At 66.1% G+C, this 114560-nt stretch carries 109 protein-coding genes and 3 pseudogenes (2 of these 112 only partly in view); 81 read left to right on the top strand and 31 right to left on the bottom strand.

What is annotated here, in order from left to right; all coding sequences use genetic code 11:
- Positions 1 to 274, top strand: partial view of a TetR/AcrR family transcriptional regulator gene (locus tag N7422_RS04035; protein ID WP_279805363.1) — the end only. Its footprint begins 347 nt before the window's first position; only the last 274 of its 621 coding nucleotides appear in the window; its start codon lies beyond the left edge, outside the window; the stop codon is at positions 272 to 274.
- Between the two features lie 21 nt (positions 275 to 295).
- Positions 296 to 700 carry a DUF4440 domain-containing protein gene (locus N7422_RS04040; protein ID WP_279805365.1) on the top strand — a complete coding sequence of 135 codons (405 nt, stop codon included), beginning with the start codon at positions 296 to 298 and terminating at the stop codon, positions 698 to 700.
- A gap of 72 nt (positions 701 to 772) precedes the next feature.
- Here N7422_RS04040 and preA read toward each other — a convergent pair whose 3' ends face one another.
- The 3 genes from preA to hydA form a co-directional block, all read right to left on the bottom strand.
- Entirely contained in the window at positions 773 to 2047 is a 1275-nt protein-coding gene (gene preA / locus N7422_RS04045; RefSeq protein WP_279805367.1) for an NAD-dependent dihydropyrimidine dehydrogenase subunit PreA, read from the bottom strand.
- Positions 2048 to 3415: an NAD(P)-dependent oxidoreductase gene (locus tag N7422_RS04050; protein WP_279805369.1), complete on the bottom strand. Its 1368-nt coding sequence runs from the start codon at positions 3413 to 3415 to the stop codon at positions 2048 to 2050.
- Positions 3416 to 3620: 205 nt separating this feature from the next.
- Positions 3621 to 5060, bottom strand: coding sequence for a dihydropyrimidinase (gene hydA, locus N7422_RS04055; RefSeq protein ID WP_279805370.1), 1440 nt, complete (start codon positions 5058 to 5060; stop codon positions 3621 to 3623).
- 615 nt (positions 5061 to 5675) lie between these two features.
- Here hydA and N7422_RS04060 point away from each other — a divergent pair.
- The 3 genes from N7422_RS04060 to N7422_RS04070 all read left to right on the top strand — a co-directional run bounded on the left by N7422_RS04060 (position 5676) and on the right by N7422_RS04070 (position 9256).
- The gene (locus N7422_RS04060; RefSeq protein ID WP_279805372.1) at positions 5676 to 7166 is read left to right on the top strand and encodes an NCS1 family nucleobase:cation symporter-1; all 1491 of its coding nucleotides are present in this window, start codon (positions 5676 to 5678) and stop codon (positions 7164 to 7166) included.
- Positions 7167 to 7222: 56 nt separating this feature from the next.
- Positions 7223 to 8509: a Zn-dependent hydrolase gene (locus tag N7422_RS04065; RefSeq protein ID WP_279805373.1), complete on the top strand. Its 1287-nt coding sequence runs from the start codon at positions 7223 to 7225 to the stop codon at positions 8507 to 8509.
- A 246-nt stretch (positions 8510 to 8755) separates the two neighbouring features.
- Positions 8756 to 9256, top strand: coding sequence for an isochorismatase family protein (locus N7422_RS04070; protein WP_279805375.1), 501 nt, complete (start codon positions 8756 to 8758; stop codon positions 9254 to 9256).
- A 46-nt stretch (positions 9257 to 9302) separates the two neighbouring features.
- Here N7422_RS04070 and N7422_RS04075 read toward each other — a convergent pair whose 3' ends face one another.
- Both N7422_RS04075 and N7422_RS04080 read right to left on the bottom strand, forming a co-directional pair.
- Positions 9303 to 11501, bottom strand: coding sequence for an OsmC domain/YcaO domain-containing protein (locus N7422_RS04075; protein WP_279805377.1), 2199 nt, complete (start codon positions 11499 to 11501; stop codon positions 9303 to 9305).
- Positions 11502 to 11618: 117 nt separating this feature from the next.
- Positions 11619 to 11831: a DUF1289 domain-containing protein gene (locus tag N7422_RS04080; RefSeq protein ID WP_279805379.1), complete on the bottom strand. Its 213-nt coding sequence runs from the start codon at positions 11829 to 11831 to the stop codon at positions 11619 to 11621.
- A gap of 201 nt (positions 11832 to 12032) precedes the next feature.
- Between N7422_RS04080 and N7422_RS04085 the strand changes: the two genes are divergently transcribed.
- Positions 12033 to 12521, top strand: coding sequence for a sigma-70 family RNA polymerase sigma factor (locus N7422_RS04085; protein ID WP_279805380.1), 489 nt, complete (start codon positions 12033 to 12035; stop codon positions 12519 to 12521).
- Positions 12518 to 13456 (top strand): FecR domain-containing protein, encoded by a 939-nt coding sequence (locus N7422_RS04090; RefSeq protein WP_279805382.1) that lies wholly within the window; start codon positions 12518 to 12520, stop codon positions 13454 to 13456. The genes N7422_RS04085 and N7422_RS04090 overlap by 4 nt, the downstream gene beginning before the upstream one ends.
- 36 nt (positions 13457 to 13492) lie before the next feature.
- On the opposite strand, the gene N7422_RS04095 is transcribed toward N7422_RS04090, so the two are convergent.
- The 3 genes and pseudogenes from N7422_RS04095 to N7422_RS04110 form a co-directional block, all read right to left on the bottom strand.
- The gene (locus N7422_RS04095; RefSeq protein WP_279805384.1) at positions 13493 to 16306 is read right to left on the bottom strand and encodes a M16 family metallopeptidase; all 2814 of its coding nucleotides are present in this window, start codon (positions 16304 to 16306) and stop codon (positions 13493 to 13495) included.
- A pseudogene (locus N7422_RS04105) lies at positions 16296 to 17990 on the bottom strand (ABC transporter ATP-binding protein/permease). The gene N7422_RS04095 and the pseudogene N7422_RS04105 overlap by 11 nt, the downstream one beginning before the upstream one ends.
- Before the next feature lie 16 nt (positions 17991 to 18006).
- The gene (locus N7422_RS04110; RefSeq protein ID WP_279805386.1) at positions 18007 to 20787 is read right to left on the bottom strand and encodes a TonB-dependent receptor plug domain-containing protein; all 2781 of its coding nucleotides are present in this window, start codon (positions 20785 to 20787) and stop codon (positions 18007 to 18009) included.
- A 294-nt stretch (positions 20788 to 21081) separates the two neighbouring features.
- Here N7422_RS04110 and N7422_RS04115 point away from each other — a divergent pair, with 294 nt between their 5' ends.
- From N7422_RS04115 to N7422_RS04135, 5 genes are all read left to right on the top strand, one after another.
- Entirely contained in the window at positions 21082 to 22308 is a 1227-nt protein-coding gene (locus tag N7422_RS04115; RefSeq protein WP_279805387.1) for an MFS transporter, read from the top strand.
- A gap of 176 nt (positions 22309 to 22484) precedes the next feature.
- Positions 22485 to 23408: a LysR substrate-binding domain-containing protein gene (locus N7422_RS04120; RefSeq protein WP_279805389.1), complete on the top strand. Its 924-nt coding sequence runs from the start codon at positions 22485 to 22487 to the stop codon at positions 23406 to 23408.
- 155 nt (positions 23409 to 23563) lie between these two features.
- Positions 23564 to 24427, top strand: a complete 864-nt coding sequence (locus N7422_RS04125; RefSeq protein WP_279805390.1) for a sensor domain-containing diguanylate cyclase — start codon at positions 23564 to 23566, stop codon at positions 24425 to 24427.
- A 186-nt stretch (positions 24428 to 24613) separates the two neighbouring features.
- Positions 24614 to 24988 carry a hypothetical protein gene (locus N7422_RS04130; protein ID WP_279805391.1) on the top strand — a complete coding sequence of 125 codons (375 nt, stop codon included), beginning with the start codon at positions 24614 to 24616 and terminating at the stop codon, positions 24986 to 24988.
- A 121-nt stretch (positions 24989 to 25109) separates the two neighbouring features.
- Positions 25110 to 25448, top strand: coding sequence for a hypothetical protein (locus tag N7422_RS04135; RefSeq protein ID WP_279805392.1), 339 nt, complete (start codon positions 25110 to 25112; stop codon positions 25446 to 25448).
- 59 nt (positions 25449 to 25507) lie between these two features.
- Here the strand turns inward: N7422_RS04135 and N7422_RS04140 are convergent, their stop codons facing one another.
- Positions 25508 to 26422, bottom strand: coding sequence for a LysR substrate-binding domain-containing protein (locus N7422_RS04140; RefSeq protein WP_279805393.1), 915 nt, complete (start codon positions 26420 to 26422; stop codon positions 25508 to 25510).
- Between the two features lie 112 nt (positions 26423 to 26534).
- Between N7422_RS04140 and phnD the strand changes: the two genes are divergently transcribed.
- The 6 genes and pseudogenes from phnD (at position 26535) to N7422_RS04170 (ending at position 31481) form a co-directional block, all read left to right on the top strand.
- Positions 26535 to 27404: a phosphonate ABC transporter substrate-binding protein gene (gene phnD, locus N7422_RS04145; RefSeq protein ID WP_279805394.1), complete on the top strand. Its 870-nt coding sequence runs from the start codon at positions 26535 to 26537 to the stop codon at positions 27402 to 27404.
- On the top strand, positions 27401 to 28195 hold the full coding sequence (gene phnC, locus N7422_RS04150; RefSeq protein ID WP_279805395.1) for a phosphonate ABC transporter ATP-binding protein: 795 nt from the start codon (positions 27401 to 27403) through the stop codon (positions 28193 to 28195). Before phnD ends, phnC begins: the two co-directional genes overlap by 4 nt.
- A gap of 2 nt (positions 28196 to 28197) precedes the next feature.
- Positions 28198 to 29016, top strand: a complete 819-nt coding sequence (gene phnE, locus N7422_RS04155) for a phosphonate ABC transporter, permease protein PhnE (RefSeq protein WP_279805396.1) — start codon at positions 28198 to 28200, stop codon at positions 29014 to 29016.
- Positions 29017 to 29204: 188 nt separating this feature from the next.
- The gene (psrA, locus tag N7422_RS04160; protein WP_279805450.1) at positions 29205 to 30311 is read left to right on the top strand and encodes an iron-containing alcohol dehydrogenase PsrA; all 1107 of its coding nucleotides are present in this window, start codon (positions 29205 to 29207) and stop codon (positions 30309 to 30311) included.
- 102 nt (positions 30312 to 30413) lie between these two features.
- Positions 30414 to 30974 (top strand): annotated as a pseudogene (locus tag N7422_RS04165) (HD domain-containing protein); the annotation flags it as partial.
- 6 nt (positions 30975 to 30980) lie between these two features.
- Entirely contained in the window at positions 30981 to 31481 is a 501-nt protein-coding gene (locus N7422_RS04170) for an N-acetyltransferase (protein WP_279805451.1), read from the top strand.
- 112 nt (positions 31482 to 31593) lie between these two features.
- Here N7422_RS04170 and N7422_RS04175 read toward each other — a convergent pair whose 3' ends face one another.
- Positions 31594 to 32826 carry a DUF1835 domain-containing protein gene (locus N7422_RS04175; protein ID WP_279805397.1) on the bottom strand — a complete coding sequence of 411 codons (1233 nt, stop codon included), beginning with the start codon at positions 32824 to 32826 and terminating at the stop codon, positions 31594 to 31596.
- A 223-nt stretch (positions 32827 to 33049) separates the two neighbouring features.
- On the opposite strand from N7422_RS04175, the gene glsB reads away from it, so the two are divergent.
- On the top strand, positions 33050 to 33967 hold the full coding sequence (glsB, locus tag N7422_RS04180) for a glutaminase B (protein WP_279805398.1): 918 nt from the start codon (positions 33050 to 33052) through the stop codon (positions 33965 to 33967).
- On the opposite strand, the gene N7422_RS04185 is transcribed toward glsB, so the two are convergent.
- From N7422_RS04185 to N7422_RS04195, 3 genes are all read right to left on the bottom strand, one after another.
- Positions 33850 to 35238 carry an MFS transporter gene (locus N7422_RS04185; protein WP_279805399.1) on the bottom strand — a complete coding sequence of 463 codons (1389 nt, stop codon included), beginning with the start codon at positions 35236 to 35238 and terminating at the stop codon, positions 33850 to 33852. The genes glsB and N7422_RS04185 overlap by 118 nt on opposite strands.
- 28 nt (positions 35239 to 35266) lie before the next feature.
- Positions 35267 to 36337 carry a C45 family autoproteolytic acyltransferase/hydolase gene (locus N7422_RS04190; RefSeq protein WP_279805400.1) on the bottom strand — a complete coding sequence of 357 codons (1071 nt, stop codon included), beginning with the start codon at positions 36335 to 36337 and terminating at the stop codon, positions 35267 to 35269.
- Between the two features lie 100 nt (positions 36338 to 36437).
- Positions 36438 to 37355, bottom strand: coding sequence for a LysR family transcriptional regulator (locus N7422_RS04195; protein WP_279805401.1), 918 nt, complete (start codon positions 37353 to 37355; stop codon positions 36438 to 36440).
- Between the two features lie 225 nt (positions 37356 to 37580).
- On the opposite strand from N7422_RS04195, the gene N7422_RS04200 reads away from it, so the two are divergent.
- The 12 genes from N7422_RS04200 to N7422_RS04255 all read left to right on the top strand — a co-directional run bounded on the left by N7422_RS04200 (position 37581) and on the right by N7422_RS04255 (position 50308).
- Complete coding sequence (locus N7422_RS04200; protein ID WP_279805402.1) at positions 37581 to 39302, top strand: amidohydrolase; 1722 nt, start codon at positions 37581 to 37583, stop codon at positions 39300 to 39302.
- A 138-nt stretch (positions 39303 to 39440) separates the two neighbouring features.
- Positions 39441 to 39899: a GNAT family N-acetyltransferase gene (locus tag N7422_RS04205; RefSeq protein ID WP_279805403.1), complete on the top strand. Its 459-nt coding sequence runs from the start codon at positions 39441 to 39443 to the stop codon at positions 39897 to 39899.
- Between the two features lie 152 nt (positions 39900 to 40051).
- Positions 40052 to 41554 carry a glycine betaine/L-proline transporter ProP gene (gene proP / locus N7422_RS04210; RefSeq protein WP_279805404.1) on the top strand — a complete coding sequence of 501 codons (1503 nt, stop codon included), beginning with the start codon at positions 40052 to 40054 and terminating at the stop codon, positions 41552 to 41554.
- Between the two features lie 164 nt (positions 41555 to 41718).
- Complete coding sequence (locus tag N7422_RS04215; RefSeq protein WP_279805405.1) at positions 41719 to 42174, top strand: 2Fe-2S iron-sulfur cluster-binding protein; 456 nt, start codon at positions 41719 to 41721, stop codon at positions 42172 to 42174.
- A complete protein-coding gene (locus N7422_RS04220; protein WP_279805406.1) occupies positions 42174 to 44420 on the top strand; it encodes a molybdopterin cofactor-binding domain-containing protein in 2247 nt (748 codons plus the stop codon). The genes N7422_RS04215 and N7422_RS04220 overlap by 1 nt, the downstream gene beginning before the upstream one ends.
- 17 nt (positions 44421 to 44437) lie before the next feature.
- Complete coding sequence (locus N7422_RS04225) at positions 44438 to 45772, top strand: cytochrome c (RefSeq protein ID WP_279805407.1); 1335 nt, start codon at positions 44438 to 44440, stop codon at positions 45770 to 45772.
- Positions 45773 to 45818: 46 nt separating this feature from the next.
- Entirely contained in the window at positions 45819 to 46835 is a 1017-nt protein-coding gene (locus tag N7422_RS04230) for an XdhC family protein (RefSeq protein ID WP_279805408.1), read from the top strand.
- Between the two features lie 102 nt (positions 46836 to 46937).
- Complete coding sequence (locus tag N7422_RS04235; protein ID WP_279805409.1) at positions 46938 to 47513, top strand: hypothetical protein; 576 nt, start codon at positions 46938 to 46940, stop codon at positions 47511 to 47513.
- A gap of 61 nt (positions 47514 to 47574) precedes the next feature.
- Entirely contained in the window at positions 47575 to 48126 is a 552-nt protein-coding gene (locus N7422_RS04240; RefSeq protein WP_279805410.1) for a lipocalin family protein, read from the top strand.
- Positions 48127 to 48193: 67 nt separating this feature from the next.
- Positions 48194 to 48499: an NIPSNAP family protein gene (locus N7422_RS04245; RefSeq protein ID WP_279805411.1), complete on the top strand. Its 306-nt coding sequence runs from the start codon at positions 48194 to 48196 to the stop codon at positions 48497 to 48499.
- A gap of 103 nt (positions 48500 to 48602) precedes the next feature.
- Positions 48603 to 49025: a DUF2231 domain-containing protein gene (locus tag N7422_RS04250; RefSeq protein WP_279805412.1), complete on the top strand. Its 423-nt coding sequence runs from the start codon at positions 48603 to 48605 to the stop codon at positions 49023 to 49025.
- Positions 49022 to 50308 carry a sorbosone dehydrogenase family protein gene (locus N7422_RS04255; protein ID WP_279805413.1) on the top strand — a complete coding sequence of 429 codons (1287 nt, stop codon included), beginning with the start codon at positions 49022 to 49024 and terminating at the stop codon, positions 50306 to 50308. The genes N7422_RS04250 and N7422_RS04255 overlap by 4 nt, the downstream gene beginning before the upstream one ends.
- A 17-nt stretch (positions 50309 to 50325) precedes the next feature.
- On the opposite strand, the gene N7422_RS04260 is transcribed toward N7422_RS04255, so the two are convergent.
- The 10 genes from N7422_RS04260 to N7422_RS04305 all read right to left on the bottom strand — a co-directional run bounded on the left by N7422_RS04260 (position 50326) and on the right by N7422_RS04305 (position 55858).
- Positions 50326 to 50592 carry a hypothetical protein gene (locus N7422_RS04260; protein WP_279805414.1) on the bottom strand — a complete coding sequence of 89 codons (267 nt, stop codon included), beginning with the start codon at positions 50590 to 50592 and terminating at the stop codon, positions 50326 to 50328.
- Positions 50593 to 50664: 72 nt separating this feature from the next.
- A complete protein-coding gene (locus tag N7422_RS04265; RefSeq protein ID WP_279805415.1) occupies positions 50665 to 51225 on the bottom strand; it encodes an EndoU domain-containing protein in 561 nt (186 codons plus the stop codon).
- An 80-nt stretch (positions 51226 to 51305) separates the two neighbouring features.
- Entirely contained in the window at positions 51306 to 52088 is a 783-nt protein-coding gene (locus tag N7422_RS04270) for a glycoside hydrolase family 19 protein (RefSeq protein ID WP_279805416.1), read from the bottom strand.
- A 92-nt stretch (positions 52089 to 52180) separates the two neighbouring features.
- Complete coding sequence (locus N7422_RS04275; RefSeq protein ID WP_279805417.1) at positions 52181 to 52573, bottom strand: hypothetical protein; 393 nt, start codon at positions 52571 to 52573, stop codon at positions 52181 to 52183.
- 31 nt (positions 52574 to 52604) lie between these two features.
- Positions 52605 to 52778: a hypothetical protein gene (locus N7422_RS04280; RefSeq protein WP_279805418.1), complete on the bottom strand. Its 174-nt coding sequence runs from the start codon at positions 52776 to 52778 to the stop codon at positions 52605 to 52607.
- Between the two features lie 43 nt (positions 52779 to 52821).
- Positions 52822 to 53127, bottom strand: coding sequence for a hypothetical protein (locus N7422_RS04285; protein WP_279805419.1), 306 nt, complete (start codon positions 53125 to 53127; stop codon positions 52822 to 52824).
- Positions 53127 to 53399, bottom strand: a complete 273-nt coding sequence (locus tag N7422_RS04290) for a hypothetical protein (protein ID WP_279805420.1) — start codon at positions 53397 to 53399, stop codon at positions 53127 to 53129. The genes N7422_RS04285 and N7422_RS04290 overlap by 1 nt, the downstream gene beginning before the upstream one ends.
- A gap of 86 nt (positions 53400 to 53485) precedes the next feature.
- Complete coding sequence (locus tag N7422_RS04295) at positions 53486 to 54103, bottom strand: DUF2589 domain-containing protein (RefSeq protein WP_279805421.1); 618 nt, start codon at positions 54101 to 54103, stop codon at positions 53486 to 53488.
- 11 nt (positions 54104 to 54114) lie between these two features.
- On the bottom strand, positions 54115 to 54603 hold the full coding sequence (locus N7422_RS04300) for a DUF2589 domain-containing protein (RefSeq protein WP_279805422.1): 489 nt from the start codon (positions 54601 to 54603) through the stop codon (positions 54115 to 54117).
- Positions 54604 to 54808: 205 nt separating this feature from the next.
- Positions 54809 to 55858, bottom strand: coding sequence for a helix-turn-helix domain-containing protein (locus N7422_RS04305; protein WP_279805423.1), 1050 nt, complete (start codon positions 55856 to 55858; stop codon positions 54809 to 54811).
- A 224-nt stretch (positions 55859 to 56082) separates the two neighbouring features.
- Between N7422_RS04305 and glpT the strand changes: the two genes are divergently transcribed.
- Positions 56083 to 57435, top strand: coding sequence for a glycerol-3-phosphate transporter (glpT, locus tag N7422_RS04310; RefSeq protein ID WP_279805424.1), 1353 nt, complete (start codon positions 56083 to 56085; stop codon positions 57433 to 57435).
- A gap of 42 nt (positions 57436 to 57477) precedes the next feature.
- Here glpT and N7422_RS04315 read toward each other — a convergent pair whose 3' ends face one another.
- The 5 genes and pseudogenes from N7422_RS04315 to gnd all read right to left on the bottom strand — a co-directional run bounded on the left by N7422_RS04315 (position 57478) and on the right by gnd (position 62869).
- The gene (locus tag N7422_RS04315; protein ID WP_279805425.1) at positions 57478 to 57765 is read right to left on the bottom strand and encodes a HigA family addiction module antitoxin; all 288 of its coding nucleotides are present in this window, start codon (positions 57763 to 57765) and stop codon (positions 57478 to 57480) included.
- Positions 57766 to 57780: 15 nt separating this feature from the next.
- Positions 57781 to 58059, bottom strand: a pseudogene (locus N7422_RS04320) (type II toxin-antitoxin system RelE/ParE family toxin).
- A gap of 189 nt (positions 58060 to 58248) precedes the next feature.
- A complete protein-coding gene (locus tag N7422_RS04325) occupies positions 58249 to 60048 on the bottom strand; it encodes a glycoside hydrolase family 15 protein (RefSeq protein ID WP_279805426.1) in 1800 nt (599 codons plus the stop codon).
- Between the two features lie 292 nt (positions 60049 to 60340).
- Positions 60341 to 61849: a glucose-6-phosphate dehydrogenase gene (gene zwf, locus N7422_RS04330; protein WP_279805427.1), complete on the bottom strand. Its 1509-nt coding sequence runs from the start codon at positions 61847 to 61849 to the stop codon at positions 60341 to 60343.
- Positions 61850 to 62869: a phosphogluconate dehydrogenase (NAD(+)-dependent, decarboxylating) gene (gene gnd / locus N7422_RS04335; RefSeq protein ID WP_279805452.1), complete on the bottom strand. Its 1020-nt coding sequence runs from the start codon at positions 62867 to 62869 to the stop codon at positions 61850 to 61852.
- A 160-nt stretch (positions 62870 to 63029) separates the two neighbouring features.
- Here gnd and N7422_RS04340 point away from each other — a divergent pair, with 160 nt between their 5' ends.
- The 13 genes from N7422_RS04340 to N7422_RS04400 all read left to right on the top strand — a co-directional run bounded on the left by N7422_RS04340 (position 63030) and on the right by N7422_RS04400 (position 81386).
- Positions 63030 to 63197 (top strand): DUF6026 family protein, encoded by a 168-nt coding sequence (locus N7422_RS04340; RefSeq protein ID WP_279805428.1) that lies wholly within the window; start codon positions 63030 to 63032, stop codon positions 63195 to 63197.
- 494 nt (positions 63198 to 63691) lie between these two features.
- The gene (gene glgA, locus N7422_RS04345; protein ID WP_279805429.1) at positions 63692 to 65251 is read left to right on the top strand and encodes a glycogen synthase GlgA; all 1560 of its coding nucleotides are present in this window, start codon (positions 63692 to 63694) and stop codon (positions 65249 to 65251) included.
- Positions 65252 to 65265: 14 nt separating this feature from the next.
- On the top strand, positions 65266 to 67008 hold the full coding sequence (gene treZ / locus N7422_RS04350) for a malto-oligosyltrehalose trehalohydrolase (protein WP_279805430.1): 1743 nt from the start codon (positions 65266 to 65268) through the stop codon (positions 67006 to 67008).
- Positions 67005 to 69074: a 4-alpha-glucanotransferase gene (gene malQ, locus N7422_RS04355; RefSeq protein WP_279805431.1), complete on the top strand. Its 2070-nt coding sequence runs from the start codon at positions 67005 to 67007 to the stop codon at positions 69072 to 69074. Before treZ ends, malQ begins: the two co-directional genes overlap by 4 nt.
- Positions 69071 to 71845, top strand: coding sequence for a malto-oligosyltrehalose synthase (locus tag N7422_RS04360; RefSeq protein ID WP_279805432.1), 2775 nt, complete (start codon positions 69071 to 69073; stop codon positions 71843 to 71845). The genes malQ and N7422_RS04360 overlap by 4 nt, the downstream gene beginning before the upstream one ends.
- Before the next feature lie 17 nt (positions 71846 to 71862).
- Positions 71863 to 72108 (top strand): DUF2934 domain-containing protein, encoded by a 246-nt coding sequence (locus tag N7422_RS04365; protein WP_279805433.1) that lies wholly within the window; start codon positions 71863 to 71865, stop codon positions 72106 to 72108.
- A 157-nt stretch (positions 72109 to 72265) separates the two neighbouring features.
- The gene (gene glgX, locus N7422_RS04370) at positions 72266 to 74419 is read left to right on the top strand and encodes a glycogen debranching protein GlgX (protein WP_279805434.1); all 2154 of its coding nucleotides are present in this window, start codon (positions 72266 to 72268) and stop codon (positions 74417 to 74419) included.
- 134 nt (positions 74420 to 74553) lie between these two features.
- Positions 74554 to 75348: an endonuclease/exonuclease/phosphatase family protein gene (locus N7422_RS04375; protein ID WP_279805435.1), complete on the top strand. Its 795-nt coding sequence runs from the start codon at positions 74554 to 74556 to the stop codon at positions 75346 to 75348.
- 318 nt (positions 75349 to 75666) lie between these two features.
- Positions 75667 to 76743: an autotransporter outer membrane beta-barrel domain-containing protein gene (locus N7422_RS04380; protein ID WP_279805436.1), complete on the top strand. Its 1077-nt coding sequence runs from the start codon at positions 75667 to 75669 to the stop codon at positions 76741 to 76743.
- A 271-nt stretch (positions 76744 to 77014) separates the two neighbouring features.
- Entirely contained in the window at positions 77015 to 77776 is a 762-nt protein-coding gene (locus N7422_RS04385; protein WP_279805437.1) for an ABC transporter permease, read from the top strand.
- Positions 77776 to 78531, top strand: a complete 756-nt coding sequence (locus N7422_RS04390) for an ABC transporter permease (protein ID WP_279805438.1) — start codon at positions 77776 to 77778, stop codon at positions 78529 to 78531. The genes N7422_RS04385 and N7422_RS04390 overlap by 1 nt, the downstream gene beginning before the upstream one ends.
- Before the next feature lie 11 nt (positions 78532 to 78542).
- Positions 78543 to 79328: an ABC transporter ATP-binding protein gene (locus tag N7422_RS04395; RefSeq protein WP_279805439.1), complete on the top strand. Its 786-nt coding sequence runs from the start codon at positions 78543 to 78545 to the stop codon at positions 79326 to 79328.
- Between the two features lie 135 nt (positions 79329 to 79463).
- On the top strand, positions 79464 to 81386 hold the full coding sequence (locus N7422_RS04400; protein ID WP_279805440.1) for a tyrosine-protein phosphatase: 1923 nt from the start codon (positions 79464 to 79466) through the stop codon (positions 81384 to 81386).
- Here N7422_RS04400 and N7422_RS04405 read toward each other — a convergent pair.
- Both N7422_RS04405 and N7422_RS04410 read right to left on the bottom strand, forming a co-directional pair.
- Positions 81374 to 82372 (bottom strand): AraC family transcriptional regulator, encoded by a 999-nt coding sequence (locus tag N7422_RS04405; protein ID WP_279805441.1) that lies wholly within the window; start codon positions 82370 to 82372, stop codon positions 81374 to 81376. The two genes, N7422_RS04400 and N7422_RS04405, sit on opposite strands and share 13 nt — an antisense overlap.
- A gap of 99 nt (positions 82373 to 82471) precedes the next feature.
- Positions 82472 to 84244 carry a S8/S53 family peptidase gene (locus tag N7422_RS04410; protein WP_279805442.1) on the bottom strand — a complete coding sequence of 591 codons (1773 nt, stop codon included), beginning with the start codon at positions 84242 to 84244 and terminating at the stop codon, positions 82472 to 82474.
- 564 nt (positions 84245 to 84808) lie between these two features.
- Between N7422_RS04410 and nhaA the strand changes: the two genes are divergently transcribed.
- Positions 84809 to 86008 (top strand): Na+/H+ antiporter NhaA, encoded by a 1200-nt coding sequence (nhaA, locus tag N7422_RS04415; protein WP_279805443.1) that lies wholly within the window; start codon positions 84809 to 84811, stop codon positions 86006 to 86008.
- An 813-nt stretch (positions 86009 to 86821) separates the two neighbouring features.
- Here the strand turns inward: nhaA and N7422_RS04420 are convergent.
- The gene (locus N7422_RS04420) at positions 86822 to 86968 is read right to left on the bottom strand and encodes a hypothetical protein (RefSeq protein ID WP_023912607.1); all 147 of its coding nucleotides are present in this window, start codon (positions 86966 to 86968) and stop codon (positions 86822 to 86824) included.
- 29 nt (positions 86969 to 86997) lie between these two features.
- On the opposite strand from N7422_RS04420, the gene N7422_RS04425 reads away from it, so the two are divergent.
- From N7422_RS04425 to traD, 35 genes are all read left to right on the top strand, one after another.
- Complete coding sequence (locus N7422_RS04425) at positions 86998 to 87753, top strand: hypothetical protein (RefSeq protein ID WP_023912609.1); 756 nt, start codon at positions 86998 to 87000, stop codon at positions 87751 to 87753.
- 118 nt (positions 87754 to 87871) lie between these two features.
- A complete protein-coding gene (locus tag N7422_RS04430; protein ID WP_031276155.1) occupies positions 87872 to 88084 on the top strand; it encodes an AlpA family transcriptional regulator in 213 nt (70 codons plus the stop codon).
- A 42-nt stretch (positions 88085 to 88126) separates the two neighbouring features.
- Positions 88127 to 89002 (top strand): ParA family protein, encoded by an 876-nt coding sequence (locus N7422_RS04435; protein WP_023912612.1) that lies wholly within the window; start codon positions 88127 to 88129, stop codon positions 89000 to 89002.
- Positions 88986 to 89234 (top strand): hypothetical protein, encoded by a 249-nt coding sequence (locus N7422_RS04440; RefSeq protein WP_023912614.1) that lies wholly within the window; start codon positions 88986 to 88988, stop codon positions 89232 to 89234. The genes N7422_RS04435 and N7422_RS04440 overlap by 17 nt, the downstream gene beginning before the upstream one ends.
- Positions 89227 to 90885 (top strand): ParB family protein, encoded by a 1659-nt coding sequence (locus tag N7422_RS04445; RefSeq protein ID WP_023912616.1) that lies wholly within the window; start codon positions 89227 to 89229, stop codon positions 90883 to 90885. Before N7422_RS04440 ends, N7422_RS04445 begins: the two co-directional genes overlap by 8 nt.
- A gap of 15 nt (positions 90886 to 90900) precedes the next feature.
- A complete protein-coding gene (locus tag N7422_RS04450) occupies positions 90901 to 91461 on the top strand; it encodes a DUF2857 domain-containing protein (RefSeq protein WP_023912618.1) in 561 nt (186 codons plus the stop codon).
- 3 nt (positions 91462 to 91464) lie between these two features.
- The gene (locus tag N7422_RS04455; protein WP_031276157.1) at positions 91465 to 92703 is read left to right on the top strand and encodes an STY4528 family pathogenicity island replication protein; all 1239 of its coding nucleotides are present in this window, start codon (positions 91465 to 91467) and stop codon (positions 92701 to 92703) included.
- A gap of 317 nt (positions 92704 to 93020) precedes the next feature.
- Positions 93021 to 93800 carry a PFL_4669 family integrating conjugative element protein gene (locus N7422_RS04460; protein WP_023912621.1) on the top strand — a complete coding sequence of 260 codons (780 nt, stop codon included), beginning with the start codon at positions 93021 to 93023 and terminating at the stop codon, positions 93798 to 93800.
- Positions 93797 to 94324 carry a DUF3158 family protein gene (locus N7422_RS04465; protein ID WP_023912623.1) on the top strand — a complete coding sequence of 176 codons (528 nt, stop codon included), beginning with the start codon at positions 93797 to 93799 and terminating at the stop codon, positions 94322 to 94324. Before N7422_RS04460 ends, N7422_RS04465 begins: the two co-directional genes overlap by 4 nt.
- 73 nt (positions 94325 to 94397) lie before the next feature.
- Positions 94398 to 94838 (top strand): single-stranded DNA-binding protein, encoded by a 441-nt coding sequence (locus tag N7422_RS04470; protein WP_023912625.1) that lies wholly within the window; start codon positions 94398 to 94400, stop codon positions 94836 to 94838.
- Positions 94839 to 95115: 277 nt separating this feature from the next.
- Complete coding sequence (locus N7422_RS04475; protein WP_023912627.1) at positions 95116 to 97128, top strand: DNA topoisomerase III; 2013 nt, start codon at positions 95116 to 95118, stop codon at positions 97126 to 97128.
- A 521-nt stretch (positions 97129 to 97649) separates the two neighbouring features.
- Positions 97650 to 97895, top strand: a complete 246-nt coding sequence (locus N7422_RS04480; protein WP_023912629.1) for a hypothetical protein — start codon at positions 97650 to 97652, stop codon at positions 97893 to 97895.
- Between the two features lie 330 nt (positions 97896 to 98225).
- On the top strand, positions 98226 to 98438 hold the full coding sequence (locus N7422_RS04485; protein WP_031276158.1) for a hypothetical protein: 213 nt from the start codon (positions 98226 to 98228) through the stop codon (positions 98436 to 98438).
- Positions 98439 to 98459: 21 nt separating this feature from the next.
- A complete protein-coding gene (locus N7422_RS04490) occupies positions 98460 to 98852 on the top strand; it encodes a hypothetical protein (RefSeq protein WP_023912631.1) in 393 nt (130 codons plus the stop codon).
- Positions 98853 to 99025: 173 nt separating this feature from the next.
- Positions 99026 to 99712 (top strand): hypothetical protein, encoded by a 687-nt coding sequence (locus N7422_RS04495; protein WP_023912633.1) that lies wholly within the window; start codon positions 99026 to 99028, stop codon positions 99710 to 99712.
- Positions 99713 to 99791: 79 nt separating this feature from the next.
- A complete protein-coding gene (locus tag N7422_RS04500; RefSeq protein WP_023912635.1) occupies positions 99792 to 100529 on the top strand; it encodes a hypothetical protein in 738 nt (245 codons plus the stop codon).
- Positions 100530 to 100624: 95 nt separating this feature from the next.
- The gene (locus N7422_RS04505) at positions 100625 to 100903 is read left to right on the top strand and encodes a hypothetical protein (protein ID WP_023912637.1); all 279 of its coding nucleotides are present in this window, start codon (positions 100625 to 100627) and stop codon (positions 100901 to 100903) included.
- Positions 100904 to 101241: 338 nt separating this feature from the next.
- Positions 101242 to 102147 carry a DUF3577 domain-containing protein gene (locus tag N7422_RS04510; protein WP_031276160.1) on the top strand — a complete coding sequence of 302 codons (906 nt, stop codon included), beginning with the start codon at positions 101242 to 101244 and terminating at the stop codon, positions 102145 to 102147.
- A 151-nt stretch (positions 102148 to 102298) separates the two neighbouring features.
- The gene (locus N7422_RS04515) at positions 102299 to 103126 is read left to right on the top strand and encodes a DUF932 domain-containing protein (RefSeq protein WP_023912638.1); all 828 of its coding nucleotides are present in this window, start codon (positions 102299 to 102301) and stop codon (positions 103124 to 103126) included.
- 94 nt (positions 103127 to 103220) lie between these two features.
- Entirely contained in the window at positions 103221 to 103910 is a 690-nt protein-coding gene (locus N7422_RS04520) for a DUF3275 family protein (RefSeq protein WP_023912639.1), read from the top strand.
- Between the two features lie 94 nt (positions 103911 to 104004).
- Complete coding sequence (locus N7422_RS04525; protein WP_023912641.1) at positions 104005 to 104331, top strand: hypothetical protein; 327 nt, start codon at positions 104005 to 104007, stop codon at positions 104329 to 104331.
- A 104-nt stretch (positions 104332 to 104435) separates the two neighbouring features.
- Positions 104436 to 104843: a hypothetical protein gene (locus tag N7422_RS04530; RefSeq protein WP_023912643.1), complete on the top strand. Its 408-nt coding sequence runs from the start codon at positions 104436 to 104438 to the stop codon at positions 104841 to 104843.
- Positions 104844 to 104859: 16 nt separating this feature from the next.
- Positions 104860 to 105120: a hypothetical protein gene (locus tag N7422_RS04535; RefSeq protein WP_023912644.1), complete on the top strand. Its 261-nt coding sequence runs from the start codon at positions 104860 to 104862 to the stop codon at positions 105118 to 105120.
- 76 nt (positions 105121 to 105196) lie between these two features.
- Positions 105197 to 105847, top strand: coding sequence for a hypothetical protein (locus tag N7422_RS04540; protein ID WP_023912646.1), 651 nt, complete (start codon positions 105197 to 105199; stop codon positions 105845 to 105847).
- A 40-nt stretch (positions 105848 to 105887) separates the two neighbouring features.
- Positions 105888 to 107021, top strand: a complete 1134-nt coding sequence (locus N7422_RS04545) for a DUF6094 domain-containing protein (RefSeq protein WP_260469374.1) — start codon at positions 105888 to 105890, stop codon at positions 107019 to 107021.
- 50 nt (positions 107022 to 107071) lie between these two features.
- Positions 107072 to 107392, top strand: a complete 321-nt coding sequence (locus N7422_RS04550; RefSeq protein WP_023912650.1) for a hypothetical protein — start codon at positions 107072 to 107074, stop codon at positions 107390 to 107392.
- A gap of 91 nt (positions 107393 to 107483) precedes the next feature.
- Positions 107484 to 107789 (top strand): hypothetical protein, encoded by a 306-nt coding sequence (locus tag N7422_RS04555; RefSeq protein ID WP_023912652.1) that lies wholly within the window; start codon positions 107484 to 107486, stop codon positions 107787 to 107789.
- 134 nt (positions 107790 to 107923) lie between these two features.
- Positions 107924 to 110203, top strand: a complete 2280-nt coding sequence (locus N7422_RS04560; RefSeq protein ID WP_031276163.1) for a helicase-related protein — start codon at positions 107924 to 107926, stop codon at positions 110201 to 110203.
- Positions 110204 to 110317: 114 nt separating this feature from the next.
- Positions 110318 to 111202 (top strand): hypothetical protein, encoded by an 885-nt coding sequence (locus N7422_RS04565; RefSeq protein WP_023912656.1) that lies wholly within the window; start codon positions 110318 to 110320, stop codon positions 111200 to 111202.
- Positions 111203 to 111367: 165 nt separating this feature from the next.
- Positions 111368 to 111967 carry a PilL N-terminal domain-containing protein gene (locus tag N7422_RS04570; protein ID WP_023912658.1) on the top strand — a complete coding sequence of 200 codons (600 nt, stop codon included), beginning with the start codon at positions 111368 to 111370 and terminating at the stop codon, positions 111965 to 111967.
- A complete protein-coding gene (locus N7422_RS04575; RefSeq protein WP_023912660.1) occupies positions 111964 to 112605 on the top strand; it encodes a hypothetical protein in 642 nt (213 codons plus the stop codon). Before N7422_RS04570 ends, N7422_RS04575 begins: the two co-directional genes overlap by 4 nt.
- Positions 112606 to 112619: 14 nt before the next feature.
- Positions 112620 to 113345, top strand: coding sequence for a TIGR03759 family integrating conjugative element protein (locus N7422_RS04580; RefSeq protein ID WP_023912661.1), 726 nt, complete (start codon positions 112620 to 112622; stop codon positions 113343 to 113345).
- Positions 113327 to 113932, top strand: a complete 606-nt coding sequence (locus N7422_RS04585; protein ID WP_023912663.1) for a transglycosylase SLT domain-containing protein — start codon at positions 113327 to 113329, stop codon at positions 113930 to 113932. The genes N7422_RS04580 and N7422_RS04585 overlap by 19 nt, the downstream gene beginning before the upstream one ends.
- Positions 113929 to 114465, top strand: coding sequence for an integrating conjugative element protein (locus tag N7422_RS04590; protein WP_023912665.1), 537 nt, complete (start codon positions 113929 to 113931; stop codon positions 114463 to 114465). Before N7422_RS04585 ends, N7422_RS04590 begins: the two co-directional genes overlap by 4 nt.
- Before the next feature lie 4 nt (positions 114466 to 114469).
- Positions 114470 to 114560 carry the start of a type IV conjugative transfer system coupling protein TraD gene (gene traD / locus N7422_RS04595; protein WP_023912667.1) on the top strand. 2093 nt of this gene lie beyond the right edge of the window, so the window shows 91 of its 2184 coding nt (coding positions 1-91); it begins with the start codon at positions 114470 to 114472; its stop codon lies beyond the right edge, outside the window.

Here is a 114560-nt window from a genome sequence, read left to right on the forward strand (position 1 = left end):
GCCGCTGCTCGGTGCCAGCCTGGACGACACCCTGGTGCCCTGGGCACAGCTCAAGCAAGCGAAGATCCGCAGTTGGGTCGAGGACCAGCGCATCCTGCCGGTGGAGCCTTCGGCGCTGCTGTACATGATCTGGGCGGCGACCCAGCACTACGCCGACTTCGGCTACCAGGTGACGCTGCTCAACGACGGCCAACCGCTATCGGATCTGGCCTTCGAAAGTGCCGTACAGACGGTGACCAGTGTCATCCTGCGCGGGATCGGCCTCGAACCCTGACTTCCTCTGCAAGGACTTGCCATGCAACACACCCCTGCCGAACGCGCCGAGCGCAGCGTTCATCATGTCCATGAACTGATTCACGCCGTTTTCACCGGGCCTGCGACCGACACGACCCAACAGCTGGATGAACTACTCGCCGCGTTCGCCGAAGACTTCAGCATGGTCGGCACGGCGGGCAAGGTCGTCGATCGCGCACAAGTGGAGCAGTTGTTCAGGGGGATCGCGGGAACGCGTTGCGGACTTGAAATTGTCGTCGACGAGGTGCGGGTGGTGTGGCAGGCCGGGGCCAACGTGGCGCTGCGCTACCGGGAAACCCATCGCCTGGCGGGCCAGCAGACGCGGCGCTGGTCGCTGGCGATCATCGAATGCACGGGCACGGGGGTGATGTGGCACTGCCTGCAAGAAACACCGATCGGCGACTGAGCATCGCGGGGCAAGTCCGCTCCCACGTGCATTCCTGCTGGCGTGGAAGCGGGCTTGCCCGCGATGATCGCCTCAACCAGCCTCGCGATAGGGATTGCGCGGATCCTGAGTCCAGTTCAGGTAGGGCTTGCCAGTGTCCTGGGCGAGCATGTCGATGCAGCCCTCCACCGGGCAGGTGATCTGGCACAGGTTGCAACCCACGCACTCGTCCTCGATCACGCTGTAGCGGTGCGTGCCATCGGCCTTCAGCGTGCTGGCGATGGCCTGGTGCGAGGTGTCCTCGCAGGCGATATGACAGCGCCCGCAACCGATGCAGGCGTCCTGGTCGATCTGCGCCACCGACTTGTAGTTGATGTCCAGGTACTTCCAGTCGGTGGTATGCCCCACGGCCTGGCCGCGGAACGCCTCGAGGCTGGGGTGACCCTGCTGGTCCATCCAGCGCGCCAGGCCATCCTTCATGTCCTCGACGATGCGAAAGCCATGCAGCATCGCCGCGGTACACACCTGTACCGCGCCGCTGCCCAGGGCGATGAACTCGGCGGCGTCGCGCCAGGTGCCGATGCCGCCGATGCCGCAGATCGGCAGGCCGCGAGTCTCGGGATCGCGAGCGATCTCCGCGACCATGTTCAAGGCGATGGGCTTGACCGCCGAACCGCAGTAACCACCATGGGTGCTCTGGTCGCCGACGATCGGGTGGGCGACCATGCGGTCCAGATCGACGCTGGTGATCGAGTTGATGGTGTTGATCAGCGATACCGCGTCCGCGCCGCCGCGATGCGCCGCCCGCGCCGACTGGCGGATGTCGGTGATGTTGGGGGTGAGCTTGACGATCACCGGCAGCGAGCAATGCATCTTGCACCAGCGGGTGACCATTTCCACATACTCCGGCACCTGGCCGACGGCGGCACCCATGCCGCGCTCGGGCATGCCGTGAGGGCAGCCGAAGTTGAGTTCGATGCCGTCGGCACCGGTGGCCTCCACCAGCGGCAGAATGAACTTCCAGGATTCCTCCACGCACGGCACCATCAACGACACCACCAGCGCCCGGTCGGGCCAGTCCCTCTTCACCTGGGTGATTTCGCGCAGATTGATCTCCAGTGAGCGGTCGGTGATCAGCTCGATGTTGTTGATGCCCTGTACCTGGCGGTTGGCGCCGTAGTGCGCCGAGTAGCGCGACGACACGTTGACTGCCGCCGGGTCCTCGCCCAGGGTCTTCCACACCACCCCGCCCCAGCCGGCCTCGAAGGCGCGGACTACGTTGTAGGCCTTGTCGGTGGGCGGCGCGGAGGCCAGCCAGAACGGATTGGGTGCCTTGATGCCGGCGAATTCGATGGACAGGTCGGCCATTTACGCAGCCTCCACGTTGAGCATGAGTTGGGCATGGATGGCTTCGGCGGCCAGCTTGCCGTGTTGCACGGCCTGGACCGTGAGGTCCTGGCCCAGGGCGGTGCAGTCGCCGCCGGCGTAGATGCCCGGCACGCTGGTCTGCAGGCGCGCGTCGACACGGATGCGTTCGCCATCGCGGGCCAGTTGCGCCGCCAGCGGGTCGCCGAGGCTTGCATCGTCGAAGCGCTGGCCGATGGCCTTGAAGATCGCGTCGGCAGCCAGCTCGAAGGCCTCGCCGGTATCGTGCAGGCGCCCATCGACCAGGTGCGTGCGCACGAAACGCATGCCACGCACCCGACCGGCGTCATCGAGCAGCACCGCATCGGGCCGCGCCCAGGTGTGCAGGCGCACCTGGTTCTGCTTGGCGATCTCCTGTTCATGACCGGTGGCGCCCATGTCGGCGTGCCCACGGCGGTACACCAGGTTGACGTCGCGGGCACCGAGTCGACTCATCTGCACGGCCATGTCGATGGCGGTGTTGCCGGCACCGATCACCAGGCAGCGATCAGCCAGCGGCAACCGGAGCAGATCGTCGGCCTGGCGCAGTTCACGGATGTACTCGGTGGCGGCCAGCAGGCCCGGCGCGTCTTCATCTGCCAGGCCCAGCTGGCGCACGGCGTCAAGGCCCAGGCCGAGGAACACCGCGTCGAACTGGGCGTGCAGTTCGCCCAGCGAGAGGTTGCCGCCCAGGCGCTGGCCATGGCGGATCTCGATACCGCCGATGCCCAGCAGGAATGCCACTTCGCGCTGGGCGTAGTCGTCCACCAATTTGTAGCGGGCGATGCCGTATTCGTTGAGGCCACCGGCCTTGTCCCGCGCCTCGAAGATCACCACGTCATGGCCGTGCATGGCCAGGCGGTGCGCGCAGGACAGGCCGGCGGGCCCGGCGCCGACCACGGCGATGCGCTTGCCGCTGGCCGGCGAGCGCTGGAACGGATGTTCGGTGAATCCGGCATGGTCCAGGGCGTAGCGTTGCAGCTGGCCGATCAGCACGGGCGCGCACTCCTGGGCGTTGTTGCGCACGCAGGCCTGCTGACAGAGGATTTCGGTCGGGCAGACCCGCGCGCAACTGCCGCCGAGGATGTTGGCCGAGAGAATGCGCTCGGCGGCGCCTTGCAGATTCTCGTCGCTGATGCGGTGAATGAACGAGGGAATGTCGATCTCGCTGGGACACGCATTGACGCAAGGTGCGTCGTAGCAATACAGGCAGCGGGCACTTTCGACGGCGGCCTGGCGGGCGGTGAGCGGGGGCGCGAGGTCGCCGAAGGCCTCGGCCAGCTGGTCGGCGCCGGCCCGGGGGCGCGGCAAGTGGTTCAGGGCGTCGATCACGGTTGTAGCCTCTCTTTTTTTATTGAACACGATGCTGGTCAGGCATCGGTCCGTTCTGGGGATGGCAGTCAACAGGTGCATGTGTGTTGTTATCAGGGGGCGCGTTGCGCCCCTTTCGCGACACAAGGCCGCTCCCACAGCCACAGCGCCGATCCCTGTGGGAGCGGCCTTGCGTCGCGATGGGCTGCAAAGCAGCCCCAAGGCCTCAGCGCGGAACCGGTGTCGGCCTCGATTGCTCGGCCCGACGCTCCAGCACCTCGTACACCGACGGATACGCCGGCCGCTCCACATAACGGCCCGCGCCCGGCTCGGCGCGCAGGTCGCCGTCGGCCCAGAGCACCTTGCCCTGGCTGATGGTGTGGCTGGGAATACCGCGCACGGTACGGCCCTCGAAGATGTTGAAATCGACCCGCTGGTGATGGGTCTGGGCGCTGATGGTGCGCGTACCCTGCGAGTCCCACAGCACCAGGTCGGCGTCGGCGCCGACGCGGATGGCGCCCTTGCGCGGGAACAGGTTGAAGATCTTCGCGGTGTTGGTCGACGTCAGCGCGACGAACTCGTGCATCGACAGGCGGCCGCTGTTCACCCCGGCATCCCACAACACCGCCATGCGGTCCTCGATACCGGCGGTGCCGTTGGGGATACGGCTGAAATCGTTGCGGCCCATGGCCTTTTGCTCGGCGCAGAAGCAGCAGTGGTCGGTGGCCGTGGTGTGCAGGTTGCCTGACTGCAGGCCGCGCCACAGCGCCTCCTGGTGCTCGCGCGGGCGGAACGGCGGGCTCATCACGTAACCGGCGGCGGTGGCCCAGTCCGGATCGCGGTAGACGCTGTCGTCTAGCAGCAGGTGGCCCGGCAGCACCTCGCCGTACACCGGCTGGCCCTTGGCCCGCGCATAGGTGATCTCATCCAGTGCCTCGCGGCTGGAGACATGCACCAGGTACAGCGGCGTGCCCAGCGTCTCGGCGATGCGGATGGCGCGGCTGGCGGCCTCCCCTTCGACCTGGGACGGGCGCGACAGCGGATGCGCCTCCGGCCCGGTCAGGCCCTGGGCGAGCAGCTTCTGCTGCAGGTGATAGACCAGCTCGCCGTTCTCCGCGTGCACCGTCGGCACCGCGCCCAGCTGCAGACAGCGCTCGAAGCTTGCGACCAGGGTGTCGTCGGCGGCCATGATCGCGTTCTTGTAGGCCATGAAATGCTTGAAGCTGTTCACCCCATGCTTGGCCACCAGCTCGCCCATTTCCTCGGCGACCTGCTCGCTCCACCAGGTAATGGCGACATGGAAGCCGTAGTCGGACGCGCTTTTCTGCGCCCAGCCACGCCAAGTGTGGAAGGCTTCGAGCAGGGACTGCCGAGGATTGGGGATGACGAAGTCGATGATCGAGGTGGTGCCTCCGGCAAGGCCTGCGGCAGTGCCGCTGAAGAAGTCCTCGCTGGCCACGGTGCCCATGAACGGCAATTGCATGTGGGTGTGCGGGTCGATGCCGCCCGGCATCAGGTACTGGCCACTGCCGTCGAGGACTTCACAATCGGTGGGGGTTTCCAGGTCACTGCCGATGGCGCGGATCAGGCCATCGACACACAGGACATCTGCACGGTAGCTCTCTTCATGGGTAACCACGGTGGCGCCACGGATCAACAGGGACATGCCGTTTTCCTCGCAGGCTGACCGGTCTTCTGGCCGGTTCTTGGAATTGTGCTTGGCCAGGCGCGGGAGGAAACGCTTCAATCCTGTCAGGCCTGACAAGAATCGAGGCTAGTATCTGTTCGGATATTGATCAAGAAAAAATATATGCAAATACAAAATTTAATAAATCATTGATTAATAACGAATATTTACCTAAATCACCAAAATGAGACACCCTTTCACCATTTTGACGCACTTGACAGGAAGCCAAATTGGTCAAGATTTTCTACGCAAAATCAGCTGTTTGAATCCAGGCAGGATGGCGCAGGCCGCGCCGGTGATTTTCCGGGGTGCACCCGTTTGAACCACACGGGTGTCGGACCTGCCAGACCAACGGCGCAAGACAGGGTTCACCGTGCCCTGCCCTGAAAACGATGAATGCTTTTGCAAGTCAGTGAGTTACCTCCGGTCGGCGGCGGCCCGCCGGGAAAGCGCGAGCTTTCCCGGCACGTTTGTTGAAAACGCAGGCCACAACCGCCTGGCCGGACCGGAGGTGCAGTACTGGTGGTATGCGTGTACTCCGGCCATCGCGTCAGCCCGATGAGCGACAACTACAAGAAAAACCTGGAGAACCCCATGCAACAGAGCAGATCGCAAGTGGTCGAGCAGCAGGGTCTGTTCGAGCTCGACGCCGGCAGCGACGTCCTCGACAGCCCTCGTTACAACCACGACATCGCCCCGACCAAGGTGCACCAGCGCACCTGGAACAAGTGGCACATCACCGCGCTGTGGGTGGGCATGTCCATCTGCGTGCCCACCTACACGCTCGGCGGCGTGCTCACCGCCTACTTCGGCCTGAGCGTGGGCGAGGCGCTGCTGGCGATACTGCTGGCCAACCTCATCGTGCTCATCCCACTGACCCTCAACGCGTTTCCCGGCACCAAGTACGGCATTCCCTTTCCGGTGCTGCTGCGCTCATCGTTCGGCATCCTCGGCTCCAATGTGCCGTGCCTGATCCGCGCCGTGGTGGCCTGCGGCTGGTTCGGCATCCAGACGATGTTCGGCGGCCTGGCCATCCACCTGTTCCTCGGCTCGCTGTTCCCCGAGTGGAAGGCGCTGGGCGGCACCGGCGAGGTGATCGGCTTCCTGCTGTTCTGGTCGCTGAACCTGTGGGTGGTGCTGCGCGGCGCCGAATCGATCAAATGGCTCGAGACGCTGTCGGCGCCGCTGCTGGTAGCGGTCGGTTTCGGCCTGCTGTTCTGGGCGCTGCCGCACATGTCGATGAGCGAACTGCTGGCCCAGCCGCCCAAGCGTCCCGAAGGCGCCAGCGTGGTCGGCTACTTCTGCGCAGGGCTCACCGCCATGGTCGGTTTCTGGGCCACCCTGTCGCTGAACATCCCCGACTTCAGCCGCTACGCGAAAAGCCAGAAGGACCAGATCCTCGGGCAGATCTTCGGCCTGCCGCTGACCATGTTCCTGTTCGCCTCGCTGGGCGTGATCATGACCGCTGCGTCCGCCTCGCTGGTAGGCCAGACGGTGTCCGATCCGGTGAGCCTGATCGGTCATATCCAGAGCCCGGGCTGGGTGGCCCTGGCCATGGCGCTGATCATCATCGCCACGTTGTCGACCAACACCGCGGCCAACATCGTCTCGCCCACCAACGACTTCCAGAATATCGCCCCGCGCCTGATCGGGCGCAGTCGTGCGGTGTGGCTGACCGGCTTCATCGGCCTGGCGCTGATGAGCCACGAACTGCTCAAGAAGCTCGGCTGGATCGTCTCCGACCTGAGCCTGGAGAGTGTCTACTCCAACTGGCTGCTGGGCTATTCCAGCCTGCTCGGGCCGATCGCCGGGATCATGGTGGTGGACTACTTCCTGGTCCGTCGCCAGTTCCTCGACCTGGCCGGGCTGTACCGCGACGACGTCTATCCGGCCTGGAACTGGGCCGGGTTCGTCGCCTTCGGCGTACCGGTGGCACTGACCGTGATGGCCATCGGCAACAGCAGTTTCAGCTGGTTCTACGACTACGGCTGGTTCACCGGCTCGCTGCTCGGCGGCGGGCTCTACTACGCCCTGGGTGGCGTGGCGGTGCGCGGGCCGGCGCGCCTGGCCAAGCCGTTGCCCTGATGCGCCTTGGCCGGCAAACCACCCTCAAAGAAGAACAAAGCCCTGAGGAGACACCCATGACCACCCCCGCCAAACAGATCCTGCAATCCACCCATCGCCACATCGACAGCGCCCGCCTGTGGCAATCGCTGATGGAGTTGGCGCGCCTCGGCGCCACGCCCAAGGGCGGTGTCTGCCGCCTGGCCCTGACCGACCTCGACCGCCAGGCCCGCGACCTGTTCGTGCAATGGTGCGAGGCCGCCGGCTGCAGCGTCAGCATCGACGCGGTGGGCAACATCTTCGCCCGTCGCCCGGGGCGCAACGCCAAGCTGCCGCCGGTGATGACCGGCAGCCATATCGACACCCAGCCCACCGGCGGCAAGTTCGACGGCTGTTTCGGCGTGATGGCCGGCCTGGAGGTGATCCGCACCCTCAACGACCTGGGCGTGGAAACCGAGGCAGCGCTGGAGGTGGTGGTGTGGACCAACGAGGAAGGCTCGCGTTTCGCCCCGTGCATGATGGGGTCGGGCGTGTTCGCCGGAAAATTCACCCTTGAACAGACCCTGGCCAAGCGCGACGCCCAAGGGGTGAGCGTCGGCGAAGCACTGCACGCCATCGGCTACGCCGGTGACCGCGCCGTGCTCGGCCATCCGGTGGGCGCCTATTTCGAGGCGCATATCGAACAGGGCCCGATCCTCGAAGATCAGCACAAGACCATCGGCGTGGTGCTCGGTGCCCTCGGCCAGAAATGGTTCGACCTGACCCTGCGCGGGGTCGAGGCCCATGCCGGCCCCACGCCGATGCACCTGCGCAAGGACGCTCTGGTCGGCGCCGCCGCCGTGGTCGAGGCGGTCAACCGCGCCGCCCTCGCCCACCAGCCCCACGCCTGCGGCACGGTCGGCTGCCTGCAGGCCTATCCCGGCTCGCGTAACGTGATCCCCGGCGAAGTGCGCATGACCCTGGACTTCCGCCACCTGGAAGGCGAGCGGCTGGACGCGATGATCACCGAAGTGCGGCAGGTGATCGAAACCACGGCCGCGAAACACGGGTTGGCCTACGAACTGATTCCCACCGCCGATTTCCCGGCCTTGTACTTCGACGAGGGCTGTGTCGAGGCGGTACGCGATTCGGCACGCAACCTGGGCCTGACGCACATGGACATCGTCAGCGGCGCTGGACATGACGCGATCTTCCTCGCCGAGCTGGGCCCGGCCGGGATGATCTTCGTGCCGTGCGAGGGTGGGATTAGCCACAACGAGATCGAGAATGCCGCGCCGGAAGACCTCGCGGCCGGCTGCGCGGTGCTGTTGCGGGCGATGCTGGCGGCGTCGGAGGCGATCGCCAACGGGCGGTTGGCGGCCTGATGCCCAGGATGCGCAGCTGGTGGAAGCCGCTGCGCAGAGCGCGCTGCGTGGGAGCGGGCTTGCCCCGCGATGCAGGCGACAAGGTGCATGGCACCGGCGGTGCCGGTGTTCGCGAGGCAAGCCCGCTCCCACGTTACATATGCACCTCCCGTGAACCTTGGTTGATACCGGTGCATGCCCCTTGCCGCAAAACTCCTGCGCACGACGGTATACTCGCCAGCCCTCGAACCGCCCTGGGAAACCGTCATGCAGCAAGTCCTGCTCATCGTCGATGTGCAATCCACCTTCAGCCCCTCCGAGAAACTGGTGGATGGCATCCGTGTGCTGTCCGCGCATATCCCCACCATCGCCTCGATCGAACTGCACGACGAGCAGGTCACCCCGTTCCAGCGCCAGCTCGGCTGGCATCCGGCCCATGAAGACGTGGCCCTGGTCGAGGCCGACAAGGTGTTCGTCAAGCATGGCTACGGCCAGACCGCCGAGACCCTCGACTACATCAAGGGCCTGGGCGTCGAACGCGTGCTGGTCTGCGGGCTGCAGACCGAAACCTGCGTGCTGGCCGCCGGCTTCGCCCTGTTCGACGCAGGCCTCACACCGACCCTGGTCACCGACCTGACCATGGGCTCTTCGCTGGACCGCTCCGGGCAGCTGGGCATCAACCTGTGGAAACACCATTTCGGCCATGTCACCACCGCCGCCGAGGTACTGGCCGGGCTGCGAGATTCGCCCCACCCCGCCCATCGGTAATGCCCTTTGGGAGAGGGCCGACCAGCGCGTCAGCGGCGCCTGGCGATCAGCTGTTCAACCCAGCTGCCCGCGCCCGTGCCGCGTGCAGCTTCTTGTAGCTCTCCACCAGACGCAGGTGGCGGTCCAGCCCTTCGAGCTGCAGGTTGGTCGGCGTCAGGCCATGGAAGCGCACGCTGCCGTCCACCGAGCCCAGCACCGCGTCCATCCGCTCATTGCCGAACATGCGCCGGAAGTTGTGCTCGTAGTCGGCCATCTCCAGCTCATCATCCAGCACCACCTCCAGCACCACGTTCAGCGCCTGGTAGAACAACCCGCGCTCGACCGTGTTGTCATTGAACTGCAGGAACATCTCGACCAGCTCCTTGGCGTCCTCGAAGCGCTGCAGCACCAGGTGGATCAGCAGCTTCAGCTCGAGGATGGTCAGCTGGCCCCACACCGTGTTGTCGTCGAACTCGACGCCGATCAGCGTGGTGATGGTGGTGTAGTCATCCACCTCGGCATTGTCCAGGCGCTTGAGCAGCAGCTTCAGCGAGCGGTTGTCGAGCTTGTGCAGGTTGAGGATGTCGGCCCGGAAACCCAGCGCGCGGTTGGTGTTGTCCCAGATCAGGTCCTCGACCGGGTAGATCTCCGAATAGCCCGGCACCAGGATGCGGCAAGCGGTGGCGCCGAGGTCGTCGTACACCGCCATGTACACCTCCTTGCCCAGCTCCTCGAGGATGCCGAACAGGGTCTGCGCCTCCTGCTGGTTGGAGTCTTCGCCGTGGCCGGAGAAATCCCACTCGACGAACTCGAAGTCGGCCTTGGCGCCGAAGAAGCGCCACGACACCACGCCGCTGGAATCGATGAAGTGCTCGACGAAGTTGTTCGGCTCGGTCAGCGCGAGGCTGTCGAAGGTCGGCTGCGGCAGGTCGTTCAGCCCCTCGAAGCTGCGGCCCTGGAGCAGTTCGGTGAGGCTGCGCTCCAGCGCCACCTCGAAGCTCGGGTGGGCGCCGAACGAGGCGAACACGCCGCCGGTGCGCGGGTTCATCAGGGTCACGCACATCACCGGGAACTCACCGCCCAGCGACGCGTCCTTGACCAGCACCGGGAAGCCCTGCTCTTCCAGCCCCTGGATGCCGGCGACGATGCCCGGATACTTGGCCAGCACCGCCTGCGGCACGTCCGGCAGGCACAGCTCGCCTTCGAGGATCTCGCGCTTGACCGCCCGCTCGAAGATCTCCGACAGGCACTGCACCTGCGCCTCGGCCAGGGTGTTGCCGGCGCTCATGCCGTTGCTCAGGTACAGGTTCTCGATCAGGTTGGACGGGAAGTACACCGTCTCGCCGTCCGACTGGCGCACGAACGGCAGCGAGCAGATGCCGCGCTCCTTGTTGCCCGAGCTGGTGTCGTAAAGGTGCGAGCCGCGCAGCTCGCCATCCGGATTGAAGATCTCCAGGCAGTATTGGTCGAGGATCTCGGCCGGCAGCGCGTCCTTGGGTCCGGGTTTGAACCACTGCTCGTTCGGGTAGTGCACGAACGGCGCGTTGGCGATGTCCTCGCCCCAGAACTGATCGTTGTAGAAGAAGTTGCAGTTCAGCCGCTCGATGAACTCACCCAGCGCCGAAGCCAGCGCGGCTTCCTTGGTGGCGCCCTTGCCGTTGGTGAAGCACATCGGCGACTGCGCGTCGCGCACGTGCAGCGACCAGACGTTGGGCACGATGTTGCGCCACGAGGCGATCTCGATCTTCATGCCCAGGCCTGCGAGGATCGCCGACATGTTGGCGATGGTCTGCTCCAGCGGCAGGTCCTTGCCGGGGATGTAGGTGGTGCTGTCGGACACCGGCATCAGCAGCGCCTGGGCATCGGCGTCGAGGTTGTCGACCTCTTCGATGACGAACTCGGGGCCGGTCTGCACCACCTTCTTCACCGTGCAGCGGTCGATGGAGCGCAGGATGCCCTGGCGGTCCTTCTCGCTGATGTCCTCGGGCAGCTCGACCTGGATCTTGAAGATCTGGTTGTAGCGGTTCTCGGGGTCGACGATGTTGTTCTGCGACAGGCGGATGTTTTCCGTGGGGATGTCGCGGGTCTGGCAGTACAGCTTGACGAAGTACGCCGCGCACAGCGCCGAGGAGGCCAGGAAATAGTCGAACGGCCCCGGGGCCGAGCCATCGCCCTTGTAGCGGATCGGCTGGTCGGCGATCACCGTGAAGTCGTCGAACTTGGCTTCAAGACGAAGGTTGTCGAGAAAATTGACCTTGATTTCCATGCGCAGGGGTACCAGAAAACGGGCGGGAACGGAGAAATGGCGGGCATTATCCGGGATTTTTGCCGGGAAGTGTTGCTTCGGGGCTGCCGCCCGGCAGGAGCGGCCCCACACCGGCCTTCAGCGTAATTCGGGCCGAGGCTCCTGGCCCCTGGCGTTCTTCTTGGCGATGGCTTTCATCCGCGTCGCCGCCCGCTGCACGGTGGCCATCTTCTGCGGACGCTTCATGCCGCGCCATTTGCGGATTTCCTCGCGGGTACGGCCGCAACTGACACACAGCTCGCTGTTGAGCTGGCAGAGCGAGACGCAGGGGTTGTCGATGTCTTTGGCCATGGGTTGGCGGGTCCGCGAGTTGGAGTGACGTGGTGTGGATTATACGGTGCTCGACGGGCTGTCGCTCGACACCGCCCCCCATGCAATCAAGAACCTCATGCCTGAACAAGGCTACCGGTCCAGAGACAGCACGAAGGTTGATGGCACAATGACTCACAAATGATTATCATTAGCTTTTGATTTCATCAAGTCGACCCTTCCATGAACTCCAACGATGTCGTCGCCGATCTCTACCAGGCGCACAACAGCTGGCTGAAAGGCTGGCTGCAACGGCGCCTGGGCTGCTCCAGCGAAGTCGCCGACCTGGCCCAGGACACCTTCGTCAAGGTGCTGGGCCGCAACCTCGACGGCCTGCGCGAGCCGCGCGCCTTCCTGCGCACCATCGCCCACGGCCTGCTGGTGGACAAGGTGCGGCGCAAGGCGCTGGAGCGCGCCTACCTGGCCACCCTGCAGACGCTGCCCGAGGCGCTGGCACCCTCGCCCGAGCTGACCTGCTCGCTGCTCGAAAGCCTGTATGCCCTCGACCGCCTGCTCGGCAGCCTGCCACCGAAGGTGCGCCAGGCCTTCCTGCTGTGCCAGCTGGACGGCCTGAAGTACGCCGAGGCCGCCGAGCAGCTCGGCGTGACCGTGAGCTCGGTGAAGAAGTACATGCGCACCGCCCTGCTGCACTGCCTGGAACTGCAGGCATGAGCTGCACGCAGCAAAGCCTCGACGCGGCCCTGGATTGGTACATCGAGCTGCGCGAAGCCCATGCCGAAGACCCCCGACGCCAGCGCTGGCAGGCCTGGCTCGACGCCTGCGACGCCAACCGGCAAGCCTGGCTACGGGTGCAGACGCTGCAGCAACGGTTGTCGGGCGACGACGGCAAGCTGCTGCTCTCGGCCTGGCGAGCGACGCCGCACACCACTTCACGGCGCGCCTTCGTCGGCAAGCTCTGCCTGCTGCTCGGCGGTGCCGGCGGCCTCGCCTATACCGGCCAACAGCTGGCCTGGCCCACACTCGGCGCCGACCTGCGCACGGCCACCGGCGAGCAACGGCGGATGGCGCTGGACAACCAGCTGGTACTCGACATCAACACCGACACCGCCCTGGATATCCAGGCGCGGCACCACGGCACACAGCTCGCCCTGCTGCGCGGCGAGATCATGGTCGATTCGCGTCAGGCACTGCCGCTGCAGACCCAGGTGCGCAGCGGCCAGACGCTGATCCAGGCCGGCCAAGCCCGCTTTGCCGTGCGCGCCCTGGACGACCAGCCGACACGCATCTCGGTGTACCAGGGCCAGATCGGCGTGGTGCTGGCCGATGGCGAGCACAGCGTCACGGCAGGCCAGCAACTGCTGCTGAGCGCCGGCCATTTCGAGCGTATCCCCTTGCCGCTGGCCTCCGACGCCTGGACCCGGGGCCTGCTGATCAGCCAGAGCATGCCCCTGGGCGAGTTCGTCCAGGAGCTGGACCGCTACCGCCCCGGTTTCCTGCACTGCGCGTCCGAGATCGCCCAGTTGCGCATTTCCGGCTCCTTCGACCTGCATCGACCCGACGAGGTCCTGGCCACCCTGGGCCAGGTGCTGCCGGTGCGGGTGCGCTACCGTAGCCGCTACTGGGCGACGCTGGTGCCTGCGGCGTGAGCTCAACTGCTCACCCCACTGGGAGCACACTGCCCCCTACCCCTGTGGTCCCGCGAAGCGCGGCGCCAGGACGAACTGCTTGGGATTGCGCCCCAACCACCGCGCCGCCAGGCGATTGACCGTCTGCAGGTCGAGCGCACGCAGGCGTTCGGGCTCGTTGGCCAGGCCGGCAAAATCGTCATCGACCATCGCCACCTGCATCAACGCCTCGCTCCAGTACAGCGCGCTGCGCCGCTGCTGGCGCTGGTCGTTGAGCAGCGCCAGGCGCGCCTGCTGCAGTTCGCTGGCGCTGATGCCGGCATCGGCGATCCGCTGGATGACGTCACGGGCCTGGCTGGCCAGCGCCTCGGCGCGCTCGGGGGCGGCGGTGAAGTTGAGCCGCGCCAGGTAGTAGGACGACGGCAGGCGCGTGAGCAACTGGGAGAAGCCGATGGCATAGACCCCCGAGGCCTGCTCGCGGATCGTCTGGCGCAAGCGCAGGCTGGCGACCTGATCCAGCAACTGCAGGGCCAGCACATCTTCGCCACGCCACTCGGCCGGGCTGCTGTAGAGCACGCTGACCATGCTCTTCGGGCTGCTGGACCAGGGGTAGGCCTCATTCATGGCCCGATGCAGCGGGCGCACGCCACGGTCCTGCCAGTGCGGGCGCACGTCGTCCGCACGGGGCAGGCTGGCGAGCCAGGTGCGGCTGAGCGCGCGCAGCTGCGCCACATCCGCCGGCCCGGAAATCACCAGGGTCATGCCCGGGCGCACGGCGAACAGCTCGGCATGGACACGGGCCAGTTGGGCCACCTCGAAGTGCCGCCACGGCCCTTGCGCCTCGCTGACCATGCGCTGGCCATTGGCATAGGCACTGCGGTTGATCGCATCCATGTAACGCCGCTCGGCAGGTTGGTGCTGCAGGCCCTCGGCCATGCGCTGGCGCATCTGCTCCAGCGGCGCTGGGTCGAACCGGGCGGCCGTCAGCTTGAGGTTGAGCAACTTGAACAGCGTCTCCAGCTGGTCCGCCGGCGCCGTGCCGCGCAGGCCATGGAACAGGCTGTCGCTGAACGGCTGCAGGCGCACGCCCTGGCTGTCGGTCAAGCGCGTCAGCTGACGCGGCGAATAGGCGCCATAGCCGCTGCGCTCGGCAAGCTGGACGGCCCAGTGCTGCTGCCCGGCCTGATCGTCGTCCTCCAGCGAGCTGCCCCCGGCCTGGCGTAGCTCCAGGCGCACATTGTCCTGCAGGCTGGGGTCGGCCTTGACGATGACGCGGATGCCGTTGCCCAGGCGCCACTGCACCGCACCCACTTCGCTCAGCGCGGCCATGTCGCTCAGACTACCGGGCGCAGGGGCTGCCAGGGCCAGTTCCTGGGCCGCGGCCGTCAAGGCGAAGGCTCCCGGCTGGCTGGTCTGGGCTCGCTGCCACGCGGCCTTGAAACGAGCATCGTCAAAACGCCCGGCATCGCTGTCCGGGCCGATCAAGGCCAGGCGCGGCGAGGCCTGCTGCAGCAACTCGGTGACCGCCGCACGCACATGATCGACACCGATCCGCGGCAACCAGTCCTCGGTCAGGGCCAGTTGCTGGCGCTTGTCGAACATCGGCATGTGGAACTCCAGTGCGTCGGCCAGGCCATCGGCCAGCACCGGGTGCTCGTAGCGTTCCTGCCCGGCCGCCTGGCCCTGCAGCTTCTCCAGCAACCGGCGCTTGGCCGACGCCAGTTCACTGGCCGTCACCGGCTCGATGGCCAGGCGGCGCAGTTCGGTGAACAGCCGCTCGGCGGCGCCCGGCAGGTCGTCATCGCCCAGGCGCAGCATGAACAGGTACTGGGCACGCCGGGCATCGAGCAGGGTCGAGCGCTCGGCCGTGCCGGCGCTGGCGAAACCGCCCTGCTCGACCAGCAGGTCGAGGCGTTCGTCGAGCACGCCGAGCCACAAGGCATCGATCAGGTCACGCCACTGGCCGTTCTGGGTGTCGAGCGGCGCCGGCAGGTCGCGCTGCAAGGCGAACTGCAACAGGCGCTGGCCTTGCTCGGCGTCGAACACCTGAGTCACGCGCAGCGTCGTGTCGCCATGGAAACGCGGCGGCGTCGGATGGCCGGTCTGGCCGCGCGGCTGGGCGGAAAATGCCTGGCGGATCGCCTCGCGCACCTTGTCCTCGTCGAAGCTGCCGACCAGCACCAGGGTCATGCGCTGTGGCTGGTAGCCGTCGCGGTAATAGGCCACGGCCTGCTCCAGCGGCGCGTGGCGGATGATCGCCAGGTCGCCGATGGGGTCGCGGTGCTGATAGTCGCTGTCGGCGTAGCGTAGCGCTTCGAGCTGCTGGTTGATGCGTTGGCCGACACCCTGGCGCAGGCGCCATTCCTCGACGATCACTTCGCGCTCGGCCTCGAAGGCGGCCGGCTCGAAGCTGACCTGCCCGGCCCAGTCGGCCATCACGCGCAGCGCCAGGTCAGTCTGGTCATCGGGCAACGACAGCTTGTACAGGGTGCTGTTGAAGCGGGTCGCGGCGTTGATGTCCGGCCCCAGGCTGATGCCCTCGCGCGCCAGCGCCTGCAAACCGGACTGGCCGGGGAAGTGGCGCGTGCCCTTGAACGCCATGTGCTCGACGAAATGCGCCAGGCCGCGCTGTTGCGCCGTCTCCTGCATCGAGCCGCTGGCCACCAGCAGGCGCAGCTCGACGCCCGGTTGCGGGCGTGGCAACAGCAGCACCCGCAGGCCGTTGTCCAGCCGGTAGTCGCGCAGCCCCGGGCGTACCGGCAACTCGCCGGTGGCGCTGGGCGTCTCGGCGCCGCCGCGGGTGTTCAGCGGCGTGGCTGCGCAGGCCACGAGGTTCAGCACGCAGGCCAGCAACAAGGTTCTAGTGAGCATCGACGAGGGGTTCCTTGACGGCGGATCGAAGAAGGTCCAGCTCGATCACATGATCGGCCAGAGCAGCTAGATGAGGCTGGTGGCTGACCAGCAGGATGGCGCTGTCGGGCAAGCGCTTGCGCAGCAGCGCCAGCAATTCGCTGGCCGTCTGCGGATCGAGGGCCGAGGTGATCTCGTCCAGCAGCAACAACCGTGGGCGGTTGAGCAGCAGGCGGGCGAACAGCAGCCGTTGCTGCTCGCCGCCCGACAACCGCTGGCGCCAGTCGGCGCGCAGCCCCAGGCGATCGCCCCATTCGCCCAGCCCGACGTCGTCCAGCGCCTGACGCGACTAGGCTTCGCTGAACGCCGCAGCTGGCCTGGGATAGGCCAACAGCTCGGCCAGCGGCTCGTCACTCAGGTAACCCTGCTGGGGTATCCAGAGTGCCTCGCCGCAGCGGGCCAGGGTGCCGTGGTAATGCGGCCAGAAGCCGGCGAGCGTGCGCAGCAAGGTCGACTTGCCCACTCCGGAACGCCCGTGCAGCAGGGTCAGGCTGCCGGATGGCAGGTAAAGGCCCAGCGGCCCCAGCAACAGCTTGCCGTCGGCATGCCGCACGCTCAGGCGAGCCTCCAGCACGGCGCTGGACGCGGGGCTGGCCTGCGGCACCGCGCGATCGGTATCGAGCAGCCGAACGAAGCCATGCAGGCGCTCCACGCAGGCCGACCAGAGCGCGATATCACGATAGGCATGGATGAACCAGCTCAGTGAACCGGAGACCTGGCCGAAGGCCGACTGGATACGCATCAGCCCGCCCAGTTGCAGCTGCCCCGCGAGGAAAGCCGGCAAGGCGAAGAAGAACGGCGCGATGATCGTCACCTGCTTGTAGCCGACCGTGAACAACGCCAGGTTGCGCTCGGCGCGCATCAGCTGGTACCAGTTGCCCGCCACCTCGGCGAAGCGCCGGCCCAGGGCCTTGCGTTCACTGCTCTCGCCCTGCTGCCCGGCGATCGCCTCGGCATGCCGTCGACGCAGGATCAGCGCCCCTCGGTAATCGGCCTCGCGCTGTTGCTGCTGGTAGTTCAGGCGCTGCAGTGAGCCACCGATCCACTGGGTCAGGCCGATGCCCAGCACCGTGTAGATCACGCACGCCCAGACCATGTAGCCCGGCAGCCGGTACTCGTTGCCCCCCAGGCTGAAGGCGAAGCTGCCCGACAGGGTCCAGAGGATGGCGACGAAGGACACCAGGGTCACCAGCGCGCGGACGAACGACAGCAGCAGTTGCACGGTCAGCTCGATCATCTGGCGGATGTCGTCGGCGATGCGCTGGTCCGGGTTGTCCGGCTCATGCCCTTGCAACTGCAGGCGGTAGTGGCGGCCATCAGCCAGCCAACGCCCGACCACATGCTCGGTGAGCCAGGCGCGCCAGCGGATCAGCAGCTGCTTGCGCAGGTAGTCGGCGTACACCACCGACAGGATCATCGCCACCGCCAGGCCGGCGAACTGGTACAGCAGGCGGTACAGCGCGGGACCATCGACGGCCTGCAGAGCGTTGTAGAAGGCGCCGTTCCATTCGTTCAGGCGCACGTTAAGCCACACCCCGAACAGGGTCAGGCCAAGCACCGTGGCCAGTAGCGCCCAGGCCGGCCAGGCCTGGCGCGAACGCCAGAACGGCCGGGTGATAGCCCAGAATTGTCGTAGTCGGTTCATCGGTATCGGCCGCCGCTCAGAAATCGTAGGCCAGCCCCAGCCACAGCTGGCGCCCCGGCTGGTAGACCTTGTAGGTGCCGCCACGCCAGTTCAGGGTGTCGCTCTGGTTGCGGGTGTTGAACAGGTTGCTGACCTCGGCGGTGAAGCCCAGCCCGCCGGCGAAGGCCGGCTTCCATTGCAGGCTGGTGTCCCAGCGCCACAGCGAGCCGATGCGTGCCGAACTGTACTTGCGCACCCGCAGGCCGCTGTCGGGCAGCGTGTAGTAGCCGTCGGCATCGGTGTCGTGCTTGTAGACCTGATCGCGGCTGCTCTCGAACGTCACCCGGTTGAACAGCGACAACCCCTGGGCCTGCCAGGTCGCCTGCCAGTCCAGGTTGAGCTTCCAGGGGGCATTGAAGTCGGTGGCGGGCAGGTCCCTGGCACTGATCACCTTGCCGTTGTACCAGGCCTTGTCCGGGTCGAGTTTCATGCTCAGGTCGGTGTCGGTGTAACCCAGCTCCAGGGCGGTGTCACTGCGGGTGCGCTGCCAGGCCAGCGAGGCGCCGAAAAGGTGTTCGGCGCCCTGCCAGCGCAACGGTTCGAGCATGCTCACGCTCAGGTAGACGTTGTCGCTGTCGATCCTGCTGTCGTTGGTGAACTGCTTGATGCTGCGTTTGCCGCTGTCGCGGCTGTCCGGGTACTTGGGCCGGCTGCGCACCTCGTCGCGGTGCTTGCGGTTGACGTACTGCAACGACCACAGGCTGTTGCCCCAGCGCTGGCTGAGGCCGACCATCAGCTCGTCGCTGTAGGGGGTCTTGAGGTCGTCCAGGCCTTCGTAGTCGGGCGTGGCGTCCCAGCTGCCGTCACCGTTGTCGATCAGTTCCAGGCAGCTGGGGTCGTAGTAGCAATGCTTGAGGCCGCCGTTCTGCGCGCCATACAGGGCATAGGTAAGCATCGAGCTGCCGTAGTAGCGGTTGGCCCCGGCCTTGAGCACGGTGTCGCCATTGCCTTGCACGTCCCAGGAAACCGCCAGGCGCGGCGCCAGGTTGTTGCGCCCGACGAAGTCGTCGCGGTCCAGACGCACGCCGGGGCGCACGGTCACCCGGCCCCACTCCACGGCATCCTCGGCGAACAGGTGATAGCTGGTGTAGCGGGTCGAGGCGGAGCCGGCGAAGAACGCATCGACCTGCTGCAGGTTGTAGAAGTCCTGCATGCCAGTGAAGGTCGCCGAGTAGTGGGTCTGGTCGCGCTTGAACTCGGCATCGACCTGGTTGATCCCCGCCCCCACCGTCAGCTGGTGGCCCAGCACGCCGGTGCGCAACTGGTCGAAGGCGAACTGGCCGGACAGCTCGACGGTGTCCTGGTAGCTCTGCAGGCTGCCGGGGCCGCCGTACTGGAAGTTCTTCGGATTTCGCCAGTCGCTGAAGTCACGGACCATGATGCGAAAATCGGTGTCGCCATCACGTTCGTCGGTCACATGCCGGTAGCTGGCCGAAAGATCCAGGCGCCCCAGATCGGTCAGTTGCTCGAGCTTGAGGATGCTGCCCAGGCCATCGTGACGGCTGCGGTAGCCGGAGTCGGCGATGGTGTTCTGGAACATCTGTTCTTCGTAGCCCGAGTACAGCACCGTCCAGTGCAGCGTGGTCTCGGGCGTGGCATACAGGCTGAACTTGGCCGAGAGGTTGTCGGACTGGCGGCGTTGCTGGCGGTTGCGTGCCGGGCTGTCGGTGGCGACCAGCTCGTCGCCCTCGATGATGAAGCCCTGCCCGCCCAGGTCGCGCATGGGGATCTTCGAGTCGCGCCGCGAAGCGCTGACCACCACGCCGAGGTTCTCCGCCAGCTGGGTTTCGGCCCAGGCGCCGTAGTCGCTCTTCTGGTACTTGGGCTGGAAGCGCGCCGGGCGATCGACGCTGTTGTTGGCGCTGTCGAAGTCCAGGCGGCTGTCGCTGAAGGTGCGGTTCCAATCGGCATCGCTGTGCCGGTAGTACACGCGCCCGCCCTGCCCGCCTCGCCAGCTGCGCGAGGTGGCCTCGACCACGCCGCCGGTGAAGCCGCTGTAACGGGCGGAGATGTTCGAATCGTGCACTTCGAGGCTGTCGATCAGGCGACTGTCGAGATAGAAGCCTTGTTCGCTGGAGGTGCCCGAGGCCAGGGTCACGCCGTTGCCGGGGTCGACCGGGTCGAGGTCGTTGTTCATGCGCATGCCGTCGAGGCTGAACAGCCCCTGGTAAGGCCGCGAACCATGGATGGAAATCGAATCGGGCTTGATCTCGCCCTGGTTCAGGCCGCTCTGGCTGCTGTTGGAGAACTGCACCACCGGGTGGCTGCGCAACAGGTCGGTGAGGTTGCTGTTGGCCTGGGGGCGCTTCTGGATCTGTTCGGCGGTGAGCGCGAACGGGTTGGAGAAGCGTTGCTCGTCTTCGTTGTGCAGGCTGTTGACGTTGGTCGGCTGCAGACGCACGGAACGATCGTCGCCGGCCTGGTCGCGGCGGACCAGGTAGCCGTTGCCGGTGTTGACGGCGCTCAGGCCACTGCCGGCCAGCAATGCCTCCAGCGCCGCGGCGACGCTGAAGTGTCCCTCCAGGCGTGACGCCTGATAGCCCTCCACCAGCCGTGAGTCATAAGCCAGGCGTGCACCGCTGTGTTCGGCGAAGCGTGTCAGGCTCTGACCGAGGGGCCCCGCGGGGATGGAAAAGTAGCGGCGCTCGCCGGATTGCTCGCGGGAGGCCGGTGCTTCATCGGCCAGTGCGCAGGGAGCGGCCGCCAACAGCATTGAAGCGCAGAGCAGTACCGGGAAAGTCGAGGTATCGGAAGGCATCGATCGTGATCCGTGCTAGGCAGTGTCGACCCCAGGGAACTGGGAATCATTATCGACTTGTTATGCCGAACGGGATCGTGAAAGGGACAACGGCAGTTGCAAGAAACTGGCAATGCTACGCGGCTGCCTGCGTCAGCGGGGTGTCGCGCCCTGCATTGGCAACGCGCGTCGCGCACTCATGAAAGGCCGCGTTTATTGTGGAATTCAAGTACACAATCGAAAGAATAATTACCCGAGATAGGAATTTTTCGCTTTCCTAGACTAGCGCGATCTACCCTGCCTGGATCGTATGCCATGACACACGCCCCCGCTTGCGCTTCGGCCTCGACACGCCACAGCGTCTTCGCCATCACGCTGCTGGCCATTGCCGCCTTCGTCATCGTCACCACCGAGTTCCTGATCATCGGCCTGCTGCCCGCCCTGGCCCGCGACCTGGATATGTCGATCTCCGCAGCCGGCCAGCTGGTGACCTTGTTCGCCTTCACCGTGATGCTGTTCGGCCCACCCCTGACCGCCGCCCTCGCCCATATCGAGCGCAAGCGCCTGTTCATGGTCATCATGCTGATCTTCGCCGCCTCCAACGCCCTGGCGGCCGTGGCGCCGAACATCTGGGTGCTGAGCCTGGCGCGCTTCATCCCGGCGCTGCTGCTGCCGGTGTTCTGGGGTACCGCCAGCGAGACGGCCAGCCAGCTGGTCGGCCCCGAGTGGGCTGGTCGCGCCGTGGCCCAGGTCTATCTCGGCATCGCCGCGGCCACCCTGTTCGGCATCCCGCTGGGCACCGTGTTCGCCAACCTGATCGGCTGGCGCGGCGCGTTCTGGGGCCTGACCGCGCTGTCGCTGCTGATGCTGGTACTGCTGGCGCTGTACATGCCGCCCCTCGCGCGCCCGGAGCGCAGCAGCATCGGCCAGCAGATGCGCATCCTGCGCGATGGCCGTTTCATCGGCAACATCGTGCTCTCGGTGGTGGTCTTCACCGCCATGTTCACCGCCTATACCTACCTGGCCGACATGCTCGAACGCCTGGCCGGCATCGCCCCGGTGGCAGTCGGCTGGTGGCTGATGGGCTTCGGCGCCATCGGCCTGGTCGGCAACTGGCTCGGCGGGCACTTCGTCGACCGCAACCCGTTGGGCGCCACCGTGGTGTTCGTGCTGATCCTGGCCGCGGGCATGTCCCTGAGCATCCCGCTGGCCGGTTCGTATGTCGGCCTGGCGGTGGCGCTGACCGTCTGGGGCATTGCCTACACCGCGCTGTATCCGGTGTGCCAGGTCCGCGTGATGAAGGCCGCCAGCCATGCCCAGGCCCTGGCCGGCACCCTGAATGTCTCGGCCGCCAATGCCGGTATCGGCCTGGGTGCCATCATCGGCGGCTACAGCATCGAGCAGGCGGGCCTGGCCAGCATCGGCTACATCGCGGCCGCGATCGCGCTGGCCGCGGCGGTGATCTGCCTGTTGCTGATCCCGTTCAAGGAGCGCCGTGCCATCGTGGCCGGTTTGCAGCGCGTCGGGACGCGAAATCGATGAACGCGTCGGGTGCATTTCGCCTGACGGCAAAGGCGCAACTTCGGTTTCGACCCGCCGTGCTTGCTGCTACCCTGGCCGCCACCGCGCTGTCTGCCCCCGTGCAGGCAGCCACCCCACGCACTCAATGCATGAAGCGTGTGCGCCCACCTCGGACGCTAAAGGTAGAAGGATTTTCAATGAGGCTTACCGAGCACCTCAAAGGCATCGAGGTTTTCGTCACCACGGCGGATGCCGGCAGCTTCACCGCCGCCGCCATGCAACTCAATCTTTCGACCTCGGCCGTGAGCAAGGGCGTCGCCCGCCTCGAAGCACGCCTGGGGACTCGATTGTTCGAGCGCACCACCCGAAGCCTTGCCCTGACCGACAGCGGCGAGGCCTTCTACCGTACCTGCACACGCATTCTGGCCGAGCTGGAAGAAGCCGAAACGGTACTGACCGCACAGCGGCAGGAGCCTGCCGGGCGCCTGCGCATCGATGTGCCGGTGACCTTCGGCAAGCAACATGTCCTGCCGTTGCTGCTGAACTTCACCGAGCATAATCCACGCCTGCGTCTGCATGCCTCGTTCACCGACCGCTTCGTCGATCTCATCGAAGAAGGGATCGACCTGGCGGTGCGTATCGGCAGCGTCGAGCAACTGCCGAACCTGCTGGCGCACCAGCAGCTTGGCCAGGAACGCCTGATCTTCTGCGCAGCGCCCCAGTACCTGGGCCAGCACCTGGAGATCCAGCACAGCCATGAGCTCGATCAGCTCGACTGCATCCTGTATGGCCGTGCCGATGGCAGTGTCAGCCCCTGGATGTTCAGCGGCCCCAATGGCCAGATCGAACGGCGTACCATGAACGGCAGAATCACCGTCGGCAGCGGTGAAGCCCAGGTGCAGGCGGTCAAGGGCGGCTACGGTATTTCGCAACTGGCGACCTGGATGATTCGCGACGAACTGCAGCGCGGCGAACTGGTGCAAATCATGCCGCACCTGACAACGCCGGGGCTGGCGGTGCACCTCATCTGGCCGCGTAGTCGGCAATTGCTGCCTAAAGTCGACCTTATGCTGCGTTTGCTTTCCCAGCATTTGACGCCGCTGTTCCTCGACCACAACTAAGGCAAAGGGCCCCGCGCGTCGATTTGATCCTGCCCCGTAGTGCCCGCATACATCCACGTGTATGCTGGCCAAGCTCTGCGATCGCCCTGCGGATTCGCTGCCGCCCTTCGCGATCAGGCCACGATCGAGCACTTGCGTACCGGACGCCCTGCCCCATGACCGTCGACCTGAACGCGCTCTACCCCAAGCTTATCCACCTGATGCTGGACACGGTGTTCGTGGTCGACCGAGACAACACCATCGTGTTCGTCAGCAACGCCTGCGAGGCCTTGCTCGGCTACCGCGCCGAGGAGCTGACCGGCACGCCGATCACTCGCTATCTGCATCCCGACGACCTGGAGACCACCCGGGCCTCGATCATCCGGGTCATGAACGGTCAGGCGCATTTCGACTTTCGCAACCGTTACGTCCGCAAGGACGGCGGCGTCGTGCACATTCTCTGGGCGGCGTTCTGGTCCGACGAAGTCGGTGCCCGGATCGGCGTGGCGCGCAACATCACGGCGCTGGCCGAGGCCGAAGAGGAACTACGCTTTCTCGCCCACCACGACCCACTGACCCGCCTGTGCAACCGCTCGCTGTTCAACGACCGCCTGCGCGCAGCCCTGGATATGGCGCGGCGCGAGGAGCAGGTGCTGGGGTTGCTGTTCCTGGATATCAACGATTTCAAGGGCATCAACGACGTGCATGGCCATGCGGCGGGCGACCGCGTGCTGTGCGCCGTCGCCCAGCGCCTGCAGGGCTGCGTGCGGGCGACCGACACGGTGGCCCGCATGGGCGGTGACGAGTTCACCGTGCTGCTGCCGGATCTCCCGTCGGCCGGTGCCGTGGCCGAGAAGGTGGCGCAGATACTCGCCGTCATGGCCGAACCGTTGGGCGAGGAATTCGGCGCGATTGGCATGCCGTCGTGCAGCATCGGCGTGGCCTGCTACCCCATGGACGGTACCGACGCCGACACCCTGCTCAGCCTGGCGGATGACGACATGTACCGGTGCAAGAGGCATCGCCCCAAGGCCGGTTGAGGACGCGGGAACCTGGGCGTCAGCCCGGGAGCAATGGTTGCGCGGACAAGGACTTGCAGGACGACCTGCGGCCTGTCGCCTGCCAGAACTTTTTCCGCTTGGGCGGTCTATTGGTCAGCGCGCCAGGACGACGGCGTGCCACCGTGTCACCACCGGCCCAATCGCCATTCAGAGGTTGCCCCCACCATGAAACTTCCTGCCCCACGCCTGCTGATCATCGGCCTGCTCGCGCTCGCGACGGTGGGTCCGGCTTCGGCTGCGCAGATGAAGACCAGCAGCCCGGCATCCACTCCCGCGCCCAAGGTCGCGGCGATCGACACCCCGTGGCCAAGCCTGGCCGGCGAACAGACCGGGCCATTGCTGGCCCATGACGACCGCTACCGTCACGACGGGCGCTGGCATGACCGTCGGGACGACTGGCGCCGGGAACAGTGGCGCCGCGAACAATGGCGCAGGGAACAGCATCGGCGGGCGATGGAACGGCAACGGTACTGGGAGCGTCATCATGACCGCGCGCTGCATCACCGCTATGATGACGACCGCCGCTACTATCGCCGCTAAGCCCCGAACGAGGAACAAAGGTGCCACGGGTTTCACGAGAAGCCCGGCGACGCCTCTTGTGTTGATCGGTAAAAGGCACGACAGTAGCCCACTGTCACTGCCATGAAACGGAGATTCGCCCTTGACTACCGATCGCCTGAGCCTGCTGCAATTCGAGCATCTCAGCCTGAGCCCCGCGGCCGTCGAACAGTTTTCCATCGCACTGGAGGCGCTCCTGCGCCTCTCGCTCTCCGAGAGCATCACCCACCACGTGGCTCACTATCTGGGCGACCTGGCCGAAGCGCAAGACGCCCGGCAGTTGGCTGAGGCCGTGGGCCTGGGCATCGGGTTCATCTGGGAGCTTCGAGCCGCCCACACCATCAAGGCGTCCCAGGAGAAGGCACTGCTGGAGGTCTTCAGAGAGTCCCGCGAGCGCGCCATCGCACTGGCTGAAAGGAACGCCTCCCCTCGCCGTCCATGACCCTTGCGCCCTTCTTCCCCTTGCAGTAGCAGGGCGAACAATGAGATAGCCAGGCGCCATCAAGTCGAGAGAACCGAGTCCGATCTCATCGCCCGACCACGGCCCTTCCCTTCCTGCCATTCGTTCAGACAGCGCTGGAACGAAGCGATGACCTGACTCCCCCGGCGCTCGGCCAGGTAATAGATAAAGGTCTCGGTGAACACCGGATCATGCTCGATGCGAACGACCTTCAGCCGTGGATCGGCAATGTACTCCGCCTCGGAAACCGCGCCGATGCCGATCCCCCGAATCGCCGCCTCCCGCAACGCTTCGCGGCTGCCGATTTCCATGGCGATACGTGGCGTCACCTGGGCGCTTTCCAAGGCTCGCTCCAACGCCAGTCGCGTGGTCGAGCCCTGCTCTCGCCGCAGCAGCGGCTGCCCCTGCAGTGCCTGCAAGGGCACGACGTCATGGCGCGCGAACGGGTGGTCGAGACGCGCGAACAGGATCACCGGATGCCTTGCATACCGTTCGCAGACAAAGGCCGGATCATCGTGCAATCCCGCCAGAACGCCGATATCGGTGACATAACTCTGCAGATCCGCAAGCACCGATGCCGAATTGCCCACCCGGATCGACACGTCGATCTGCGGATACGCCTGGCGATAGCGATCGACCATCTCGATCACATGGAACGGCCCCACCGCACCGATCTTCAGTTGACCACGATTGAGCTTGCCGGAGTCGCGCAGCAAGTTGGCGGCCTCGGACTCGAGCATGGACATCTGCTGGGCGATGGGCAGCAGCGCCCTGCCCACGGCGGTCAGCTCGATACGCCGCCCCCGCCGATGGAAAAGCTCGATATTGAACTCGCGCTCCAGCCCCTGGATCTGGTTGGTGGCGGTCGGCTGGCTGAGGCCGATGGCCCTGGCCCCGGCGCTGAAGCTGGCGTGCCGGGCGACGGCGAGAAAAGTGCGCAGGCGAGCGCTGGACATCCATAGATCCTTTGAATGGTTTGCTGGCGAAACCCATATTGAATTGATGGCGTGACTGTCACATGACAGCCCTAGTTTTGGAGTCACCGACAACAACCCTTCCGGTAACGCCATGACTTCGTTCTCACGCCTGTTCCGCCTTGCCCGCCTTGCCGTACTGCCGTTGCTGCTTGCCCCCACCGCGCAGGCGCAGCAGACACTGACCGTCGGCCTGATCCCGTCCGAAGACTCCCAGGCCATGATCAAGAGCAGCCAGCAGGTGCTCGACCAGTTGCAGGAACGCCTGGGGATGCCGGTCAAGCCGTTCGTCGCCACGGACTACAACGGTGTGATCGAGGCGCTGCGCGCCGGCAAGCTGGACGTTGCCTACCTAGGTCCGTTCTCGTACGTGTTGGCCAACCAGGTTGCCGGCGCCCAGGCGTTTGCCGTGGCCGTGACGAAAAAGACCAGCAGCAGCGCCTACCACAGCCTGATCATCGCCCGTCGCGACAGTGGCATCCGGGGCCTCGACGACCTCAAGGGGCGCACCTTCGCGTTCGTCGACCCCAGCTCCGCCTCGGGCCACCTGTTCCCCAAGGCCGGCCTGGAACAATCCGGCCACGACCCCAAGGCCCTGTTCTCCCGGGTGATATTCTCCGGCTCGCATGATGCCAGCATCCTCGCCGTGGCCAACCGCAAGGTGGATGCCGCAGCCGTGGCCGACCGTATCCTCGCCAGCGCCATCAACAATGGTCAGGTGAAGCAGGAGGACTTCCAGGTGGTCTGGTCCTCGCCGGACATCCCCGAGTCGCCCATGGTCTGGCGCAGCAACCTCGACCCCGAGCTGCAGGGCAGGCTGCGCGCCGCCTTCGCCGCGATCAAGGATGTGCCATGGGGCGACCAGGGCATGCTCGACGGTTTTCAACCCACCCGCGACGCCGCCTACGATGTGGTTCGCGACACCGCCAGGGTCCTCGATCTCGACCTGCGGAGCCTGAAATGATCCGCGTCGAGCAACTGACCAAGGGCTACGCCGACAACCCGGTGCTGCGCGGCATCGATCTGCAGGTCCAGGCCGGCGAGTTCGTGGTGATTCTCGGGCAGTCCGGCGCCGGCAAGTCCACGCTGCTGCGCTGCATGAACCGCCTGGCCAAGGCCGACGGCGGTCGGCTGGAGCTGGCCGGGGTCGATGCCATGTGTGCCCGCGACCAGCGCGAGCTGCGCCGACGGGTGGCGATGATCTTCCAGCATCACAACGTGGTGCCACGCCTGTCGGTGCTGAAGAACGTGCTCACCGGCCGCCTGGGCCACAGCGCCACGCTGCCGTCTTTGCTGCAACTGTTCAGCCGCGACGACGTGGCCCTGGCCCACGACTGCCTGCGCCGGGTGGCGCTGGAGCACAAGGCCGAGGCGCGCACCGACGCACTCTCCGGAGGGCAGATGCAGCGCGTCGGCATCGCCCGGGCGCTGGCCCAGCGTCCCCAGGTGATCCTCGCCGACGAGCCGGTGGCCAGCCTGGACCCGCAGACCGCGCACCGGGTGATGCACTACCTGCGCGAAGCGACCCACACGTTAGGCATCACCGTGGTCTGCAACCTGCATCAGGTGGAACTGGCGCGAAAGTTCGGTGATCGCATCGTCGGCCTGGCCAGCGGTCGCCTGGTCTTCGACGGCCGCCCCGATCAACTGGACGATGCCGCCCTGCGGCGCATCTACCCCGACACGCCCGCCAGTGAACCGCCAGCGCCCATGGCTGTCGCCCGCCCGCCCCTCGCCACCGGCACAGGAGCCTGACCATGTCCCTTCGAAACCATCAATGGCTGGTGAAAACCCCAACCAGCACACGCGGCTGGCTGAGCACCTGCGCCCTGGTCCTGGCCGTGCTCTGCGTGCTGCACTGGAGCGCCGACGGCGCGCAACTGAGCTGGAGCGAACTGGCCAGCGGCCTGCCACAGATCGGCGATTTCCTCGGTCGCTCGCTGCCGCCGGACCTGAGCATCCTGCCGAGCCTCTGGCGTCCGGCACTGGAGACCCTGCAGATCGCCCTTTGGGGCACCTTGCTAGGGATCATCCTGGCCGTCCCCCTGGGTTTTCTCGCCGCACGCAACCTGCACGGCAACCGCTGGCTCTACCAAGGCACCCGCCAACTGCTCAACATGATCCGCAGCATCAACGAACTCATCCTCGCGCTGGTGTTCGTGTCGGCGGTGGGGCTGGGCCCGTTCCCAGGCGTGCTGGCCCTGGCTCTGCACGGGGTGGGCATGCTCGGCAAATTCTTTGCCGAAAGCATCGAGGAGATCGACCAGGGCCCGATCGAAGCCTTGCAGGCCACCGGTGCACGGCCTCTGCAGGTGATCGCCTTCGGCGTGCTGCCGCAGGTGATCACCGCCTGGATTGCCGTGGTGCTCTACCGCTTCGAAGTCAACCTGCGCTCGGCCACGGTGCTAGGCATGGTCGGCGCCGGCGGCCTGGGCTTCGAGCTGGTCAGCAGCCTCAAGCTGTTCAAGTACCAGGAAACCGCGACCTGCATCCTGGTCATCACCCTGATGGTGGTGCTCGCCGACCTGCTCTCGAACCGCTTGCGCCACCGCATTCAGGGCGCCAGCCGCCACTGATTTTCTGTTCGCTTGCCTGCCGTGCACGCCCCGGCGTGCGCGACGGGCCACTCATGCCCGGAGTCAGCGCAATGCCCGACATCGAAGTCATCGGCCAGGCCGAAACCTGCCTGCGATCGATCGGTTGCCACCAAACCCGCCAGCCGCCGAACCTGGCCGCCCGCCCCGCACACATCAAGGAACCGTTCATGCCCGCCTGTTTCCACAACCCGGTCACCACCGTATTCGGCGGTGGCAGCCTCGACCGCGTCGCCCAGTTCTGCCCAGGCAAGGTCGCCTTGGTGACCTTCCCCGAAGCCTCGTCACTCGGCCTGGTGGCGCGGGTGCGCAGCCTGCTTGGCGAGCGTCTGGTCGAGGTGATCGACAACGTGCAACCCAACCCCGATGTCGCCTGGCTGCGTGGTGCATACGAGAGATTCTGGGCCGAACACGACGATTGCCAGACCGTCCTCGCTCTGGGTGGCGGCAGCGCCATCGATACCGCCAAGGCCTTGATCGTCGGCACCACCAGCGGCCGCTTCGACGAGCTGCTGGAGCTTCTGGCCAGCGGCAAACCTTTCACCCCGGGGCGCCGCAAGACCCTCGTCGCCGCCCCGACCACCGCCGGCACTGGCAGCGAAGTCACGCCCTGGGCCACCTTGTGGGACGCCGCCGGGCAACGCAAATACTCCCTGCACCTGGACTGCACCTGGCCGAGCGTGGCGCTGGTCGACCCGGACCTGATGCTCAGCGTGCCTGCCGGGGTGACCGTGTCCACCGGGCTGGACGCCTTGTCCCATGCGCTGGAGTCGATCTGGAACCACAACGCCAACCCACTTTCCGACACCTTCGCCGTGTCCGCCATCGAAGACATCCTCGACTGCCTGCCGCGCCTGCGCCAGGACCTGAACAACCGCGACCTGCGCGCGCGCATGGCCCTGGCCGCGCTCAAGGCCGGCATGGCGTTCTCCAATACCAAGACCGCCCTGGCTCACTCTATCTCCTACGAGATGACGCTGCGCCACGGCCTGCCCCACGGCATCGCCTGCTCGTTCACCCTGCCGCTGGTCCTGGGCCTGGCCTGGGGCCGTGACGTCGGGCGCGACCAGACCTTGCAGAAGGTCTTCGGCAACGACCTGCGCGTCGCCCAGCAACGCCTGCGCGACTTCCTCCAGCGCCTTGGGGTGAAGACCGAGTTCGAGGACTACGGTGTGACACGCGCCGAAGCCTGCGCGATGATCGACCTCGCCATGCAGGGTGCCCGCGGCCGCAACTTCATCGGCTCGCACGCCGGCGCCAGCGAACAGGGCTGCTGAAGCGCACCGCGAACTGCAGTTCCACGAGAGCCTCTGGGCGAGTACGGTTATCATCTGTTCGTCTTGCAGACTGCTGAACCCGAATCCGGACATGGAGTCACCATGAACATCGAAAAACTGCAGAACCGCCTCGCCTTCCTGCGCCAGGCCGAACAACTCAAGAGCGTGATCCGCAGCGCCCACACCTCCACCGGCCGCGCCGAAAGCACCGCCGAGCACACCTGGCGGCTGTGCCTGATGGCCATCACCTTCGCCGACGAACTGGGCGAGCTCGACCTGCTCAAGGTCCTGAAGATGTGCCTGGTCCACGATCTGGGCGAGGCCATCCACGGCGACGTGCCCGCCGTCAGCAAGCAGGGCTTCCCCGACAAGAGCCAGCAGGAGCGCGAAGACCTGTTGCAGCTGATGGCGTCGCTGGACACTCCACTGCGCGACGAGATCATGGCGCTGTGGGAAGACTACGAAGCCGCGACCTCTCCCGAAGCGCAGGCGGTCAAGGCGCTCGACAAGCTGGAAACCCTGCTGCAGCACAACCAGGGCCGCAATCCGGCCGGCTTCGACTATGCCTTCAACCTGAGCTACGGCAAGCGCTACACCGCCGCCACGCCACTGTTCGAGGCGCTGCGCGCGCTGATCGACGCCGACACCCGGAAGAACCTCAACAACGGCATCACCCTGCGCAGCGAACACGCCCAAGACGCCGACGCCATCACGCGCCTGACAGAGGCCGCGTTCGCCCATGCCGAACACAGCAGCCACACCGAGCAGTTCATCGTCACGGCCTTGCGCCGGGCGGGGCAGCTCACGGTCTCGCTGGTGGCCATGGAAGGCGGCGCCCTCGTCGGCCATGTGGCGATCTCCCCGGTGACGCTGTCATCCGGGGCTGACGGCTGGTTCGGCCTGGGACCGGTCTCGGTGGCGCCTCAGCGCCAGGGCCGGGGCATCGGCTCGGCGCTGGTCAACGCCGCGCTGGCCCGGCTGCATGAGCTGGGTGGCCAAGGCTGCGTGGTGCTGGGCGATCCGGGCTACTACGGCCGCTTCGGCTTCAAGGCCCATCCAGGCCTGAGCCTGCCCGGCGTGCCCGCCGAGTACTTCCAGGCACTGGCCTTCGCTGGCGATGTGCCGCAAGGCACGGTGCAGTACCACGCGGCGTTCGAGGCCACGCAATAGCCGCGCCAGTGCCTTGCCACGCGTGGCGCCGGCTACGCCGGTGTTCGCGGCTAAAGCCGCTCCCACACCGACCGCGCCAGCCTCGCGCCGTACACCCTCCTGTGGGAGCGGATCACCGACGTTGCCACACCTGCCCTTGCGCGCTGACCACCCACGGCGCGTGCCCGGCGTCGATGCGCACACCACCGACCCAGCGCTCGGCAGGCGCCTGGTCCAGCCAGTTCACCTGCCCCGCCAGCACCTGCTCGCCCAGCGCGGTCAAACGCAGCGGGCGCTGCCACCAGTGCTCGCCGGGACCTTCGTGCAGCAGGGGGCGTGGCGTGTCGATCAATGGCCGCAGCAGCACATGGAACATCAGGTCGCCCAGGTAAGGCAGCGGCTCCTCGCGCGCCATCAGTTCACTGAACACGCGTCCGGCCGGCAACTCGCCATGCCGGGCCAGGACACGCAAGGTCAGGCGCTCGGTCAGGCTCAGGCCGTCATCGGCCCCCGGCAACTCCTGCAATTGCCGGGCGAGCGCCGCGCCAAGCAGCGGCAGCGCCTCGTGGCGGCACGCGGCAAGCGCGGCCCAGGCCGTCGGCTCAGGCGCGGTATAGGCGGCCCAGGCCTGGCGCGCCAGCACCAGGGCATCCTCGCCGAGGCTGCGGCGTTGCGGCCACAGCCAGGCCAGCAGATCAGGCGCGAGCTGGCCGATACCGACGAAACGCTCGACGCCCGGCACCCGCTCGACCTCGACCAGTTCCAGGCGCCTGGGCAGCGCAGTCAGGCTGGCCAGCACGCGAACGAGGAACAGCTGGTCATAGGCGTCCGCCTCGCACCACAGCACCATCTCACTGTCGCCACTCAACTGCGCCAGTGCCGTGCGTTGGCGCGCCTGACGCTGGGCCAGGTCGACAGGGTCGAGCTTGAACACCCGCTGCACGTAGGCGGTGCGGATACGCCAGTAGTCATCTTCCGGCAGGGCCGGCACAGGGCCCATCACCATGGGATCGTCGAACATCCAGAATGCCCCGGAGAATCCGGCGATGCGCAGGCTGTGCTCGATGTCGCTGCCACAGCGCCAGTGCTGCACCTGCGCCTGATCATCGGCGGCGAAACCCGGATGGCGGGCGGCGAAGGCCACCGCGTCGGCATGCGCCTTGAGCTTCGGCCAGCTGGCGAAGCCGGCCTGGCGGGCCACCAGCCACTGGGTATCGGCCAGGCGGTAGTCCGGGCCGGGCAGGCCCAGGGCGTGCAGTTGCGCACGGGTGTCGGGGTCCAGTGCCTTGAGCAGACGCTTGGCGCGCTTGCGCAGCGCAGGCAAGTCGAGAAGGCCGTGGTGGCGGGATGCATCGATGGCGGGCATGCCAACTCCTTGTGGGGCTCGGTCCGCCGACAAGCCGGGAGCTGGTATGGAATGAGGTGTTCAGAGCCTGGGGAACCCCTTCGCGCGGACCGCGGGCGCAGCGAACGCCTGGGGCAGACTCTAGCGGGACACGGGCCTGGATGCAATCGATGTGCTCCAGCGCCTGTGGCCATCGTCTACCTGGACGTTTAGAACGCGCCTTTCCTTCGTACCAGGTTCCCCGATGCAAGCACTTCTGCAAGAGATCCTCGATCACGTCCGCCCCCTGCTCGGCCAGGGCCAGGTGGCGCAATACATCCCCGCCCTCGCCCAGGTCGATCCCGACCAGCTGGGCATCGCCGTGCAGAGCCTGGACGGGCAGCTGCACTGCGCCGGCGACGCGCGCACGCCGTTCTCGATCCAGAGCATCTCCAAGGTGTTCAGCCTGGTGCAGGCGATCAACCACAGCGGCGAGGACATCTGGTCGCGGCTGGGTTACGAGCCGTCGGGCCAGGCCTTCAACTCGCTGGTGCAGCTGGAGGTGGAGAAAGGCCGGCCACGCAACCCGTTCATCAATGCCGGCGCCCTGGTGATCTGCGACATCAACCAGTCGCGCTACGCCACCCCGTCCCTGTCGATGCGCGACTTCGTCCGCCGTCTGGCGGCCAATCCGCGCATCGTCAGCGATGCCGTGGTGGCCGAATCCGAATATCAGCACCGCGCGCGCAACGCGGCGATGGCCTACCTGATGCAGGCCTTCGGCAACTTCCACAACGATGTCGACGCGGTGCTACGCAGCTACTTCCACCACTGCGCGCTGTCGATGAGCTGCGTGGACGTGGCCCGCGGCTTCGCCTTCCTGGCCAACAGCGGCTACTGCCCGCACAGCGGCGAGCAGGTGCTCAGCCCGCGCCAGGCGCAGCAGGTGAACGCGATCATGGCCACCAGCGGGCTGTACGACGAGGCCGGCAACTTCGCCTACCGGGTCGGCCTGCCGGGCAAGAGCGGCGTGGGCGGCGGCATCGTCGCGGTGGTGCCGGGGCGCTACAGCATCTGCGTGTGGTCGCCGGCGCTGAACGCCTCGGGCAACTCGCTGGCAGGGTTGCGGGCGCTGGAGTTGTTGAGCGAGCGGATCACCGGGTCGGTGTTCTCGGCGGTGTGATCCCCGTCGATCTGCGCCATGTCCAGGCGCGCCGTTTCCTCGAGCCCCAGTGAGCAGCCTGCCACCAGCGCCAGCGCGGCGGCTCCGTACAGCGCCACGCCGAGGGGATCGTGTTCGGTGAGAATGAGGATCGCCGTGGCGATGCTCGATGCCGTTCCCCCACCCAGGGCCGCGCCGATCTGGTAGCTGGCCGAGATCCCCGAATAACGCATGGCCCGCGGGAACTGCTCGCCGAGGAACGCCGGGATCGGCCCCTGGGTCGCCCCCATCAACGCGCCGGTCAGGCTGTAGGCGACCAGGGCGATGGCGAAATGGCGCATGTCCACCAGGGCGAAGAAGGCGAACAGCCCCAGCGCCATGACCAGCGCCCCGAACACCATCACCGGGCGGCGGCCCAGGCGGTCCGACAGGTGGCCGAACAGCGGTGCCGACAGCACGATGGCCAGCGACAGGGCCAGGTCGAACATCAGCGCCTGGGTACTGCCGTAGCCCACCTGGGTGGCGTAGGTCAGGAAAAAAGTGCTGCCGATATAGGCGATGGTGCAGTAACCGAAGGCGATGCCGGTGCACAGCAGCATTTGTCGTGGCCGTTGACGCAAGGCCTGGGCCAATGGGGCACGCACGGGCTTGACCTTGGGCGTGGCCAGCGGCGCCTTCAGCCGCGCATACAGCCCGATCAGCACCAGACAGCCGCCCAGCCAGAACGGGATGCGCCAGGCGAAGTCCACCAGGTTGTCATCGAACGCGGCGCTGACGATGGCGAAGACCGCCGCGCCGAGAATCCCGCCCACGCCGATGCCCATGCTGGTGAAGCTGCCCCACAGCCCGCGCCGGCCCGGCGGCGCCGACTCGATGCCGAACAGCGCGGCGCCGCCCCACTCGCCCCCGGCGGCGAAGCCCTGGACCAGGCGCAACAGCACCAGCAGCACCGGCGCGGCCACGCCGATGCTGGCATGGCTGGGCAGGCAGCCGATGAGGAAGGTGCTCAGGCCCATCAGCAGCAAGGTGGCGACCAGCACGTTCTGCCGCCCCAGGCGATCGCCGAAGTGACCGAATACCAGTCCACCCAGGGGCCGGGCGAAGAAGCCGGCGCCGAAGGCGCTGAAGGCCACCAGGGTGGCGGTCAGGTGGTCCAGCTCCGGGAAGAACACCTGGGGAAACACCAGCGCGGCGGCGGTGCCGTAGATGATGAAGTCGTAGAACTCCAGGGCCGTGCCCAGGCCGGATACGCAGAAAGTGCGCAAGGCGCAGCGGGAAGGTTGTGCATGCATTGTTGTTGTTCTCGTGATGCGGATGGGCTCAGAAACGTTGGCTGCCGGCCTTGGCCAGTTGCAGGGGCGTGCCGGCCACGTAGTCGAGGAAGCCGTGCTCGGTGTCGATGCCCACGCTCAGCAGCGTCTGCCAACGCTCGGTGTCGGGCAGGGCCAGGTCCGGGTGGAAGCAGATCGGCGCGGCGTCGCCCGCCGCGCCACACATGGCCTCGGCGCGGGCACGCAGGTCGGCGCCGGTCATCTGGCCGATCACCTGCTCCAGGTGAGCCAGCCGGCACTGGGTGTCGGCCCGGTCGGCGACTTGCTCGCCTGCGGCGAGCTGCGGGTCGAGGAAGTGGTTGGTGTGCAGCAACCAGCCATCCTCGCGGGGCAGCACCAGCGCCGTGCGCTCGGGGCTCAGCTCGATGCTCACGGCACGCGGGCTGCGGTCCTCGCGGGAGAACACGGTGAGCACGGTGGAGGCGCTGACCCGCGCCGAACGGGCCAGTTCGATGGCCTCCTCGACACTGCGCGCCTCGTCCAGCAGGCGCCGGGCGATGGCGTGCACCGGCACGCCGCCATCGGCGTTGTCGCTGCGATGGTGAAGGATGTTGAAATGCAGGCCCAGGCCGGCACTGTTGACACCCAGCTTGGCCAGCATGCCGAACTCGCAGAACAGCTTGACCGCAAGGCCGCTGCGGCTGCGCAGGGCCAGCATCAGGCCGTGGGGGCAGAGGCTGTCATGCCAGTCCCAGGTCTGCAGGGTCTGCGGCGCGCGCACCCCACGAGGGGCATGCACGGTGGTGGAGCATTCGCTGTGGCGGCTACGGGCCGCCAGCACCTCGGTGCGGGCGTTGAGGCTCGCCAACTGCCACAGCGGCAGGCCGGCGCCACTGGCCAGGCCGTGGATTTCGTTGGCCAGGTCCGGGCTCCAGGCCTCGAGAGCGGCCAGGCTGTTCTCGCCGATGCGCCGGGCCTCAGCCAGCGTCACGTCGACGCGGGGAAAGAAGTCCAGGTACCGCCCGGTGGTCTGGCGAATCTGCTCGGCGAAGCGCTCGCCGACCTGCTGGCCACGGGCGTGGGGATCGGAAGTTTCGGTAACGAAGGCATGGATCTTCACGGCGGGTTTCCTGATGGGACGCAAGCGGCAAGCCTAGCGGCGAGGACAGGTGCCGATCATCGTCATCCGCCGCACAACTTTTGTGCCCGAAAGGAAAAACTCAGCCGCGCAACCCCTGGCCACGCAGCTGCTCATGCAGCAGGGCGATGAACGCCTGCACCTTGCGCGTATTGCGCCGGTGCGGCAGGTACAGCACGTGTACCCAGGGCCCGAACGCGCTCAATGCCCGCCAGTAATCGGGCATCACTTCCACCAGCTGCCCTTTGGCCAGGTACGGCGCGGCGCACCAGGTGGGGACGAACTGCAGGCCCTGGCCGTCGAGCAGGCAGGCCAGCAGGAAGTCGAAGTTGTCGCTCACCAGCTTCGGCGTGGGCTGACGCACCCGCACCGTCTGGCCCTCGTGCTCGATCCACCAGAAGGCGCGATTGAGCAGCGGGTGGCGCAGCAGCAGCCAGTCGTGCCAGGCGTAGTTGTCGAGGGTGATGGCATCGCCGCGCCGGGCCAGGTAGTCGGGGCTGGCGCAGAGGATCACGCGGTTTTCGATCAAGGGCTGGGCGATCAGCTCGGGCTGGTCGGTGGGGCCGTCGCGCAGCGACAGATCGTAGCCGCCATCGATCAGGTCATCGTTGGCGTCGTTCAGGTTCACTTCGAGGCGAACCTGCGGATGCTCGCGCATGAAGCGGCAGCACACCTGGTTGAGAAAGGCCGGGCCGAACGACGGCGGCGCGGTGATGCGCAGCGTGCCGCGCAGTTCGTGCTGCAACTGCTCCACCTCCTCGGTGACCCGTTGCAGGTGCATCAACGCCTGGCGCGCCCCTTCGAGGTACAGGGTGCCGGCTTCGGTCAGGGCCATGCGCCGGGTGGTGCGTTCGAACAGGCGCACGCCCAGCTCGGCCTCCAGGTGGGCGACCGCCTTGGTGATGGCCGACGGCGTCTTGCCCAGCTGCTCGGCGGCGCGGCTGAAGCTGCCGTGCTCAGCGGCGGCGACGAAGATGGTCAGGGCCGTCATTTTGTCCATGGTTGCTTCCTGGTGGGCACAAGTGGGGCGTGGCGAGTATCCCTGCCTTTAACCGTCAACGACAACCGGGGCGTTGCATCGACTCAGTACCGGAACGGCGTCAGCCGGTGCCCTGCTCCATCGACTCTTTCCCAGACACGAAAAGAGTTGTGCCTGCCGCGCCGTTTAACCTCCGCTCGCGCCTGGCTAGCCTGCCGTGACATCACTCCAAGCACGAGGCATCGAATGAAGCAGCTCCTGAAGATCGCGCTCGGCGCCGGCCTGGCCTGCACCGCCCTGCCCGGCTTCGCCGCCGTGGACCTGATCCTGCACAACGCCAAGGTCTACACCGCCAGGCCAGGACAGCCGTTGCAGCAGGCCGTGGCGGTGGAAGGCGAGAAGATCGTCGCGGTAGGCAGCGACCAGGCCGTGCTGCGGTTGAAGGCCGACGCCACCCGGACCCTCGACCTGGGCGGCAAGGTCCTGATGCCCGGGCTGCTCGACTCTCACGCCCATGCCATCAAGGGCGGCCTGCAACTGGAGCTGGCCGATCTGGCCGGCGAGCAGATTCCCCTGGAACAGCTGGAACAGCGACTGCGTCAGTGGCGTGACGACGGCAGGGCGCGGCGCGGCGAATTCCTCAGCGTCGGCGGCCTGCCGCCGACCTACTGGGACGATATCGCCGCACTGGAGCAACGCTTCAACCAGGGCGAATGGGCGCGCCAACCGATCCTGCTGGCCGCCAACGACATGCACACCGGCTGGGCCAACCGGGCCATGCTCGCCCGGGCCGGAATCGATGCGGCGAAGATCGCCGCGCTGCCGGCCGCGGCCCGCAACACCATCGGCCAGCACCCGGACGGCACGCCCAACGGTTTTCTTGTCGATGCCGGCCTGTATCCGCTCACCGACCTGCTGCCGCCTCTGACTCACGACACCTTGATGACCGCCGGGCGCATGGCCCTGGATCACTACAAGCGCCTGGGCGTCACCGGCTGGATGGACCCGCTGGCCAACGAGCTGCCTGGCGCCGACGTGCACAACGATTCGCTCGGGGTGCTGCCGGTGTACAAGGACCTGGCCCTGCGCGGCGAGCTGACCGCCCATGTCGCAGCGCTGCTGATGGCCGACTCCAGGGCCCGCCCGGCCGACCTGGATGAACTGGACAAGGTACGCCGGCAGTTCCTCGGCGTGCCCAACCTGACCCTGCCCGGCATCAAGGTATTCGCCGACGGCGTCGCCGAGATGCCGGCACAGAGCGCGGCGATGCTCGAGCCCTACAGCAACTCCGGGCAATACGGCGAACTGCTGCTGGACCCTGCGCATTTCGGCGAACTGGTCAGCGCCGCCGATGCCCGCGGCTGGCTGGTGCACGTGCACGCCATCGGCGACCGTGCCGTGCGCGCGGCGCTCGACGGCGTGGCCCAGGCCCGCCGGGATCGCGACAGCGGCATCCCCCACTCGATCACGCACCTGCAGATGGTCAATCCCAGGGAGTACCCGCGCTTCAAGCAGCTGAACGTGATCGCCTCGATGCAGCTGTACTGGGCCAGCGCGGACGACGCCAACCTCGAACTGGTCAAGCCTTATGTCGACGCCATGGCCTTCCTGCATACCTTCCCGGCGCGCTCGCTGCTCGCCCACGGCGCCACCCTCGCCGGCGCCAGCGACTGGCCGATCAGCACGCCCGATCCCTGGCAGGCCATCTACCAGGCGATCAGCCGCTCCGGGCCCAAGGGCGTGCTCAATGCCGCCGAGGCCATCGACCGCGAAACGATGTTCCAGGCCTACACCTTCAACGCGGCGCGGGCCATGCGCCTGGAACGGCAGATCGGCTCGCTCGAGGTGGGCAAGCAGGCCGACATGATCGTGCTCGACCGCGATGTCTTCAGCGTCGCGCCCGAAGCGCTGCGCGATACCCAGGTGCTGCAGACGTGGTTCGCCGGAAAACGCATCTACGTGCGTTGAGCCTGCGCCCGGTGGGAGCGGGCTTGCCTACGATCACCAACAACGCCGGTGCCACGCGCCGCAGTGTATGCTTCACCGCGGCGCGACGCTCCGACAAGCCCACTCCCTCACGCGCCCCTGACCGCCAAGGACATCGTCATGCCCCGCCTGGACTGGTTGAAACATCACATGGCCCACTGCGACACCCTCGCCCAGTGGCTGCACCAGCAGTTCCACTACGAGTATGTGGACGTGCCACTTCGCGCCTGGCAACGCGAATTCGCCGAAGGCCAGCACAACGGTCAATGGCAATGCCTGGTGGCCCTCGACGGCGACCGTCTGCTGGGTAGTGCCGCCCTGACGGCCGATGACCTGCCCGGGCGCAGCGACATCGGCCCCTGGCTGGCATGCGTGTTCGTCGCCCCGCAGGCACGCGGACAAGGCCTGGCACAGCGGCTGGTCGAAGGCATCTGCGACCACGCGCGCAGCAACGGGATCACCAAGCTCTACCTGCATACCCACGACCGCAGCGCCTACTACGCAAAGCGCGGCTGGACACCCATGGAACCGTTCGAGGCCTGGGGTCGCGAGCATTGGCTGATGTCACGTGTGCTCTGACTGACGACTTCACCCCTGTGTCCGGGGCAAGCCCACTCCTGCCCCACACAAATGATTCAGCACGGAATTATTTGGCGCGCCGTTGTATCTGATCCCTTAGACCGGGCTGGCCAAACCATGGCCATGCCCCTCAGCCTCAAGGACAACGGCCCATGAAATCACGCAAGAAATCCGTCAAGCCCATCGGCCTGAAGGACATCACCATCGTCGACGACGCCAAGATGCGCAAGGCCATCACCGCCGCCGCCCTGGGCAACGCCATGGAATGGTTCGACTTCGGCGTCTATGGCTTCGTCGCCTACGCCCTGGGCAAGGTGTTCTTCCCCAACGCCAGCCCCGGCGTGCAGATGATCGCCGCCCTGGCCACCTTCTCCGTGCCCTTCCTGATCCGCCCGCTGGGCGGGCTGTTCTTCGGTGCCCTGGGTGACCGTTACGGCCGCCAGAAAGTACTGGCCGCGACCATCGTGATCATGTCGCTGAGCACCTTCGCCATCGGCCTGATCCCCTCCTACGCCAGCATCGGCATCTGGGCGCCGATCCTGCTGTTGCTGGCGAAGATGGCCCAGGGCTTCTCGGTGGGCGGCGAGTACACCGGCGCCTCGATCTTCGTCGCCGAGTATGCCCCGGATCGCAAGCGCGGCTTCCTCGGCAGTTGGCTGGACTTCGGCTCGATCGCCGGCTTCGTCCTCGGCGCCGGGGTGGTGGTGCTGATCTCGACGATCCTCGGCGAGGAGCAGTTCCTCGAATGGGGCTGGCGCCTGCCGTTCTTCCTGGCCTTGCCGCTGGGGTTGATCGGCCTGTACCTGCGCCATGCGCTGGAAGAGACACCGGCCTTCCAGCAACACGTGGAAAAGCTCGAACAAGGTGACCGCGAAGGCCTGGCCAGCGGCCCGAAGGTGTCGTTCAAGGAAGTCGCGACCCAGCACTGGCGCAGCCTGCTGACCTGCATCGGCGTGGTGATCGCCACCAACGTCACCTACTACATGCTGCTCACCTACATGCCCAGCTACCTCTCGCACAACCTGCACTACAGCGAGGACCATGGTGTGCTGATCATCATCGCGATCATGGTCGGCATGCTGTTCGTGCAGCCGATGATCGGCCTGCTCAGCGACAAGTGGGGGCGCAAGCCGTTCATCATCATCGGCAGCGTCGGCCTGTTCCTGCTGGCCATCCCGGCGTTCATGCTGATCACCAGCGGCAAGCTGGCGGTGATCTTCGCCGGCCTGCTGATCCTCGCCGTGCTGCTGAACTTCTTCATCGGCGTGATGGCCTCGACCCTGCCGGCGATGTTCCCCACCCATATCCGCTACAGCGCCCTGGCCAGCGCCTTCAACATCTCGGTGCTGATCGCCGGCCTGACCCCGACCATCGCCGCCTGGCTGGTGGAGAGCACCGACAACCTGTACATGCCGGCCTACTACCTGATGGTGATCGCCGTGATCGGCCTGCTCACCGGCCTGACCATGAAGGAAACCGCCAACCGTCCGCTGCGCGGCGCCGCTCCGGCGGCTTCCGACATCGAAGAGGCACGCGAGCTGCTGCAGGAGCACCACGACAACATCGAGCAGAAGATCGAGGACATCGACACGCAGATCGCCGAACTCGAGGCCAAGCGCAAGACCCTGGCCCAGCAGCACCCACGCATCGACTGAGCGGCTTGTGAAATCCGCCGGAATGCTTGCCTGATCCTCTGAACCTGCGGGGTGTACCGGTTCCGCACCGGCACCCCTGTGCTAGCGTTTCCGGATTGGGGGGCAACGTACCCCCCGCCTGACAGAACGACGCGACATCAACCGATGATCAGCAGGTGAGCCCGATGGAACTACGCATCAACCAGCAGACCTACCAGGTCGAGGCCGACGCCGACACACCCTTGCTCTGGGTTATCCGCGACGACCTGGGCCTTACCGGCACCAAGTACGGCTGCGGCCTGGCCCAGTGCGGCGCCTGCTCGGTGCTGGTGGACGGCAACGTGGTACGCGCCTGTGTCACTCCGGTGGCCGGCGTGGTCGGCCGTGAAGTCACCACCATCGAAGCGATCGAGACCGACGCGGTGGGCAAGCGTGTGGTGGCGGCCTGGGTCGAGCACCAGGTGGCCCAATGCGGCTATTGCCAGTCCGGCCAGGTGATGGCGGCCACCGCGCTGCTCAAGCACACGCCGAAGCCCAGCGATGCGCAGATCGACGCGGCGATGGTCAACCTGTGCCGCTGCGGCACCTACAACGCCATCCATGCCGCCGTGCACGAACTGGCCCAAGGGGAGAACGCCTGATGAACGCGCGTATCGACACCCCTGACGACCTGCGGCGGCTGCGCAACGGCGAAACCGTCAACCTGTCGCGCCGACGCTTCCTCGCCGGCACCGCCATCGGCGCGCTGGTGCTCGGCTTCGGCCTGCCGCTGGGCTCGGCGCGGGTCCAGGCCGCTGCCGCCAGCGCGCAGCGCGGCACCCTGGTGCCGGCCTTCCTCGAGATCCGCCCGGACGGCAGCGTGCACCTGCTCAGCCCGTTCATGGAGGGCGGGCAAGGCGTCAACACCGCCATGGCGCAGATCGTCGGCGAAGAGCTGGATGCCGACCCGGCCACCTTCGTGGTCGACAGCGCGCCCGCGGGCGAAGCCTACGTGGTGATGGAGAACGGCCTGCGTATCACCGGCGGCAGCATGTCGGTACGCATGAGCTACCCGACCATGCGCCGCCTCGGCGCCCTGGCCCGGGCCATGCTGCTGCAGGCCGGCGCCGAACAGCTGGGCGTGCCGGTCGCCGAACTGAGCACCGAACCTGGCAAGGTGGTGCATGCCGCCTCGGGCCGTTCGCTCGGCTATGGCGAGCTGGCTGGCAAGGCCCTGGATCTGCCGGTGCCGGACCCGGCCAGCGTCACGTTGCGCGACCCCAGCCAGTTCCGCTGGATCGGCAAGCCGGTGCAGCGTCTCGACGCGTACGACAAGTCCATCGGCAAAGCCGTGTACAGCATCGACATCAAGGTCGACGGAATGCTCCACGCCGCCGTGCAGCATGCCCCGCGCCTGGGCATGACCGTCGCGGGCCTGCGCAACGAGGGCCAGGTCAAGGCCATGAAAGGGGTGCACTCGGTGCACCAGTTGCCGGGCGCGGTGGCGGTGGTCGCCGAACGCTGGTGGCATGCCAAGCGGGCGGTGGAGGCGCTGCAGGTGGACTGGCAGGAGCCTGGCGCCGACAGCAAGGTGCGGCCGATGCCCGCCGACTTCTCCAGCGACGGCTGGCGCGAGCACCTGGCCGCTCAGACCGGGCCGAGCCGCGACGAGGAGAACGAAGGCGACGTGGCCAGCGCCCTGGCCGGCGCCAAGAGCACGGTCGAAGCCACCTACCACAACCAGTTCCTCAACCATGCGCAGTTGGAGCCGCCCTCCGCCACCGCCCGCTTCAACCCCGACGGTAGCCTGGAAGTGTGGTTGCCCAACCAGGCGCAGGACATGTTCCGCGACGACATCGCCAAGCGCACCGGGCTGGCCCCGGCGCAGATCACCCTGCATTCGCCGCTGCTCGGTGGCTTCTTTGGCCGGCACTTCCTGTACGACTCGGCCAATCCCTATCCGCAGGCCATCGCCCTGGCCAAGGCCGTGGGCCGCCCGGTGAAGCTGATCTGGAGCCGCGAGGAAGAGTTCCTGCGTGATGCCATGCGCCCCATGGCGGTGGTCAAGTTCCGCGCTGGCCTGGACGACAAAGGCATGCCGGTGGCCATCGAGGCGATCAGCGCCACCGAGGGGCCGACCGAGGCCATCGCCGGCCAGCAGGGTGACAAGGTCGACCCCACCGCGCTGGAAGGCCTGTCGGGCAAGGCCTACGCCATCGCCAACAGGCGCATCGCGCAGATCTACGTCAAAGGCCCGGCCATGCTCGGCTACTGGCGCTCGGTGGGCAACTCGTTGAACGACTTCTTCTACGAGTCGTTCCTCGACGAGCTGGCCGACAAGGGCGGCCACGACCCCTACGAGCTGCGTCTGCAGCTGCTGCGCGACAACCCGCGCCTGACCACCTTGCTGCAGGCGGTGGGCGAGCTGTCCGGCGGCTGGAAACGCGGCCCGTTCAGCGCCGAGGATGGCAGCAAACGGGCGCGTGGCGTGGCCATGGCCTCGCCGTTCGGCTCGGAGGCGGCGGTGATCGCCGAGGTTTCACTGGAGGGCGGCCAGGTCAGGGTGCATGACATCTGGCAGGCCATCGACCCGGGCAGCATCGTCAACCCGGCGATCATCGAGGCCCAGGTCAACGGCGCGGTGTCCCTCGGCCTGTCCCAGGTGCTGCTGGAGGAAGCGGTGTGGCTGAACGGCATGCCACGGGCGCGCAACTACGATCTGTACCCGGTGCTGCCGCCGTCGCGCATGGCCCGGGTGCATGTGCGCATCGTCGAGAGCGGCGCGAAGATGGGCGGCATCGGCGAACCGCCGTTGCCGGCGGTGGCACCCGCGGTGGCCAACGCCGTGGCGCGGCTGACCGGCCAGCGCGTGCGCAGCATGCCCCTGAGCCGCCATACCTTCAGCTGACACGACAAGGACAGCCCATGAACAACAGCCGATTGGCAACAACCGCGGGCTGGCTGGCCCTGCCGTGCCTGGTCGCGGCAGGCCTGCTGGCCTGGTACGTCACCCGCGAGCCCGCCTCGCCGTTCGCCGCCGCAGACAGCGCCGATGCCGCCCTGGTCAGCCGCGGCGAGTACGTCGCCCGGCTCAGCGACTGCGTGGCCTGCCACAGCCTGCCGGGCAAGGCACCGTTCGCCGGTGGCCTGGAAATGGCCACGCCACTGGGCGCGATCCACGCCACCAACATCACCCCGGACCGCGACCATGGCATCGGTGCCTACAGCCTGGCCGACTTCGACCGCGCCGTGCGCCATGGCGTGGCGCCCGGCGGACGCCGGCTGTACCCGGCCATGCCGTACCCGTCCTACGTCAAGCTCAGCGACGACGATGTACGGGCGCTCTACGCGTTCTTCATGAAAGGCGTGCAGCCGGCCAGCGAGGCCAATATCCCCAGCAGTATCCCCTGGCCGCTGAACCTGCGCTGGCCCATCGCCCTGTGGAACGGCCTGTTCGCGCCGAGTTCGCCCTATGCGCAGAAGGCCGACCAGGACCCGCTGTGGAATCGCGGTGCCTACATCGTCCAGGGCCCCGGCCACTGCGGCAGCTGCCACACGCCCCGAGGCCTGGCGTTCAACGAGAAGGCCCTGGACGAAGCGGGCGCGCCCTTCCTCGCCGGCGCCCTGCTCGACGGCTGGTACGCGCCAAGCCTGCGCCAGGACCACAACACCGGGCTCGGGCGCTGGAGCGAGCCAGAGATCGTGCAGTTCCTCAAGACCGGGCGCAACCGGCACGCCGTGGTGTACGGCTCGATGACCGAGGCGTTCAACAACTCCACGCAGTTCATGAGTGACGACGACCTCAACGCGATCGCCCGCTACCTCAAGTCGCTGCCCGGCGATCCGCAGCGTGACGGCGCGCCCTGGCAGTACCAGGCGCTGAACGCGGGCCTCGACACCCCGGGAGCGCACGCCTACGCCACGCGCTGCGCCAGCTGTCATGGCCTGGATGGCAAGGGCCAGGCCGAGTGGATGCCGCCGCTGGCGGGGGCCACCTCGATGCTGGCCAAAGAGGATGCCTCGGCGATCAACATCACCCTCAACGGCTCGCAGCGCATCGTTGCCGCCGGGGTGCCGGATGCCTACCGCATGCCGGCGTTCCGCGAGCAGTTGTCGGACCAGGAGATTGCCGAGGTGTTGAGTTTCGCCCGCGACGCCTGGGGCAACCACGGGAGCGCGGTGGCGGCGAAGGCGGTTGGCGAGCTGCGCGGACATACCGATCCGGCCAGCAGCAGCCCGATCATCCTGCATATGCGCTGAGCAGCCCGCTCCCACGGGCACACGGCACGACGAGGTCTCACACATCATGGAAAGCATCGACCTGCTGGTCCTGCGTACCACCTTCGACTGGCTCCAGGCCGGCCACCGCGTGCTGCTCGCCACCGTCGCCCGCACCTGGGGCTCGTCGCCGCGCCCGGTCGGCTCGATGATGGCCCTGCGCAACGATGGCCGGGTGGTCGGCAGCGTTTCCGGCGGCTGCATCGAGGACGACCTGATCCACCGCTACACCACGGCCTACGGCGGCCCTGGCCTGCCCCAGGGCACGCCCGAGGTGGTCCGCTACGGCGTCAGCGCCGACGAAGCCCACCGCTTCGGCCTGCCCTGCGGCGGCACCCTGGAGCTGATCCTCGAGTTCAGCCCCGCCATCGAGGCCTTGCAACCACTGCTCGCGCGCCTCGACGATGGCCAGCTGGTGCGTCGCCACCTGGACCTGGACAACGGCGAGGTCAACCTCGAAAGCACCGCGACCCCGGAACAGTTCGGCTTCGACGGCCAGCACATGGTCAACACCCTCGGTCCCGGCTACCGCATGCTGCTGATCGGCGCCGGAGCGCTGGCCGAGTACCTGGCGACCATGGCCTTGTTCAATGGCTTTCGCGTGGCCGTCTGCGACCCCCGACCCGAGCACATGGCCACCTGGTCGGTGGCCGGCGTCGAGCATCGACGGGGCATGCCGGACGACGTGGTGCGCGCGTTCAAGGTCGACCTGCGCACCTGCATCATCGCCGTCAGCCACGACCCCAAGCTCGACGACCTGGCGCTGCTCGAAGCCCTCCACGGCCCGGCGTTCTACATTGGCGCCATCGGTTCGCGGCGCAACAGCCAGTTGCGCCGCGAGCGCTTGATCGAGCACTTCGGCGAGAGCGAGGCCTCGCTGGAGCGCCTGCATGGGCCCATCGGCATCTACATCGGCAGCAAGACCCCGGCGGAGATCGCCGTGAGCGTGATGGCCGAAGTGCTGGCGGCGAAGAATGCCGTGGCCTTGCCGGGTGCGGTAAGTGTGTCCAAGGCCAAGCGCGAGCGTGAGCATCAGCCCTTGTAATGCCCCACGATGAGGCTGGCACGGCGCACACACGTGCCAATCAGTGTCTATGCTTCCCAGCGCGAACCTCCCATCGGTATCGACCCCAAGGAAGACAGACTCATGAACCCGACTCGCGCCATCGCTTTCGCCTCGCTCATCCTTGCCGCCAGCCTCACCGCCCACGCCGCCGAACTGCCCATCGCCAGCGAAGCGCTGGAGAGTCACATCACCACCGAAGTCACCAGGATCGACCTGTCCAGCCGGCAGGTCACGGTCAAGGGACCTCACGACAAGGACGTGACCTTCCAGCTCAGCGAACAGGCCAAGGCCCTGCCCAACCTCAAGGTCGGCGACCAGGTCGACATCTACGTGACGCGCGCCATCGCCTACGTGCTCAACACCAACGAAGGCGGCGCGCCGAAGGCCTCCGAGGAATCCGGCACCATCCGCGCCACCAAGGACAACCCCAACCCCGGCGGCGAGGCGTTCCGCCAGGTGAAGGTCACCTCGCAGATCAAGAAGATCGACCTGGACAGCCATGAGGTCACCCTGCTGCCGCCCGAAGGCAAGCTGCAGGTGGTGAAAGTCGAAGACCCCGAACTGCAGGCGCGCATGAAGAACCTCAAGGTCGACCAGACCGTCGATGCCATCTACACCGAAGTGCTGCGCGTGGAGACCTCGCGCCCAGCCCAATAAAACCTTTGCCCGGCCCGCGCATCGAAAGCCATGTGAGCCTTTCCCCTTACAGGAGGTTTCCATGGCGATGCGCCTGGCCGTGCCATTCTGCTGCTGCCTCACCCTGGCCCTCGCGGGCTGTTCCGGCGCCCGCGACCAGCGGCTGCCGCCGCCCACCACGCAACAGGTCGAACTCCAGCGCTACCAGGGCACCTGGTACGAGCTGGCGCGGCTGCCGATGTTCTTCCAGCGCGACTGCGTGCAGTCCGAAGCCCACTATGGCCTGCGCGCGGACGGGCGTATCGATGTCACCAACCGCTGCCAGGAGAAGGATGGCCAGTGGGACGAAGCCAAAGGCATCGCCGAGCCGCAGGTGGCCGGGCGTACCGACAAGCTCTGGGTGCGTTTCGACAACGGGTTCAGTCGCCTCGCGCCGGACCTGACCAAGGGCGAATACTGGGTGCTGTACCACGACGCGGATTACCGCGTGGCGCTGGTCGGGCATCCGAACCGCGAATACCTGTGGCTGCTGTCACGCACGCCGACGGTCAGCCGCCAGACCCAGACGCAGCTGCTGGAACGGGCGCGCCAGCAAGGCTATGCCACCGACCGGCTGATCTGGCGCCAGCCCTAGCGGAGTCGACGCCGGCACGCACCCACGGTAAGGTGAGCCTCCCGGCTCACCCAAAGGATTGCGTGCAATGATCACCTGCCACCTCAAGTACGTCATCGATCCCTACCAGATTCCGGCCTTCGAGGCCTACGGCAAACTGTGGATCGGCTTGGTCAACCGCATGGGCGGCACCCATCACGGCTACTTCCTGCCCAGCGAAGGCGCCAACAACATTGCCTATGCCCTGTTCAGCTTCCCCAGCCTGGCGGCGTACGAGCAGTACCGCCACGCCTGCGAGACCGACCCGCAGTGCATCGCCGCCTTCGCCCTGGCCACCGAGCAGCGCTTCATCCTCAGCTACGAACGCAGCTTTTTGAGGCCACTGTTCGACTGACTGTCGCGATCCCGGCAAATCCCACTGAACTAACGCTCCCCGACGACGATCCTCACCTGAGCACCCTCGATTCCGGATCGTCGACTGACAAGGAGCCTGCCCCGTGACCACCACCACCCTCCCCCGTTGCACCCCCGGCCCGCTGCACGCGACGCTGCTGGCCGGCAGCGTGCCGCTGTTTCTCGGCGCCCTGCTGAGCGACATCGCCTACTACCAGAGCTACCAGATCCAGTGGAGCAACTTCGCCGCCTGGCTGATCGCCGGCGCCCTGCTGTTCAGCGGCCTGGCGCTGCTGTTCGCCCTGGCCAACCTGATCCGCGCTCCGCGCAAGGCCGGCCGCCCGACCCTGTACTTCGTGTTGCTGCTGGCGACCTGGCTGCTGGGCCTGCTCAACGCCTTCGAGCACGCCAAGGATGCCTGGGCGGTGATGCCCTCGGGGCTGGTGCTGTCGGTGATCGTGACCGCGCTGGCGCTGATCGCCACCTGGATCGGCCTGACCAACCTGCGCACGGAGGCCGAGGCATGAAACACGCACTGAGCGCCCTGAGCATGGCCCTGCTGCTCACCGCCTGCGGTGGTGATGGCGACAAGACCCAGGCCCACGGCCCGGACCCGAAACTGCCGGCGCCCGAACGCGGCCTGCTGCCCAGCATGAAGATCGCCCAGCCAGCCGCCTGGGGCGAGCGCAAACCCACGGTGCCGGAGGGCTACAGCATCACGGCCATCGCCACCGACCTGAAGATCCCACGCCAGACCCTGGTGCTGCCCAACGGCGATATCCTCGTCGCCGAAGGCCGTGGCGGCAGCGCCGCCAAGCTCAAGCCCAAGGACGTGATCGCCAGCCAGATCAAGGCCAAGGGCAATACCCAGGTCAAGGGCGGCAACCGCCTGACCTTGCTCCGCGACGCCGACGGCGATGGCAGATACGAACTGCAGACGGTGTTCGCCGAGAACCTCAACGCGCCCTACGGCCTGGCCTACGACGACGGCAAGCTCTACGTCGCCAACCAGGACGCCCTGGTGCGCTTCGACTACCAGGATGGCCAGACCCAGGCCGACGGCCCGCCGACCAAGGTCAGCGACCTTCCCGCCGAGATCAACCACCACTGGACCAAGTCCCTCGCCGTCAGCCCGGACGGGCGCTACCTGTACGTCGGCATCGGCTCCAACAGCAACATCACCGAGCGCGGCATGGAGGCGGAAGTCGACCGCGCCATGGTCTGGCAGATCGATGCCGTGACCGGCGCCCACCGGCCCTATGCCACCGGCCTGCGCAATCCCACCGCGCTGGCCATCCAGCCGGGTACCGGGCAGCTGTGGGCGGTGGTCAACGAACGCGATGAACTGGGGCCGGACCTGGTACCGGACTACCTGACTTCGGTGCAGGAAGGCGCCTTCTATGGCTGGCCCTACAGCTACTGGGGGCAGCACGTCGACGACCGCGTGCGGCCGCAGAATCCGGAAAAGGTCAAAGCGGCGATCAAGCCCGACTACAGCCTCGGCTCGCATGTGGCCGCACTGGGCGTCGATTTCTCCAACACGGCCATGGGCGAACGGTTCGCCGATGGCGTCTTCGTGGGCGAGCACGGTAGCTGGAACCGCCCTGACCCGGTGGGCTACAAGGTGATCTTCGTGCCGTTTCGCGATGGCAAACCCGCTGGCGATCCCGTGGACTTCGCCACTGGTTTTCGCGGCGAGGACGGCAAGACCCGCGGGCGGCCGGTCGGCGTGACGGTCGATCCGAAGGGCGCGTTGATCATCGCCGACGACCTGGCCAATACCCTGTGGAGGGTGACACGCCTGCCGTGACACGGGCCGTGGGACCGCTAGTGACGCGCTTTCGGGCGCCACGTCTCCAAGACCTCGATGAACGCCTGCAGAGGCAGGCGTTCAGCAGGCCAGTCCTTCAGGTAGTGGTGCTCGATCACCACCGCGTCGTCCTCGAACGCGACGTGATAGGCATTGCCGCTGTAGGCTTCCACCAGCCGATTCTGGCGGGCGGCCAGGGCCTTCTCCAGCAAGTGCTCGAGCGCCACGGCCGTCATCTCTTCATCGAGAAACTGCTGCAGGCCTGGGGTTAGGGGATTGGACATCGGCAGGCTCCCTTGCGCGTGTGACGAAAAAGGCCGGGCATGATGCCCGGCCCTGGTGAAGGTAACGCAGGATCAGTAGTCAGGATAGGCGGTGGTCACCACCGTGCCAGTGGCATCCATGTAGCCGACGATGTTGAACGACGCCGCCGGGGTGCCCGCCTGGCAGCTCGCCCCCGATGGTCCGCGGAACTGGTTGCCGTTCAGCGCGGTACGGTTGTTGTACGCGTTCTGGATGGCAGCCACCACATTGGCTTGCGAGCAGCTGTCCGGGAACATCGTGGAGATGCTCTTGGTGCCGCTGGCGCCGTTCTCGGTGATGGTGAAGTTGCGCAGCACGTAGACCCCCGCCGGCCCTTGCGGTGTGCCGGTGCCCGCCCCGCTCACCGTGGTGGGCGACTGGCCGCCCGGCCTGCTGTGGAAGCCTTTGGCCCGGTTACCGGATGCCCGTACCTCCACTTCCCCGCAAAACACATGCTGCTGGTTGACCGCCGGCGCGCCGCCAGAGTTGGCCTGTGGGCACGCCACGGCAGCCTGGGCCGATGCCACCGGCAGCAGACCGAGTGCCAGGCTGCCGATGACTGCCAGGCCAGCCAGCGCGCTGCGCGCATGAGGGATAACGAAAGTCTTTTTCATCATGAAGCTCCTTTTTGCAGTGACAGGACGTTGTTGTCCTCGGGGATCCGCCGCTGCCGGCGGAAAGCGCGGTAAAGCGTTCAGCCGATCAGCAGCCACTTGGCCCGGGCGAGGTAGGCGGCGCGATCGTCCAGGCCGTTGAAGCCGCCATTGACGCGCCGCGTGACCTCGCGCAGATCGTCCTTGTCGGCCCAGTCGTTGAGCTTGCGGTTGGCCCAGAACCAGCCGGCGACATCCACTGCCAGGGCCGGGTCGCTGCTCACCAGGGCGGGGTCGTCGCGGTTCTCGAAATCACGCTTGCAGTACTGGCCGTACTGGCGGTAGTTGGCGCGGCCGGTCAGCTGGATCAGCCCGCGGCCCTTGAAGCGAGGACCATCGCCGGGCTGCAGGTTGCCCAGGTCCTTGCGCCCTTCGTAGGCAGAGCCTGAGGCCAGCTCCTCGGTGTAACGCAGGCAGCCGCTCTCATGGGCGATCTGGGCGAGGAAGTGGGCGATGCGCAGCGGCGTGTCGATGCGGTAGCGGGTCAGCACGTCGAGCACGGGCTGGTGGAACGCGTCGATGCGTGTGCCGCTGGCATTGATCAGCGCCAGCCACAGCTTGGCCGCGACCAGCCCGCCGGGCAGGCCCACCCGCAGCGCGGCCAGGGTCGCGTCGCCCGGCGCCACCGGCTTGCCCACCGGGCTGCCGATGATCTGCTGGAAGCTCTCCAGCGCGCCGCGCGTCCCCGCGCCCCACAGGCCATCGCTGCCAAGCGTGCAGCTGAAGCCGCGCTGCCCGCTGTTCAGATTGAGCAGCAGCTGCAGGCTGCGCACATCGGCGGCGGCGTTGTTGCCGCCAGTCCCTACGGTGTTGGTGATGCACATGATCTGCTCCTTTTTTCCGGGCAAGCCGCTCCCCGTGGGGCAGCGGCCTGGCCGTGCCTTGATGTCGAACCGGTAGGAAGTTGGGGTTGGCGCTACTTGTCGGGCGGCGCGAGGGTGACGCGGTAGGCGAGCGTGTTGCCTTGGGTGAACAGCTGGATCTGCAGGTCATCTTTGCTCGACTGGCTTTGCAGGTGGCCGAGCGTCAGCGGTCCGCAGCGGCCGGCGCCGCCGCCTTTGAGGGCGTAGCTGTAGCTGTGCGTCGCCTCGTCCGCGCCGGTGAGCTGCAGGTCGAAGCCGCATGCCCACCCGCCCTCGAAACGGATCTTGCCGGCCGCCTTGCCCAGCCTTGCGGCTGGATCGATGTTCAGGGTCACGGGGACGTCGACGCCGTTGTCCTTGAAGGTGCCTTCGTACTCGCCGGCCCATGTCGGGGCCAGGCTGGCCAGCGCCAGGGCGCCGACCAGTGCGGTTGCCAGGTGTCTCATGGTGACTCTCCTTGTTGTGTGATTGCGGGGTTCAGAACGCCAGCACCAGCCCCGCCCACTTGGCGATGGCCAGGGCCAGGTCGGGCTGGATCACGCCCAGCGAGGCCAGTGCCGACAGCACCGCCGCGCCGACGACGCACAGCACCCGTTTGCCGACGGACATCCGCGCCGGGCGGCCAGGCTTGTTCTTCAGGATCGAGCGCATGGTTCGTGTCTCTTGGGTTGACAGCAGCAACCGCATCGAGCGGTCAGTTCGCCTGGCCATCGCCGGGCCTCCCGTAGTGCCCGAACAGCTGGCCGTCGAGGTACACGACGATCGCTTCGCGGGCATCGCCGGGCACGGCGATGCTCAGTTGGTGCAGCGTCTGGTTGCGCCGCGGCGCGCGGCCGATCCGCAAGGCCAGGGCGCCTGGGGCATCGCCGGACTCGACGGTGGCCGCCAGCACCACTTCCATCGAAGCGATGCGAATGCCTGGCCAGCGCAATCCGGTGGCCTGCTGGGCGCAGTGCATGGCGCCGCCCAGGGCCTGGATGAATGATTCGAGACGGTTCATCACGAGGCCTCCTGGTCGTCGGCCAGCCAGAACGGCCGACGCGCGAAGCCCACGTGGTAGATCAGGGACTGCAGCACCACCTGGTGCTCGCCGATGTTGAGCAGATTGAAGGTCTTTTCGATGCCGACGATGCGCCCCTTGGGCGGCTCGCTCAGGCAGCGGTTGAGCAGCGCGGTCTGCGCCTGGATCACGTCCTGCGACGTCAGCTTCTCCGGATCGGTGCTGCCGACGACGATGCGTTTCACATATCCCACGTCCGTTAGATCGAACATCACGGAACTCCTTTCCGGAAAAGACTGACGGCCAACCCTGGCGAAAGCTCACCTGACCAGAAGGCTGGCGTTGGCCAGATCGCCCGTTACTGCTGGGTGATGGCTTTCGGTGCGACCGACTGGGCAATCATGTCCAGTACCCGCGCCAGGCCTTCCGGCATGCCGTCGTCGGCCGCATGGACCTCGACGTGGTACTTGGCCGACTGGTCGGTGGAACGGGTGTTCTCCTTGTGCGAGGACACCGAGCCGGAAATGTTGACCTTGGCGCTGAACGGTCCCCAGCCCACGCTGGCCTCGGCCGTCATCGCTGCCTGGGCGTCGGTGGCTTCGCGTGATTGCTCGGAGTTCTTCACCTCCATGTCGAAGGTGATGTCGACCTTGTTGATCGACAGGTTCGGCACCTTGACCACCGCCAGCAGCGGGACTTCCAGCTCGACCCGCTCCATCGGGATGGAGCCGTCGTCGGGCTTGCTGGTCGACGGCCGGTCGTAGCGGAAGCTGACGGTACGCACGTCACCGACGGCGTTGGGGTCTGTCGGATTGTTGGGGTCAGGTGGCGGCGGCAGGAAGCCGATCACCTTGATGAAGTCGGCGGTGGCATTGGCCAGTCGCACCTGGGCGTCGCAGGCGGCGGTCAGCGGACCGCCGATCAGGTCGCCCATGGGCAGGCCGCGGAACTGGTCACCCATCGAGAAGTTAGCCATCTCTGTTTCTCCTAGATCAATTTATCGAGGTTTTGCAGCAGCCGAGCCATCCCCTCCGAAGGGGGCTGGGTTTCGACTTTGAGGGTGACGCGCGCTAACGGCCCGCCTTCACCATTGCGGCGAACGCCCAGATCGACGTTCAGAGCCTTGTGGGTCTCGCTCGGCCAGCCGGAGCCGTCATCGCCGGCACCGCCCTGCCCGGCATCGGCGGCCATGCCGCCGTCGCCGTTGAGGCCGACCTCGAACGAGATTTCCATGTCTTTCACGGCCATCAGCCGGGCGCCCACGAGCGACAGCAACGGCACCCGCACCACGCGCTCTTCGCCGTCCTGCGCCTGGGGCGAATGCGACGGCAGTCGCACATCGATGCTGACCGGCCGGTTGTCCTCGTCGAAGTACTGGCGCACGGTGGAGACCTGGAAACGCTGGATCTTGTCCTGCGCTTCGGCCACCGCGCCGGCGATGCTCTGGATGAGGTGATGGAGGGATTGATTCGCCACTTCCGACGCTCCTTGTCACATTCGGTGCCGATGCCGTCCTGCTGGCTTCGGTATGGCCATCGGTTACAGGGTTCAGGCCCTGAGGACGGCACCGGGGATGGGTGGATGGTTGGGTTGTCAGGTGAGTCCAGATTACGGTCGGCCCAGGCCGGTGTCCGGGGGCTGGCGTCCCACAAACCTGGCCATGCGTCCCAGAATCGCCTGTTCAGTGACTGGCCAGGTCGTGGATCCAGCGGGCCAGCGCCGGCCCGTGCGCGTCTGCCGGTGCCTGGCTGGCCATGGCGGCCAGCTCGCCGCGTTGCAAGGCCTGGCGCGCCGCCCGCGGCGACAGGCCGAACGTCTTGCGAAACACCTTGCTGAAGTGCGCCTCGTCGATGAAGCCATGGGCATAGGCCACATCACCGATGCGGCGCTCGGCATTGCCCGGCTCGCCCAGCGCCAGCAGGCAGCGCCGCAGGCGTCGTCGCTGCAGGTAATGACCGACACCTCCGAAGCGCTCGAACGCGCGATACAGCTGGCTGCGCGAAGTGCCCAGGGCCTTGGCCAGCATGGCCGGGCTGAGGTCGTCGCGGTGCAGGTTGAGTTCGATGTAGCGGCGCACCCGGCGCCCGAGTTCGTCGTGCCCCGACGGGACGATCGCCGGGCGCTGCGCCACCGCACCGACCAGGCAGGCCGCCACCATGCTCAGCACCGGCTGGCTCAGGTGCAGGCCCTGATCCTGGGTCAGGTCGGGCGCGGCCACGGCCAGGGACGACAGCAGGCTGGCCAGCAAGCGTCCTGCCGCGCTCTTGCCGCACAGGCGCAGGCCATGCAGCCGATCGCCGTCGTGCAGCAGCGCGGTGCGTGGAATCACCAGGCTCAGCGCAGCGCCGCGGGTCATGCGGAACGCTGCCGGCTGCGCCAGGTCGAGCAGCACGGCATCCCTGGCCCGCACGCGCAGGCCGTTGCCACAGGCCAGCCCGCGCTGCAGGGGTACGTGCAGGACGTAATGGTCGAGGTCGCACCAGCCCAGGCGGGCCCGATCACGACCATAGCGGGCAGCATCCAGACGCCCGCTGCAGAGAAGAAAACGGTGGAAGTGAAAGACCGTGAACGAGGCGTTGAATGCATCCCCCGCCCGGCTTGACGGGTTGAACAGCAGGTCGGCGGTGCGGCGCCAGCTGACGAAGGCATCAGTGGCGATATGGAGGGTGGGAAGCGGTGCAATGCGGGGGGTGGTGGGTGAGCGGTCAAGGTGCGAAGCAGTGATTTCCATAGTGCGGGCTCAATCTATCCATGAGTTGAGCCGGAAAAGTGGTTCACTTCCGAAGAACTTGTAGCTTTTTGCCATCACCAGCTAGAGGCGATTCGCCACCTCGAGCAGGAAATCTCCGACAACACGTTCACAAAACAACAACGGCTTGCAACGAAAGCGATATTTTTTCTGTAACGAAAATGTAAAATTCGCTTTCGCATACCTATAACAAGCTGGAGCTTCACATGTTTGCCTTCTTCCGCCCTGCCGCGCACCAGGCGCCGCTGCCCGCCGAGCGCGTCGACAGCACCTATCGGCGCCTGCGCTGGCAAATCTTCGCCGGGATCTTCTTCGGCTATGCCGGCTACTACCTGCTACGCAAGAACTTCTCCCTGGCCATGCCCTACCTGATCGAGGAAGAGGGCTACACCCGCGGTCAGCTGGGCGTGGCGATCTCCGCCATCGCCATCGCCTACGGCCTGTCCAAGTTCCTCATGGGCCTGGTCTCGGACCGCTCCAACCCACGCTACTTCCTGCCGTTCGGCCTACTGGTCTCGGCCACGGTGATGTTCATTTTCGGTTTCGCGCATTGGGCCACCTCCAGCGTGGCGATCATGTTCGTGCTGCTGTTCATCAATGGCTGGGCCCAGGGCATGGGCTGGCCACCCAGCGGGCGGACCATGGTGCACTGGTGGTCGCAGAAGGAACGCGGCGGTGTGGTCTCGGTATGGAACGTCGCCCACAACGTCGGCGGCGGCCTGATTGGCCCGCTGTTCCTGCTCGGGCTGGGCTGGACCAACGACTGGCACGCGGCCTTCTACGTGCCCGCCGCCGTGGCGGTGCTGGTGGCCGTGTTCGCCTTCGCCGCCATGCGCGACACCCCGCAGTCGGTGGGCCTGCCGCCGGTCGAGCAGTACAAGAACGACTACCCGCAAGGCTACGACGACAGCCATGAACAGGAATTCAGCGCCAAGCAGATCTTCGTCGAGTACGTGCTGCGCAACAAACTGCTGTGGTACATCGCCCTGGCCAACGTGTTCGTCTACCTGCTGCGCTACGGCGTGCTGGACTGGGCACCGACCTACCTGAAGGAGGCCAAGCACTTCAGCGTCGACACCACCTCGTGGGCGTACTTCTTCTACGAGTGGGCCGGCATCCCCGGCACCCTGCTGTGCGGCTGGATGTCCGACAAGATCTTCCGTGGCAACCGCGGCCTGACCGGCATCGTGTTCATGGCGCTGGTGACCGTCGCCACCCTGGTGTACTGGCTCAACCCGCCGGGCAACCCGACCATCGACATGATCGCGCTGTTCTCCATCGGTTTCCTGATCTACGGACCGGTGATGCTGATCGGCCTGCAGGCGCTGGAACTGGCGCCGAAGAAGGCCGCCGGCACCGCCGCGGGCTTCACCGGGCTGTTCGGCTACCTGGGGGGCTCGGTGGCGGCCAGTGCGGCGATGGGCTACACCGTCGACCACTTCGGCTGGGATGGCGGCTTCGTATTGCTGGTAAGCGCCTGCGTGCTGGCGATCGCGTTCCTGATTCCGACGCTGCGCCATACCAAGGTGGCGAGCGTTGCTCGCGAGGCGACAGCCTGACACACATGAAAAAGCCCGGACGCAGCGTCCGGGCTTTTTATTTCAAGCGGCCTGAAACAGCCGCGTGATCACCGGCTGCTGGCGCTGGCGCGCCTGCCAGATGTCATAGTCCACCTGAATCGTCAGCCACAGTCGCGCCGTGCTGATGCCGGCCATTTCCAGGCGAACCGCAAGATCCGGCGAAACCGCCGCACGGCCATGGAGGACACGGGACAGCGCTTCTCGCGAAAAGCCCAGATGCTCGGCCAAAGCCTTCACCGTCAAACCCAGCGCGGGCAGGACGTCTTCGCGCAAGGTTTCGCCGGGATGAGGCGGGTTGTGCATAGCCATGTTTGAGCCTCCTGATCAGTGATAGTCGAGATCGTCGACCAACTCGACGTCATAACCCGTGAAGCGGAACACCAGTCGCCAATTGCCTGAAACGCTGACCGATCAAAAGCCGCCCCGTTCACCCTTGAGAGGGTGCAACCGCCAGCCCGGCACACTCATGTCTTCGGCGGTGATTGCGCTGTCGAGAAACTGCAACTGTCGTTTCAAACGCTGCGCATGGCCTGGCTGGATACCTCGGGTAATGCCCGTTTCGTGGAATAGCCGCAGTCCCTTGTGGCGAAAGCTGATGATCATGGAGCACGCATCCGTTCAGTGCGGGAGAGCGTGAGTGTGATCCTATGCGTCACGCCGAGCAAAATAACATATGTGACTCTATACGTCACACCCTGCACGCGAACAGATGTGCAACGAGGGCCTTGCGGCGCCCTCGAGATTGATGTCGGCGTGGGCACTCATGGCGGTGAGCGGCGCCGGCCACCGCCCTTAGCCCCCACCACTCGCCCGATCCCGCGCCGGGCATTGCGCCCGGTACAGGTTCAACGCCGTATTGATGATCCCGATATGGCTGAACGCCTGCGGAAAATTCCCCAGCATCCGCTTCCCCGCCGGGTCGTACTGCTCCGCCAGCAAGCCCACGTCGTTGCACAACCCGGTCAGCCGCGCATAGAGCGCCTGCGCCTCTTCCTGGCGCCCCAGCAGCACATAGACATCGGCCAGCCAGAACGAGCACACCAGGAAGGTGCCCTCTCCCGGCGTCAGGCCGTCGCTGCAACTGTCGCTGTCGTAGCGCAGCAGCAGGCCGTTGCGCAACAGGCGTCCTTCGATCTGCTCCAGCGTGCGCAGGAAGCGCGGATCCCGCGCCGGCAGGAAACCGGTGAGGGCGATCTGCAGCAGGCTGGCATCCAGCTCGGTCGAACCGTAGGCCTGGACGAAATGACTGCCACCTGCATCCAGCCCACGCTGGCAAACCTCATTGCGGATCTCGTCCGCTACCCGCCGATAGTGCCGCCCCCTCTCGCGGTCTTCCTCGGTGGTATCGGCCAGGCCCGCCGCCCGGTCGAAGGCGACCCAGGCCATGACCTTGGAATGCACGAAATGCTGGCGGCCACCGCGCACCTCCCACAGCCCTTCGTCCGGCTCACGCCAGATGCCTTCGAGGTACGGCAGGATCGACCTGGCGATGGCGGCGCTGCGCGGGTGGCGCGGCAGTCCACCCTTGATGGCCTGGGTCATGGCGTCGGCCAGTTCGCCGTAGATGTCCAGTTGCCGCTGCTCGGAAGCGGCATTGCCGACCCGCACCGGTTGCGAGCACTCATAGCCGGGCAGCCACGGCAGGGTGAACTCGGGCAGGTCACGCTCCCCGGCCAGGCCGTACATGATCTGCATCTGCTCGGGATTGCCGGCCACCGAGCGCAGCAGCCACTCGCGCCAGGCCTGGGCCTCGTCGAAGTAGCCAAGGTTCATCAGCGCCAGCAGAGTCATGGTGGCGTCGCGCAGCCAGCAGTAGCGGTAGTCCCAGTTGCGCTCGCCGCCGACGCGCTCGGGCAGCGAGGTGGTGACGGCGGCGACCATGCCACCGGTGGGCGCGTAGGTCATGGCCTTGAGGGTCAGCAGCGAACGCCGCACCAGGTCGGAGTAGGGACCGACGTCGGGGCAGCGGGCGGCGAAGGAGCGCCATTGCTCGAGGGTGTGTTCGAGGTCGTGGTCGACATCGCAACCGGGCTGCACGGGCAGGTGCGAGGCCTGGTGACAAAGGCTGAACACCTGGCGCTCCCCCGCGCGCACGCGAAAACGGGCCACGCTGTGGTGGTCGCGGCCGTGGGTCTCGGTGCTGCTGCGCAGGATCAGGCGATCGGGGCCGGCGACGGCGCTCAGGGTCAGCGGGTCGATCTTCTCCACCCAGGGCACGCTGCGGCCATAGTCGAAGCGCAGCACCAGGTCCATCTCGAAGGCCGTCTCGCCGCTCAGGCCCTCGACGATGCGCAGCACGGCGTTGTGCTCGCCCAATGGCATGCAGTCGAGCACACGGGCGCGGCCGCTGGCGGTGGTCCAGGTGGTTTCCAGCACCAAGGTGTCGTCCAGGTAACGCCGGGTACGGTGTTCGACGGGGTCGCTGGGGGCGATGCGCCAGCGACCGTTTTCCTCGTTGCCCAGCAGAGCGGCGAACACCGCCGGGGCATCGAAGCGCGGCAGGCACAGCCAGTCGAGGGCGCCGTCGCGATTGATCAAGGCGGCACTGCGGCAGTTGCCGATGAGGGCGTAGTCTTCGATCAGAGCGGGCATCGGGGATCCTCTGGCGGGTGGGCCTGAGTTTGGATGCCTTGGCGGTTGCAGTCGTTCCGCTGGGAGTTGCGCAGTGGCCTCAGCCCTCATCGCGGGGCCAGTCGCATCGGCGCACCGCCGCACACAGGCATAGCGCATGGTTTGAGATCGGCGCGGTCGCTGTGGGGGCGGCTTCAGCCGCGAACACCGGCGCAGCCGGTGCCAGGCTCCGCGTCGCCTGCTTCGCGGGCAAGCCCGCGCCCACAGGAATAGCGCAAGTTCGCTGCGCGATGAGGGCTGAGCCGATCAGCGCTCACCCCAAGTCATGCCACTCGCGTTTGTCCCGCGTCAGCAGCTCGTCACCCGCCTCGGGCCCATCTTCCCCGGCCGCATAGCCATGCACCTCGCCATCTCCGGCAGCCCAGGCATCCAGGAACGGCTGCACGGCGCGCCAGCCGTTCTCGATATTGTCGGCACGCTGGAACAGGGTCTGGTCCCCGGTCAGGCAGTCGTAGATCAACGTCTCGTAGCCGGTCGCCGGGGTCATCTTGAAGAAGTCCTTGTAGGCGAAGCCCAGCTCGACGTTCTCCATCACCAGCTCCGGCCCCGGGCGCTTGGCCTGCAGGTCGAACCACATGCCTTCGTTGGGCTGGATCTGGATCTTCAGGTAGTTGGGCTTGGGCCGCTCCAGCTCGCTTTCGCGGAACTGCGCGTAGGGCGCGGGCTTGAAGCAGATGGCGATCTCGGTGTCGCGCACGCTCATGCGCTTGCCGGTGCGCAGGTAGAACGGCACGCCGGCCCAGCGCCAGTTGTCGATCATCACCTTGAGGGCGACGTAGGTCTCGGTCTGGCTGTGGGCGGCGACATTGGGCTCCTCGCGGTAGCCGGGGAGCTTTCTGCGGCCCTGCTTGCCGGCGCTGTACTGGCCGCGCACGGAGTTGCGCAGGGCCATCTTCTGCGACCAGGGGCGAATGGCGCCGATCACCTTGGCCTTTTCACCACGCACGGCGTCGGCGCCAAAAGCGGCGGGCGGCTCCATGGCGACCATGGCCAGCAGCTGGAACAAGTGATTGGGCACCATGTCGCGCAGGGCGCCGGTGTTGTCGTAGAAGGCCCCGCGCGTCTCGACGCCGACGGTTTCGGCGGCGGTGATCTGCACGTGATCGATGTAATGGTTGTTCCAGAACGACTCGAACAGACCGTTGGAGAAACGGCTGACCAGGATGTTCTGCACGGTTTCCTTGCCCAGGTAATGGTCGATGCGGTAGATCTGCCGCTCGTTCATCACCTTGAGCAGGCGGGCGTTGAGCGCCTCGGCGCTGGCCAGGTCGGTACCGAAGGGTTTCTCCACCACCACCCGTCGAAAGCCTCCGCCCGATTCATCGAGCAGGCCGGCGTCGCCCAGACGCTGGGCCACCTCGGGGAAGAAGCGTGGCGAGGTGGCCAGGTAGAAGATGGCATTGCCGTGGCTGGTCTTGTCGATACGCTTGGCCAGCGCCTTGTAGGTCTCGGGGTCGAGAAAGTCGCCGGTCTGGTAGTCCAGGCGCTTGGCCAGGCGTGCCCAGAGCTTTTCGTCCAGGCACTTGGCCGCGCCCTCCCCGCCTTTGTCGCGTTCCTGCATGAACCCATGCAGGCGTTCGGCGAACTCGGCGGCCGTGGCGGCGTTGTGGTCGACTCCGACGATGCGCAAGTTGCGATCGAGCAACCCGTCACGGCTGAGGTTGTACAGCGCCGGCATCAGCAGGCGCTTGACCAGGTCGCCGTTGGCGCCGAACAGGAACAGGGTGCACGGCGGCGCAGCGGGGATGGTCGATTTGCTCATTCAGTCCTTCTTCTTCTCGATGTGGCCGCCGAAGCCCAGGCGCATGGCGGAGAGGATCTTGTCACCGTAGGTACCCTGCTGCTGGCGCGAGCGGAAGCGCGCGAACAGCGCGCTGGACAGCACCGGCACCGGCACGGCCTGCTCGACGGCGGCGTCGATGGTCCAGCGTCCTTCGCCGCTGTCGGACACCGAGCCGCTGAACTCGCTGAGCTGCGGGTCGGCGACCAGCGCGTCGGCGGTCAGGTCCAGCAGCCAGGAGGTGACCACGCTGCCACGACGCCACACTTCGGCGATCTCGGCCACATCAAGGTCGAAGCGCTGGTCCTCCGGCAGTTCCGGGCCGCCCTTGCTGCGCAGCAGGTCGAAGCCTTCGGCGTAAGCCTGCATCAGGCCGTACTCGATGCCGTTGTGCACCATCTTCACGTAATGACCGGCACCGGGTGGGCCCGCGTGAATGTAACCGTGCTCGGCGCGCTGGTGCTCACCCGTGCGTCCCTGGGTACGTGGAATGTCGCCAACGCCCGGGGCCAGCGTCTTGAACAGCGGTTCCAGACGCTCGAACACCGCCTTTTCGCCGCCGATCATCATGCAGTAGCCACGGTCCAGGCCCCACACACCGCCGGAGGTGCCGACGTCGAGGTAGTGCAGGCCGCGCTTGGCCAGTTCGGCGGCCCGACGCACATCATCCTTGTAGAAGGTGTTGCCGCCATCGATGATCGCGTCGCCCGGCTCGAGCAGGTCGGCCAGTTGCGCGATGGTCTGCTCGGTGATTTCGCCCGCGGGCAGCATGACCCATACCGCACGCGGCGCCTTGAGTTTGTGCACCAGCGCACCCAGGTCGTGGGCGCCCACGGCGCCTTCGCCTTCCAGGGCGGTGATGGCTTCGCGGTTGCGATCGTGGACCACAGTGCTGTGACCTGCGCGCATCAGGCGCCTTGCGATATTGCCGCCCATGCGGCCAAGCCCGATGATTCCCAGTTGCATGTGCCGACGCTCCCGTTGGTTTTGCTTTACAACAATTGAAGATTTCAGATTAGTCCAGCGTTCTGGCAGAGGGTTCACCGACGAACGGGGCGACAACGATAAACAAAAAAGTTCCCAAGGGCCTGCGAAGAATTCAGAATGCGCGCCGCATGAAGCGACTACGCTTCAAATTGTCACCAGCCATGCGAGGTGTGCCATGGGTACTCTGATGCCTGCTACTCCCACCCAGACCCTCTATGTCACCGTGCGCCGCGACGAGCTGCGCCAGTTGAAGGACGAACGAGACCAGCTGCGCCAACAGGTCGCCCAGTTGAACCTGCTGCTGGAGCAGGCGCGCCTGCAAGGCAAGGCCACCGCACTCTGATTCACCACGTCTTGCGATGGGAGCCATCCGGCTCCCCTCTGTGCCATGACGCCCTTCTTTTACGCTGTGCCGCGCCGATCGCGGACCAAGCCCGCCTGCCTACGCTGCATGACCCTCATATTTTGCAACAACTAGCCAACGTTTGCGCGGGTAAACCGTCACGACAAAAATGACCAACGGGTCACTTTGCTGTCGTTTCGTCCCCTACACTCCAGTTCCGGCCCGCGTTTTGCTCGGAAAAAGTGACGTAAAAAAGTCGAACTTTCCAAAACACGGGCTGGTCAGGACTTAAGTAGGCCGACGCAAAGGGACTTCCTCACGCCAGGCCCACCCACCCCAACCAGTCCATACGTCTTTCGGCGGGAATGCCGAACGTGCCGTGCCTGCGCGCACGAATCTGGGGCAAGGAACGCACTACGAAGATGCAACGACGATCAGAGAGCAGACCCACGAGCCAACGTTGAGCAAACACCGAACAAGGGACGGAGAGAAGTATGATCAGTGCCGCTGTCGAACCTCACGTAGAGTCATTCAACCCGGATAACCGCGAGCCGTTGCCCCCTGCCCTCGCCCCGACAGTCAAGGCACCCGGCGCCCGGCGCCAGCACAATCCGAACAAGCGCAAGATCCTGTTCGTCACCTCGGAGATCGCCGACCTGGTCAAGACCGGCGGCCTGGGCGACGTGTCCTCGGCCCTGCCCCGGGCCCTGGCCCATCTGCACGATGTGCGGGTGCTGATCCCCGGCTACCGCCAGGTGGTCGAGAGCGACAACCCCATCCATATCGTCGGCGAGCTCGGCGGGCATGCGGCCTTGCCGCCGTGCAAGATCGGGCGCATGGACCTGGCCGACGGCCTGGTGATCTACGTGCTGATCTGCCCCGAGCTGTACCAGCGTGACGGCACGCCCTACGGCGCCAACAACGGCCGCGACTGGCCCGACAATCATATCCGTTTCGCCCGCCTGGGCCTGGCCGCCGCGGAAATCGCCGCAGGTGAAGGCATGGCCCACTGGCGCCCCGACCTGGTGCATGCCCACGACTGGCCGGCGGGCCTGGCTCCGGCCTACATGCATTGGCGTGGCCTGAGCACCCCGACCCTGTTCACTATCCACAATCTGGCTTACCAGGGTGTGTACAGCCGCGGCTGCAGCCCGGAGCTGGCGATCCCGGATCACGCCATGCAGCAGGAAGGCATGGAGTTCTACGGCAAGCTGTCGTTCCTCAAGGCCGGCCTGGCCTATTCCAGCCACATCACCACGGTCAGCGCCACCTACGCCCGGGAGATCACCACCCCCGAGTTCGGCTGCGGCCTGGATGGGTTCCTCGCCAGCAAGGCCCAGCACGGGCTGCTCGGCGGCATCCCCAACGGCATCGACGAAAGCTGGGACGCGGCCACCGACCAGCACCTGCAGCACAACTTCAGCATCAACGACTGGGCCGGCAAGGCGCGCAACACCCAGCAGGTGCGCGAGCTGTTCGAGCTGGAACCGTCCGACGGGCCGCTGTTCGCCGTGGTCTCGCGACTGGTCTACCAGAAGGGCCTGGACCTGACCCTGGGCGTGGCCGACGACATCGTCCGCCAAGGCGGCCAGATCGCCATCATCGGGCGCGGCGAACCCGAGGAAGAGCAGGCCATGCGCGAGCTGGCCCTGCGCTACCCGGGCCGGATCGGCGTGCGCATCGGTTTCAACGAGACCGACGCCCGCCGCATGTTCGCCGGCAGCGACTTCCTGCTGATGCCATCGCGCTACGAGCCCTGCGGCCTGAGCCAGATGTACGCCCAGCGCTTCGGTTCGCTGCCGGTGGCGCGCAACACTGGCGGGCTGGCCGACACCATCGAGGACGGTGTCACCGGCTTCCTGTTCGACGATTCGACCGTGGACAGCTACCGCGAAGCCCTGGCCCGCGCCTTCTACGTGTACGGCAAGAAGGACCTGCTCAACGCCATGCGCTGCCTGTCGATGACCCAGCCGTTCAACTGGTGCCAGGCGGTGGAGCCCTACGCCCGGCTGTACGAAGACCTGGTCAGGCAGGCCCACCACGCCCATTACTGAGCGGAGAGTCGACGATGCACAGGCATGGCGCACACCTGCTGGACGCCACGTCGGCGCGTTTCGCCCTCTGGGCGCCGGATGCGCGCAGCGTGAGTGTGGAAATCGAACAACAGCTACCGCTGGCGCTGTTGCCAGATGAGGATGGCTGGTACACGGGCGTCGCCCGCTGTCAGGCGGGCGACCGTTATCACTTTCTGATCGATGACCAGCTGCGGGTGGCGGACCCCGCCTCGCGCTTCCAGCCCGAAGGCGTGCAGGGCCCGAGCGAGCTGGTGGATATCGGCACCTACCCCTGGCGGCACCCGTGGCAGGGTCGGCCCTGGCACGAAGCTGTGATCCAGGAGCTGCACGTAGGCCTGCAGGGCGGTTATGACGGCGTGGCCAAGGCGTTGCCACGCTTGGCGGAACTGGGCGTCAGCGCCGTCGAGCTGATGCCGCTGGGGCAGTTTCCCGGCGAGCGCAACTGGGGCTACGACGGCGTGCTGCCATTCGCCCCACAGCACAGCTACGGCACGCCGCAGGCGCTCTGCGCACTGGTCGACCAGGCCCACGGCCAGGGCCTGATGGTGCTGGTGGACGTGGTCTACAACCACTTCGGCCCGGACGGCAACCACCTGCCCCGCTACGCCAGCCCATTCTTCCGCGAGGACCGCCAGACCCCCTGGGGCGCGGCCATCGACTTCCGCCGCCCCGAGGTGCGCGCGTTTTTCATCCAGAACGCGCTGATGTGGCTGTGCGACTACCGCTGCGACGGCCTGCGCCTGGATGCGGTACATGCCATCGACCAACCGGACTTTCTCATCGAGCTGGCGCGCGAGGTACGCGCCGCGGTCGAACCCGGGCGGCAGGTCTGGCTGGTGCTGGAAAACGAGCACAACCAGGCCACGCTGCTTGAGCACGGCTTCGACGCGCAGTGGAACGACGACGGCCACAACGCCCTGCACGTGCTGCTGACCGGCGAGACCGAAGGCTACTACGAAGATTACAAGGACCGGCCCATCGACCAGCTGGCGCGCTGCCTGGCGGAAGGTTTCGTGTTCCAGGGCCAGCCCGACCGCCATGGCACGCCGCGCGGCGAACCCAGCGACCATCTGGCGCCCAGCGCATTCGTGCTGTTTCTGCAGAACCACGACCAGATCGGCAACCGCGCCCTCGGCGAACGCCTCACCCGCCTCTGCCCGCCCCAGGCATTGAAAGCCGCCACCGGCCTGTTGCTGCTGGCGCCGATGATCCCGCTGCTGTTCATGGGCGACGACGACGGCAGCCGCAAGCCGTTCCTGTTCTTCACCGACTTCCACGACGCGCTGGCCGATGCCGTGCGCGAAGGTCGGCGCGGCGAATTCGCCCACTTCGATGCCTTCGCCGACCCCGATAGACGCGCACAGATCCCCGACCCCAATGCCGAGGCCACCTTCGAAGACTCCAAGCCTCAGCGCCAGGAGGTGCTGGCCGGCTGGCACGGTCTTTACCAGCAGTTGCTGACGCTGCGCCGACTCCACGTCATCCCGCACCTGCCTGGCGCCCGCGCCCTGGGCGCGCAGGTGCTGGGCGAGAAAGCCCTGACCGCGCGCTGGCGCCTGGGCAACGGCCAGGAGCTGCGCATCGACCTCAACCTCGACGTGCAGCCCCAGCCCGTGGCCCTGCCCGCCCTGGCGCGGCGCCTGTACGACAGCAGCGACAACGCCCACCCCGACTCGACGCTCGCCGCGCACAGCTGCGTGGTCAGCCTGCTGCCCCCCGATCAGGAGACGCCATGAGCGAACAGCCCCTCCATCGCCTGGCCGCCCGGGTCGGCCTGGCCCGAGACTGGATCGACGCCAACAACCGTGCGCAGCAGGTCAGCGACGAGGTGTTGCGCCAGGTACTCCAGGGCCTGGGTCATCCGGCCGACAGCGACACCGCCATCACGGCCAGCCTGTCGGCCGTCGAGCAGGCCGAGGACAGCGAGCACCTGCCGCCGCTGCTGACCGTCGACCAGGGCCAGCCCCTCGCCCTGCAACGCTATTTCAGCGCCGGCCGCCAGGCACGCTGCAACCTGGAGGACGGCAGCCTGCGCAGCCTCAGCCTCGATGCCCAGGCGCGTCTGCCGGGTGAGCTGCCGCTGGGGTATCACCAACTGGACATCGACGGCCGCACCTTCACCGTGGCCGTGGCGCCGCCGCGCTGCCATGCCCTGGAGGACCGTGTCGAACAACCGCCCCCGCGCTGCTGGGGCCTGTCGGTCCAGCTGTACAGCCTGCGCCGCCCTGGCGATGGCGGCTATGGTGACTGCCTGGCCCTGGCGCAGCTGGCCCGCAGCGCTGCCGAGCGCGGCGCCGATGCCCTGGCGATCAGTCCGATCCATGCCCTGTCGACGTTGGAGCAGCGCCACTACAGCCCGTATTCGCCTTCCAGTCGCGTGCTGCTCAATGTGCTCTACGCCAGCCCCACCGTGGTGTTCGGCGACCGCGAAGTGCGCATGGCCATCGAAGCCTGCGGCCTGCAGCAGGCCCTCGAGGCATTGGAGCAGCAACCGCTGGTGGACTGGCCACGGGCCGCCGAAGCCCGCCTGCGTCTGCTCAAGGCGCTCTATCAGCACTTCAGCCAGGGCGAGCATCCGCTGCGCAAGGACTTCGACAGTTTCCGCGTCAACGCCGGGGAACAGCTCGAGCACCACTGCCGCTTCGAAATGCTGCAGGCCGAGGCGGTGAACCATGGCCTGGGCGCCGACTGGCGCAACTGGCCCGAGGCCTGGCACGACCCCTACCACCCTGAAGTGGAAGCCTTCGCCAGCGCCTACCCGGCGCGGGTCGAATTCCATGCGTTCTGCCAGTGGCTGACCGAGCGCAGCCTGCAACGCGCCCAGGACGCGGCGCGCAGCAATGGCATGGCGGTCGGCCTGATCGCCGACCTGGCGGTGGGTGCCGACGGCGCCGGCAGCCAGGCCTGGAGCCGTCAGGACGAGCTGCTGGCCGACCTGAACGTCGGCGCCCCGCCGGACATCCTCAACCGCGCCGGGCAGGACTGGGGCATCTGCGCCTTTTCCCCCGAAGGCCTCAGGCGTAACGGCTACCGCGCCTTCATCGAGATGCTGCGGGCCAACCTGGCCCATGCCGGCGGCCTGCGCATCGACCACGTGATGGGCCTGCGTCGCCTGTGGCTGATCCCCCGTGGCGCCGAGCCGAGCGAGGGGGCCTACCTGGACTATCCGCTCGACGACCTGCTGCGCCTGCTGGCCCTGGAGTCGGTTCGCCACCAGGCGATCATCCTCGGCGAAGACCTCGGCACCGTGCCCGAAGGCCTGCGCGAGCGCCTCGCCGACAAGGCCGTGCTGGGCATGCGCGTGCTGCCGTTCGAACAGGCCGCGCCGGGGCAGTTCAGGCCGATCCTCGACTGGCCCGACAACGCCCTCGCCACCACCGGCACCCATGACCTCGCACCCCTGGCCGGCTGGCTGGTGAGCCGCGACATCGACTGGAGCCACCGCCTGCGGTTGATCGACGCCGCCAGCGAACTGCACTGGCGCCATACCCGGGCGTTGGAACGCGATGGCCTGCGTCGCACCCTGGAACACAACTACGGGCCGCTGCAGGGTGATACCGCGCTGATCGACGCGGCGATCCGCTATGTCGGCCATACCCGCGCGCCGCTGGTGCTGGTGCCGCTGGAGGACCTGCTGGGCAACGACGAGCAACCCAACCTGCCCGGCACCACCGCGGGCCACCCCAATTGGCGCCGCCGCTTCAAGGCCCAGGTGCGCGACCTGCTCGACGACGAAGATGCCGCCCGGCGCCTGGAGTTGCTGGCCCAGGCTCGCGAACAGGCATGGGAGCGTGACCGATGAAAGCCTTGACCGCCACCGTGCGCCTGCAGCTGCACAGCGACTTCACCCTGGATGACGCCGTGCCGCTGGTACCCTATTTCGCCCGGCTGGGCATCAGCCACCTGTATGCTTCGCCGATCCTCACCGCCCGAGCCGGTTCCCGCCACGGCTACGACGTGGTCGACCCGACCCGGGTCAACCCGGAGCTTGGCGGCGAAGCGGCGCTGGAGCGCCTGGTGGCCGCCCTGCGCCAGCACGGCATGGGGCTGATCCTCGACACCGTGTCCAACCACATGGCCGTGGGCGGCGCCGACAACCCCTGGTGGCAGAGCCTGCTGGCCTGGGGCCGGCGCAGCCCGTACGCGGAATTCTTCGATATCCAATGGCATTCCAGCGACCCGTTGCTGGCCGGGCAACTGCTGCTGCCATTTCTCGCCAGCGACTATGGCCTGGCCCTGCAGAACGGCGATATCCCACTGACGTTCGAGGCGGAGCACGGGCGCTTCGAGGTCGCCCATCATGATCACCGCTTCCCGATCTGTCCGCTGGACTACGGGCGCATCCTCGGCCAGTCCGAAGACCCACGCCTGCAAGCGCTATCCGCGCGCTTCAATACCCTCGGCGAAGCGGCCGAACCGCTGACCGAGGCCCTGCCGCTGCACCAGGAACTGGCCCGCCTGGCCGCCGGCGGCGCGGACCTGCAGGGCGCCCTCGCCGCCTTCGACGGCCGCCTGGACAGCGGCTTCAAACGCCTGCATCTGTTACTGGAACGCCAGGCCTATCGCCTGGCCAGCTGGCGCACCGCCGCCGACGACATCAACTGGCGGCGCTTCTTCGACATCAACGAACTGGGTGGCCTGCGCGTGGAGCGCGCGGTGGTCTTCGAAGCCACCCATGCCAAGCTGTTCGAGCTGATCGAGCGTGGCCTGGTCGATGGCCTGCGCATCGACCACATCGATGGCCTGGCCGATCCACGCCGCTACTGCCGCAACCTGCGCCGGCGGGTGACCAGCCTGCTGGCGGGGCGGCCCCTGGATGCGGCCGTGGAGCACTTTCCCCTCTATGTGGAAAAGATCCTCGGCACAGGCGAGCATCTGCACCGCGACTGGCTGACCGACGGCACCACCGGCTACGAATTCATGAACCAGGTGTCGCTGGTGCAGCACGACCCCGACGGCGAAGCGCCCCTGGGCGAACTCTGGAACAGCGTCAGCGAGCGCCCGGACTTCCCGGAGGAAGTGCGCATCGCCCGCCACCAGGTGCTCAACGCCGGCCTGGCCGGCGACTGTGAATCGGTGGCCCAGGCCCTCCTGCAGGTAGCCCGCGACGACCTGATGACCCGCGACCTCACCCTCGGCGCGATTCGCCGGGCGCTGCAGGCGCTGGTCGAGCACTACCCGGTGTATCGCACCTACATCAATGCCTGTGGCCGCCCGGCCGACGACGAGGGGTTCTTCCAGCAGGCACTGGCAGGCGCGCGCCTGTCACTGGGCGAGGCCGACTGGCCGCTGCTCGACCAGCTCGAACGCTGGCTGGGCGGCCAGCCCTGGCGACAGCTGCCACCGGGGCGACCCCGCAAGCACCTGCGCCATGCCTGCGTGCGCTTCCAGCAACTGACCGCCCCCAGCGCCGCCAAGGCCGTGGAGGACACCGCCTTCTATCGCTGCGCGCGGTTGCTGTCGCGCAACGACGTGGGCTTCGATGCCGAGCGTTTCAGCGCCGATCTGGCCTGGTTCCACAACGAAGCCCAGCGTCGCCTGCGCGACTTCCCGGACAATCTGCTGACCACCGCCACCCACGACCACAAGCGCGGCGAGGACTGCCGAGCGCGCCTTGCGGTGCTCAGCGAGCGTGGCCCCTGGCTGGCCAGCCGCGTCGAGCACTGGCGCGAGCTGGCCACGCCGATGCGCGAGGCGCTGGACGATGGCGATGCCCCCAGCCCGGCTGACGAGCTGCTACTGTTCCAGACCTTGCTCGGCAGTTGGCCACTGAACCTGGACCTGCATGACCCGGCAGCCCTGCGCGCCTACGCGCAGCGCATCCGCCAGTGGCAATGCAAGGCCCTGCGCGAAGCCAAGCTGCGCAGCAGCTGGGCGGCGCCCAACGAACGCTATGAACAGGTGTGCGCGAAGCATGTCGAGGGCCTATTGCTCGATGACGAGAATCAGCAACTGCGCCAGTCACTGCACGATGCCGCGCAGCGGCTGGCCTGTCCTGGTGCCCTCAATGGCCTGGCGCAGTGCCTGCTGCGCATGACCACCCCCGGCGTGCCGGACCTGTACCAGGGCAATGAATACTGGGACTTCTCGCTGGTCGATCCGGACAATCGCCGCCCGGTGGACTACCCCGCGAGGCGGGCCAGCCTGGCGGACGACATGCCCCTGGCCGACCTGCTCGGCCACTGGCGCGACGGCCGTATCAAGCAGGTGCTGATCGCCCGGATGCTCGATTGCCGCCAGACCCATCCGGAGCTGTTCAGGCGCGGCGCGTACCTGCCGCTCGGCGTCCAGGGCCGCCACGCCGACAGGGTGCTGGCCTTTGCCCGCCTGGGTGATGGCGAGCGCGCGATCATCGTCGTCCCGCGGCTGGCCAGCCAGCTGCTGGGGCCGGCCACCACGCCACTGATCCCAGCACAGAACTGGGACGATACTCGGCTCGTTCTGCCGTTTGCCTTGTCGCCTGCCAAGTGTTCGGGACTTTTCGGCGGCGGTGCTGTCCCCCCTTCAAGGGAGCTGATGTTGAGCACCGTGCTGATGGAGTTTCCGGTCAATGTGTTGATTGAACATGCCTAACTGCATCCAGGAGCGTCGTGATGAGTGTCGATGAAAAACGTATTCGCGAATTTGCCTACCAGATCTGGGAGTCGGAGGGTAAGCCGGCCGGCCAGGAGGAGCGGCACTGGGAAATGGCCCGCAAGCTGGCCGAGGCCGAGGCGCTAGCGCCCAAGGCCGCGCCGCGCAAGAAGGCGACGGCCAAGCCGAAGGAGGCCAACCCCGTCGAAAAACCGGCTCCGGTGAAAAAGCCCAGAGCAGTGAAGAAGCCGGCCGCGGGCTGATTTCGTCGTAGTGCCTGTACCGGCCTCATCGCTGGCAAGCCAGCTCCCACAGGGTCCGTGCAGGCTTCTGGAGTAACGCTGTACCTGTGGGAGCTGGCTTGCCAGCGATGGGCCGCACAGCGGCCCCGCTTCCGCCCCCCGGACCACGAGGACCGCCATGAGCCCCCGCACCCCGAAGAAGACCCGCTCCGTCGCCCCATCGCGCATCCGCGAAGGCCTGCCCTTTCCGCTCGGCGCCACCTGGGATGGCCTGGGGGTCAACTTCGCCCTGTTCTCGGCCAATGCCACCAAGGTCGAGCTGTGCCTGTTCGACCCCAGCGGCGAGCAGGAAATCGAGCGCATCGAACTGCCCGAGTACACCGACGAGATCTACCACGGCTACCTGCCCGACGCCCATCCGGGCCTGGTCTACGGCTACCGTGTACACGGCCCGTACGAACCCGGGAACGGCCACCGCTTCAACCCCAACAAGCTGCTGATCGACCCCTATGCCAAGCAGTTGGTGGGCACCTTGAAATGGTCCGAGGCGCTGTTCGGCTACACCATCGGCCACCCCGACGGCGACCTGTCGTTCGACGAGCGCGACAGCGCGCCCTTCGTGCCCAAGTGCAAGGTCATCGACCCGGCGTTCACCTGGGGCCGTGACCAGCGCGTGCTGATTCCGTGGGAACGCACGATCATCTACGAGGCTCACACCCGGGGCATCAGCATGCGCCACCCGGCCGTGCCCGAGCACCTGCGCGGCACCTTCGCCGGGCTGGCCAATGACGAGCTGCTGGCGCATATCAAGGATCTGGGCGTGTCGAGCATCGAGCTGCTGCCGATCCATGCCTTCGTCAACGACCAGCACCTGCTGGACAAGGGCCTGAACAACTACTGGGGCTACAACAGCATCGCCTTCTTCGCCCCGCACCCGCGCTACCTGGCCAGCGGCAAGATCGCCGAGTTCAAGGAGATGGTCGCGCACCTGCACGACGCCGGACTCGAGGTGATCCTCGACGTGGTCTACAACCACACCGCCGAGGGCAACGAGCGCGGCCCGACGCTGTCGATGCGCGGTATCGACAACGCCTCGTACTACCGCCTGATGCCTGACGACAAACGCTTCTACATCAACGATTCCGGCACCGGCAACACCCTCGACCTCAGCCACCCACGGGTACTGCAGCTGGTCACCGACTCGCTGCGCTACTGGGCCGGCGAGATGCGCGTGGATGGTTTCCGCTTCGACCTGGCGACCATCCTCGGTCGCTATCACGACGGCTACAGCGAGCGCCACGGCTTCCTCGTCGCCTGCCGCCAGGACCCGATGCTCAGCCAGGTCAAGCTGATCGCCGAACCTTGGGACTGTGGCCCCGGCGGTTACCAGGTGGGCAACTTCGCCCCCGGCTGGGCGGAGTGGAACGACCGTTTCCGCGACACCGTGCGCAGCTTCTGGAAAGGCGACGAAGGCATCCTGGCCGATTTCGCCTCGCGCATCACCGCCTCGGGCGACCTGTTCAACAACCGGGGACGGCGGCCCTACGCCTCGGTCAACTTCGTCACGGCCCATGACGGCTTCACGTTGCGCGACCTGGTGTCCTACAACGACAAGCACAACGAAGACAACGACGAGGACAACCAGGACGGCACCAACAACAACCTGTCGTGGAACTGCGGTGTCGAAGGCCCCACCAACGACCCCGAGATCAACGCCCTGCGCATGCGCCAGATGCGCAACTACTTCGCCACTCTCCTGCTGGCCCAGGGCACGCCGATGATCGTCGCTGGCGACGAGTTCAGTCGCACCCAGCACGGCAACAACAACGCCTACTGCCAGGACAGCGAGATCGGCTGGGTGAACTGGGACCTGGACGAGGATGGCAAGGCGCTGATGGCTTTCGTCAAGCGTCTGACACGTTTGCGCCTGGCCTACCCGATCCTGCGCCGCTCGCGCTTCCTGGTCGGCGACTACAACGAGGCGATCGGGGTGAAGGACGTGACCTGGCTGGCGCCGGACGGCAGCGAGATGACCGTCGAGCAGTGGGAAGACCCCCACGGGCGCTGCCTGGGCATGCTGATGGATGGCCGCGCCCAGGTCAGCGGGATTGCCCGGCCCGGCGCCGAAGCGACCATGTTGCTGATCGTCAACGCCTACCATGACGTGGTGCCGTTCAAGCTGCCGACGGTGCCGGAGGGGGACTACTGGAGCTGCCTGGTGGACACCGACCGCCCGGAGATGCGCAAGCCACAGCACCTGGCGTTCGAGACGCTGTTCGAGGTCAAGGGACGGTCGTTGCTGTTGATGGTGTTGCAGCGCGAGGACGAGTGAACCTGACAGGGGCGGCCCGGTCCTAAGCTGTACGTGGAAGCGGGCTTGCCCCGCGCTTGCAGGAACAGGTCTTGTGACCCATCGCGAGGCAAGCCCGCTCCCACGAGGATATCCAAGCCGATACAGGAGCCACCGTGAACCTCGAAGCCGGCAGTGCAGGTTTCGCCAGCGTCAGCCAGGCCCCGGCCGTGCACCGGATCAAGGTGCTGACGGTCAATACCCACAAGGGTTTCACCGCCTTCAACCGGCGCTTCATCCTGCCGGAACTGCGCGAAGCGGTACGCAGTACCCAGGCCGACATCGTCTTCCTCCAGGAAGTGCTCGGCAGCCACGACCGCCACGCCGCCCGCTACCCCGGCTGGCCGCGAACCTCGCAATACGAGTTCCTCGCCGACAGCATGTGGAGCGATTTCGCCTACGGGCGCAACGCGGTCTACCCCGACGGCCACCACGGCAACGCCTTGCTGTCCAAGTACCCCATCATCGAACACCGCAACCTCGACGTCTCGATCACCGGCCCCGAACGTCGTGGCCTGCTGCATTGCGTGCTCGACGTGCCCGGCCAGCGCCAGGTGCATGCCATCTGCGTGCACCTGTCGTTGCTCGAACGCCACCGACAGCAGCAACTGCACCTGCTGCGTCGCTTGCTCGACGCCCTGCCCGTCGACGCCCCGGTAATCATCGCCGGGGATTTCAACGACTGGCAGTTGCGCGGCAATCGCACGCTGCGGCTGCACCGTGACCTGCACGAGGCGTTCGAGCGCCACCATGGGCTACTCGCCCGCACCTACCCTGCGCGCCTGCCACTGCTGCGCCTGGACCGCGTCTACCTGCGCAATGCCGATAGCCATGCGCCGAAAATCCTTGGCCACCGGCCCTGGACGCACCTTTCCGACCACCTGCCACTGGCGGTCGAGGTGCGCCTCTAGCAACGATTCGGCATAGCCGGCGACCGGCAAAGCACCGTTCTCGATATGCGCAGACAAAACTTCAACATTTTCAATATGTTGAACTTACAAACAGGCATTCTTAGACAACCTCACGCTTTCTTGACGCAAGCGCCGTCGTCTCCTTAGCTGAACAGAACCAACACAGTAAAAATTCGTGCCGGGCCCTCTAGCTCGCGCCTTCGTGCGCGCCCCAAGAGGCTGGCGCGCTGGTTTGGGTCGCCCCCTGTTTGAGTCGTACAGCTCGTGACATCAGGCCAGGTCCTCGGCTGTTCAACTCACAACAACAGGAGATCCGCCATGAAAAGCACCTCGAATCCCTTGCGCTTCGACGCTTTTTTTTGCGCGGTTTCCACGTCGCTGCTCCTGGCAACCCCGGTGGAAACCTTCGCGCTCGAACTGCAGGAGGGCGAGCCCTTCGCCCGCTTCCTGGAACAGCCCGAGGTACCGCGACTATCGCTCGAGCCGCTGAGCGCCAGCGGCTTGAACCAGGGCATGCTCAATGCCTTTTCCGAACGCATGGGCGAGCGCCATGGCCAGCTCTCCCCGGACCTGATCGCCAGCCAGTGGTCACAGTTCTTCCCCGGCGCCCCGCGCCCGGGCGCCCAGCCACCCGCCCAGCTCGAAGCCCCCAGCCAGCAGTTGATGATCGGCCCGGACCTGTTCGTGCGGGAAACCGTCGCCGGCAACGTGCACCGTGCCGGGATCTTCGTCGGGCACAACAACCTGCAGAGCAGCTTCAACGGCATGCGCCCCCTGCTCGGTGACAAGCAGCGCAACGCGGTCAACCTCAGCGGCGAGAGCCTGGGCGTGTACTGGAGCATGACCCATGAACAGGGCTGGCACGTGGATGCCGTGGCCATGGGCACGCGCATCGATGTCAACGGCCGCTCCCAGGCTGGACAGCGGGTGGACGACAGCGGCCATGCGATGACCTTCTCGGTGGAGGGTGGCTACCCCATCGGCCTGGGCGGTGGCTGGGTCATCGAGCCCCAGGCGCAGTTGATCAACCAGCAGTTCTTCCCCGGCAGCCAGGTGCAGGAAGAGACCTTGCAGGCGTTCGACAGCCAGCCCAGCTGGAGCGGCCGGGTCGGCGCGAAACTGTCGGCGAGCTATGAAGTGAAAGGCATGCCCATCGAACCCTATGTGCGTACCAACGTGTGGTACGACTTCAGCGATGGCGATGTCGTCAAGCTCGACCAGGTGGACAAGATCTCCAGCTCGCGCAGTTCGACCTCGGTGGACCTGGGGTTGGGGCTGGTGGCGCGGGTCACGCCGAACGTCGCGCTGTTCGTCAGTGCCGACTACAGCACGGACGTGGATGACAATGACCTGAACGGGTTGATCGGCAGCCTTGGGGTCAGGATGCGCTGGTAGGCGGCTGGAACGGCACGAACCGCTTCGCGGGCAAACCCGCTGCCACAGGCTCACCTCTGGCTTGCAGCCCCGTGGTGTACCTGTGGCAGCGGGTTGTACCGCTCCTGCAGGCATCATCACGGCGCCAGGTGCTGGTGGGCTGCTGCCCTGGCAACACCCCATTGCTGCTCCACCAGCAAGCACACACGAGCTTCGCGGTGAATCAGGGCCTGCGGTCATGGCACAGCTCTTGCGACACCCCCTCCATCACCCACCGCCCGCAAGGCCCGCCATGCCCGCACTGCAAGCCCTCACCTGGCTGATCTCTCCCCTGGCCCTGCTCGCCCTGTGGGCAGCTGTCGCCGCCGCCGGTTTGTTCCCGGCCAACCTGCTGGTTCCACCCATGGAGGTGTGGCACAGCTTCGCGCAGCTGCTCGACAGCGGCGAACTGCAGGAGCACCTGACCGGCAGCCTGTCACGCCTGGGGCTGGGCTTTGCCGCCGGCGCGCTGGCCGGCCTTGGGTTCGGGACCGCCATGGCCCTGTCACGCACGGTCGAAGCCTACTGCTCGCCGCTGTTCCATACCCTGCGCCAGGTCCCCAGCATCGCCCTGATTCCGATGCTGGTCCTGCTGCTGGGCATCGATGAGGCATTCAAGGTGGTGATCGTCGCCAAGACCGTGTTCTTCCCCGTGGCGCTGGCCACGCTCGAAGGCATCCGCGCCATCCCGCGCAGCCACTTCGAGGTGGCCGCGGTGTACCGCCTGCGCTGGCCAACCCTGGTCGGGCGCATCGCCCTGCCCGCCGCGATCCCGGCCATCGTCACCGGCGTGCGCGTCGCCCTGACCCGCGCCTGGGTGGTGCTGGTGGCATGCGAACTGCTGGCGGCCGACAGCGGCCTGGGGCAGATGATCGAGATGGGCCGGCAGATGCTGCGAATCGATGTGGTCATGGTGGGTGTGGTGCTCACCGGGTTGATCGGTTTCGTCCTGGACTGCTCGCTGCGCCGTATCGAACGGCGCCTGTCCAACTGGCAAGCTGCCGGGAGGTCGTGATGAAACGGCAAGGATTGCGTGGCCTGCTGCTGCCGCTGCTGCTGATCGCGGCCTGGGAATATGCCTCGCGCCAGGACGCGGCGGGGGCCTATGCCTTCGTGCCGCTGGCGGTGATTGGCGGCGCCTTCATCGAACTGCTGGGCAATGGCGAGCTGTGGGTGAACCTGCTGGCAAGCCTGACTCGCACCAGCACGGGCCTGCTGCTGGGGATCACCGGGGGCGTGAGCCTGGGCGCGCTGATGGCCTTGTCGCCAGTGGCCAACCGTCTGATCGCACCGCTGTTCCACGCTTTGCGCCAAGTACCGATGCTCGGCTGGATCCCGCTGATCGCCCTGTGGCTGGGCAATGGCGAGGCCTCCAAGCTGCTGATCGTCAGCCTGGCGGCGTTCTATCCGATGGTGCTCAACACCTTCGAGGGCCTGCGTCAGGTCGATACGCGCCACCGCGAGGTCGGCCAGGTGCTGGTGCTCGGGCGCAAGCAGCAGTTGCGGCTGATCCTGTTGCCCGCCGCCCTGCCGAGCATCGTCACCGGGGTGCTGCAGGCCCTGGCCTTCGCCTGGGTCACGGCGGTGGGCAGCGAACTGTTCCTCGCCTCCGGCGCCGGCCTTGGCAACCTGATGATGAACGCCGAGGCCGGCGCGCGCATGGAGATCATCGTGATCTGCGTGCTGTGCATCGGCCTGTGCGGCTACCTGATGACCTGGCTGTCCACCCTGCTCGCCCGCCGCCTGTTGCGCTGGCGCCCTACCCGTTGAAAGGCCCGACCATGAACGCCATCGCCCATACCTTGCCCACCCGCGCGCAGACCGGCGCACTGAGCATCCGCAACCTGAGCAAGGCCTACCCGCTCAACGGTCGCCCCGTGCCCGTGCTGCAAGGCATCGACCTGGACATTCGCCCGGGCGAGTTCGTCAGCATCCTTGGCGCCAGCGGCTGCGGCAAATCCACCCTGTTGCGCCTGATCGTCGGGCTCGACCAGGACTATCAAGGCCAGATCCTGCTCGATGGCCAGCCCGTGCATGGCCCTGGCCTTGAACGGGGCATCGTGTTCCAGGATCACCGCCTGTTCCCATGGATGACCTTGCGACAGAACATCGCCCTGGCCTTGAAGAACCACGATCTGGCGCCCGCGGAAAAGGCGCGGCTGGTGGACACGCACATCGACCTGGTGGGCCTGCAAGGCTACGAGCAGGCCTACCCGCACCAGCTCTCCGGCGGCATGGCCCAACGCGCGGCGATTGCCCGAGCGCTGGTGAACAAGCCCCGCGTGCTGCTGCTCGACGAGCCGTTCGGCGCCCTCGATGCCCTGACCCGAGTGCGCTTGCAACAAGAGTTGCAGCGCATCTGGGTGCAGGAACGCTGCACGGTGGTGATGGTCACCCATGACATCGAGGAAGCCCTGTACCTGGGCGACCGGGTGATCGTGATGGAGGCGAACCCAGGACGGGTCGGCGAACAGCTGCGGCTGGACCTGGCGCACCCGCGCGAACGCAACGATGGCGCATTGCACAACTACAAGCAGCGCCTGCTGACGCAACTGGTCGGCCATTGAGCGGCACGGCAGGACAGATCGCGCAGCCTCAGGCCGGATCGCGCAGGCTTTTGCCTGATCCGGCCTTTTGCAACATGCAGTTTCAAATCCCGCACCGATAGTTGCCGTTCCCTGAATGGCAAAGAGGCTATCGTCGTGCGCCAGCGTTTTCTGAGTTCCCTGTCCCTGCTCACCCTGTCCATCAGCGCCGCCCACGCGGCCGAGACCTTTCCCCTCGACACCCCTCGCCTGAACGGCCTGGACAACTTCCGCGACATCGCCGGCACCACCAGTGCCTACACCACCCGTCATGACGGCGTGATGCGCAGCGGGGTGTTCTACCGCTCCAACGCCCTGACCCCGACCCCGTCGGACCTGACGATCCTCGAAGGCCTGGGCATCGGCGACGTGTACGACCTGCGCACCCCGAGCGAAATCGCCGCCACTGCGGACACCCTGCCCGACGGCGCCAGCTACCACAACATCGACATCATCGGCAGCACCACCTCCGGCGCCAACATCACCAACGTCTCGTTCACCAGTGCCGCCCAGGCCAGGGAAATGATGCTGGAAACCAACCGCGCCTTCGTCAGCGACGCCGGGATGCGCGGCCAGTTCGGCGTGCTGTTCAACGAACTGGCAAGCGCCGATGGCGCCGCGCTGTTCCACTGCACCGCCGGCAAGGACCGCACCGGCTGGACCGCCGCCGTGCTGCAGAGCATCGCCGGGGTCGACGACGCGACCATCATGGCCAACTACCTGGCCACCAACGACTACACCGCCGCGCGCATGGCCGCCACGCTGAAGGCGCTGCCCCCGGCCATGGCCGCCATCTACCAGCCGCTGCTGGGGGTGGACGCCAGTTACCTGCAGGCCGGCCTGGACGAGGTCAACGCCCGCTACGGCAACATGGACAACTATCTCAAGCAGGGCCTGGGCCTGAGCCAGGAGACGATCTACGTACTGCGCGGCAAGATGGTGCGCTATGCCAGCCTGCCCGGCCAGGCCGGGTTGCAAGGCAATGCCGCCGCGGGCGCGCAGTTGCTCGGGCAGCTTCAGGACAGCGAACTGTCGGGTCGCTACAGCGCCTACAACTACTACCTGCAGTCAGCCATCGACGCCGGCAGCCTGGGTGGCGTCGAAGCCACCGTGGGTGGCCAGGTGCATGCCGACGCGGCAAGTTTCCTGTTGCGCCAGGGCGCGCTGATCGACCGGGCGGCGGCCCCGCATGCCAGTGGCGCGCAGCTCAAGGTCGGCCAGAGCCGCCTGTGGAGCACGGCGCTGGCCGGCTACCTGGGCACCGATGGCTCGAGCCAGGCGCGCAGCAGCAACGAGCACAGCCAGGGGATGATGGTCGGCCTGACCCAGCGCTTCTCCGAACAGCTCAGCGCCCATGCCGGCCTTGGCTACAGCCAGGGCAACGTCGGCGCCGCGGGCGGCGAGGCGGACACCGACCTGACCTTCGTTGGTCTGGGCCTGCGCCTGGCGCCCGACGGACTGGAACAAGGCGTGTTCCTTGACGCCAAGGCCAACGCAGGCTGGTTCGACTACACCAGCAAGCGCGAACTCGGCGGCGGCTTGGGCACAGCCAAGGGTGACAGCCATGGCACGCTCAGCGGAGCGAACGTTGCCCTGGGCTATCGCCTGCCAATGCAAGGCATGATCCTGGAGCCGAGCCTGGGCATGCGCATCAGCCATGTGGACCTCTCCGGTTTCCGGGAAAAAGGCAGCGAACTGGCACTGGAGGTCGACGACCTGCAGGCGACCCGACGCAGTGCCACGGCCGACCTCAAGGCCGCCTTCGCGCCTGTCGCGCTGGGCGGCGGCTGGCAGCTGGTACCTGGCGTCGAGGTAGGTTACGAGCATGCCTTGGGAGATCGCCACATCGACAGCCAGGGCCATCTGTTGGGACTGGATATCGAGCAACGCGCGGCGTTCGACAACCGCGACCAGTTCCTCGGCGCCGTCAGCCTGAACGCCAGCCTCGGCGGCCTGAGCCTGGGTGCGGAGCTGGCCGCCAGCGGGGGCGGCGACAGCCATGGCGTCAGCGGTGGGCTGAAGGCCAGCTACGCCTTCTGAGCCGGTACGATGCCGCGCAGGCCGCGCCTCACCTCGGTGGGGCGCACGCCATAGGCCTGCTGGAAGTACTGGGCGAAACGCCCCGGGTTGCTGAAGCCATAGCGCGACGCGACCTCACCCACTCCACCGACATCGCCCCGGGCCAGGTCCTGATAGGCCCGTTCCAGACGGACCTGGCGCTGGAAACTGGCGATCGAGGTGCCGGCGAAGCGACGGAAACCTTCCTGCAAGGCGCGCAGGCTGACATTGGCCAGCGCCGTCAGCTGCGTGCCGCTCACCGGCTGCTCGGGGTGCTCGCGCAGATAATCCATGGCCAGCCGCACGTGTCGCGGCGCGATCATCGGCGCAGGCCGGCGCAAGGCCTCGCTATGGTTGTGCGGCCAGGCTTCGAGCAGCGCATCCACCAGCATCTCCTGCAGCCGCGCCGGCATCAGCGCAGCGGTGTCGAGCAGCGGTTCGAAGCTGTCGCCGGTGGCCAGTTCGAGCAGCGCGCGGATGCCTCGAAACGCCGCCACCTGCAGGTCGACCACCGGCTCGAAACGGATCGACTCATGCAACGCTCGCCCCAGCAGCAGCGCCAGACGCTCGTTGAACAGGCCGCGACGGATCGATATGCCGCACTGGGCATGGTCTTCGGCAAAGCGCACCGAGCGGATCTCGGCCTTGTCGATCGCCAGCCCCACCTGAGCGAAACCGACCGTCTCGCCACGGTGCGCGAAGATGACTTTGCCGGCGCTGGGCAGGACGAAGGTGATCTCATCCTGAGGCGCGGGAAAGGTGATGGAGAAGTCGCCCCGGTAGCGCATGCGGCGAAAGCTCATGCCGTCCTGGCGGCCATAGACGCCACCGATGACGATATCGCCGGGCAACGGCGTCAGGTCGGCGTAGAGGCTGCCGAACAGGCGGCTGAACTGCACGGCGAAATCCTCGCTGCGCATGTCGGCGGACCTGAGGATGATCTGCTTGCGGGACGAGGCACTGAACACCTTTGGCGGTCTCCATGACGGGCGGGGAAGATCGGTTGCGCCGCAACCCTAGCTGACACAAGTGACAGCGACGTGAACGGGCCCGCCGACAGCGCGGGATCAGCGCGCGCCCAACCCGTCTTCAGGGTTGGGCGGCGCCGCGGGGCCCTCCACGGCCACGCTTGGCGTCGCTCGACTCTTTATGGCCAGCGCCAGCGCTCGCTGCATGTTCAGTCGCGCATACTGGCCAATGCCGGGGGCAGTGTTGCCTGCGCGCTCGTCAACCGCAAGCGCAGCGGTAAGGTCCACGTCGCCGCGCTTGCCTGCCAGCGGCCAGGCACTTTGGCGCAACATCGCTCTGACCTGCCCCGGTGTCAGATCCGGATTGATGGACAGCATGGCAGCGACGGTGCCCGTGACCAATGCCGTCGCATAGGAAGTGCCACAACCGGTCCCCTGATCGACGCCCATCCACTCGATCGTGGCCGGCCTCAGGCATGCGGCAGCGGTGATATCCACCCGGCGTCCCCGGTTGGAACTGTGGCGCGGCACGACAAACCGGCCATCGCCGATCGCCACGTCCAAGCCGCTGCGCTGATGACCACCCACCACCAGCAGTTGATCCGACAGCAACGAGGTCGGTAGATGATCACCCGTGGTGGACGAACCGTTGCCAGCTGAACTGACCACCACCACGTCCGGATGGTTGAGCTTCAACCAGGCGAAATAGCGTTCAAGAAGTTTCCCATAGCCCTCGAATGCCTGGTCGGAACGCACATTGGCGGCCACCGGCTCGCCATACAGGTTGGTAGCGCCAAGCCGATGGATGCCCCAACTCCAGTTGAGCACGCGCACACCGTCCTCCACGAGGTTGACTGACGCCGCCACCCGGGCGATCACCCCCGAGGGAGCCCCCCGGTCAACGATGATCGCGAAGCCATCGCCCGCTCCCTCCAGACGGCTCAGAAATCCCAGGCTGCCGTGTTGCCCGGCAGCCGCGACCAGTACCCCGGAAACGATCGATCCATGGGCATTCTCCGCCGGCTGATCGAGTGCGTACACGCAGGTGGCGGGGCGCTCGCACGAGCGCGCGTACCCGGAGAGCTCGGGGACATCGAAGTCAACGGCCTTCTCGATGACACCCACCAGGATTCGGTGCGTGCGCAGGCTTCGCGTGTGGCCTCGATAGAGGTCGATGGCTGGCTGGAAGTTGTTCGCGACCCAACCCTGAAGATCGGCAGGCTCGATGACCCTGTCGCGGTCCGGCAAGGCGCCCTGGTTATCGTCCTCGACCAGAACACCGGCCACCGCGGCATCCTCTTCGAGCAGGCGCAGCAGCGAGTTGCGTTGCTCCAGGCGCCTCGTGCCGAGGCGGAACTGGTAGACATTCAAAGGCGCGATCGCACCGACGATCTCCAGGCCATGCGCACTGGCGATGCGCTTCGCCTCGACCAGGCCCTGGGCATCTTCGAGAAATACCAGGCTGACAAGATCGACCGTGGTCAGCACCCGATCAGCGATCCTGACCCGCCGGCCCAGATGGCTGGCCACGACCTGAGCCCGTTGCCGACTCAACCATACGGCGTTGCTCGTGCCACCGTTGGCGCGCAACCACATGGGCCCACTGGACCGTGCGAGGTCGTCCGGACGCAATCGCAGCACGCGCCCGAAACGCGTAACCCGCTCTGAAGTGACATCAGCGCCATTGATGACCACCGTAGGCGTGGGCTCGGGCATCCCCTTGACCTGCAGGCACCACTCCATCGGCGCGTCGGCGCTCCAGGTTTCGCAGGGAGCGAGGCTTTCGATGCGGATAGCCGTCGCCCAGGCCCTGGAGTCGTCGAGCCCCAGACACGCTGCCAGGACCAGCGGCCACACTGTCAGATTGCGCATTCCGGCAACTTCCGTGTCACGTTGCAGGGAAAAGGCGCAAGGCTTGCCAACTCTGGCGCCGGGCGCCGCCTGAGGCAAAAGGTAAATACTCGACACCCATGCGCCTACTGGCAGAAATGCCAGGTCGGCACACCGGGAAAACCTGCAAGCAGCCGCCTGACCGGTCGCAGACGGTGCGCCGGGTTCCTCATGGGCACGGCTTGAGAGGACGCCAGGCGGAGATTGATCCAGCAACATTTCGACGCAAATTACTGGCCTAACACCCCCCCTGTGCCGCTAGAATGGCCGCCTGGCGTGTGCTGCGTGCGCCCGGGAGCCTTCCCGAATACGGAGAACATTCATTTGTTTTCCGTGAGATCCGTCCATGTTGCACGCATGCCTCCATTCTCCCTGGCGCTTACCGTCCCGTGTGTTCACGGTTTGGGTTGCCGCGCCGCTTTACCCATCCTTCTTCTCGCCCTTCGCCGCAGTGGCCCGATGCCTTCGGAGCCAGCGTCTCGCCGTGTCCGTTGTCCGCCGCGCCACTGCCACCCCGAGGGCGACGTCATGAACGAGGACCGCTACATGAATGCACCCCTTACCCACAAGCAGCCCTCGATGCTGCGCCAGCTGCTGGCCACCGAAGCCGCCGGCGGCGTGCTGCTGATGCTGACCGCCGCACTGGCCATCGTGATCGCCAACAGCCCCTGGGCAAGCGCCTACCAGCACCTGCTGCACCTGCCCGTCGGCCCGACGCTGACCGACAAGCTCGGCCCGATGACCGTGCACATGTGGATCAACGATGGCCTGATGGCGATCTTCTTCCTGCTGGTGGGCCTGGAGATCAAGCGCGAACTGGTCGACGGTCGCCTGTCCAGCTGGGAACAACGCCGCCTGCCGGCCCTGCCGGCGCTGATGGGCATGGCCGTTCCCGCACTGATCTACCTGGCCGTGGTTCGCGGCGAGCCCGGGCTGGCCGGTGGCTGGGCGATCCCGGCCGCCACCGACATCGCCTTTGCCGTCGGCGCCCTGGCGCTGCTGGGGCGCCACGCGCCGCTGTCGCTGAAAGTGATGCTGGTGTCCGTGGCGATCATCGACGACATGGGTGCGGTCGCGATCATCGCCGTGTTCTACACCTCGTCGATCAACCTGCTGGCCTTGGCCGGTGCCGCCGGTATCGTCGCGGTGATGCTGGCGTTCAACCGCCTGCGCGTGGTCGCCCTCTGGCCTTACCTGCTGGGTGCGGTCGCGCTGTGGTACGTCACCCTGCTGTCGGGTGTGCACGCCACCATCGCGGGTGTGGTCGCCGCCCTGCTGATCCCCTACAGCACCGGCAACAGCAAGGAACGCGAAGCCAGCCCGCTGCTCCGTCTGGAGCATGGCCTGGCGCCGTGGGTCGGCTTCCTCATCGTGCCGGCGTTCGGCTTCGCCAATGCCGGCGTGTCCTTCGGCAACCTGGGCTGGAGCGACATCTTCGCGCCACTGCCGCTGGCCATCGGCCTGGGCCTGCTGCTGGGCAAGCAGATCGGTGTGTTCGGCGGCGTGCTGCTGGCGGTCAAGACTGGCCTGGCGAGCAAACCCCATGGCGCCAGCTGGCTGCAGATCTATGGGGTGGCGATGCTCTGCGGCATCGGCTTCACCATGAGCCTGTTCATCGGCGAACTGGCCTTCCCGGGCCAGGCCGAGAAGATCGATGCGGCGAAGATCGGCATTCTGCTGGGCTCGCTGCTGTCGGCGGTGATCGCTTGCGTGATCCTGCGTTTTGCGCCCAAGCCGGCGGATTGAAGTGAATGATCGAGGGGCCGCTATGCGGCTCCTTTGCTGTCCACTCTCGCGAACGCCCACCATCATCAGCGTATCGGTCATGAAACTGGCGGGAACCAACATTGCCCACGCATGCGATTCACATGCGACCTCCAAATCCCAGGCATAAAAAAAGAGGCCTTTCGGCCTCTTCTTCGTGACCCCAGCGACGCACTGCGGATCGAATTTGGAGCGGGAAACGAGACGTGTACTAGGACAGTAAGTCGTTGTTTCCCAATCACTTTCTTCGCCGAGGTGGCCAGCGAAGACCTCAATTGTAGCCTTATTTTTCGTCCTCGACAACAAAGATCGTCCAGAGATCGCCACTGAAGTCCAAGGACACCTACTCAGCACACCAGACCCGCACTCGGCGCACCGCTATCCGCGAGGGCCTCGAACTCGTCAGCTACGCCTCATCCTCTGCCTGCCACATCCACACCGCGATGCCGCTTCCAGTGTGGGCACTGTTCGGCTGCCGCCGGGAGCGACATGCTCCGCGCATCGCGGCGCGACGCTCCATCCATCTGCACAAGTCACCCTGGAAGCACGCACACCGTAGCCGCGGGGCACCGGCGCGCGATTCTTTATCGATATATCAGGATGCCGGAACAAGCATGACAGGCGCGGATTCGCTAGGTCCCGCCGGAGGCTGGACGACGATTGCCATCCCTCTCACGCGTTGTGAAACCGTTGGCCTATCAGGCCATACCGAGACGGTTTTGCAGGAGCCGTAGCTTCTCACGACCCTGATAGCGTGAGCGTCACTGTCGAGCCTGCGCACCGACGCTCGACCTTCTAATGATCGATGAATTTTTGCACATCGAGCACACAACGGATACCAGTAGTACGGCCTGGTGAGAAGCACTCAAAGCGAGCGTCGGAACTCGCCTCCTGCACAGACAACAGGCCGCCCATGAGGACGGCGGCAAAGGAGTCGGCCATGTAGTTCTTCTCCTGGAAGGAGACGGAGCATGCACGAGAACAAGAATGAGGCACCAATATCAAAGGTGTTCTACCGCCCGATCGAAGCGTCCATCCGCTGGGCTGGACTGCTGCGGTACGAGCAGGTGATCTTGGCCTCGATTTCGTCGCCAAGAAATCTGCCACAGTCGCTGGACTGCCCGCGCTGGGGCGAGCTGCGGCTGTACACCGACCGCATTTTCGACGGCATTCTCAATGGGGAACTGCCCTTCGGGCAGAACGGCATCACGGCACGCGACACCGCACTGATCGACTCCCCTGACCTGACGATTCGCCACATCGATCTGAAGTGCTGGATGCGCCAGCACTACCCCGAGCAACGGCCCAGCTTCCTATTCTCCCGCAGCGAGCGCATCACCCATCCCTTCATCTCACTGGAAACTGGACAAGCCATGCTGGTCGAGCGACTGGCCCTGAAATCCGCCTTGGATCAGTACAAGCGTCAATTGCACGAGCTGCAAGAAAAGCACGACGCGCTCTTGAAGCAGGCTACGGTCATCCCAGCCTGCGCGCAGTGCCCGATCAGCGATCGAGCCGAGGCCACGTACCTGAACATCATCGGCGGCATGCTGGAACTGATGCTCGGGCAGTCGCCTTCAGGCACACCGTACTCCAGCTTCAAGACGCAGGAGGCCGTGGTGAGCGCCTTGGTCGCTCATCACAGTGGTGCCATGGGGATTGCGGAGCGGACGTTGAACGGCAAGTTCGCCACGGCCAGGCGCCGGCTGCGTAGCGCTTCCCTCTGAGATTTTCCAGCTTGTATGTGCAGTCGCGGAGATTGCATTTGCAGTGTCTTTCCGCAGCCGTGTCTATTGAATAGAGGTCACGCCAACAAACGCTACCTAGCGTTCAGGAGTGACCGCCATGTCGCAAACACCTGTACTGCCACCGAACGAGCGCCGCATCCTGCGCCTGGAAGAAGTCGAAGCGAAATCCGGCTTCAAGCGTGCCCACATCTACAACCTGATGAGGAAGCGCCAGTTTCCGCAAGCGCTGCGCCTGGGCGTGCGCGCCGTGGGCTGGGATTCCATCGAGATCGATCAGTGGATCGCCGAGCGCGTCAACAGCCGGGCCTGAGCCGTTCTCCCGCGGACTACCCATCCTCACACGGAGAACGCCATGCAGGTCGTATCTATCATTTCAACCAAAGGTGGCGTCGGCAAGACCACCACGGCCGCAAACCTGGGCGGGCTCGCGGCGGATGCGGGGCTGCGCGTGCTGCTGCTCGATCTCGACGTGCAGCCCACCTTGTCTTCCTACTACGAGCTGGCCCACCGCGCGCCTGGCGGCATCTATGAATTGCTGGCCTTCAACGAGGGGGACCTCGGCCAGCTCGTGTCCCGAACGATCATCACGGGCCTGGACCTGGTGCTGTCCAACGACCACCGGGGCGAACTGAACACCTTGCTGCTGCACGCGCCGGACGGGCGCCTGCGGCTGCGGCACCTGCTGCCAGCCCTCGCTCCGCTCTACGACCTGGTGCTGATCGACACCCAGGGCGCGCGCTCGGTGCTGCTGGAGATGGCGGTGCTCGCCTCCGAGGTTGCGCTGTCGCCCGTGACCCCGGAAATCCTAGCGGCCCGAGAACTGCGCCGCGGCACCATCCAATTGCTGGAGGACATCGCGCCGTACCGGCACCTGGGCATCGAGCCACCGCCGCTGCACCTGCTCATCAACCGCGTCCATCCGGTGTCCGCGAACTCCCGGCTGATCCAGGCGGCCCTGCGCGACTTGTTTCAGGACCACGCTGGCATCCGCGTGCTGGGCACCGACGTGCCAGCCATTGAGGCGTATCCGCGCGCCGCGACGCGCGGCTTGCCGGTGCATCGGGTCGAATACCGCCAACCACCAGGCAGAGTCGCCCCCGCCGCACTCGACACCATGCGCGCGCTCGCCAGCGAGTTGTTCCCGCAATGGCAGGACCGATTGGCCCGCGTGTCCGGCCGCCTGCAGCGACCCGTTGAAACCGGGAGGTCTCATGGCGAACGCACATGAACTGGCCCGAGGCCACAAGCGGCTGCGCGCCCTGATCGAGTTCGCTGTCGGCGAAGGCTGGCACGTCAAACGCACGCCTGGCGGCCACCTCAAATTCACCAAGGCAGGCTGCGCCGCGATCTACACAAGTTCGACGGCCAGCGACCACCGGGCGACCCTCAACGCCCGTGCGCAGATCCGCCGCGCCGAACGCGAAGCTCGGCCCCAAGCGCAGGGAGGCGGCCATGGCTGAGATCACCTCCCAGCAGATGGCCGGGAAGTTGCTCGCGGCCGGGTTCGAGCGCAGCAGCCCGTCAGCCTCGGCCCTGAGCGATCCGATTGCCGACACGCCGATGGTCGTGACCCTGGACCAGTTGCGCCCCTACGACCACGACCCACGCAAGAAGCGCAACTCAGCCTACGAGGAAATCAAAGCGTCCATCCGCGAGCGCGGCCTGGACGCGGCGCCGGCCATCACCCGGCGTCCCGGTGAAGACCGCTACATCATCCGCAACGGTGGCAATACGCGATTGGCCATCCTGCGCGAACTGTGGTCGGAGACCAAGGACGAGCGCTATTTCCGCATATCGTGCCTGTTCCGTCCGTGGCCCGAGCGTGGCGAGATTGTCGCGCTGACCGGCCATCTCGCAGAAAACGAACTGCGCGGCGGCCTCACGTTCATTGAGAGGGCTCTTGGTGTCGAGAAAGCACGCGAGTTCTACGAGCTGGAAATCGGCTACCCCCTGAGCCAGTCTGAGCTGGCGCGCCGCCTGGCCGCCGACGGATACCCCGTGCAGCAGTCGCACATCAGCCGGATGGCCGATGCGGTGCGCTACCTCCTGCCCGCGATCCCGACCGTGCTTTACGCCGGGCTGGGGCGCCACCAGGTCGAGCGGCTGTCGGTGATGCGCAAGGCCTGCGAGCGCACCTGGGAGCAGTACGCCAAAGGCCGCTCACTGGTTCAGGACTTCGACGAGTTCTTCCAGGAAGTGCTGTCGCAATTCGATGTCCAGGCCGACGAGTTCTCCGCGCAGCGTGTTCAGGACGAGTTGATCGGCCAGATGGCCGAGCTGCTGGGCGTCGATTACGACGTGCTCGCTTTGGACATGACCGAATCTGAGAGCCGCCAGCGCGCCTTGATCAGCGAGCCGACACCGCCCACGACGCCACCTGTATTACCGGAGCCGGGAGCCTTCGCGCGTCCACCTGCCGATACCTCGCCACCCATCGCAGGGCCTGCACCGGCAGCGTCGCCTGCAGGCCGACCTGCAGCCACCCCCTCGGCGCGTGAGAGCGACTCGGATGCCGGGCAGGCGAGTACGGTTGGCCCGGCAGCGGACGACCACCTGCTTCAGCAACACATCGTCTCGCCGGCACCGACGACCGAACGGCTTCAGTCCATCCAGCGCATGGTTGCGGACCAGTTGGGGGATGCGTTGCCGCCCGACTTCTCGGCGAATGTTTTGCAATCCATCCCGGTGCAGGCAGGCGGGCTCTATCCAATCTCCGATGTCTGGTATATCGACCCGGGCCTGGACACGCCCGAGCGCTTGCGCAACCACATCGCGCAGTTCGCCCGCGAGATCGCGGGTGAGGCGGGTCTGGACGAGTGCATCGATGACCGTCCAGACGGCATCGGCTTTGCCTGCCGCGCCCGCACTTCAAAGCCGGCGCCGCTGGGGCGTGCCGTCCTGGCGCTGCTGGCGTGCCTGGCCGGTCAGCAGCCTGCCGACGTCGGCCTGGACAGCGGGCAAGTTGTCATCGACCTGCCGGCGCTGCTGCACGGTCAGGGCGACGCAACCCGGCGATTGAGCGACACCGCGCTGGTCAAGCTGTTCCGGCTGGTGCGGTTGGCCCGCCGTCTGCTCGACCTGGAAGCCGGCGTTGCGGACTCTGGAACGTGAGCGAGGGAGGCCAGCATGTCCGCACCACACCCACTCAACCAGGCCGTCATTGCCCAGGCCCTCTATGACCTGCGCAATGGGCAACTGCGGCGCTGCAAGCTGATGGGGTTTGGCGAGGAAGAACTGGACGCCCTCAAGCATCCCGCGCTGATCAGCGTGCTGGCCAACGCCAATGTTTCCTGGTGCTCGGTGACGGTCAACCGCGAAGTGCTTCGACGACTGCTCAAGCAGGCGCAGGACGTGGAGAAGGAAATCGCCACGGTCGATCGCATGCTCAGACTGGGCGCGAGCACCGAGATGGTCAGCCGGTTCTATGGCTTGACCCACCAGGAGGTGGCGCTTCGTCGCGACATCCTCGGCCTGCCGAAGCGCAAGGGCCGTCATCCTGTGCTGGACGAGAAGCAGGACACGGAGCTGTGGAGGCAATGGAAGGCCACGACCGGCAGCAGGAACGTCGATCTCGAAGACGAAACCTCAATCCTCGATGCCGCCATGGACTTGGCGGAAGGCATGTCGCTGCCTCTGTCGGTGGTCTGGGCCTCGATCAAGAGTTGGGTCGATCAGGGATTGGGTTGAGCCATGGCCGTGGACGACACCGCACCACGCCGTGGCCCCATCGCACTCGCAGACTTGTTCGACGCGGCGCTGAAAGACCTTGTGCCCAAACCCAGCCCCAGTGCGCCAGCACCCATGCCTTCGCCGACGCCGACGCCCACCACGTCCGGCGATGCCTTCCTCTTCAGCGGCAACCGGCATGAAACCGTGCCGCGGCGGCTGTTTCTCGACCGCCGCCTGACGCCGCTGGAAAGGAACGCCTGGCAAGTGTTCCGGCTGATGCTCAACGACGATGGCGTGACGGCATTCCCGACGTATGAGCAGCTTCGGCCGTGGCTGGCCTCGATGCCCTGCGCCGGTCAGGCCTCCCATGAAACCGTCGCTCGGGCGCTGACGCTACTGCGCCTCACCCGATGGTTGAGCCTGGTGCGGCGCAGACGCGACCCCAAGACCGGCCGCATCCTCGGCAACCTCTACGTCTTGCACGATGAACCCCTGACGCCGTTCGAGGCCATGCAGCTCGACGCCGACTACCTGGCGCTGGTCAGCCAATCCCTCGGCCATTCGGCCAAGGCCGTCCAGATGGTCGGTTTGAACACGCTCAGGGAGATCGCTGAAGATCCGCTGCTGTCCGGTCGCACGTTGCCGTCGCGGCTACAGATCCTTGCCGAACGCCTCGACGGCCAGGGCATCACCGCCACCGAAAGTTATCCACAGGAGGACGCGACTCACGAATCCGAAGAAGGTGCTTCGAGCCTTCTTCGGAATCCTGATGACCCCACTTCGGATTCCGAAGCAGGGCTGAAACCCGCGCCAGACGCCTCTCTTCGGAATCCGAAGCAGGCCCGTACAGTACGTAGTAGTCGTATTAATGAAGTACGTACTACCGCGCAGGCGCGCGCGCTGGGCGATCTCCAATGGCCCAAGCGCTTCGCGCAACTGAAGGCAGAACAAAAGGCGGGCGCCAAGGTGGCATTGCAGCAGGTCGATGCTCTGCTGAGGCAGGCCGTGCTGGACGAATGGGCCACACGCTGCGCCAATCATGGCATCCGCAATCCCGCGGGGTATCTGTTCGGGATCATCCAGCGGGCCATCCATGGTGAGTTCAACGCCTGGGCCAAGACAGAAGCGCCATCGGCACCCGTCCCGCCAAACGAACGGCCGCCACCAGCACCAGCTCCTCAGCCGCAGGGTAAGCCGGTTCCGCCAGAAGTCGCCAAGCAGCACATCGAGCGGCTGCGCAACCTGCTCGCCAGCAAGTGAGCGGGCCTGCAAGACGGTGCAAGTAGATGTCCATGGCTGCCTGTAGAGCTATCCCCTGGGGATAGCTCCGCCGCTGGGCACCACACCGATCAGTCGCAGACCTGGCATCGAACACCTGCCGCAGCATCGGCGTTGCCCGCCCTGATCCCAGCATGCAGCGTTCGTTGGCGCTCCATGGAGCTATCCCCTGGGGATAGCTCGCACCGCATGCAACTGCCACGCCTTAAACCGGGGCCTGCCGCGTTTCGGTTTGTTGACTGACTGCCTTCCGCATCCTGCCGAAGCTGTCCGCTCTTTTCCAACAACGAGCGGACACCATGGCAACCAATGAACCTCTGCAACTGAATCTCGGAGCCCTGCGCAGCGCGATGTCGCTGACGCTGCACACGCACCATGCTTCCCGCATCTGGCATGGCCGTGCCGCGGCTGAGGGGCGACCGGGCATCGTCGGCCTGAACGGCTACATCGCCCAGATGAACAAGATGCGGCGCGGCGCTGAGCAGGACGACCCGTACTCGGACTGGTGGATGCTGCGCATTGAGGACAAGCTCGACCAGACCAAGATCACGCTGCAATCGCTGCGCGAACAGGTGGACCAGGCGCTCGCGAACGTGCCGCCAGCGCTCAGCCTGGGCGAAAACCTCAACGTGCAACCCGTCAAGCTGCCGCTGTTCGTCAATGCGCAGCTCGGCTTTGCAGCCGTCTATCTGCTGGCCGACTACGACGACATCGCCCGCAAGCTGATCCTCGCTCACCACACCGCGCTCATCGACCGCAGCACCTTGGAGCGCTGGCTCAATGAGGGTGCCCATGCGTTGCGCAGCCTGTTCTCGCTGGCCCAGCAGTACCGCTATTCGGGCTGCACCCGCGACGACTTCGCTGCGAAGAACGCCGCAGCACGGGCGGCGCTGGAGAAATTCGGCGAACTGCCGCAGGACGTGCTGGAAGGTACGCGCCGCTCGAAGTTCGCGCCACCCATCGTGCGCCGTGGCCTGCAGCAGCGCGGTGACAGTCCTGCCGCAGCCGCTTTCGAGGGCGAAGAAGCCGCTGCCACCGAAGCACCCGAAGCGACGGCCGGCGAGGACGCGCAAGCATGAGCGACCCGAACCGCGATACCCGCTACTTCCGCCCCCTGCAACAGACAGCCTTCATGAAGCTGGAACACGCAGGCTCTCAAAAGGCCCTTTTGAAGCCCTTTAAGGGTAAAGGGGACTTGGAGGCCTGGGCCAGCCAGTGCTTCGCCATGCGCGACGAGCTGATTGCCCTGGCACAGCGACAGGTGCTGCCGCAGGCATGCGGGCACCCGTTCCACCTGCTGCCTGTGGAACTGGCCCAGCAATCCACTGGCGCGGGGACGACGTTTCTGCGCTGGCGCAGGCACGACAGGTCAGCCATGGGCGTGGCCTTGTGGCAGGAGCTGATGGCAAGCACCAGCACGCCGGTCAACCTGCTGGCTGACCTGCACGCGATCGAGCTTCAGCGCATCACGCTGAACATGCAGATCAGCCTGTTGCACACCTTGGGCAGGCAGGCCCAGGAATGCGCCAGCAAGGCTGCCGAGGCGGAAGACGCTTACCTGCGCCGGCTCAAGTCCACCCCACCCGCAATGCGCGATCGGTGATCGCGTCCAGCAAACCAGCACGCGCCCGCCGCCGACCAGGTGCGGGTATTTCAACCACCACGGAGATTGCAACATGAGCACGCATTTTTCTGGCGAGGGCAACATCGGTTCGCCCCCCGAGTACCGGGAGTTCCCCAACGGCAATGACGAACCCAGCCGCCTTCTGCGTCTGAACGTCTATTTCGACAACCCCATCCCCAAGAAGGATGGCACCTTCGAGGACCGCGGCGGCTTCTGGGCGCCGGTGGAAATCTGGCACCGCGACGTCGCCCACTGGAAGGACCTCTACCAGAAAGGCATGCGCGTGCTGGTTGTCGGCCGCATGGAGCGCGAACCCTGGAAGAACAACGAAGATCAGCCGCGCGAGACCTGGCAGATCAACGCGCGCAGTGTCGGCATCCTGCCGTTCCGCATCGAGTCCGTGGCCCTCAGTCCGAAGTCGCAGGACGCGGAACCGAAGCCCCAGGCCGCCCAGGAACCGGCTGCGCCGAAGGAGGCAAAGCGCAGGAAGTGAGCCAGCATGGAGGGCGGCCGCGGTTCTTCGCCGTCCTCCATACACCCGCGAGTTATCCCCAGGGGATAGCTCCATCAACGTCCACCGGCTTCTACGCGCTCCCGAAAATCGCGGCTCCCGGCCCACACACCCCCGGCCGCACGCCATTCCCGTCCCAGCCATTCCATCCCGTGAAAGTGGTCGCCACCGCATGCGGCTTGTTTGCTGCTGCCTCTGGTGGTGCTCGGCATCCTCGATTCCAGCAACTCAATGAACCACGGAATTCGGATGGACGGACATGCGGCTGTTTTTGTGCGAGAAGCCCTCCCAGGGCAAAGACATTGGCCGGATTCTCGGCGCGACGCAGCGCGGTGAAGGCTGTCTCAGCGGCTCCGGCGTCACCGTCACCTGGTGCATCGGCCATCTCGTAGAAGCGGCAGCTCCCGAGGTCTATGACGCGGCGCTCAAGCGCTGGTCGCTGGAGCAGTTGCCCATCATTCCCCAGCAATGGCGGGTCGAGGTCAAACCGAAGACCGCCACGCAATTCAAGGTCGTCAAAGCGCTTCTGGCGAAGGCGACCCATCTGGTCATTGCAACCGACGCCGATCGCGAGGGCGAGCTGATCGCCCGCGAGATCATCGACCTGTGCGGCTACCGCGGCCCCATCGAGCGGCTATGGCTGTCGGCACTCAACGATGCTTCGATCCGCACCGCACTCGGCAAGCTGCGGCCGTCTTCCGACACGCTGCCGATGTACTACTCGGCACTGGCGCGCTCGCGCGCCGACTGGCTCGTGGGCATGAACCTCAGTCGGTTGTTCACCGTGCTCGGGCGACAGGCAGGCTATGACGGCGTGCTGTCCGTCGGCCGCGTCCAGACCCCGACGCTCAAACTGGTCGTGGACCGCGACCGCGAGATCGCGGCTTTCGTATCGGTGCCGTTCTGGGTCATCGACGTGTCCCTGTCCACGGGCGGCCAGGCCTTCACCGCGCAGTGGGTTCCGCCCGATGGCTGCACCGACGACGCCGGCCGCTGCCTGCAGCAGCCCATCGCCCAGCAGGCCGTACAGCAGATCCGCGCTGCGGGCAGCGCCCAAGTGGTATCGGTCGAGACAGAGCGCGTGCGCGAAGGCCCGCCGCTGCTGTTCGACCTGGGAACGCTTCAGGAGGTTTGTTCCAAGCAGCTTGGGCTGGATGTTCAAGAGACCCTTGAAATCGCGCAGGCCTTGTACGAGACGCACAAGGCCACGACGTACCCACGTTCGGATTCCGGCTACCTGCCCGAAAGCATGTTCGCGGAAGTGCCGACTGTCCTGGACAGCTTGCTCAAGACCGATCCCTCGCTGCGCCCGATCATGGGCCAACTCGACCGCTCGCAGCGCTCTCGCGCCTGGAACGATGGCAAGGTCACGGCGCACCACGGCATCATCCCGACCCTCGAACCCGCGAACCTCTCTGCGATGAGCGAGAAGGAGCTGGCCGTGTACCGGCTCATCCGGGCGCACTACCTTGCGCAGTTCCTCCCTCACCACGAGTTCGACCGCACCGTGACCGAGCTTTCCTGCGGCCAGCAGAAGCTGGCGGCTACCGGAAAGCAGGTGGTCGTCAAGGGCTGGCGCCTAGTGCTGGCCGAGCCGCAAGCGGACGAGGACAGCGACGGCGCCGCGCGCAGCCAGGTGCTGCCTGCACTACGCGAGGGCGCGGCGTGCCGAGTGGCCGAGGCCGAGATCAAGGCGCTCAAGACGATGCCGCCCAAGCCGTACACGCAGGGCGAACTGGTCAAGTCGATGAAGGGCGTTGCGCGCTTCGTCAGCGATCCGCGGTTGAAGCAGAAGCTCAAGGACACGACGGGCATCGGCACCGAGGCGACACGGGCCAACATCATCAGCGGGCTGATCGCTCGCGGCTATCTCGTGAAGAAAGGACGCTCCATTCGCGCATCGGATGCGGCATTCACGCTGATCGACGCCGTGCCTGCGGCGATTGCAGATCCCGGTACGACGGCGGTGTGGGAGCAGGCCCTCGACATGATCGAGGCCGGACAGCTCACCCTGGACGTTTTCATCGCCAAGCAGGCCGCCTGGATTTCGCAGTTGATCGCGCAGTACGGCAGCACGTCCCTGTCCATCAAGGTTCCCCTGGGGCCAGCATGCCCGCAGTGCGGCGCACCGACGCGCCAGCGCACCGGCAAGAGCGGCCCATTCTGGTCGTGCAGTCGCTACCCCGACTGCAAAGGCACGCTGCCGGTCGAATCCGGCACGTCCAAGCGTGGTGCCTCGCGCCCGCGCAGTAGCGGCCGCAAGGGCTCCTGACCAACGCAGTTCCCCGTGAGCCGTGCCCGCCATCGGCGGCGTGGCCCGTGTCCCGCATGCCCTGCGGGATGCCCAGCGCGCAACGCCTTCTTCGTCCGTGTGCGCGTCCCGCCCAGCCGTCCCCGGCCGCGGGACCTGAAGGTAGCTTCTCCGCGAACCGCCTCCCGTGCGTTCTGCTGATCTGTATTGCTTCCGCCTCTGCGAAGGGTCCCCCGATGGCTTGCCACAGCGCGCGAGCCACCCGGAGACCCTTCGTGGTCAGCGGTATTCGATGCCGTGCCCAACGGCGAAAAATTGGGCTCCTTTTGTGCGCGGATGTGCGCCAGAAGCTGCCGGCGCCAACCACGACATGCGCCGGGTGTGATTGCTGATGAGCAGGCGGTTCTAGCGACGACCGGGCCTGCAACAGCCCACGGGTGGTTCTGTCCTCCCGAGCCGAAGGCCCTGCGGCCTTCGGCGCCTTTCTCCCGCCGATCAACACTCCGGCCCGCTATCGGGCCACACCAACAGGAAACCGACGTATGCAACAACCGGAGCAAGTACGAGCCGCGTTCGAGCGCGACATTGGCAACAAGGTGCTGTTCATCAAGGACGGCAAACTGCTGTTCATCAATGGCATCAGGCTCAAAGCCATCGCCGACCGCAAGGCGTACTTCGCTTCGCTGCGCGCCCGGCAGGCCCAGCCCATTGTCATCCTCGCCGAGCTGGCGCCTGACGAGGCATTTGCCGTATGGAGGCAGCATGTGCTGGGCAATAGGTCCGACTGACCTGGCACCGACGCGCCACCGCGACAGCCCCGCATTCGATGCGGGGTTTTGTTTTTGCTGCGCCCATCAATCGGGGCTGTGTCGGATGCCGATTTCCAACTGACGCGACGCGGCACTCGCACGAAGCTGCACGCATGTTCGCTGATTCGTCAGCACATGCCAGCAGCCAGGGTTCCAGGCTGCCGCGGGTCTCTCCCGCGTCGCCCACCAGTCCGCATTGCATCAATTCCGTGGACGCGCGTCCCCATGACGCCGATGCTTTTTTTCAACCGCGTGCGGGAGCTGCCATCCCGTGGGGGACGAGGCCCCGCTTTTCCAAGGAGCCCATCCATGTCCCAGCAAGCCTCTTTCGGCCAATTGGCCCTGACCTACTGCGGCAAGTTCCTGCCGCTCGAAGTCCTGCAAAGCGCCGCCGGTCACTACATCGGCACGCGCGATACCGAAGGCCCGGTTTCGCGGGAATCCCGCGAGTACTTCCGCAGCCATGCCGCGGCTCAACGTGCCCTCGTTAGAGGCGGCTGGTCCCAGCTCGCCGTTTCCTGATCCAACTGGAGGAATCACGTCATGAACCAGCTACTGCCGCGGGAAGTCGTCGATCAGATCATGAGGGAAGAGCAGCATTTCGCTGCCGCGCCCCAAGCCTTCTTCGAGGCCTGGAAGCGCGGCGTCGAGATCGCTGGCCCCGAATGGTTCGGCGACGGCACCCGTGAAGGCTTGAACCAGGCCAAGAGCAAGTGGGATCTTCGTCCCAACATGCTGCGGCTCAACGACGCCCTCGGCGTCCTGAGCAGTGGGGAACGCATGTTCCTGTCCGCCATGGTCAGCTTCTACAACGCGCGCGAGGGCGGTGCCATGCTCAAGCGCTGCCATTTCGACGGGCTGTCGGACTTCGATGGCCTCGATCTGCAACGCCGCAAGGTCATCGCCGACCTGCTGGTGAACTACAACGGCTGGTAAGCCGGTCTCCGGCACACCACCGTCTTTTCGTTCCCCCCGTGAGGGACATGCGCCCACAAGGCCATGTCCCTCGACTTCTTTTCCATCGCCCAGCACCGACGGCCTCGGGCTATTTCCTGCGGATGCCATCGTCCGCATGGGCCGGCTCCGCTCACTTCTCGAAAGGAGCCACCATGGCAAACAACTACTACGAAGGCACGGGCGTTCTCGTGCTCGACCGCGTGACCCCCGTTATCAAGGCGCTATTCGGTGCCTTCGCGCTGGACGAAAACCATCCTGGCAACGGACAGGCCTACATCGCTCAGATCGCCGAGACCAATGATCCGCGATGGACAGATGTGCTGGACGGTCTGGAAGACCTGGCCACACAACTCGGCATCCCCATGCCCGACGACGAAGAACTGTCGATTCCGCCTCTGCTTGAACGGCTGGCAGCGCACTTCGGTGCTGACCAGGACTGGGAGCTGGAGAACCTCATCGAACACCACAATTTCGAGGGCAGCGCCGACCTGGAAGCCTTGCTTCTGATCGCCTACTACTTCGATGACGGGCATCACCTGACCGCCATCCAATTCGAGGGCTGCTGGTATTGCAGCAAACCGAGGCTGTTCGAGTTCGGCGGCAATGGTTGCTACCTGAGCCGCGAGGTCCAAGTCTTCAGAACGTCCTCGCAGGCGCTCCAACTCGGCGACCAACTGCGCAAGACCATCGTGGCCACCGACATCGAAGAGGCCTCGGCGCTGCTCGCACTGGAGGTCGTCAACCTGCTCGCGGGCATCAACGACGAGCATTTCCGCCTGAACGTGCGCCATCGCATCGCCGAACGGCTGGCCCTGATGCCAACGAACAGCGCCGCCTGACGCATTTTCGATTTTCAACCCACCGGGTCCAATTCCCGGTGGCGGGAATTGGCTCCATTATTCAATCTGGAGAGTTCCCATGTCCCAGAAATCAAACCCCTTTCTCCGCGGCTACTGGAATCTTAAAGTCATCCGCATGCTGACCATCAGCTACGAGGACGGAAGTCCGCATGTCTGGAGGCCCCTCCACGCGAGCCAACAACACTTCACCGACGAGGAACTGATTTCGTCCTCGTGCATCGTCACCAACGATTTCGCCGTGGTCAGGAATGGTCCCGAACCCGTGAGTGCCGGAGTACTGGCCGAATGCGATGCCGGTGAATGTGTCAGCGGCGAAGGCGCAATCGGTGCCGTGGTGTATGCCATCCATGGCGAAGACTTCGACGGTCGCCCGGTCCACGTCGGCGACTCCTATTCGGCCGAGGCCGCTCGGGAAGTCGTACAACGCCTGAGTTTCGAGACCGGCTACTACAGCCGGTGCTGGGAAATCAGCAGCGCGCACATCAGCCAGGAAACCGGCCAGTACCTCGCCAACCTGGCAGACCTTGCTACGCCGGAGGCCTTTCTGTTCATCACCTTCCGGGTCCCGTACAGCCCAGCGATCGGCATCAAACTGATCTCCACGCCCTGGACAGATGAGAACCTGGAGCACGCCGAGGGCATCAGCGCGGAGCAGCTTTGGCAGGAGTACCGGAACAAGGGCATGCCGGACGACCTGGCAAGCATCCTTGAACTGGCTGGCCGGGCGGATGTACGCATCCTCATCCTCGACGCCGACGCTCCGGCGCTTCTAGGCCTGCCGCTGGCCGTTTCCTAGCAGCCAGACGGCGCGCCTGCTTTCCTCTTTGTCCCCCATGCCAGCCCGTCTCCTCGCCAGGAGCCGGGCTGGTCCATTTTCATAGGAGCAACCTCATGTTCCCCGACCTCATCTCGTCCGCCCCCGATTTCGAGCATCAGCTCGGAGCCTGCGTCAGTGCCATGTGCCAGGAGGACGCCATCGGCCAGACCCTGGTATTCGAGCGCGACAAGGGAACGCTGCACATGCGCCACATCGCCATGAAGGAGCTGGTGGAGATCAACATCGATCGCTACGAAATGGTGGTATTCGATGGCGGGACCATCAGCGGCGATTCTTGGAAGCATGTCTTCTTTCCACGGCAACGCACGCACTACTTTGTGTACGACGCCTGACCCCAACAGCCCCTCACCCGAGGGGCTTTTACTTTCCAGCGCGTGCATAAAAAAGCGGGAGCAACCGGATGCACATTGTTTGCTGTCTCGCGCGCGAGGCCCGGCCATGCTGACCCCATGCCTCGCTGACAGCCGTCAGCAGCATCCCAGGTAGCCGCGATCTTCAAGGCTACGGCGCGGTTCCACCGCGTTGATCACCCAGCTCGCACCGCATCCGATCGCGAGCGGCCACCAGTTCTGGTGGCGGATGCTTTCGCCTTATCAACCCACCGCGGGGTTACGCACCTCCCCGCATGCGTGGGTCGGTGTGTCTCCGCTTCATCCTATGGAGATTCACCATGAGCACCACATCCAACGAGAAATCGTACTTCGACCTCCACACCTCGGGCATCGGCTACATCCAGCGTGTCCGTGAAGTGCCTGTCCGGGGCGGCCGCCGTGCGCAGCCCTTCCTGGCATGCACCATCGCCGCGCTGGTCGGCCCCGCCAGGGACCCCAGCTATCGCTACTTCGATGTCAAGGTCTCGGGTGCCGAGGCCAAGAAGCTGGTCGAGCGCTACATCGGCGTTGACGATCCCAAGCAGCGCCCGCTGGTGCGCTTCCGCCTCGGCGACCTCTGGGGCGATGCGTACATCCGCGACAAGGGTGAGCAGAAAGGCCAGGCTGCCGCGTCCCTCAAGGCGCGACTGCTCAAGGCCGAGCCGCTTGACCGGGCCGAACTGGCTTCGATCAGGCAGCACGAGCTGATCACCCGCGGCATCGGCTACCTCAGCCGTCCCAAGGACGTCACCCCCAAGGATGGCGACCCGTTCCTGTCCTGCACCGTCGCCGCGCTGGCCGGACCTGTCGCTGAACCGGACTATCGGTACTTCGACACTATCGTCACCACCCCTGAAGCCGAGCACCTGGTTCGCCGGTGCGTGCAGGCCATCGAGGGGGATCGCAAGGTGCTGATCGCCTTCCGTCTGAACGACATGAAGATCGATCCGTACATCCGCACCAAGGGCGAGCACGCCGGGGAACCGGCCGCAAGCCTGGAATCGACGCTGGTCCACATCGGTCTGATCAAGATCGACGGCACCCAGGTCTATCCGACGAGCCAGGAGCAAGCCGAGGCGCCGCAGGCCCAGGACGCACCCGCGCCCGAAGCCGAGGACGCCGACGACACCGCTGCCGAGCCCGCCGAGCGCGAGCCCGAGGCGCAAGTCGAGGAGCTGGAGCCGGCATTGGCTGCTTCGTTCTGATCCGGCATGGCCCCTCACGGGGCCTTGTCGTTTTTCCTCCCCGCATCTGTCGCGTCCCCAAGACGTCCAAGGTGCTTGCGTCTTTTCATCCCCCGAGTCCCGCGTGGTCACACGACCGCGCGGTTATCGCATTTCTCAAAGGAGATCAGCCATGTCTCTGGCATCCCGTTTTGCTCCGCAATCCCCGATCCTGCGCTCCGATCGCCCACTCTCGGACGACCGTATTCGTGCCGTTGTTCCCTCAATCTTTGCCGACGCTCCGCATGGCAGCCGATCCGATCGATATGCCTACATACCGACCTCGACCGTGCTCGCCAAGCTGCGCCAGGAGGGCTTCGAGCCCTTCATGGTGTGCCAGACGCGCGTGCGCAACGAAGACCGGCGCGAGTACACGAAGCACCTCATCCGACTTCGCCATGCAAGCCAGATCAACGGCGACGAGGCGAACGAGATCATCCTGCTCAACAGTCACGACGGCACGAGCAGCTACCAGATGCTTGCCGGCATGTTCCGGTTCGTCTGCCACAACGGCCTGGTCTGCGGAGACACCACCGCCGACATCCGCGTGCCCCACAAGGGCGACGTGGCCAGCCAGGTGATCGAAGGTGCCTACGGAGTCCTCGAAGGCTTCGAGCGCGTGCAGAACTCGCGCGATGCGATGCGCACCATCACCCTCGATGAGGGCGAAGCAGAAATCTTTGCGAACTCTGCGCTCGCACTCAAGTACGACGACCCGGCGAAGTCCACGCCTGTCACGGAGAGCCAACTCCTGGCACCCCGGCGATGGGACGACCGCAAGAACGACCTGTGGGCTGTCTTCAACCGCGTCCAGGAGAACCTCGTCAAAGGAGGTCTGAATGGACGCTCGGCCAACGGCCGCAATCAACGCACCCGTCCGGTGCAAGGAATCGACCAGAACCTGCGCCTGAACCGGGCGCTTTGGCTCCTGGCCGAAGGTATGCGCCAGCTCAAGGCGTGATGCCAAGCGGACCTCGCCCATCTCGGGCGAGGCCCATTCCTCTCATCCACAGGGTGCCGTCGGCGACCCCTCATTCATTTTCAGGAGAACCATCATGGCAACCACATCGGCGCCCGAGAGATCGGTATCGCCCATCGTCGTCCCGGGCCAGCTCACGTTGCGAACCATCCGCGGCAAGAACGGCCCGTTCACGGTCGGCCGCCTCGCTACGCACCTCGGTGTGTTCGAGGTCAAGGACCCTGAGCTGGAACAGTACCCCGAAGGCAAGTACGACGGGGAATTCATCATCAGGTACATCTTCCCGAAGTCCTACCCGGTCGGCGGTGGCATGCGGTTCGAGATCCGCGCCAGCCTGGACGGGATGACGCTCTACGGCATCGACAAACTGAGCCGCGACGAAGCCCGCAGCTTCGCCACGCAGGACGTCGATCCGCTCGATGAAGAACTGGGGACGCAGCCTGCGGCAACGCCGGCCAAGCCCGCCAAGGCATCCAGGCCCGCCAAACCTGCACCCGTGCAGGCATCCGCGGACCCGCTGGTCGATACCACGCCCTTCGGCGTGGACGCACCGCCGCCCGTTGCGGCCGCTGCCACTGGCAGTACCGAAGACGGGGACGCCGCGTTGTTCGGTCTGCTGTGGCCTTTGGGAGAGTCCGTAAAGCTGGATTCGACCATCGACCGCCGCACGCTGCGCTCGCAGATCGTTCGCCTGGGTCAACTGGGCTTCGCGCTCGACTTCAAGACGCAGGAGTGGAGCCGCCAGGCCGAACTGCAACCTGCGTGATCGCAGACGCCGCTTCCGCGGTGTTCTTCATCCACCCGCCGGGGTTCCTTCCCCATGCGGGAGAGGCCCTGGCCATTTTCTGGAGGTCTCCATCATGTCCACCATCACTTTCGATGCACCCCGTTCCGCGCTGGATGAATCCGCGTGGCGGGCTGTCTGCACGACAGCCGCCGAGCACGCCCAGCGTGGTTGCGGCCTGTCATGGGAACACTGGGTCACGCTTTTCAGTACGGAGATCGACGCGCAAGCCAATCGATTGCCGCAGCACCAGCGCGCTCAGGCGTTGGAAATCGCAGCCCAGGAATGGGACTACGCGACACCTGCCGAGCGACAGGAAACCCAGGACTGGCTTGCCGACAACGGCTGCTGCTCGCACGGGATCACGCTCGGCTGCTGCCCGGCCGGTTGCGGTTCGTACTGAGGACTGACACCGGACTTCATCGCCGCATCCGCGGCATTCCATCACCCGCTGGGGGTTCCTCCCTGCGGGGAGGCCTCCGGCTCTACGTTTCCAGGAGGCCTCTCATGGGCTGGTATTTCTCAAACCAATCGCGCTCTGAACTGATCGCGGAACTGATCGCACCGCAAGAGACCGAGCGCACCAGCGCGAAGGTCATCGCTCACGCCCTGCGCGGCAACGTACTGTGGTCCGTGGTCGAAATGACCGCAAAGGTCGAAGGCGTGCATCGTGATCTGGCACCGGGCCAGAGCGTGCGCTACATCCGCTGCGATCTGCTTGAACGCAGCGGCGGCCAGTGGGGCTACAAGCCGCTGGAAGAGTCCATGCACCCGTACTACTACACGTGCCCGCTGTCCTATCTGGACCTCGCACCGGAGCAGTCCGCCGACTGGCGTGCAGGCGTTCGCGCCTACCACGCGCGACGTCGCACACCCACGGCATCCGCGGCACCCGCCGCGGCGCCGATGGCCTGAGCCAGGAGGAACCGACATGGACCCGATCCTGGCAGTGCTCCCACCTTCGCTGTTGAAGCTAATCGAAGGGAGTTTGTCCAACGACGAAGTGTCCTCCGACGAGGAAATGCTGGGGTACTTCATCGACAACGGCCTCACCGAGGAACAGGCGCAGCAGGCACTGACCTACCGCGACCAGTACCTCAACAACATCTACCTGGACGGCTTCACGCCGATCACCGCGGTGGACGAGGCGCTTCGCTTCAACCCGCACACCCGGCAGTTCGAGCCGGACTGAGCAGTTTTCTTCCACCCCCTGGGGCAGTACTTGCCCCAGCGGGCGGTGCTGTTCCCGTTCATCCGAGGACACCACCATGCCCGCACACACTTCATCCACCACGCTGTACCGCATCGACGAATGCCCGGACGTGATGGCCGACGCTTGCGTCGGCGATGACCAGGGCAACCTGATCTTCCTGTCGATCTGGGCGCGGGACACCGCCATCCAGCAGTTCCTGGCTCGCCTGACCCTCGGGCGCGACGAGCAGGGGCTGGACCAGTTCCACATCCTCACCGACCAGGGCGGCAGCGTCCCGGTGTTCATCGGCAACGTCGAGCGCCTGGAAAAGCGCATGACGCGCGCCTTCCGGCGAACGCTGTTCGGTTCGCTGTCCAACGTGTGGCTGTTCGACCGGCGCTGCGTCAAGCCCGACAAGGCCAACGCCAGCGCGATGGCGCTGCTGCCCCGCGATAGCGCCCATCGGCTCGACCGCCTGTGGATGCTGGTGCGGGACACCTGCCCATTGCCGCTGCTCGATCACTGGCGCGAGACCGTGCTGGAACTGCTGCAAACCCGCGAGATGCTGGCCCGCCTTCCTTTCGCCCTCGGGCCGCTGGAAGGCTACCGGCTCGCCGTCGACGTGCCGGCGCTGACTCAGGCGCTGGGCTCGCTGATCCGCAGTGACGTACTCACCGCCTACCCATACCCGGCCAAGATTTGGACGCCGGAAGCGGTAGCGGCTTGACCCGCCCGCGGAGGCACGCCTTGGCGTGCTTCCGCCCTTCATCCCCGCCAACCAGGAGACTTCCATGGCCCTCATGTTCCCGCGGCTTGCCCGCAATTTTGCCAAGAACGGGTACTACCCGACCGACGAACCCACGCTCGAAAGAGCCCTCAACGCACTGATGCCCAGCGATGGGTCGATGTGCATCCTCGATCCCTGCGCCGGCGAAGGCGTGGCGATTGCCGAAGCCGCCCACGCCCTCGGGCGCGAGCAGGCCAAGGCGTTCGCCATCGAGTTCGACGCGGAGCGGGCACGCCATGCCCGCGGGCTGGTCGATCACTGCCTGCACGCGGACCTGATGGACACGATGATCTCCAAGCAGTCCTTCGGGCTGCTGTGGCTGAATCCGCCGTATGGTGACCTGTCCAAGGACGTCAACGGCAACATCGGCTATCAGGGCCAGGGCCGCGCCCGCCTCGAAAAGCTGTTCTACCAGCGCAGCCTGTCGCTGTTGCAGTACGGCGGCGTGCTGGTCTTCATCATCCCCGGCTACGTGCTCGACGCGGAGCTGGTCGGCTGGCTGACGCGCCACTACACGGACCTGCGCATCTACCGAGCGGTGGAAACGCAGTTCAAGCAGGTGGTGATCTTCGGACGCCGGGTGCGTCAACGCGAGCTGGTGTCCGATGGCGTCAAGGCCGTGCGCAATCTGCTGCTGCAGGTTGGGCTTGGCGAAGTCGAAGCCGACGAGCTGCCGAGCGAATGGCCGTTCCTGCCGTACATCGTCCCCGCCAGCCCGGCCGAGCCGGAGCACTTCTTCCGCGTGACGATGGAGCCCGAGCAGTTCGCCGACGAGGTTGGCAGGCTGCAAGGCCTCTGGCCGTCGCGGGATACGCACCTGGGGGCCGCGCAGCAGTCGCTGCGTCCACCGGCGCGGGCCTTGTCCCAATGGCATCTCGCCCTGGCCCTGGCCGCGGGCGCGATCTCTGGCGTCGTGCGCTCCAAGACGGGGCGCGTGCTCGTCGTCAAAGGTGACACCCATAAGGACAAGACGCTCCAGCGGGAATTCACCGAACGCGAAGACGGCTCCATCGCCGAGACACGCATCCTCACCGATAAGTTCGTACCTGTCATCCGCGCGTGGGACATGACGCCTGGCTCCGCAACGCGGGGCGATGTCTTGACCATCCGCTGATTCAACGGACGCAATGCCGTCCTGCTGTTCCACATCAAAGGAGAAATTCCATGTTCCCCAATCTGTTCAAGCGGCGCACGCCGCAGAAGCAACCGTTGTTCGCACCGAGTACCTTGAAATTGAGCGAGAAGGTGCATTGGCTGGCCCGGAGAGGCCTGATTGACCCCTTGGCCTATGTCCAGCGCCATGTGCGCGGTGACTGGGGCGAGATCGACGAGGCCACACGCCAAGCCAACGATGTGGCAATCCAACAGGACAACCTGATGATCTCGCAGTTCAGGATCACGCCGGACCTGGCGCTGATCGTCCAGACCAGCGAAGACCACCAGACCACGGTGATCCAGCTTCCCGAAGAACGGGACATGATCTAACGGCACCACATCGTCGCCTTTATCCAACTGACTGAGCCACTTCACTCCGCCAAGGGTGTTGTGGCTCAATGAATCCATCAAGGAGGAGCCCATGGCATCGCATCGCATCGAAACCTACTGCCGCAAGCTGGCGTTCCCCATCGGGGCGCTCATCCTCAGCAAAGGCGTCGATCGCCTCGTCCGCGAGGGCCGTCTTGATCCGATTCCGTACTTCCGCCGCCACGTCCGTGGCGACTGGGGTGACGTGAGCGAAGGGCAATGGCAAGCAAACGGCATAGCACTTCAATCGCATGAGCTGCTGGAGTCGCACTACGTGATTCATCCTGAACTGCGTATTCGCATCGTCACCGATGCGGGCCGCAGTGCCACCTTCATCGGGCTACCGTCCGAAGACTGAGCGTTTCACCAGCAGGCCGCCAGCGCCTGCACTTCCGATCTACGTCGGCCGCGCGCCGATTCCTCTTCCCACCACGGGGCATGCGATTGCCCCGCTGGGGGTGGTGCATGCCCCATTTTCTTTGGAGCATCACCATGTCCCTTGATCTCGAAACCACCGCCGCCGAGGCCGCGCCTGCACAGGGCGAACTGCTCGATGCGGAATCTTCCCCCCTGACCCTGAGCCTTCAGGATTTCGTTGGCGAGTTCGGCGACGAACTGCTCGACGCCCTCAACAGCGCCAATCCGCCGGTCTATACGGGCCAGCCGCAGGCGCACCGGCAACTCGTCGTCGCGAGCCTCAAGCGCAAGCTGTTCGAGGCCCAGGCCGAAGTCGTCCACGCCGCCGCCGAATTGCTGATCGACCGCGGCGAACGCGCTGCAATCGTCAATGGCGAAATGGGCTGCGGCAAGACGACCGTCGGCATCGCCACGGCCGCCGTGCTCAACGCCGAAGGCTACCGCCGCACCCTGGTTCTTTCGCCACCTCACCTTGTTTACAAGTGGCGGCGCGAGATCCAGGAGACGGTGGCGGGCGCAAAGGTGTGGGTACTCAACGGCCCGGATACCCTCGTCAAACTCATCAGGCTGCGCGAGCAGTTGGGTGTGCAGCCCACGGGCCAGGAGTTCTTCGTCCTGGGGCGCGTGCGGATGCGGATGGGCTTCCACTGGAAGCCGGTCTTCACCACGCGGCGCACCCGCCACGGCGACGTGGCGGCTTGCCCGGACTGCGGCACGGTCATCACCGACCTCGACGGCGAGCCGGTCAACCCGGTCGCGCTCGAAGCCGAGGAATACCGCAGGAAGTGCAGCCACTGCGCCGCGCCCCTGTGGACGCTGATCCGCCCGAGAAGCCTGTCCGGCAGCGACCAGTCCTCGGCTGTCCTCAAAGCCTTGAAGCGCATCCCGACCATCGGGGAAGTCACCGCGCAGAAGCTGATGCAGAAGTTCGGTGACGGCTTCCTGGCCTCGATGCTGGGCGACAACATCCATGAATTCATCAACCTCATGGATGGGAACGGCGAGCTGGTGTTTTCCGACCGTCAGGCCATGCGCATGGAACGTGCGATGGCCAATATGGAGTTCGGGTTTGGCGAGGGCGGCTATCAACCCTCGGAGTTCATCAAACGCTACTTGCCGCAAGGCACGTTCGACCTGCTCATTGCCGACGAGGCGCATGAGTACAAGAACGGTGGCAGCGCCCAGGGTCAGGCCATGGGCGTGCTGGCAGCGAAGGCTCGCAAGACCTTGCTGCTGACTGGCACGTTGATGGGCGGCTACGGCGACGACCTGTTCTACCTGCTGTTCCGAGCCCTTCCGGGGCGGATGATCGAAGACGGCTACCGCCCGACCACGAGCGGCAGCATGACGTCGGCCGCCATGGCGTTCATGAGGGATCACGGGGTCCTCAAGGATATTTATTCCGAGAGCACCGGCACGGCGCACAAGACCGCGAAAGGCACGAAAGTCAGTGTCAGAACGGTCAAGGCCCCGGGCTTCGGCCCCAAAGGCGTCTTGCGCTGCATCCTGCCGTTCACGATTTTTCTCAAGCTCAAGGACATCGGCGGCAATGTGCTTCCGCCGTATGACGAGGAGTTCCGTGAAGTCGCGATGGACACGGCGCAAGCCGCGGCCTACCGCGACCTGGCAGGTCGGCTGACTGCGGAGCTGAAACAAGCTCTGGCGCGACGCGATACGACCTTGCTGGGTGTGGTCCTCAACGTGCTGCTGGCCTGGCCGGATACATGCTTCCGGTCAGAGACCGTGGTGCATCCGCGCACGCGCAACACCCTGGCGTTCGTCCCGGCTCAGTTCAACGAGTTCGAGATCAGCCCCAAGGAGCGTGAGCTGATCGACATCTGCAAGCAGGAGAAGGCGCAGGGGCGCAAGGTCCTGGCCTACACGGTCTATACCGGCACGCGCGACACGACCAGTCGGTTGAAGGTGCTGCTGGAGCAGGAAGGTTTTCGGGTCGCGGTACTGCGCGCAAGCGTGGATGCCAGCCGCCGCGAGGACTGGATCGCCGAGCAACTGGACCGCGGCATCGACGTGCTCATCACCAATCCCGAGCTGGTCAAAACGGGGTTGGACTTGTTGGATTTTCCAACGATCGTCTTCATGCAGAGCGGCTACAACGTCTATTCGTTGCAGCAAGCGGCACGTCGCTCCTGGCGCATCGGGCAGAAGCAGCCCGTGCGCGTGATCTACCTGGGCTACGCCGCTTCCTCGCAGATGACCTGCCTGGAGCTGATGGCCAAGAAGATCATGGTCTCGCAGTCCACCTCGGGCGACGTGCCTGAATCGGGGCTCGATGTTCTGAACCAGGATGGTGATTCCGTCGAGGTCGCACTGGCCCGGCAACTGGTCGCCGCCTGACTACCACGCCTGCGCCGGCCTCGCGCCGCCGGCTTCCTTGTTAGTTCCCACCTTGCAGCCGTGCCCACGATCGCGTGGGCATGGCTGCGCTCTTTTCCATCCAAGGAGATTTCAATGAATACCAACACTCAAGCTACCCGCGGAGTTCTCAACACCCGACTCACGCTGGACGTGGCCTATCTGCTCAACGGAGTACCCGCATCGGAGATGCTGGAACGCCTGCGCAGCATGTGCGAACGCGCCATCGGCGAAGGCATGTTGACTGGCGAGACTGCTGCGGACGTGGACGCTTGGTCGCTCGACGTTTCCACTAGGCCAGCCTCAGCCTCGCTGACCGATGACGCCGCACTGGAAACCGAGATCGCCTCGTTCATGCGGCAGCGTATCGAGGACGGAAACCTCGGCGCAGAAGACATCCCCGTGCGCCTGGCGCGCTATGGCCTGATGGTCCCCGAGGCGTTCGTCTCCGAAATGCGCGAGCGCATGGGCGTTGGCGATGGCAGCGATGCTGAAAACCAGGCCGCCATCGCGGCGCCTGCCACCGTCACACCGTCTGGAGAAGTCGTACTGCAGGTCGCGGTCGCGTGTGCCAACGCTTCGGGGATGCCCGACATGCCGATCTTCACCGTCCGGGCTACCCAGGAGGAATACGACCTGGGCGTCCACTATGACAAGGCCAAGGACTTGGCCGAAGAAGCCCGGTACGAAGGGCCATTCGTCTGCTTCGATGCTGCCGAACAAGGAGCCATCCTGTCGGCTGTCCGAGAACTGGAGCTTGTCCCGCAGGTGATTGTTGTCGATATGACCGACGGCCAGATCCACTCCATCTGCTGCGATGCCGGCGAGATCAAGGTTATCTGCTACGACACCGGCGATACCGACGAGGACTCGCCGGTGGTGGCGGATCGTCCAGTGGGCGAGAACGGCCAGCTCGTGCGCTGCTGGGCGCATGCCCAGTTGGCGCAGGTCGATCCCGGCCTGAAGCTGGCTCGGGATTGATCCGGCGAGCGTCACGCATCGACTTTCACAGGCCCCCACGCGGGGCCTTTTCTTTTCTTGGTGACGCGCTGCCGGCAAATCGGGCGCAGCGTGGTTCGCATTGTTTGCTGCCGCAAATAGCCCCAACGGCGATGGTGAGGGCTCGATGTTTCAGGACGCCGAGCTATGTGCCCATCCTATCCCTGGTTCCACCATTCCGAACGCCGCCTGCTGACGGGATTTCTCGGCCTGCTCTGGTCGATGCTCGCCGGCGGCTGCGCGACCACCACGGTGCCGGTCGCACCCGACGCCATCGAGGCGGTTTCGGCCGCACCCGAAGCCGAGGAGTCCGAGTTCATTCCCGTCGTCCGCTACGGCCGGTACACCCTCGTGGAACTGGCGCCCACGGCAGCGCAGCGCGACCTGCTGTTGCAGACCATCGACGTGTCCATGCCCGAGGATGCCCGCGCAACGGTCGGCGACGGGCTGCGGCATGTGCTCAAGCGCAGTGGCTACGGCCTATGCCAGACGGCACACGCGGTGATTGAACTGTACGCGCTGCCGCTGCCCGCAGCGCACCTGCATCTCGGCCCCATGGCCTTGCGCGATGCGCTGCTCACGCTGGCTGGCCCGGCCTGGGAACTGCACGCGGATGATCGCGCAAGGCAGATTTGCTTCGAGCGACCCGGTGACAGCGCGTCCACAGAACATGTACCCGAGCCGCCTGCCACCGAGGCGGCGCAGACGTTTCCGCTGATGCCTTCCATTTCTGGAGGCCAGCCATGACTACTCCGCATTCCTCCCGGCGCCCAACCGCCGTCGTAGTGGCGCAAAGCCTGCTCTGGCTCTGGCTGCTCGGCCTAAGCGTCGTCGTGGCCCTCGGCTACCAGGCGATGAATGACCAGGCCGACCAGGAACGCCTCGATACCCGCCTGCAACGCCTCGAAGCGCAGGCGGCGGGCCTGGCCGAGACGATCGAAGCCATCCAGCACCGTCCGGCCTTCGCAACGGCGGCAGACCTGAAAGACACCCGCCAAATCCTGGAAGCACGCGCGGCCCAGGTCGAGAAAGCCCTGAGCGCCTATGCCGCTGCCGACGACCTTCAGACGTTGCGCACGGAGGTCGAACAGATGAAGGCGCGCCAGACCGCCTCGCGTGCCGTGCCACCGGCTCAGCCGCGCACACCGAGCAAACCCGCCGCCAAGCCAGAACCACCGCCGCTGCCGTTCCGCGTCGTTGGTGCCGAATTGCGCGCCGGCCAGCGCAGCGTGTCGGTCGCGCCGACCGTCGGGGACTTTTCGCCTGACCAGCTTCAGGTGCTGCTACCAGGTGATGCGGTCGGCCCGTGGCGCTTGCAGGCGATAGAGGGCAACGCCGCGGTGTTCCAGGCCGGCGACCAGACGCGCCGTGTCGCGATTCCCTGACCGGAGCACACCACATGAAGCCGTCGATCATCCTTTCCGCACTCCTGTTGCTGTCTGCCCAGTTGCCCGCCTGGGCGCAGCAGCAGGCCATGAGCCCCGCCCGCAATGCGCAAAGCCAGGAGCGCCCCCTGGTCGCTCGCATCCCGGACGACCGGGTGGCAAGCGACTGGGGTCTGCAACCGCAGGAGTGGGCTCGCTACCGCGAATTGATGGACGGGCCGCTGGGCATCTACTCGCCCAACCTGGACCCGCTGTCCGCCCTGGGCATCGAGGCACGCACCGACGAAGAACGACGCCGCTACGCAGAACTGCAGGTGCAGGTCGAGGCGCGCCGCGTCGAGAAGCTGCTGGCATACCAGCGCGCATACGACGAGGCGTGGCAGCGCCTGAACCCCGGCATGCAGCGTGTGAACCTGCCCGACGACAGGCCGGCGACCGCGGCCGCACGCAGCAGTGGACGGACCGCTGTCTTCGTCAAGGACGGCTGCGCACCCTGCGGGCAGCTCGTGCAGCGCCTTCAGTCTTCGGGGGCCGAGTTCGACGTGTATGTGGTCGGCAGCCGTCAGAGCGACGCCCACATCCGCGACTGGGCCAAGCGCACACAAATCGACCCGGCGCGGGTGCGTAGCGGCGGGATCACGCTCAATCACGACAGCGGCCGCTGGCTGTCTCTGGGCTTGCGTGGCGATCTGCCGGCCGTTGTGCGCGAGGTGAACGGGCAATGGCAGCGCCAACCCTGAGCGCCTTTCCGGCCACGCGAGCGCTGCGCTCGCTGCTGCTTGCTGGCGTCCTGCACGTCGGCCTGGCTCAGGCCCAGGAGGTTCCGCCACCGGCTTACCAGCTTGCCGCCCAGCGCGCCGGCATTCCCTCAACCGTGCTCTACGCAGTCGCCCTGCAAGAGAGCGGCATACGGCGCAACGGGCGCATGGTCCCATGGCCGTGGTCCTTGAACATCGCCGGTGCATCGCGCCGGTTCGCGAGCCGGGACGCCGCCTGCGCCGGACTGCAGCAGGCGATGCGCTCCACGCCGCACACCCGCATCGACGCCGGCCTTGGGCAGATCAACCTCGGTTACCACAAGCACCGCTATGCCACCGCCTGCGACTTGCTCGACCCGTACCGCAACCTGGCGATCGCCGCCGAGATCCTGAAGGAGCAGTACGTCCCCGGCGAGGACTGGCTGCTGGCGATCGGCCGTTACCACCGTCCCGCCGGCGGCGAGCCCGCCGCCCGGTATCGGCGCAGCGTGTCCCGCCACCTTGCCCGCGTGCAAGGCACACGCCCAGCCGTCACTGCGCTCACGCAGCACCAGGAGACTTCACGATGACGATTCCCCATTCTTCCCTGCGGCGCCTGCTCGCACTGGTGGCGGCGACGCCGCTGACGCTGCAGGCCGCCGAGCCCTTGACCGTGGTGGAAGACCACGGCGGCGCCTCGGCACTGCCGTATTACGAAGCCCTCAACCTTCAGTCGCGCGCCGACCGTCCGCCGCCGCGCATCGAACTGCCGCGCGTGCCCAACCATGTCTTCGATGAAACAGCGATGTTGCCGGTGCGCAGCGCCAAGCTCACACCCGGCACTGTCGCGCGGCGGGTGATCGAGGCTCCGGGCCTGCGGCCTTTCGTGATCGTCGGCGACGATGACGCCTCCCAGGCTTGGCTGCGCCGCCACGCGGCCTCCCTGCGCGAGCGTGGCGCGGTCGGCCTGGTGGTCAACGTCGAGACGGCGCAGGCGCTGGCGCGGTTGCGCGCACTGGTGCCGGGCGTGCCGTTGGCACCCGTGGCCGGCGACGACCTGGCCGAGCGCCTGGGCCTGCGGCACTACCCGGCGCTGATCACGGCCACCGGCATCGAGCAATGAAGCCATGTCGGGGAAACAGCCTGTCGAGGTGCTGCTTCGCCCAGCGGTGGAGCTTTACACCGTCGCGGCGTGTGCAGGCGCCGCGATTCTGTCCC

The sequence above is a fragment of the Pseudomonas sp. GD04091 genome (assembly GCF_029836165.1).
In the GTDB taxonomy this organism is placed as follows: domain Bacteria; phylum Pseudomonadota; class Gammaproteobacteria; order Pseudomonadales; family Pseudomonadaceae; genus Aquipseudomonas.

Coding starts and splice junctions, on each gene's coding strand:
- N7422_RS04360 (WP_279805432.1), top strand. CDS start 69,071: ATGAAAGCCTTGACCGCCACCGTGCGCCTGCAGCTGCACAGCGACTTC.
- N7422_RS04380 (WP_279805436.1), top strand. CDS start 75,667: ATGAAAAGCACCTCGAATCCCTTGCGCTTCGACGCTTTTTTTTGCGCG.
- N7422_RS04095 (WP_279805384.1), bottom strand. CDS start 16,306: ATGCTCACTAGAACCTTGTTGCTGGCCTGCGTGCTGAACCTCGTGGCC.
- N7422_RS04060 (WP_279805372.1), top strand. CDS start 5,676: ATGCAACAGAGCAGATCGCAAGTGGTCGAGCAGCAGGGTCTGTTCGAG.
- N7422_RS04520 (WP_023912639.1), top strand. CDS start 103,221: ATGGCAACCACATCGGCGCCCGAGAGATCGGTATCGCCCATCGTCGTC.
- zwf (WP_279805427.1), bottom strand. CDS start 61,849: ATGAGCAAATCGACCATCCCCGCTGCGCCGCCGTGCACCCTGTTCCTG.
- N7422_RS04525 (WP_023912641.1), top strand. CDS start 104,005: ATGTCCACCATCACTTTCGATGCACCCCGTTCCGCGCTGGATGAATCC.
- N7422_RS04215 (WP_279805405.1), top strand. CDS start 41,719: ATGGAACTACGCATCAACCAGCAGACCTACCAGGTCGAGGCCGACGCC.
- N7422_RS04115 (WP_279805387.1), top strand. CDS start 21,082: ATGACACACGCCCCCGCTTGCGCTTCGGCCTCGACACGCCACAGCGTC.
- N7422_RS04390 (WP_279805438.1), top strand. CDS start 77,776: ATGAAACGGCAAGGATTGCGTGGCCTGCTGCTGCCGCTGCTGCTGATC.
- N7422_RS04470 (WP_023912625.1), top strand. CDS start 94,398: ATGAGCACGCATTTTTCTGGCGAGGGCAACATCGGTTCGCCCCCCGAG.
- N7422_RS04550 (WP_023912650.1), top strand. CDS start 107,072: ATGTTCCCCAATCTGTTCAAGCGGCGCACGCCGCAGAAGCAACCGTTG.
- N7422_RS04255 (WP_279805413.1), top strand. CDS start 49,022: ATGAAACACGCACTGAGCGCCCTGAGCATGGCCCTGCTGCTCACCGCC.
- N7422_RS04240 (WP_279805410.1), top strand. CDS start 47,575: ATGGCGATGCGCCTGGCCGTGCCATTCTGCTGCTGCCTCACCCTGGCC.
- glgX (WP_279805434.1), top strand. CDS start 72,266: ATGAGCCCCCGCACCCCGAAGAAGACCCGCTCCGTCGCCCCATCGCGC.
- N7422_RS04420 (WP_023912607.1), bottom strand. CDS start 86,968: ATGGCCGACTCCTTTGCCGCCGTCCTCATGGGCGGCCTGTTGTCTGTG.
- phnC (WP_279805395.1), top strand. CDS start 27,401: ATGATCCGCGTCGAGCAACTGACCAAGGGCTACGCCGACAACCCGGTG.
- malQ (WP_279805431.1), top strand. CDS start 67,005: ATGAGCGAACAGCCCCTCCATCGCCTGGCCGCCCGGGTCGGCCTGGCC.
- N7422_RS04565 (WP_023912656.1), top strand. CDS start 110,318: ATGAATACCAACACTCAAGCTACCCGCGGAGTTCTCAACACCCGACTC.
- N7422_RS04505 (WP_023912637.1), top strand. CDS start 100,625: ATGTTCCCCGACCTCATCTCGTCCGCCCCCGATTTCGAGCATCAGCTC.
- N7422_RS04560 (WP_031276163.1), top strand. CDS start 107,924: ATGTCCCTTGATCTCGAAACCACCGCCGCCGAGGCCGCGCCTGCACAG.
- N7422_RS04435 (WP_023912612.1), top strand. CDS start 88,127: ATGCAGGTCGTATCTATCATTTCAACCAAAGGTGGCGTCGGCAAGACC.
- N7422_RS04110 (WP_279805386.1), bottom strand. CDS start 20,787: ATGCCTTCCGATACCTCGACTTTCCCGGTACTGCTCTGCGCTTCAATG.
- N7422_RS04515 (WP_023912638.1), top strand. CDS start 102,299: ATGTCTCTGGCATCCCGTTTTGCTCCGCAATCCCCGATCCTGCGCTCC.
- N7422_RS04140 (WP_279805393.1), bottom strand. CDS start 26,422: ATGTCCAGCGCTCGCCTGCGCACTTTTCTCGCCGTCGCCCGGCACGCC.
- N7422_RS04090 (WP_279805382.1), top strand. CDS start 12,518: ATGAGCTGCACGCAGCAAAGCCTCGACGCGGCCCTGGATTGGTACATC.
- N7422_RS04275 (WP_279805417.1), bottom strand. CDS start 52,573: ATGAGACACCTGGCAACCGCACTGGTCGGCGCCCTGGCGCTGGCCAGC.
- N7422_RS04230 (WP_279805408.1), top strand. CDS start 45,819: ATGGAAAGCATCGACCTGCTGGTCCTGCGTACCACCTTCGACTGGCTC.
- N7422_RS04285 (WP_279805419.1), bottom strand. CDS start 53,127: ATGAACCGTCTCGAATCATTCATCCAGGCCCTGGGCGGCGCCATGCAC.
- N7422_RS04315 (WP_279805425.1), bottom strand. CDS start 57,765: ATGGCTATGCACAACCCGCCTCATCCCGGCGAAACCTTGCGCGAAGAC.
- N7422_RS04265 (WP_279805415.1), bottom strand. CDS start 51,225: ATGAAAAAGACTTTCGTTATCCCTCATGCGCGCAGCGCGCTGGCTGGC.
- N7422_RS04295 (WP_279805421.1), bottom strand. CDS start 54,103: ATGGCTAACTTCTCGATGGGTGACCAGTTCCGCGGCCTGCCCATGGGC.
- N7422_RS04480 (WP_023912629.1), top strand. CDS start 97,650: ATGCAACAACCGGAGCAAGTACGAGCCGCGTTCGAGCGCGACATTGGC.
- N7422_RS04125 (WP_279805390.1), top strand. CDS start 23,564: ATGACCGTCGACCTGAACGCGCTCTACCCCAAGCTTATCCACCTGATG.
- N7422_RS04455 (WP_031276157.1), top strand. CDS start 91,465: ATGGCCGTGGACGACACCGCACCACGCCGTGGCCCCATCGCACTCGCA.
- N7422_RS04570 (WP_023912658.1), top strand. CDS start 111,368: ATGTGCCCATCCTATCCCTGGTTCCACCATTCCGAACGCCGCCTGCTG.
- glsB (WP_279805398.1), top strand. CDS start 33,050: ATGCAAGCACTTCTGCAAGAGATCCTCGATCACGTCCGCCCCCTGCTC.
- phnD (WP_279805394.1), top strand. CDS start 26,535: ATGACTTCGTTCTCACGCCTGTTCCGCCTTGCCCGCCTTGCCGTACTG.
- glgA (WP_279805429.1), top strand. CDS start 63,692: ATGATCAGTGCCGCTGTCGAACCTCACGTAGAGTCATTCAACCCGGAT.
- psrA (WP_279805450.1), top strand. CDS start 29,205: ATGCCCGCCTGTTTCCACAACCCGGTCACCACCGTATTCGGCGGTGGC.
- N7422_RS04185 (WP_279805399.1), bottom strand. CDS start 35,238: ATGCATGCACAACCTTCCCGCTGCGCCTTGCGCACTTTCTGCGTATCC.
- N7422_RS04195 (WP_279805401.1), bottom strand. CDS start 37,355: ATGGACAAAATGACGGCCCTGACCATCTTCGTCGCCGCCGCTGAGCAC.
- N7422_RS04465 (WP_023912623.1), top strand. CDS start 93,797: ATGAGCGACCCGAACCGCGATACCCGCTACTTCCGCCCCCTGCAACAG.
- N7422_RS04070 (WP_279805375.1), top strand. CDS start 8,756: ATGCAGCAAGTCCTGCTCATCGTCGATGTGCAATCCACCTTCAGCCCC.
- N7422_RS04065 (WP_279805373.1), top strand. CDS start 7,223: ATGACCACCCCCGCCAAACAGATCCTGCAATCCACCCATCGCCACATC.
- N7422_RS04580 (WP_023912661.1), top strand. CDS start 112,620: ATGAAGCCGTCGATCATCCTTTCCGCACTCCTGTTGCTGTCTGCCCAG.
- N7422_RS04555 (WP_023912652.1), top strand. CDS start 107,484: ATGGCATCGCATCGCATCGAAACCTACTGCCGCAAGCTGGCGTTCCCC.
- N7422_RS04235 (WP_279805409.1), top strand. CDS start 46,938: ATGAACCCGACTCGCGCCATCGCTTTCGCCTCGCTCATCCTTGCCGCC.
- N7422_RS04540 (WP_023912646.1), top strand. CDS start 105,197: ATGCCCGCACACACTTCATCCACCACGCTGTACCGCATCGACGAATGC.
- N7422_RS04120 (WP_279805389.1), top strand. CDS start 22,485: ATGAGGCTTACCGAGCACCTCAAAGGCATCGAGGTTTTCGTCACCACG.
- N7422_RS04425 (WP_023912609.1), top strand. CDS start 86,998: ATGCACGAGAACAAGAATGAGGCACCAATATCAAAGGTGTTCTACCGC.
- N7422_RS04590 (WP_023912665.1), top strand. CDS start 113,929: ATGACGATTCCCCATTCTTCCCTGCGGCGCCTGCTCGCACTGGTGGCG.
- N7422_RS04325 (WP_279805426.1), bottom strand. CDS start 60,048: ATGCCCGCTCTGATCGAAGACTACGCCCTCATCGGCAACTGCCGCAGT.
- hydA (WP_279805370.1), bottom strand. CDS start 5,060: ATGTCCCTGTTGATCCGTGGCGCCACCGTGGTTACCCATGAAGAGAGC.
- N7422_RS04430 (WP_031276155.1), top strand. CDS start 87,872: ATGTCGCAAACACCTGTACTGCCACCGAACGAGCGCCGCATCCTGCGC.
- N7422_RS04535 (WP_023912644.1), top strand. CDS start 104,860: ATGGACCCGATCCTGGCAGTGCTCCCACCTTCGCTGTTGAAGCTAATC.
- N7422_RS04175 (WP_279805397.1), bottom strand. CDS start 32,826: ATGCCCGCCATCGATGCATCCCGCCACCACGGCCTTCTCGACTTGCCT.
- N7422_RS04130 (WP_279805391.1), top strand. CDS start 24,614: ATGAAACTTCCTGCCCCACGCCTGCTGATCATCGGCCTGCTCGCGCTC.
- N7422_RS04575 (WP_023912660.1), top strand. CDS start 111,964: ATGACTACTCCGCATTCCTCCCGGCGCCCAACCGCCGTCGTAGTGGCG.
- N7422_RS04340 (WP_279805428.1), top strand. CDS start 63,030: ATGGGTACTCTGATGCCTGCTACTCCCACCCAGACCCTCTATGTCACC.
- N7422_RS04495 (WP_023912633.1), top strand. CDS start 99,026: ATGGCAAACAACTACTACGAAGGCACGGGCGTTCTCGTGCTCGACCGC.
- glpT (WP_279805424.1), top strand. CDS start 56,083: ATGTTTGCCTTCTTCCGCCCTGCCGCGCACCAGGCGCCGCTGCCCGCC.
- nhaA (WP_279805443.1), top strand. CDS start 84,809: ATGAATGCACCCCTTACCCACAAGCAGCCCTCGATGCTGCGCCAGCTG.
- N7422_RS04305 (WP_279805423.1), bottom strand. CDS start 55,858: ATGGAAATCACTGCTTCGCACCTTGACCGCTCACCCACCACCCCCCGC.
- N7422_RS04475 (WP_023912627.1), top strand. CDS start 95,116: ATGCGGCTGTTTTTGTGCGAGAAGCCCTCCCAGGGCAAAGACATTGGC.
- phnE (WP_279805396.1), top strand. CDS start 28,198: ATGTCCCTTCGAAACCATCAATGGCTGGTGAAAACCCCAACCAGCACA.
- N7422_RS04085 (WP_279805380.1), top strand. CDS start 12,033: ATGAACTCCAACGATGTCGTCGCCGATCTCTACCAGGCGCACAACAGC.
- N7422_RS04450 (WP_023912618.1), top strand. CDS start 90,901: ATGTCCGCACCACACCCACTCAACCAGGCCGTCATTGCCCAGGCCCTC.
- preA (WP_279805367.1), bottom strand. CDS start 2,047: ATGGCCGACCTGTCCATCGAATTCGCCGGCATCAAGGCACCCAATCCG.
- N7422_RS04530 (WP_023912643.1), top strand. CDS start 104,436: ATGGGCTGGTATTTCTCAAACCAATCGCGCTCTGAACTGATCGCGGAA.
- N7422_RS04280 (WP_279805418.1), bottom strand. CDS start 52,778: ATGCGCTCGATCCTGAAGAACAAGCCTGGCCGCCCGGCGCGGATGTCC.
- N7422_RS04510 (WP_031276160.1), top strand. CDS start 101,242: ATGAGCACCACATCCAACGAGAAATCGTACTTCGACCTCCACACCTCG.
- N7422_RS04200 (WP_279805402.1), top strand. CDS start 37,581: ATGAAGCAGCTCCTGAAGATCGCGCTCGGCGCCGGCCTGGCCTGCACC.
- N7422_RS04080 (WP_279805379.1), bottom strand. CDS start 11,831: ATGGCCAAAGACATCGACAACCCCTGCGTCTCGCTCTGCCAGCTCAAC.
- N7422_RS04585 (WP_023912663.1), top strand. CDS start 113,327: ATGGCAGCGCCAACCCTGAGCGCCTTTCCGGCCACGCGAGCGCTGCGC.
- N7422_RS04460 (WP_023912621.1), top strand. CDS start 93,021: ATGGCAACCAATGAACCTCTGCAACTGAATCTCGGAGCCCTGCGCAGC.
- N7422_RS04410 (WP_279805442.1), bottom strand. CDS start 84,244: ATGCGCAATCTGACAGTGTGGCCGCTGGTCCTGGCAGCGTGTCTGGGG.
- N7422_RS04440 (WP_023912614.1), top strand. CDS start 88,986: ATGGCGAACGCACATGAACTGGCCCGAGGCCACAAGCGGCTGCGCGCC.
- N7422_RS04075 (WP_279805377.1), bottom strand. CDS start 11,501: ATGGAAATCAAGGTCAATTTTCTCGACAACCTTCGTCTTGAAGCCAAG.
- N7422_RS04485 (WP_031276158.1), top strand. CDS start 98,226: ATGTCCCAGCAAGCCTCTTTCGGCCAATTGGCCCTGACCTACTGCGGC.
- N7422_RS04385 (WP_279805437.1), top strand. CDS start 77,015: ATGCCCGCACTGCAAGCCCTCACCTGGCTGATCTCTCCCCTGGCCCTG.
- N7422_RS04270 (WP_279805416.1), bottom strand. CDS start 52,088: ATGTGCATCACCAACACCGTAGGGACTGGCGGCAACAACGCCGCCGCC.
- N7422_RS04395 (WP_279805439.1), top strand. CDS start 78,543: ATGAACGCCATCGCCCATACCTTGCCCACCCGCGCGCAGACCGGCGCA.
- N7422_RS04225 (WP_279805407.1), top strand. CDS start 44,438: ATGAACAACAGCCGATTGGCAACAACCGCGGGCTGGCTGGCCCTGCCG.
- N7422_RS04500 (WP_023912635.1), top strand. CDS start 99,792: ATGTCCCAGAAATCAAACCCCTTTCTCCGCGGCTACTGGAATCTTAAA.
- proP (WP_279805404.1), top strand. CDS start 40,052: ATGAAATCACGCAAGAAATCCGTCAAGCCCATCGGCCTGAAGGACATC.
- N7422_RS04290 (WP_279805420.1), bottom strand. CDS start 53,399: ATGTTCGATCTAACGGACGTGGGATATGTGAAACGCATCGTCGTCGGC.
- N7422_RS04040 (WP_279805365.1), top strand. CDS start 296: ATGCAACACACCCCTGCCGAACGCGCCGAGCGCAGCGTTCATCATGTC.
- N7422_RS04490 (WP_023912631.1), top strand. CDS start 98,460: ATGAACCAGCTACTGCCGCGGGAAGTCGTCGATCAGATCATGAGGGAA.
- N7422_RS04245 (WP_279805411.1), top strand. CDS start 48,194: ATGATCACCTGCCACCTCAAGTACGTCATCGATCCCTACCAGATTCCG.
- N7422_RS04205 (WP_279805403.1), top strand. CDS start 39,441: ATGCCCCGCCTGGACTGGTTGAAACATCACATGGCCCACTGCGACACC.
- N7422_RS04220 (WP_279805406.1), top strand. CDS start 42,174: ATGAACGCGCGTATCGACACCCCTGACGACCTGCGGCGGCTGCGCAAC.
- treZ (WP_279805430.1), top strand. CDS start 65,266: ATGCACAGGCATGGCGCACACCTGCTGGACGCCACGTCGGCGCGTTTC.
- N7422_RS04260 (WP_279805414.1), bottom strand. CDS start 50,592: ATGTCCAATCCCCTAACCCCAGGCCTGCAGCAGTTTCTCGATGAAGAG.
- N7422_RS04445 (WP_023912616.1), top strand. CDS start 89,227: ATGGCTGAGATCACCTCCCAGCAGATGGCCGGGAAGTTGCTCGCGGCC.